Source organism: Streptomyces sp. NPDC057010 (assembly GCF_042673805.1).
Taxonomy (GTDB): domain Bacteria; phylum Actinomycetota; class Actinomycetes; order Streptomycetales; family Streptomycetaceae; genus Streptomyces.
In genome coordinates this window covers 456,325-560,964 of the sequence record NZ_JBHUSC010000001.1, presented here as the reverse complement: position 1 = coordinate 560,964, position 104,640 = coordinate 456,325, and the positions used below count along the sequence as shown (strand labels likewise).

The 104,640-nt window shown below is 73.5% G+C and carries 88 protein-coding genes and 2 pseudogenes (1 of these 90 only partly in view); 53 read left to right on the top strand and 37 right to left on the bottom strand.

Annotation, left to right across the window (positions count from 1 at the left end):
• Positions 1-481: 481 nt before the first annotated feature.
• From ACFTXQ_RS02500 to ACFTXQ_RS02490, 3 genes are read right to left on the bottom strand one after another with little or no spacing between them, the layout of a single operon-like run.
• Complete coding sequence (locus ACFTXQ_RS02500; RefSeq protein ID WP_382635078.1) at positions 482-1,300, bottom strand: class I SAM-dependent methyltransferase; 819 nt, start codon at positions 1,298-1,300, stop codon at positions 482-484.
• A 13-nt stretch (positions 1,301-1,313) separates the two neighbouring features.
• Positions 1,314-1,589, bottom strand: a complete 276-nt coding sequence (locus ACFTXQ_RS02495) for a 2Fe-2S iron-sulfur cluster-binding protein (RefSeq protein ID WP_382635076.1) — start codon at positions 1,587-1,589, stop codon at positions 1,314-1,316.
• The gene (locus ACFTXQ_RS02490) at positions 1,586-3,007 is read right to left on the bottom strand and encodes a hypothetical protein (RefSeq protein WP_382635074.1); all 1,422 of its coding nucleotides are present in this window, start codon (positions 3,005-3,007) and stop codon (positions 1,586-1,588) included. Before ACFTXQ_RS02490 ends, ACFTXQ_RS02495 begins: the two co-directional genes overlap by 4 nt.
• Positions 3,008-3,136: 129 nt before the next feature.
• Here ACFTXQ_RS02490 and ACFTXQ_RS02485 point away from each other — a divergent pair, with 129 nt between their 5' ends.
• The 3 genes from ACFTXQ_RS02485 (at position 3,137) to ACFTXQ_RS02475 (ending at position 4,405) form a co-directional block, all read left to right on the top strand.
• Positions 3,137-3,667, top strand: a complete 531-nt coding sequence (locus ACFTXQ_RS02485; protein ID WP_382635072.1) for a GNAT family N-acetyltransferase — start codon at positions 3,137-3,139, stop codon at positions 3,665-3,667.
• Positions 3,668-3,685: 18 nt separating this feature from the next.
• Positions 3,686-3,874, top strand: coding sequence for a hypothetical protein (locus tag ACFTXQ_RS02480; RefSeq protein WP_382635070.1), 189 nt, complete (start codon positions 3,686-3,688; stop codon positions 3,872-3,874).
• A gap of 189 nt (positions 3,875-4,063) precedes the next feature.
• Positions 4,064-4,405, top strand: a complete 342-nt coding sequence (locus tag ACFTXQ_RS02475; protein ID WP_382635068.1) for a hypothetical protein — start codon at positions 4,064-4,066, stop codon at positions 4,403-4,405.
• A 10-nt stretch (positions 4,406-4,415) separates the two neighbouring features.
• Here ACFTXQ_RS02475 and ACFTXQ_RS02470 read toward each other — a convergent pair whose 3' ends face one another.
• From ACFTXQ_RS02470 to ACFTXQ_RS02450, 5 genes and pseudogenes are all read right to left on the bottom strand, one after another.
• Entirely contained in the window at positions 4,416-5,108 is a 693-nt protein-coding gene (locus ACFTXQ_RS02470; protein ID WP_382635066.1) for a DUF4232 domain-containing protein, read from the bottom strand.
• Positions 5,109-5,399: 291 nt separating this feature from the next.
• Positions 5,400-5,648: pseudogene (locus tag ACFTXQ_RS02465) on the bottom strand (respiratory nitrate reductase subunit gamma); the annotation flags it as partial.
• A complete protein-coding gene (locus ACFTXQ_RS02460) occupies positions 5,648-5,812 on the bottom strand; it encodes a hypothetical protein (RefSeq protein WP_382635064.1) in 165 nt (54 codons plus the stop codon). The pseudogene ACFTXQ_RS02465 and the gene ACFTXQ_RS02460, both read right to left, overlap by 1 nt.
• Complete coding sequence (locus tag ACFTXQ_RS02455) at positions 5,809-7,023, bottom strand: glycosyltransferase (RefSeq protein ID WP_382635063.1); 1,215 nt, start codon at positions 7,021-7,023, stop codon at positions 5,809-5,811. Before ACFTXQ_RS02455 ends, ACFTXQ_RS02460 begins: the two co-directional genes overlap by 4 nt.
• 511 nt (positions 7,024-7,534) lie before the next feature.
• Positions 7,535-9,130, bottom strand: coding sequence for a TROVE domain-containing protein (locus tag ACFTXQ_RS02450; RefSeq protein ID WP_382635062.1), 1,596 nt, complete (start codon positions 9,128-9,130; stop codon positions 7,535-7,537).
• Positions 9,131-9,456: 326 nt separating this feature from the next.
• Here ACFTXQ_RS02450 and ACFTXQ_RS02445 point away from each other — a divergent pair, with 326 nt between their 5' ends.
• Both ACFTXQ_RS02445 and ACFTXQ_RS02440 read left to right on the top strand, forming a co-directional pair.
• Positions 9,457-10,170: a hypothetical protein gene (locus ACFTXQ_RS02445; protein ID WP_382635060.1), complete on the top strand. Its 714-nt coding sequence runs from the start codon at positions 9,457-9,459 to the stop codon at positions 10,168-10,170.
• 145 nt (positions 10,171-10,315) lie between these two features.
• Positions 10,316-10,528 (top strand): hypothetical protein, encoded by a 213-nt coding sequence (locus tag ACFTXQ_RS02440; RefSeq protein WP_382635058.1) that lies wholly within the window; start codon positions 10,316-10,318, stop codon positions 10,526-10,528.
• 17 nt (positions 10,529-10,545) lie between these two features.
• Here the strand turns inward: ACFTXQ_RS02440 and ACFTXQ_RS02435 are convergent, their stop codons facing one another.
• On the bottom strand, positions 10,546-12,093 hold the full coding sequence (locus tag ACFTXQ_RS02435) for a DUF6056 family protein (protein WP_382635056.1): 1,548 nt from the start codon (positions 12,091-12,093) through the stop codon (positions 10,546-10,548).
• Positions 12,094-12,291: 198 nt separating this feature from the next.
• Here ACFTXQ_RS02435 and ACFTXQ_RS02430 point away from each other — a divergent pair, with 198 nt between their 5' ends.
• The gene (locus tag ACFTXQ_RS02430) at positions 12,292-13,806 is read left to right on the top strand and encodes a hypothetical protein (RefSeq protein ID WP_382635054.1); all 1,515 of its coding nucleotides are present in this window, start codon (positions 12,292-12,294) and stop codon (positions 13,804-13,806) included.
• A gap of 35 nt (positions 13,807-13,841) precedes the next feature.
• Here the strand turns inward: ACFTXQ_RS02430 and ACFTXQ_RS02425 are convergent, their stop codons facing one another.
• Positions 13,842-14,339: a hypothetical protein gene (locus ACFTXQ_RS02425; protein ID WP_382635052.1), complete on the bottom strand. Its 498-nt coding sequence runs from the start codon at positions 14,337-14,339 to the stop codon at positions 13,842-13,844.
• 124 nt (positions 14,340-14,463) lie between these two features.
• Positions 14,464-16,575: a PIG-L family deacetylase gene (locus tag ACFTXQ_RS02420; protein WP_382635050.1), complete on the bottom strand. Its 2,112-nt coding sequence runs from the start codon at positions 16,573-16,575 to the stop codon at positions 14,464-14,466.
• Positions 16,576-16,920: 345 nt separating this feature from the next.
• Here ACFTXQ_RS02420 and ACFTXQ_RS02415 point away from each other — a divergent pair, with 345 nt between their 5' ends.
• Complete coding sequence (locus ACFTXQ_RS02415; RefSeq protein WP_382635048.1) at positions 16,921-18,549, top strand: alpha/beta hydrolase; 1,629 nt, start codon at positions 16,921-16,923, stop codon at positions 18,547-18,549.
• Positions 18,550-18,606: 57 nt separating this feature from the next.
• On the opposite strand, the gene ACFTXQ_RS02410 is transcribed toward ACFTXQ_RS02415, so the two are convergent.
• Complete coding sequence (locus tag ACFTXQ_RS02410) at positions 18,607-19,395, bottom strand: DUF4190 domain-containing protein (protein WP_382635046.1); 789 nt, start codon at positions 19,393-19,395, stop codon at positions 18,607-18,609.
• 273 nt (positions 19,396-19,668) lie between these two features.
• On the opposite strand from ACFTXQ_RS02410, the gene ACFTXQ_RS02405 reads away from it, so the two are divergent.
• From ACFTXQ_RS02405 to ACFTXQ_RS02385, 5 genes are all read left to right on the top strand, one after another.
• Positions 19,669-20,862 carry a cytochrome P450 gene (locus ACFTXQ_RS02405; RefSeq protein ID WP_382635044.1) on the top strand — a complete coding sequence of 398 codons (1,194 nt, stop codon included), beginning with the start codon at positions 19,669-19,671 and terminating at the stop codon, positions 20,860-20,862.
• A 98-nt stretch (positions 20,863-20,960) separates the two neighbouring features.
• Positions 20,961-22,349 carry a hypothetical protein gene (locus ACFTXQ_RS02400; RefSeq protein WP_382635042.1) on the top strand — a complete coding sequence of 463 codons (1,389 nt, stop codon included), beginning with the start codon at positions 20,961-20,963 and terminating at the stop codon, positions 22,347-22,349.
• Between the two features lie 51 nt (positions 22,350-22,400).
• Positions 22,401-23,666: an AAA family ATPase gene (locus ACFTXQ_RS02395; RefSeq protein WP_382635040.1), complete on the top strand. Its 1,266-nt coding sequence runs from the start codon at positions 22,401-22,403 to the stop codon at positions 23,664-23,666.
• Positions 23,663-24,904, top strand: a complete 1,242-nt coding sequence (locus ACFTXQ_RS02390; RefSeq protein ID WP_382635038.1) for a VWA-like domain-containing protein — start codon at positions 23,663-23,665, stop codon at positions 24,902-24,904. Before ACFTXQ_RS02395 ends, ACFTXQ_RS02390 begins: the two co-directional genes overlap by 4 nt.
• Positions 24,905-25,034: 130 nt before the next feature.
• The gene (locus ACFTXQ_RS02385; protein ID WP_382635036.1) at positions 25,035-25,949 is read left to right on the top strand and encodes a hypothetical protein; all 915 of its coding nucleotides are present in this window, start codon (positions 25,035-25,037) and stop codon (positions 25,947-25,949) included.
• Here ACFTXQ_RS02385 and ACFTXQ_RS02380 read toward each other — a convergent pair.
• Positions 25,931-26,770 carry a class I SAM-dependent methyltransferase gene (locus tag ACFTXQ_RS02380; protein WP_382635034.1) on the bottom strand — a complete coding sequence of 280 codons (840 nt, stop codon included), beginning with the start codon at positions 26,768-26,770 and terminating at the stop codon, positions 25,931-25,933. The two genes, ACFTXQ_RS02385 and ACFTXQ_RS02380, sit on opposite strands and share 19 nt — an antisense overlap.
• A 62-nt stretch (positions 26,771-26,832) precedes the next feature.
• Complete coding sequence (locus tag ACFTXQ_RS02375) at positions 26,833-27,792, bottom strand: hypothetical protein (RefSeq protein WP_382635032.1); 960 nt, start codon at positions 27,790-27,792, stop codon at positions 26,833-26,835.
• Between the two features lie 108 nt (positions 27,793-27,900).
• Between ACFTXQ_RS02375 and ACFTXQ_RS02370 the strand changes: the two genes are divergently transcribed.
• Together ACFTXQ_RS02370 and ACFTXQ_RS02365 are read left to right on the top strand one after the other, a co-directional pair.
• A complete protein-coding gene (locus ACFTXQ_RS02370) occupies positions 27,901-28,386 on the top strand; it encodes a hypothetical protein (RefSeq protein ID WP_382635030.1) in 486 nt (161 codons plus the stop codon).
• Positions 28,387-28,627: 241 nt separating this feature from the next.
• Positions 28,628-29,359, top strand: a complete 732-nt coding sequence (locus ACFTXQ_RS02365) for a VOC family protein (RefSeq protein ID WP_382635117.1) — start codon at positions 28,628-28,630, stop codon at positions 29,357-29,359.
• 3 nt (positions 29,360-29,362) lie between these two features.
• Here ACFTXQ_RS02365 and ACFTXQ_RS02360 read toward each other — a convergent pair whose 3' ends face one another.
• A complete protein-coding gene (locus ACFTXQ_RS02360; RefSeq protein ID WP_382635028.1) occupies positions 29,363-30,904 on the bottom strand; it encodes an immunity 49 family protein in 1,542 nt (513 codons plus the stop codon).
• A gap of 138 nt (positions 30,905-31,042) precedes the next feature.
• On the opposite strand from ACFTXQ_RS02360, the gene ACFTXQ_RS02355 reads away from it, so the two are divergent.
• From ACFTXQ_RS02355 to ACFTXQ_RS02330, 6 genes are all read left to right on the top strand, one after another.
• Positions 31,043-31,246, top strand: coding sequence for a hypothetical protein (locus tag ACFTXQ_RS02355; protein WP_382635026.1), 204 nt, complete (start codon positions 31,043-31,045; stop codon positions 31,244-31,246).
• Between the two features lie 146 nt (positions 31,247-31,392).
• On the top strand, positions 31,393-32,877 hold the full coding sequence (locus ACFTXQ_RS02350) for an aldehyde dehydrogenase family protein (RefSeq protein ID WP_382635024.1): 1,485 nt from the start codon (positions 31,393-31,395) through the stop codon (positions 32,875-32,877).
• Between the two features lie 15 nt (positions 32,878-32,892).
• Positions 32,893-34,464: a GMC family oxidoreductase gene (locus tag ACFTXQ_RS02345; protein ID WP_382635022.1), complete on the top strand. Its 1,572-nt coding sequence runs from the start codon at positions 32,893-32,895 to the stop codon at positions 34,462-34,464.
• Positions 34,461-35,564: a glycine betaine/L-proline ABC transporter ATP-binding protein gene (locus tag ACFTXQ_RS02340; protein WP_382635020.1), complete on the top strand. Its 1,104-nt coding sequence runs from the start codon at positions 34,461-34,463 to the stop codon at positions 35,562-35,564. The genes ACFTXQ_RS02345 and ACFTXQ_RS02340 overlap by 4 nt, the downstream gene beginning before the upstream one ends.
• 52 nt (positions 35,565-35,616) lie before the next feature.
• A complete protein-coding gene (locus ACFTXQ_RS02335) occupies positions 35,617-37,710 on the top strand; it encodes an ABC transporter permease subunit (RefSeq protein WP_382635018.1) in 2,094 nt (697 codons plus the stop codon).
• A 1-nt stretch (position 37,711) separates the two neighbouring features.
• Positions 37,712-38,689 (top strand): ABC transporter substrate-binding protein, encoded by a 978-nt coding sequence (locus tag ACFTXQ_RS02330; RefSeq protein WP_382635017.1) that lies wholly within the window; start codon positions 37,712-37,714, stop codon positions 38,687-38,689.
• Between the two features lie 76 nt (positions 38,690-38,765).
• Here the strand turns inward: ACFTXQ_RS02330 and ACFTXQ_RS02325 are convergent, their stop codons facing one another.
• Positions 38,766-39,980 carry a S8 family serine peptidase gene (locus ACFTXQ_RS02325; protein WP_382635016.1) on the bottom strand — a complete coding sequence of 405 codons (1,215 nt, stop codon included), beginning with the start codon at positions 39,978-39,980 and terminating at the stop codon, positions 38,766-38,768.
• 404 nt (positions 39,981-40,384) lie between these two features.
• Here ACFTXQ_RS02325 and ACFTXQ_RS02320 point away from each other — a divergent pair, with 404 nt between their 5' ends.
• The 3 genes from ACFTXQ_RS02320 (at position 40,385) to ACFTXQ_RS02310 (ending at position 42,635) form a co-directional block, all read left to right on the top strand.
• Positions 40,385-41,530 (top strand): hypothetical protein, encoded by a 1,146-nt coding sequence (locus tag ACFTXQ_RS02320; protein WP_382635015.1) that lies wholly within the window; start codon positions 40,385-40,387, stop codon positions 41,528-41,530.
• Between the two features lie 108 nt (positions 41,531-41,638).
• A complete protein-coding gene (locus ACFTXQ_RS02315; protein ID WP_382635013.1) occupies positions 41,639-42,145 on the top strand; it encodes a hypothetical protein in 507 nt (168 codons plus the stop codon).
• Between the two features lie 85 nt (positions 42,146-42,230).
• Complete coding sequence (locus ACFTXQ_RS02310) at positions 42,231-42,635, top strand: hypothetical protein (RefSeq protein ID WP_382635011.1); 405 nt, start codon at positions 42,231-42,233, stop codon at positions 42,633-42,635.
• A 9-nt stretch (positions 42,636-42,644) separates the two neighbouring features.
• On the opposite strand, the gene ACFTXQ_RS02305 is transcribed toward ACFTXQ_RS02310, so the two are convergent.
• The 3 genes from ACFTXQ_RS02305 to ACFTXQ_RS02295 are packed head-to-tail and all read right to left on the bottom strand — an operon-like array spanning position 42,645 to position 43,885.
• Positions 42,645-43,004, bottom strand: coding sequence for a zinc ribbon domain-containing protein YjdM (locus ACFTXQ_RS02305; protein WP_382635009.1), 360 nt, complete (start codon positions 43,002-43,004; stop codon positions 42,645-42,647).
• A 33-nt stretch (positions 43,005-43,037) separates the two neighbouring features.
• Entirely contained in the window at positions 43,038-43,454 is a 417-nt protein-coding gene (locus ACFTXQ_RS02300) for a hypothetical protein (RefSeq protein ID WP_382635007.1), read from the bottom strand.
• Positions 43,451-43,885, bottom strand: a complete 435-nt coding sequence (locus tag ACFTXQ_RS02295) for a MarR family winged helix-turn-helix transcriptional regulator (protein ID WP_382635006.1) — start codon at positions 43,883-43,885, stop codon at positions 43,451-43,453. Before ACFTXQ_RS02295 ends, ACFTXQ_RS02300 begins: the two co-directional genes overlap by 4 nt.
• A 139-nt stretch (positions 43,886-44,024) precedes the next feature.
• Between ACFTXQ_RS02295 and ACFTXQ_RS02290 the strand changes: the two genes are divergently transcribed.
• From ACFTXQ_RS02290 to ACFTXQ_RS02265, 6 genes are all read left to right on the top strand, one after another.
• The gene (locus ACFTXQ_RS02290) at positions 44,025-44,435 is read left to right on the top strand and encodes a YciI family protein (protein ID WP_382635005.1); all 411 of its coding nucleotides are present in this window, start codon (positions 44,025-44,027) and stop codon (positions 44,433-44,435) included.
• A 34-nt stretch (positions 44,436-44,469) separates the two neighbouring features.
• Positions 44,470-45,432, top strand: a complete 963-nt coding sequence (locus tag ACFTXQ_RS02285; RefSeq protein WP_382635003.1) for a cyclase family protein — start codon at positions 44,470-44,472, stop codon at positions 45,430-45,432.
• 102 nt (positions 45,433-45,534) lie between these two features.
• Complete coding sequence (locus ACFTXQ_RS02280) at positions 45,535-48,225, top strand: SpoIIE family protein phosphatase (protein ID WP_382635115.1); 2,691 nt, start codon at positions 45,535-45,537, stop codon at positions 48,223-48,225.
• A 117-nt stretch (positions 48,226-48,342) separates the two neighbouring features.
• The gene (locus ACFTXQ_RS02275; RefSeq protein ID WP_382635002.1) at positions 48,343-49,905 is read left to right on the top strand and encodes a sugar ABC transporter ATP-binding protein; all 1,563 of its coding nucleotides are present in this window, start codon (positions 48,343-48,345) and stop codon (positions 49,903-49,905) included.
• Entirely contained in the window at positions 49,902-50,906 is a 1,005-nt protein-coding gene (locus ACFTXQ_RS02270) for an ABC transporter permease (RefSeq protein WP_382635000.1), read from the top strand. The genes ACFTXQ_RS02275 and ACFTXQ_RS02270 overlap by 4 nt, the downstream gene beginning before the upstream one ends.
• A gap of 45 nt (positions 50,907-50,951) precedes the next feature.
• Positions 50,952-52,088: a substrate-binding domain-containing protein gene (locus tag ACFTXQ_RS02265; RefSeq protein WP_382634998.1), complete on the top strand. Its 1,137-nt coding sequence runs from the start codon at positions 50,952-50,954 to the stop codon at positions 52,086-52,088.
• On the opposite strand, the gene ACFTXQ_RS02260 is transcribed toward ACFTXQ_RS02265, so the two are convergent.
• Entirely contained in the window at positions 52,035-53,102 is a 1,068-nt protein-coding gene (locus ACFTXQ_RS02260) for an alpha/beta hydrolase (RefSeq protein WP_382634996.1), read from the bottom strand. The genes ACFTXQ_RS02265 and ACFTXQ_RS02260 overlap by 54 nt on opposite strands.
• 245 nt (positions 53,103-53,347) lie before the next feature.
• Here ACFTXQ_RS02260 and cseB point away from each other — a divergent pair, with 245 nt between their 5' ends.
• The 4 genes from cseB to ACFTXQ_RS02240 all read left to right on the top strand — a co-directional run bounded on the left by cseB (position 53,348) and on the right by ACFTXQ_RS02240 (position 58,811).
• A complete protein-coding gene (gene cseB / locus ACFTXQ_RS02255; protein WP_382635113.1) occupies positions 53,348-54,022 on the top strand; it encodes a two-component system response regulator CseB in 675 nt (224 codons plus the stop codon).
• Between the two features lie 5 nt (positions 54,023-54,027).
• A complete protein-coding gene (locus tag ACFTXQ_RS02250; RefSeq protein ID WP_382634994.1) occupies positions 54,028-55,296 on the top strand; it encodes a sensor histidine kinase in 1,269 nt (422 codons plus the stop codon).
• Between the two features lie 156 nt (positions 55,297-55,452).
• Complete coding sequence (locus ACFTXQ_RS02245) at positions 55,453-56,211, top strand: ABC transporter ATP-binding protein (RefSeq protein WP_382635112.1); 759 nt, start codon at positions 55,453-55,455, stop codon at positions 56,209-56,211.
• 62 nt (positions 56,212-56,273) lie between these two features.
• Positions 56,274-58,811, top strand: a complete 2,538-nt coding sequence (locus ACFTXQ_RS02240; protein WP_382634993.1) for an FtsX-like permease family protein — start codon at positions 56,274-56,276, stop codon at positions 58,809-58,811.
• Positions 58,812-58,836: 25 nt separating this feature from the next.
• On the opposite strand, the gene ACFTXQ_RS02235 is transcribed toward ACFTXQ_RS02240, so the two are convergent.
• Complete coding sequence (locus tag ACFTXQ_RS02235) at positions 58,837-59,910, bottom strand: alkene reductase (protein ID WP_382634992.1); 1,074 nt, start codon at positions 59,908-59,910, stop codon at positions 58,837-58,839.
• A gap of 281 nt (positions 59,911-60,191) precedes the next feature.
• Between ACFTXQ_RS02235 and ACFTXQ_RS02230 the strand changes: the two genes are divergently transcribed.
• Complete coding sequence (locus ACFTXQ_RS02230) at positions 60,192-60,623, top strand: MarR family winged helix-turn-helix transcriptional regulator (RefSeq protein WP_382634990.1); 432 nt, start codon at positions 60,192-60,194, stop codon at positions 60,621-60,623.
• 18 nt (positions 60,624-60,641) lie between these two features.
• Here the strand turns inward: ACFTXQ_RS02230 and ACFTXQ_RS02225 are convergent, their stop codons facing one another.
• A complete protein-coding gene (locus tag ACFTXQ_RS02225) occupies positions 60,642-61,094 on the bottom strand; it encodes a VOC family protein (RefSeq protein ID WP_382634988.1) in 453 nt (150 codons plus the stop codon).
• A gap of 46 nt (positions 61,095-61,140) precedes the next feature.
• Between ACFTXQ_RS02225 and ACFTXQ_RS02220 the strand changes: the two genes are divergently transcribed.
• On the top strand, positions 61,141-61,590 hold the full coding sequence (locus tag ACFTXQ_RS02220) for a GNAT family N-acetyltransferase (RefSeq protein ID WP_382634987.1): 450 nt from the start codon (positions 61,141-61,143) through the stop codon (positions 61,588-61,590).
• 12 nt (positions 61,591-61,602) lie between these two features.
• Here the strand turns inward: ACFTXQ_RS02220 and ACFTXQ_RS02215 are convergent, their stop codons facing one another.
• Complete coding sequence (locus ACFTXQ_RS02215; RefSeq protein WP_382634986.1) at positions 61,603-61,740, bottom strand: hypothetical protein; 138 nt, start codon at positions 61,738-61,740, stop codon at positions 61,603-61,605.
• Positions 61,741-61,898: 158 nt separating this feature from the next.
• Here ACFTXQ_RS02215 and ACFTXQ_RS02210 point away from each other — a divergent pair, with 158 nt between their 5' ends.
• Both ACFTXQ_RS02210 and ACFTXQ_RS02205 read left to right on the top strand, forming a co-directional pair.
• Entirely contained in the window at positions 61,899-62,099 is a 201-nt protein-coding gene (locus ACFTXQ_RS02210) for a hypothetical protein (RefSeq protein WP_382634984.1), read from the top strand.
• A gap of 18 nt (positions 62,100-62,117) precedes the next feature.
• Positions 62,118-62,252, top strand: a complete 135-nt coding sequence (locus ACFTXQ_RS02205) for a hypothetical protein (protein WP_382634982.1) — start codon at positions 62,118-62,120, stop codon at positions 62,250-62,252.
• Positions 62,253-62,329: 77 nt separating this feature from the next.
• Here ACFTXQ_RS02205 and ACFTXQ_RS02200 read toward each other — a convergent pair whose 3' ends face one another.
• Entirely contained in the window at positions 62,330-63,913 is a 1,584-nt protein-coding gene (locus tag ACFTXQ_RS02200) for an FAD-dependent monooxygenase (RefSeq protein ID WP_382634981.1), read from the bottom strand.
• Between the two features lie 157 nt (positions 63,914-64,070).
• Positions 64,071-66,593: a discoidin domain-containing protein gene (locus tag ACFTXQ_RS02195; RefSeq protein ID WP_382634980.1), complete on the bottom strand. Its 2,523-nt coding sequence runs from the start codon at positions 66,591-66,593 to the stop codon at positions 64,071-64,073.
• A gap of 251 nt (positions 66,594-66,844) precedes the next feature.
• Between ACFTXQ_RS02195 and ACFTXQ_RS02190 the strand changes: the two genes are divergently transcribed.
• Together ACFTXQ_RS02190 and ACFTXQ_RS02185 are read left to right on the top strand one after the other, a co-directional pair.
• Positions 66,845-68,530, top strand: a complete 1,686-nt coding sequence (locus ACFTXQ_RS02190) for a hypothetical protein (RefSeq protein ID WP_382634979.1) — start codon at positions 66,845-66,847, stop codon at positions 68,528-68,530.
• Positions 68,531-68,655: 125 nt separating this feature from the next.
• Positions 68,656-70,641, top strand: a pseudogene (locus tag ACFTXQ_RS02185) (MMPL family transporter); the annotation flags it as partial.
• A 39-nt stretch (positions 70,642-70,680) separates the two neighbouring features.
• On the opposite strand, the gene ACFTXQ_RS02180 reads toward ACFTXQ_RS02185, so the two are convergent.
• Positions 70,681-71,244, bottom strand: a complete 564-nt coding sequence (locus tag ACFTXQ_RS02180) for an HPP family protein (protein ID WP_382634977.1) — start codon at positions 71,242-71,244, stop codon at positions 70,681-70,683.
• Positions 71,245-71,431: 187 nt separating this feature from the next.
• On the opposite strand from ACFTXQ_RS02180, the gene ACFTXQ_RS02175 reads away from it, so the two are divergent.
• A complete protein-coding gene (locus ACFTXQ_RS02175) occupies positions 71,432-72,049 on the top strand; it encodes a TOPRIM nucleotidyl transferase/hydrolase domain-containing protein (RefSeq protein WP_382634976.1) in 618 nt (205 codons plus the stop codon).
• 8 nt (positions 72,050-72,057) lie between these two features.
• Here ACFTXQ_RS02175 and ACFTXQ_RS02170 read toward each other — a convergent pair whose 3' ends face one another.
• The gene (locus ACFTXQ_RS02170; protein ID WP_382634975.1) at positions 72,058-72,975 is read right to left on the bottom strand and encodes a hypothetical protein; all 918 of its coding nucleotides are present in this window, start codon (positions 72,973-72,975) and stop codon (positions 72,058-72,060) included.
• Positions 72,976-73,222: 247 nt separating this feature from the next.
• On the opposite strand from ACFTXQ_RS02170, the gene ACFTXQ_RS02165 reads away from it, so the two are divergent.
• Complete coding sequence (locus ACFTXQ_RS02165; RefSeq protein ID WP_382634973.1) at positions 73,223-75,082, top strand: M1 family aminopeptidase; 1,860 nt, start codon at positions 73,223-73,225, stop codon at positions 75,080-75,082.
• Between the two features lie 54 nt (positions 75,083-75,136).
• Here the strand turns inward: ACFTXQ_RS02165 and ACFTXQ_RS02160 are convergent, their stop codons facing one another.
• Genes ACFTXQ_RS02160 through ACFTXQ_RS02145 form a run of 4 tightly spaced genes read right to left on the bottom strand, consistent with a single transcriptional unit; the run spans position 75,137 to position 80,047 of the window.
• On the bottom strand, positions 75,137-76,633 hold the full coding sequence (locus tag ACFTXQ_RS02160; RefSeq protein ID WP_382634971.1) for an ABC transporter ATP-binding protein: 1,497 nt from the start codon (positions 76,631-76,633) through the stop codon (positions 75,137-75,139).
• A complete protein-coding gene (locus ACFTXQ_RS02155) occupies positions 76,630-77,493 on the bottom strand; it encodes an ABC transporter permease (protein ID WP_382634970.1) in 864 nt (287 codons plus the stop codon). The genes ACFTXQ_RS02160 and ACFTXQ_RS02155 overlap by 4 nt, the downstream gene beginning before the upstream one ends.
• Positions 77,490-78,500 carry an ABC transporter permease gene (locus ACFTXQ_RS02150; protein WP_382634968.1) on the bottom strand — a complete coding sequence of 337 codons (1,011 nt, stop codon included), beginning with the start codon at positions 78,498-78,500 and terminating at the stop codon, positions 77,490-77,492. The genes ACFTXQ_RS02155 and ACFTXQ_RS02150 overlap by 4 nt, the downstream gene beginning before the upstream one ends.
• The gene (locus ACFTXQ_RS02145; protein ID WP_382634967.1) at positions 78,488-80,047 is read right to left on the bottom strand and encodes an ABC transporter substrate-binding protein; all 1,560 of its coding nucleotides are present in this window, start codon (positions 80,045-80,047) and stop codon (positions 78,488-78,490) included. The genes ACFTXQ_RS02150 and ACFTXQ_RS02145 overlap by 13 nt, the downstream gene beginning before the upstream one ends.
• A 321-nt stretch (positions 80,048-80,368) precedes the next feature.
• Between ACFTXQ_RS02145 and ACFTXQ_RS02140 the strand changes: the two genes are divergently transcribed.
• The 5 genes from ACFTXQ_RS02140 to ACFTXQ_RS02120 are packed head-to-tail and all read left to right on the top strand — an operon-like array spanning position 80,369 to position 86,213.
• Complete coding sequence (locus ACFTXQ_RS02140) at positions 80,369-81,364, top strand: TauD/TfdA family dioxygenase (protein WP_382634965.1); 996 nt, start codon at positions 80,369-80,371, stop codon at positions 81,362-81,364.
• Between the two features lie 31 nt (positions 81,365-81,395).
• The gene (locus tag ACFTXQ_RS02135; RefSeq protein WP_382634964.1) at positions 81,396-82,370 is read left to right on the top strand and encodes an ornithine cyclodeaminase family protein; all 975 of its coding nucleotides are present in this window, start codon (positions 81,396-81,398) and stop codon (positions 82,368-82,370) included.
• The gene (locus ACFTXQ_RS02130) at positions 82,361-83,731 is read left to right on the top strand and encodes a Y4yA family PLP-dependent enzyme (RefSeq protein ID WP_382634962.1); all 1,371 of its coding nucleotides are present in this window, start codon (positions 82,361-82,363) and stop codon (positions 83,729-83,731) included. The genes ACFTXQ_RS02135 and ACFTXQ_RS02130 overlap by 10 nt, the downstream gene beginning before the upstream one ends.
• Positions 83,732-83,773: 42 nt before the next feature.
• A complete protein-coding gene (locus ACFTXQ_RS02125; protein ID WP_382634961.1) occupies positions 83,774-84,802 on the top strand; it encodes a cysteine synthase family protein in 1,029 nt (342 codons plus the stop codon).
• 4 nt (positions 84,803-84,806) lie between these two features.
• The gene (locus ACFTXQ_RS02120; RefSeq protein ID WP_382634960.1) at positions 84,807-86,213 is read left to right on the top strand and encodes an MATE family efflux transporter; all 1,407 of its coding nucleotides are present in this window, start codon (positions 84,807-84,809) and stop codon (positions 86,211-86,213) included.
• 16 nt (positions 86,214-86,229) lie between these two features.
• Here ACFTXQ_RS02120 and ACFTXQ_RS02115 read toward each other — a convergent pair whose 3' ends face one another.
• On the bottom strand, positions 86,230-90,678 hold the full coding sequence (locus tag ACFTXQ_RS02115) for a CHAT domain-containing protein (RefSeq protein WP_382634959.1): 4,449 nt from the start codon (positions 90,676-90,678) through the stop codon (positions 86,230-86,232).
• 136 nt (positions 90,679-90,814) lie between these two features.
• Between ACFTXQ_RS02115 and ACFTXQ_RS02110 the strand changes: the two genes are divergently transcribed.
• Both ACFTXQ_RS02110 and ACFTXQ_RS02105 read left to right on the top strand, forming a co-directional pair.
• A complete protein-coding gene (locus tag ACFTXQ_RS02110) occupies positions 90,815-91,258 on the top strand; it encodes a hypothetical protein (protein WP_382634957.1) in 444 nt (147 codons plus the stop codon).
• A gap of 1 nt (position 91,259) precedes the next feature.
• On the top strand, positions 91,260-92,294 hold the full coding sequence (locus ACFTXQ_RS02105; RefSeq protein WP_382634955.1) for a hypothetical protein: 1,035 nt from the start codon (positions 91,260-91,262) through the stop codon (positions 92,292-92,294).
• Positions 92,295-92,324: 30 nt separating this feature from the next.
• Here the strand turns inward: ACFTXQ_RS02105 and ACFTXQ_RS02100 are convergent, their stop codons facing one another.
• The 3 genes from ACFTXQ_RS02100 to ACFTXQ_RS02090 all read right to left on the bottom strand — a co-directional run bounded on the left by ACFTXQ_RS02100 (position 92,325) and on the right by ACFTXQ_RS02090 (position 96,631).
• Positions 92,325-94,352, bottom strand: a complete 2,028-nt coding sequence (locus ACFTXQ_RS02100) for a HelD family protein (protein ID WP_382634953.1) — start codon at positions 94,350-94,352, stop codon at positions 92,325-92,327.
• Positions 94,353-94,521: 169 nt separating this feature from the next.
• Positions 94,522-95,856, bottom strand: coding sequence for an LCP family protein (locus tag ACFTXQ_RS02095; protein ID WP_382634951.1), 1,335 nt, complete (start codon positions 95,854-95,856; stop codon positions 94,522-94,524).
• A gap of 151 nt (positions 95,857-96,007) precedes the next feature.
• The gene (locus ACFTXQ_RS02090) at positions 96,008-96,631 is read right to left on the bottom strand and encodes a DinB family protein (protein ID WP_382634949.1); all 624 of its coding nucleotides are present in this window, start codon (positions 96,629-96,631) and stop codon (positions 96,008-96,010) included.
• Positions 96,632-96,880: 249 nt separating this feature from the next.
• Here ACFTXQ_RS02090 and ACFTXQ_RS02085 point away from each other — a divergent pair, with 249 nt between their 5' ends.
• Positions 96,881-98,749 (top strand): protein kinase, encoded by a 1,869-nt coding sequence (locus ACFTXQ_RS02085; RefSeq protein ID WP_382634947.1) that lies wholly within the window; start codon positions 96,881-96,883, stop codon positions 98,747-98,749.
• On the opposite strand, the gene ACFTXQ_RS02080 is transcribed toward ACFTXQ_RS02085, so the two are convergent.
• Positions 98,746-99,339 (bottom strand): TetR/AcrR family transcriptional regulator, encoded by a 594-nt coding sequence (locus ACFTXQ_RS02080; RefSeq protein WP_382634945.1) that lies wholly within the window; start codon positions 99,337-99,339, stop codon positions 98,746-98,748. The genes ACFTXQ_RS02085 and ACFTXQ_RS02080 overlap by 4 nt on opposite strands.
• Before the next feature lie 84 nt (positions 99,340-99,423).
• Between ACFTXQ_RS02080 and ACFTXQ_RS02075 the strand changes: the two genes are divergently transcribed.
• Positions 99,424-99,837: a DUF4345 domain-containing protein gene (locus ACFTXQ_RS02075; RefSeq protein WP_382634943.1), complete on the top strand. Its 414-nt coding sequence runs from the start codon at positions 99,424-99,426 to the stop codon at positions 99,835-99,837.
• A gap of 85 nt (positions 99,838-99,922) precedes the next feature.
• Positions 99,923-100,852, top strand: a complete 930-nt coding sequence (locus tag ACFTXQ_RS02070) for an alpha/beta hydrolase (protein ID WP_382634941.1) — start codon at positions 99,923-99,925, stop codon at positions 100,850-100,852.
• 12 nt (positions 100,853-100,864) lie between these two features.
• On the opposite strand, the gene ACFTXQ_RS02065 is transcribed toward ACFTXQ_RS02070, so the two are convergent.
• Positions 100,865-101,878 (bottom strand): ArsR family transcriptional regulator, encoded by a 1,014-nt coding sequence (locus ACFTXQ_RS02065; protein WP_382634939.1) that lies wholly within the window; start codon positions 101,876-101,878, stop codon positions 100,865-100,867.
• 102 nt (positions 101,879-101,980) lie between these two features.
• Here ACFTXQ_RS02065 and ACFTXQ_RS02060 point away from each other — a divergent pair, with 102 nt between their 5' ends.
• Positions 101,981-103,210 (top strand): MFS transporter, encoded by a 1,230-nt coding sequence (locus ACFTXQ_RS02060; protein ID WP_382634937.1) that lies wholly within the window; start codon positions 101,981-101,983, stop codon positions 103,208-103,210.
• A 117-nt stretch (positions 103,211-103,327) separates the two neighbouring features.
• Positions 103,328-104,640 carry the 5' portion of an MFS transporter gene (locus ACFTXQ_RS02055; protein WP_382634935.1) on the top strand. 88 nt of this gene lie beyond the right edge of the window, so 1,313 of the gene's 1,401 nt are visible here — the first part of the coding sequence; its start codon is at positions 103,328-103,330; its stop codon lies beyond the right edge, outside the window.

Sequence of the window (104,640 nt, the reverse complement as noted above, 5' to 3'; positions counted from 1 at the left end):
GCCCAGGGCGAGGACGGTACCCGCGAGGGTCTTCTTCGAAGCGGCGATGCGGCGGATGACGGCGTTGGACACGGATTGACCTTCCGAAGGGGACAGGGACGGTCGCGGGCATGCCGGAGCATGCGTGAGCCACTCACGCGAGGGAGAGGGATTCGTCGGCGGCGGGTGAAGCACCCGGGCCGCCCTGCGACTCATCCAGTTCTACAGACGCCCCCACCCCCTCGCAACGACCCCGCCTACTAGCCGCCCTCGCAGCCGGGGCGCAACGACCCCCTGGCCGTAGCGGGAGATGTCCTCCCATAAGGGGTCAGTAGGGGCTACTATCGCGGTTCGTATGTGACCTGGGTCCTGTGGGGCGGCTCACCGCCCAGGGCCCCGAATCTCACGCTCCGCGACCGCCCGTACCCCTTCCGGCGGCCGGGTCGGAGGCGATTCCGGCCCCCGAATCGAAGGAGACGAGCGCCCCGGAGGCAGCATTGGATCAGCCGGGCAGGCGGGTCCAGGCGCCGACCAGCTCGGCCAGGTAGACCGCGCACGGGGTGTCCCGCAGTTCCTCGCGGAGCCGGTCGATCAGCGTGCCGGGATCGATGTCACCGGGCGTGACCACGCCGGACTCCTCGGCGAAGGGGAGCGCCGTGAGGAGCGTATGGCCCAGCATGACGACGGCCGATTCCCTGTCCGCCGGCGTGGGCACCGCCACGGCGAGGTCGGGGCCTGCCAGCCCGGCCTCCAGGAACAGGGAGTACAGCCGCTCGCCGGTGTCCAGGGTGCGGCCAGCGGCGCGCAGGCAGTCGTTGACCACCGCGATGCACCTCGTCAGCAGTGGCAGTGCGGGCACGGACCGGATCCTGGTGGTGTTGAAGTCCTGGAAGGTGATCACGCCGCCGGGGCGGACCAGCGTGGACAGGGCCCTGATCGTGCCGGCCGGGTCGGGCAGGTGCATGAGGATCAGGCGCCCGACGACGGCGTCGACCGGCCGGTCGAGGGTGACGTCGGGGAGGGTGGCCTGCCGGAAGGTGACGTTCCCGAGGTCCAGCTCCGCCACCCGCTGCCGGGCCGCGTCGAGCACGCTCGCGTCGGCGTCCACGCCCACCACCGAACCGGTCGGCCCGACGATGGCCGCGAGCTGGATCGAGACGTCGCCCGCCCCGCACCCGACGTCGAGGACGTCCATCCCCGGGGTGATCCCGGCCATCTCCAGGAGCCGGTCGGTGTGCTCCGCGTAGAAGACGGCCTGCGTCGCCAGGCGGCGGCTCTCGTGGTCCGAGTGCCGCAGGACGTAGGCCGGCTGGCTGGTCATGGCTGGGTTCTCCCTAGTCCGCGACTTCGATGGTGACCGTGCCGAGCACAGTGGCCTGGCAGGCGAGGCGGCAGTCGGGCGACAACGCCAGTACGTCCAGCACCGAGCGCTCGTCCGGCCCGGCCGGGCTGAGGTTGTCCGCACCGGACATCACCTTGATCATGCAGGCGCCGCACCGGGCCGCCCGGCAGCCGAACGTGACGGGGGTGTCGTGCTCGTCGCAGATGTGCTGCATGGTCGTGCCCGCGACGGTCTCGATCCTGCGGCCCGCGATGTTGACGGTGATCACGGGCGGACCCCTCGGCTTGCCGCCGCGGGCGGGCTGTCCGGTTCCGTCGGGCGGGACACGTCGCCCGCCGCCGCGGTGTCCTCGACCAGGCCGGCCATCTCTGACATGAACTGCTCGTGGTTCGCCGCGGCGCTGTCGAACACCCGGCCGGTGGTGGTTCCGCCCTTGAGCACCTGTCCGCCGAGGTGGCGGTGCATGGTCCGGAACAGGGTGAAGGTCTGCGTGCAGGCCCGGTACGCCTCTGCGAGCGGGCGGTCTCCGGACTCCTGGACCCATGTCCTGAGCGCGGGCTGCGCGTCGTAGATCATACGGAAGAACGCCTTCCAGTCCTCCGGTACGAACCTCAGATTGTTCGCCCGCGCCGCGATGACGCCGGGGTGGCTGTAGTTCACGTGGAACAGCGAGTCGAGCATCAGCATGAAGGGGAGCTGGTAGCCCGAGGCGACGCCGGTCACCTCGTCGCCGACCCAGCCGCACGTGACCTGGATCCGCCGGAACTCGTCGGCGTCGATCCGGGGGATCAACCGCTTGGTGATCATGTAGACGTTCCGGAGCACCGCCTGCACCATGCGCAGCGCCCGTGCACCCTCGGCGCGGTCGTCGGCGGCGGCGCACTCCAGCGCGTGGCAGCCCCAGCCGTAGAGCGGGGCCCCGAACGCCTCCACCGCGTAGAAGGCCTGGTACAGCTCCAGTTCGCTCCGGTTCCCCTCGTTCAGCCAGAACGCCGGGCGCATGCGGTCCACGGCGGCGACGTCCCGGTGGGACAACTCCGCGCCGCCGCGCACCCCCTCCAGCTCGAACGCCAGCATCGTCATCACGATCTGGTTGAACCGGGGGATCGTTCCGACCGCCTCCGCCGCGGGGCCGAGCAGGCTCCCCAGCGGTTCCGGCATCCGGCTCGGCCCGGTGGCCACGTCGGCGCGGGGATCGCCCTGGCGCCACATGTGGTTCAGGTAGATCAGCGGCCCCATCAGCCGTTCCGCCCCTGACGGGGGCAGCAGCGCAGCCTGCCGTACGAGGTCCCGGTCCAGGCCGGCCGCCCGGTCCGCGAGCCACGCGCGGAACCCGGCCGCATGGCCTTTGGCGTACTGCCCGGCGGCCTCCCGGCAGAGGTCCGCGACCGGGCCCCGGAAGTCGGGGGCGCGTTCCAGCAGGAAGCCGGTCCGGGTGGAGGCGAGCGTGCCGAGGGCGCGCAGCGGCCCCAGGGCCAGGAAGCGGGACGCGTCGTCGTGGCCGGGCGGCGTCCGGGCGAACAGCGTGTCCCGGCGCCCACCGCCCAGCACCACCAGCGGAACCTCGATCGGGCGCACCCCGCACACCGGCTCGCCGACCGGGCGTAGATCGGTGCTCAACTCGGCCATCGGCACCACGAGGGGCGCCGTGAGCGGGTGCTCGACGGCCATGTTTGCACGCGGCATGATCCCCCCGGAGCTACGGCTGCACTACCCGCCGGGAGACGGAGGAACCCACCCGCGCACCCGTCGTCACAGCGATCCTAGCCGCGGCCGGCACTCCGGGAGAGCGGTTCCAGAATCTAGACTTCCGCCATGAACGACACCACACTCGGCATACGTATCAGACCGGGCGGCCTGGACGACGCAAGCTCCGTACTGGACATGCTCGACTCCGCCGTGGCCTGGATGAACGACCGCGGCAACACCGAGCAGTGGGGTACGACACCGTATTCGCAGAAGCCCGGCGGGGTGGCACGGGTGGAGCGGTACATGACCGGGAACGCTCCGCACATCGCTGAGTTGGACGGCGCCCCTGTCGGAGTCCTGGTGCTGGACTCCGGGCCCAGCCCGCAGATGCCGATCGCGCCGGCCGGGGAACCCGAGCGGTACGTCCGGCTGCTGGTCTCCGACCGGCGGCACGCCGGCCTGGGCATCGGGGCGGCGCTGCTGGCCCATGCCGTGGAGGAGACCCGGCGGGCGGGCGTGGAGCTGCTGCGGGTCGACTGCTGGGCGGGCGGCGGGGGCGAACTGGTCGCGTTCTACGAGCGCAACGGTTTTGACCCCACCGAGCGTTTCCTGTCCGGGGCGTGGCCCGGACAGGTGCTGGCCAGGCGGGTCGTCTGACGCAGCGGCGGGGCGCTCTTGGTGATGCTGTTACGCCGCCGTCCGCTGCGCGTTCCCGTCCGCGTCCCGGACGCCGCGCGAGGAGCGGAGGGCGCCCCCGACGGCGGTCGCGGGCGTGCCACCGACCTCGACGCGCTCGCGACCGGCATCGTCGACACCCTCCTCCCCGGCGTGGGCCCGCGCCCGTCCCGGGAGTCGGGGTCGTAACGGACGCCGAGCAGGGCGCACGCCCACCACAACCGATCGGACCGGATCCGCGTCCTACTCGCAGAGTCGTCTCCGGCCGCCCGGGCGGAGCCACGCCAACCCTGGAGGGGCATCATCGGCACGTTCACCCCTGACCGGACCGCACGACCGCGGCGGAGGACCCTCGTCGGCTGGGCACTGCTGGGCGCCGTGGCAGGCGTCCTGCTGACCGCAGTGCTCCTGACCGCCCTGTGGTGGCCGCAGCGGGAGATCACGTACCGCGCCGATGCACCCTCATCGGTGGTCTATGCCGACGGGTCGCCGCATTCCCTGGCGCTGGTCCACGAACACACCCTGTCCGGGCGGCACTCCTACAGGATGGTGATCGGCAGGGATGCGGTGGCGTCCTACGGGCACTGGGTGGGCATCGACACCACCCTGGGCGCGAAGGGGATCGAAGCCACCACCTGGACGGAGTCCGGAGTACGCGTCCGCTTCTCGACCGGCCACGAGGTCTTCGTCCCCGCCCGCTTCTTCCTGTACGGCAGGTGAGCTGCGCTCCCTAGTTGGTGCCCGACCTGAAGAGGAGGTCCTCGATCGCGTGCAGATCGGTGTTCCAGTACGTGACGCGGGGGGCGGGGCCGACGGTGAGGGAGCCCACTTCGTCCGACAGCCTGATGTCGAGCGGTGCCACGTCACGGTTGCTGTTCAGGGCGCGGTCCTGGTAGCCGAGGGAGAACGAGGTGACGGTCCGGGTCTCCTGGCCCGCCCGGAAGACGGACACGCCCGCGTACGCCTTCTGCTTGGGCCCGATCGTGGCGACGGCCCGCGGCTTGGAGTCCAACGGGCTGACCGGATCCCGGGTGTCGGTGCCGAAGCGCACGTACGGGTAGTGGTACAGGGTGCAGGGCTTGTCGGTGATGTTGGTGGCCGTGATGAGGAGGTGCTGCCCCGAGTCCTGTCGCCACCCCGACGTGTCGATCGACAGGTCGTTGTCGTTGCAGGCCGCGATGGCCGGACTGCCGCTCGGGCTCTGCGAGGGGCCGGCCGTGCCACCGCCGCCGGACCGAGTGGGGCCGGGCGTGCTCGGGGTGGCGGAGGGGGTGGGTGCGGCGGTCGCGCCCGGGGTGCCCGAGGCGGTGGGGCTCTTGCCGTTGTCCGGGCCTCCGGACTGACAGGCCGTGGTCGAGAGGAGCGCGGCGACGGCCGCGACCCCAAGGGCGTAGGACTTCCAGCTCGTGCGGGCAGTGCGCATGTTGGCCCCCGTATGCCTTCACATGGCTCGAATGATGTGGTCGACCCTTCGGTTCTGCCCTGTGCGATCGCCGAAATCCCGCCTCCGCGGGACCGTTACCGACTCAGGACGTGAAGGTCACCATTCCGCCCAAGTCAGTACTTGATGCGCTCCCATCCCCGGCGCGGAGGGCGGCCCGCGAGCTGCTCGAGGTCGCGGCTCCGGTAGACGACGTACGGGCGGAAGAGGTACTGATCGCGGCGAGCAGGACGACGTACATGAGCTTGTCGAAACCGGCCGCGCAGCCGCCGAAGAGTGCTCGGTCATGCCGAAGGCGTCGGTCCAGGACTCGGGGACGAAGAGGCCCATGAGGTGGCCCACGAGGACGAACAGGAGGCCGTAGTGGAACATCGGCGAGGCGATGTTCAGCAGCCGGGATTCGTAGACCTCGGAGGAGCGGGTGGTCCAGCCGAACTCGTCGTAACGGTGGCGCCAGACGAGGCCGGTGACGAGCAGCGCGACGACGATGTACGGGAGCGCGCCCCACAGGAAGGTGTTCATCAGCGGTCTCCGGTCAGGAGGGTGTCGCTGCCGGTGGCGGCGGCGAACTCCAGCACGGCGGGCAGGTGGTCGGGAATGACATCCCGCCAGTCGAGGCGCGCAGCCGCCGCCGGTGGAGCCCGCCGGGCGGGGAGCTCACTGCCGGGCGATCCCGCACGGTTCACGCGGGCACGGCGTCGAGCAGCAGTTTCGCGGCCACGGCCGCCCCGTCGGTGCGCATCGTGCCGGCCACGGCGCGCGCTCGTGCGCGGGTCTCGGGGGTCAGGGCCGTGGCGAGCGCGGCGGACAGGGAGTCGACGGTCGGGGTCCGGCCGGCGTGTGCCGCGCCGATGCCCAGCTCGGCCACCCGGGCGGCCCAGTACGGCTGGTCCGCGATCTGCGGTACCACCACCTGTGGCGCGCCGGCCCGGGCCGCGGTCGTCGTCGTGCCCGCGCCGCCGTGGTGCACGACTGCGGCCACCCGGCGGAACAGTGCCTGCTGGTTGACCTCGACGACGGAGAAGCAGTCGTCGGAGTCGTCGATCGGGGCCAGGCCGGCCCAGCCGCGGGCGAGGAGTAGGCGCCGCCCGTGTACGCGGCTCGCCTCGACGGCCACCCGGGCGATGTCCTTCGGGGCGTGCGCGGCCATGCTGCCGAATCCCACGTACACCGGCGGGGCGCCGGCGTCGAGGAACGCCTCCAGACCTGCCGGGAGCGGGCGGTCGTCGGGCAGGATCCACGCTCCCGTCTGCACGATGTCGAGGTCCGTCATGCCCTGCGACGGACACAGCGTCGCGTCCGCCGCCAGCCACGGCCGGTCGGTGAACACGTGGTCGCGGACGTTGTCGACGGGGGGCAGGCCGATCGCCGCCCGATGGCTGCCCAGCGCCTCGCCGTACAGCCCGTTCACCCTCTGGGCGTCCTGCTCCCACAACACCCGGTTGTCGGTCTCGTCCTGCGGGGATCGCGGGCCGGGCCGCGCCCCGGGGCGGTAGTGCCGCGACGGCAGTCCGAAGATGTGGAAGCACGCGTACACGTAGCGGATGCCCAGCTTCTCGGCCACGTCTCGCGCGCCGGCCGGCATCAGGCCGGTGGCCAGCAGCGCGTCGCATCCCTCGGCCGCCGCGGTGAGCGTCGCGAACCGCGCGGCGACCAGCTCGGGAGCGAGCCGCAACGCGTCTTGCGCCGTCGGCGGTTCGGCGCCGGCCACCACCGAGCGCACCGTCGGGCCGAGCGGCACCAGCTCCACACCGACGCGTGCCAGCAGCGCCGCGAATTCCTCGTCGGGCGGCGCGCACACCCGCACCTGCGCGCCGGCTTCGCGCAACCCCACCGCCAGTCCCGCCAGCGGTTCCACGTCTCCGCGCGATCCCCACGTCGTCAACAACACGCGCACTTCGCGACTCCCGTTTCCGTAGTTTCCGGCTTTCGGCCGCCGATTCTGCGGTACGACCGGGCTCTTGCCGCAAGCCCCCCGGTCCGCTATAGGTTGACAGGGGCAGGGAGTGGACGGATGTACCCCCGGGCTGCCGGTCAGAGCGGGTCGAGGAGCATCAGGACCTCGCGGCCACGGAACCCGGGATGGGTCTGCAGGTGGTGGACCGAGCCCCAGTGCGCGACGAGCCGGAAGGGATCGCGTCCGAGGACGACCCATCCGGCAAGGGCGTCGTCGGATCCGGCGAGGATGAGTCGGCTGCTTGACGGGTGGGGGCGTTCGAAGAGCGCGTCCGCGACCGGCGCGACGTCGTCGTCGTGGACGGGTGGGAAAGGGAATCCCGCGGCGCCGCCCGCGTTCGTGACGGTGATCCAGCAATCGACGAGCCGGCGCCGCGGTGATCTGGGTGAGGGCCGGCATGCTCTCCTGATGCATGAGGGGGAGCATCGCAGGCGGCGCCGGTCCCTGGGGATCAGGCCGGGGCGGCGGTCCACGGCCAAGCGGCCTCGCGGCCGGCCTCGATGAGGGCGACCATCCGGAACGCGGCGTCCGTGAGACCGCCGAAGGTGTGCCGGTGGGGGCCCGTGGGACCGTGGGCCGGCCGGTACCCCGCCAGGTTCCACGTGTAGACCGGGACGTCGGGCGGGACCGGGTCGGCCGGGCTGCGGGGGCCGTAGGGGGCCGCCTGCTCGTCGGTGGCGATCAGGACCCGGTCGTGCCCCCGGTAGTGGGTCCGCAGCGCCTGCGTGGTCTGGGTGCCTCCGAGGTCGTGGAACCGTTTCAGCACCTCGAGCACCGGCTCGCCCGGCTCGAACGGCACCTGTCGGCTGTCCGAGCCGAACTCCACCAGATCCGCCTGCTCGGCACGCATGGCCAGCGCGGTGCCGAACACGGCGGCCGCGTCCGCCCGGTTCAGCTTGGACCGCTCCGAGGCGGCGTCCCAGAACATGGAGCCGGACCGGTCCACCAGGATCAGGGTCCGGCCGGGCAGGGTCGGCACGTTGGCCAGGGAGTGGCCCAGTGCCGTTTCCAGCGGAGCCGCCCAGCGCCGGGACGGCGCGTGCTGGTGGGCGGCCAGGTAGCGGAAGGGGAACTGCCGGGACCGGGCGACCTCGGCGGGGTCCGAGAGCCGTGCGGCGACCCGGGCCGCGACGTCGTCCAAGACGCCGGCCGCGTCGAAGTTCCGCAGGTTCCGCAGGAGCGCCATCGGCCCCATCGATGGGATCACCGCCTCCCAGACGGCGGCGTCCATCGGTCCGTGGAGCCAGCCCGCCAGGGCCTCCCACGTCATGCCCGCCGCGGCCAGCCGCTCGGCGCCGCCCGGCCCGGTCACCACCGCCCGCCGCTCGTCCGCAGCCGACTCCATCAACGCCCGATGGGCCGTCAACAGGCGGTCGGAGGCCGGCGGAACCGCCTGCTCGGGGCGGTGGGTGCGGTCCAGGGCGTAGCGGAACAGCGCGCCCTGCCAGGGCTTGTCCGGGTCGGGGGAAGCGTGCACGAGGTTGAGCACGTCGCCGAACCGGAAGGCCTTGGAGGCGGTGTCGTACTTGAGCAGGGACCGGGAGGTGTACAGCCGCCGTACGCCGTCGGCGATGCCTCGCTTCACGGGCTGCGGCAGGTTCCGGCCGTACGCCGAGACCCAGTGGGCGAGGAGTTCGCCGGGCTCGTCGGCGCGCTGGAGCACCGAGTCGATCACGGAGCGGTTGGACGGACCTGCGGACACCCCGGCCTCGAGCCGGGCCCGCACGTACGCGGCGGCTCCCACCAGGGACGCCGTACGCATGTTGCCCTCGCCGCGCAGCCAGCGCAGCAGGCCGGCCGTCCATACGGGTTCCCGGACGGCGAGTTCGCGGACGAGACGGGCGTACCGGCCGTCCCGCTCCTCGCCGCTCTCGTAGAAGGTCCGCTGGGAGACGAAGTTGCCTACGGCGAGGAGGAAGAGCTCCTCGCGGGGCCCCCGGACGTAGGCCGGGCCCCTCTCGTAAGTGCGGAAGTGCGGTCCGGCGGGCCGGTGGTGGAGCCATGGCGGGGAGCCGGCGGCCGCCTGGACGTGCGGGGCCACGAGCATCTCGGACCAGACCTTGGAGACGCGTGGGGTGTGACGAGGCAGCGAATCCCCCCCGGATTCAAAGGATGGGACGGCCCCGGCCGAAAGGTACGACGGGGCGAATACGCCCGCGCCTGCCGAGATCAAAGGTGGCGGTGGCGTCACTTGGTTGTCAGAAGGAAGTAGCCGCAGCCGGGCGCATCGGAGGCGCGGACGCGATGCCAAACCTACAAGGGCCATCCGGCCGCGCACCAACGATTAATGCGGGCAACGCCGATTGTCAGTGGTGGGCGGGAGGATGGGACCGTACCGCTCGACCGGCAACACCCAAGGGAACGTTCATGTCCATGCCCTCATCCTCATCCGCACCCGCACCCGCACCCGCATCCGTTCCCTTCCGCTTCCCCACCGGCTGGTGCGCGACCGACCTGGGGTCCTACCGTCCCTGCGAATTCACCTACGAGGTCTACCCCTTGGAGAGCCTGCCCTCCCTGGACGCCGCCGCCCTCGACGGCACCTTCGGGTGGCTTGACGGGTCGGACGCGGCGGGTTCGGGTCACGAGGAGCACCTCACGGCCGTGGAGGCGGCCCTGGCGCCCCTCGGCCTGCAGCTGCCCGAGGATTTCCGCACCTTCTACGGCAAGGGCAGCCTCTGCGGCGCGTTCGACGAGGTGTCGGTGACGGCCTGCTGGAGCGACCTGTCCGGCCCGCTGCCGAGCCCGGCCGAGGACGGCGCCCGCCTCATACGCTTCCTGCGGGACCAGCAGGACTGTGTCATCTGGTACCTGTACCTGCGCCCCTCGGGGGAGGCGTTCGTGGTGTGCTCGCATCTGGAACTGGAGTCCGCCGGGCAGGAGCTGAGCGGGGCGGAGGCGGCCCGGTTCCGTGCCGCTGCTGCCGACTCCCTGGTGCGGTGCGCCTCGACCTTCGCGGAGTTCGCCTTCCGTTTCGTGGTGGAGAACGAGCTGTGGATGCACCTCAACACCACGAACCCCGAGGCGGCGTTGGCCCCTCATGCCCAGGAGTACCTCGACCACTACGCGGCGACCGCGACGTCCTGACCCGGGCGGCCGTGGCGGGCACCTGCCCGGCATTCGGGTGGCGGCGCGCCGTGTCGGGCCGTCGGCGTCGGCCGGGTTCGCCATCCTGGGCCGGGCGCGGCATCGCAGTGGCCGCCGCCCTCCCCACGGCGAGAAGGAGTACGGCATGCCGACGGACGCGGTCGGGCGTTTCCTCGCGGCTTTGGACCCGCACCACCGGGACGCCCTCACCGGCAGACCACAGGAGGAGCAGGAACGGCTCGCGGCCGCCTGGGAGCGGGAGCTGGAGTCGGACGACGAGCTCGACACGCTCGACGAGCTGTCTCCCTCCGCGGCGGAGGCCGAGGCGGCCCGTCGCATCATGGACCGCGAAGCCTGAGCCGGTCGTGCGCCCGTTCAGAGGCGGTGGATGCGGTCGATGCCGTACCACTTCGAGACGCAGGCGGCGACCCAGTCGCGCGCGTAGTCGGAGGTGAAGAAGGGCTCGGCCAGGTTCCCGACGTACAGGGGCCGGTAGCCCACGTCCTCGGTACCGCGGGCGGCCTCGGCGCGGATGCGGGAGTTCTGGGCGTCCCAGGCCACGGCGTGGGTGACCGTGTCGGTGGTGAGCCGCTGCAGGCCCGGGACGAGGGCGGCCAGCGCGAGCAGGGTCAGCGCGCCCGCCGCCACGACGGCCGTGCCCCTGCTCCGGCGACCGGCCGGGAAGCGGTCGGCCGCCCACTGGCCGAGCAGTGCGCCGTAGCCGCACAGCGCCAGTTCCATCACCACGAGGTAGCTGGTCCACGTACGGGCGTACGTCCAGCCGGTCGGGCCGTAACCGCTGCGCAGGCCCACGACCACCGCGAACGACCCCAGTGCCACCACCAGCACGGGGAGCAGCAGCAGGGCGGCCGCGGTCTTCCGGGGGACGGGCGGCCGCGGCTCCCGGCCGGCGGAGGCGGCGAGGCAGAGGCCCAGCAGGACACCGACGGCGGCGGCGCCCAGGTAGGCCCACTGGCCGGCGACCGAGTGCCACATGCGCAGCCAGTCCCCGGCGGTGGCCCTGAGCTCGCCCGCCGAGAGCAGGGACTCCCCGGCCGGCTGCTGCGCCCGGCGCCACCGGGCGCCCGGTGACGTGTAGAGCACGACCAGACCGCATACGAGACCGGCGCAGTAGCACAGGCACCAGGTGAACGGGTGCCGGTTGCGGGCCAGTCCGAGGCGGGGCAGGGCCAGCAGCCCGGCCACGGCGGCGAGCAGGCCGCTGACGAGCGCGAACGGCTCGCTGAGCGTGCCGAGGACGAAACCGGCGGGGAACGCCGAGGCGAGTCCGGCCCTGCGCACGGCGGCGCGGGGACTGCGGGCGGTCCGGATGCCGAGCAGGAGCGCCCAGAGTCCGATGACGCTGGGAACGGTGTGGGAGATCGTGGCGGGAGCCCACAGCAGCACCTGATAGCTGCGCGGGCCACCGTAGTAGAGCAGGGCCTGGACGACCAGGGCGCAGGCGGCCAGGGCGAGCAGGACCGGCGGCCGGGGGCTGCCGCCGCGGAACCGGATGAACTCGCGGCCCAGCAGGACCAGGCCGGCGGTGAAGGTGACGGCGATGAGCGTGGGCAGGATCTTGGGGCCGGCCAGTCCGTCGCCGTAGACGATTCCGCTCAGGAAGGCGTTGGCGATGCGGCCGTTCTGCGTGGTGTAGAAGTCGGAGGTGATGCCGGTGACGCCCAGGTCACGGGCCTTCCAGGCCATGCACCAGTCGTCGGAGGCGGGGCGCACGTAGAGCCCGAGGAAGCATCCGACGGCGATCAGGGCGCCGGCGGCCAGGGTGAGTATCCCGCCCGCTGCCGGCAGGAGCCCGCGGAGCGTCGCGGAGGCGCCGCGGAGGGTCCGGCGGCCTTCGGCCCCGCCCCCGTTCCCGCCGTCGTTCCCGCCCTCGCGCTCGACTTCCGTCGCAGCAGTTCCCATGCACCCACCCTTCACAGCGAGGCGCGGCCGGATGATCTGACGATACGTCCGCCGATTGTGCCTGCACCCTCCGGCGCCGGCTGCCGGGACACGAGTGCGCCGGTGCGCGCGGCGGGGTCGAATCACCCGGGCGGTGGCCGTGCCCTGGCAGGGTCGGTGCGGCTCTTCCAGGATGGGGACTCGACGGAAGGAGGGGCGGTGCCCCGTGTCCTGCTCGTCCGCTGGGCGGTCGTCGCGGCGTCCCTGGCGGGCGCCGCGTTTCCCGTGTGGGCCGCGAAGCCCCCCGCGCATCCCCCCGCGAGGCCCTCTGCGGGACCCTCCGCCGGCCGGCCCGGCGGGGACGAGCGGCCGGTGCTCTTCGTCCAGCCCCTCGGGCACCAGAGCCGCGGCGCCGCCGAGGGCAGCTACCTCCCCGTGTCACTGCTCGCCGCCCCCGCCGTCGGCCTGCTGTCCAACGCGAGCGCCGCCGAGGGCATCTCGCCGGCCACCGCCAAGGGGGCGCGGTACGTCGAGCGGAGCAACGTACTGCGGCTGCCGTCGGGCCGGTGGAAGTACCTTCCGGCCGGCCGGACGACATCGGTCGTGGTGGGCCCGGACGATCCCGCGGCCCGGCTGCAGATCGTACGGAGCCGCGCCTGGCTGGCGTCCGGCACGGTCCCCGGCAGAACGCCCGAGCAGCGTGCCGCGGCCGAGCGGGCCCTCCTGGCGATGCGCGCCCTGCTCCGGCCGAACGGTGCCATGGCGGCCGGGTGGACCCCGCCCTGGAGGTACGACTGGCCGCGCGACTCCAGCTTCGCCGCGGCCGCGTTCGCGCACACCGGCCACGACGCCGAGGCCTACCGGATCCTCCGCCACAACGCCGCGACGCAGCGGAGGGACGGCACCTGGGAGGCGCGGACGAAGCTCGACGGGTCCGGTCCGCCGGACGGCAGACGGTGGCAGCTGGACGCCAACGGCTGGGTTCCCTGGGCGGCCTGGCAGTGGTACCGGGAGGCGCCCCGGGCCGGCCGCCCCGCCCGGCTGGCCGCGCTCTACCCGATGATCCGCAGGGCGGCCGACCGGGCGGCGGCCTCGCTGGGGGCCGACGGCCTGCCTCCGGGCTCCCCCGACTACTGGGAGCTGGCGACCTCCACGGCGAACATCGGGACGGCGGCTCCCCTGCTCGCCGGACTCAACGCGGCCGCGGACCTGGCCGCCGAGGCGGGCCGCCCCGGCGACGCGGCGCGCTGGGCCCGGGCGGCCGGGCGGCTGTCGTCGGGGATCGCCGCGAAGTTCGCGCCCGGGGGCTATCGGCGCACCGCGGACGGGCTGCACGGGCACGACAGCGCGGTCGCGTTCATGGCGCCGCCCTTCAACGCGGCCCCGGCCGATCTGCCCCGGGCACTCGACGCCACGTACGAGGCCCTGCTGCTGCCGAACGGGGGGCTGACCCCCGGGAACGTTCCGACGGCTCCCTGGGGCCAGGACGCCTGGACGCCGAGCACCGCGTTCTTCGCGCTCGCGTGGGCCGGTACGGGGAGGACGGCGAAGGCGGGCCGGGTCCTGGACTGGGTCCTCGCCCGGCGCAACGCGCTCGGCGAGCTGCCGGAGAAGGTGGACGCGGCGGGCAGGCCGGCGTCGATCGCGCCGCTGGCGTGGACGGGCGCGATCACGGTGCTCGCGCTCGTGGCGCTCGACGGGGCGGCCCTTCCCACGCCGCCGCTGCGGCACTAGGGAAGGGCACCAGGAAAGCCCTGCACCGCGCGGGATCAGACGGGCTGCGTGCCGTCGCCCGGGGGCGGAGCGGTGCGGACGCCTTCCAGCGCGGCCAGGAGGCGCTCGTAGGCGCGCCGCTCCGCCGCCACCGCGCGCCGGAACGGCGGGTGGTGCGGATCGCGCCGTGCCCGTGCCTGCCCGGCGGTGGCGGCGCGCAGGGCCCGGGCCCGGTCCAGGGCATTGACCGCCTCGACGCACCCGGGGTCGAGGAGCCGGTGGTCGATGACCTGGCCGAGGGCGAGGTCGGCGAGGGTGCCGAGCCGGTCGAGCTCGTCGACGCAGGTCACGGGGGCCGCCTCGTCGCAGGGCGCGTCGAGGGCGCGGGAGATGGAGCCCAGAGTGGCCTTGAGGTCCGGGTACCCCCAGGCGGGTGAGGTGTCGTTCCGGCAGGCCGTCGCGAAGGCCGCGAGGGTGGCGGCGGAGGCTATGGACGCCGCCGCGCGGAGGGTGCCCGCGCGTACGCGCGGGTGGGTTGTGCGGAAGGGGGTCACGTGGAGCCCGATCGTCCGTTGGCCAGGACCCGGCCGCCGTCGGCCTGCGACGGGGTCGGGCCGCCATCGTCACCCGCCCCGCCCGGCCCGGCCACCCGGCCACCCGGAGCCTGCCGCGGGGGCGCTACGGCAGGGGCTTGACCGGTGAGGGCGGTACCGCCAGGTGCCACGGGGTGGGGGGACGGGTGGCGGAGGGATCGGAACCGGGGGCGGGAGGGGCCGTGACGACGTGCAGTTCGGCGTCCAGGCCGAGGGCCGCCGCGAGGGACGGACCGCCGGGCGGGCCGGCCACGGCCGACGGGGCGCCCGTGTACAGCATCTGGGACTCCTGCCAGGACGGCGGGCCGTCCGTGCCCGCCACGCCGATCGTGCCCGTGCCCGCCCTGCCCGCGAGCAGCCGGCCCGCGACGCCGACGGCTCCGTAGCCGGCCTGGCCGCCGGCCTCGGCGACCGGGGAGAACGCGGGGGCGCCGCCGTCCGCGCCCGCGGTGGCCAGGGTCGTCGCCACGGTGCCGGTGCCGGGCCGGCGGAAGTACAGGCGGACCCCGTCGCCGTCGGGGCTCGCCGAGAGCACGCCGGTGGTCTGCTGCAGCCCGGTCCGCACCGCGGCGCCGAGCGGGCCGCCCGGGGTCGGCTCGACCCAGGCCAGCACGGAGCCGGTGGTCGCGGCGTACACGTGGCGCCGCCCCGATGCGTCGGTCGCGGTGACCGGATCGCCCTGGAGGCCCGCGCCGCCCAGGGACTGCCACGCGCCGAACGCGCCGTCCGGGGTCTCCTGCGCACGGGCGCGCAGGGTGCGCCGGGAGTCCCGCACGTACACCGTCATCCGGCCGGTCCGGTCCACGGCGACGGAGGGGCCGCCGATCGCCGTGGTGTCGGGGCGGTCGACCGCGTCCGGGCTGCCCAGCGACAGCCACGGGCCGAACGCTCCGTCGGGCGCGGCCTGGACGGCGTACACGAGCTGCCTGCGGTATTCCTGCGGGGTCGTGCCCAGGGTGGTGCGGGTGGCGAACACCGCGAGCCTGCCGTCGGGCAGCCGGACCGCCGTCGCACCCGTGTCGAAGCCGGTGCCGGGGAGGAAGCGGGGGCCCTCCCAGGGGGCCTCGGGGCCGCTGCGCGACCAGTACGCCATCCGGCCGTCCAGTACGGCGAAGGCCCGGAGCCGGCCGGGGGCGCCCTCGGCCATCCAGGAGGTGCCGTCGCCGCGGCTGTAGCGGATGGTCTGGCTCCAGCCGGCGCCGGCGGGCCGGGTCGCGGTCTTGCGGTCGCCGCAGCCGGCGGGGCTGCCACACCAGTCCTGGTGGTCGGTCCAGGCGTAGGTCTTGAGGTAGCCGAGCTTCTCCTCGGCCGTCTGCGGGTCGAGGGTCGGGGGCAGCGAGCTGTTGGGGTAGCTGACGTAGTTCTGGACCGAGAAGTGCGGCCGGTCCGCGGACTTCGCGTAGCGTTCGGCGGCGGCCTGGACGAAGCGGGCGCCGTACATGTGGTCCTGGTGGTCCAGGAAGGCACCGCCGCCCTCCGCCCGGCCGGGGGTCGGGTCCTGCGTGCGTATCGTGGTCGGCGCGTACCGGCGGAACACGTTGGCCACGGCTTCTATCGCCTGGTCCTTCGTGTACGAGAACGCCTGCCTGACCGGCGTCCCGGAGGTCAGCTGGGCGCCGAGGGCGGGTATCCGGCCGTCCCACAGGCCGCGCAGGCTGTCCGGGTTGTCGTCGGAGATGCTGCGGGCCTCGCGCAGCTCCATCCACACCAGGTTGACCTCGGGTCTGGCGACTAGGACGTCGACCTCGGCGCTCCCGCCGCCGGCGGTGGGCACGGCCGTCCGCTTCCAGGCGCTGGTGCGCAGACCGGTGGCCATTTCCGCGTAGGCGGCCCGGATGCCGTTCTGGCGGGCCTCGGCGTAGGCGGCGCGGTCGGCGGGGCCCGCGGCGTCGTCCAGGTGCGGGCTGTGGGCCTCGTTGCGGCCGTCGGATTCGCCGGAGGTCAGGTAGACGGTGGTGACCTTGACGCCCGTCGATATGGAACGGCTCACATCGGGGTTCATGAAGAACAGGTCGTCGTCGGGGTGCGCGACGACCTGGAGGACGGATCCCTCGGTCACGCTCGCCGGGACGACCGCGGCGGGAGCGGCCGGACGCGGCGCCGCCCCGTCGGCGTAGGCCCAGGCGGTCACGCCCGCGACGCCGACGGAGAGCACGGCGAGCGAGGCCGCGAGGCGGGTGCGCCTGGCCAGGGACATCTGAGAACGCCTTGAGGATCGGTCCGGTGCGGAAACCCGCCTGGGAGGTCAGTCGGTGCCCCGATGGCTCCACCGCTTCCGGAGACGACCGGCGGCCGATTATGCCCCACTCGATTTGACCTGACACACCATCAACGGGGATATCCAATGAAGTCAGAACAAATCAGACATCTAGCCAATGTCGGTATATGCGCCACCCTTTGAAAGCGAGGTGACGACCCGGGCGTCGTCGGAGCCTTACACCTCTGGTTGTAGGCGAAATCAACTCCTGGGGGGCCGACACGGGCGGCGGTCGGCGGCTACGTTGTCGAGCGTTCCGCCCCACCCGTGACGGAGGAGCGCCGCATGCAGAACCCTTTCGCCGATGGCCCCCGCAAGCGAGTGGTGTGGGAAATGGCACTCGTCCTGACAGCGGTCACCGCGCTCCTCGGGGCAGCCCCCGGGGCCGCCACGGCGACGACCCCCACCGCTCCACCCGTCCCCGTCCCCGTCCCCGTCCTGTCCTGGACCCCCTGCGACGGCGCCGACGGCCCGGGAGACGGCTTCGAGTGCGCGACCGCCCAGGTGCCGCTGGACTACCGGCGGCCCACCGGACGCACGATCCCCCTCTCCGTCACCCGGCGGCTCGCGGCCGACCGGGCCCACCGCACCGGCGTCCTGGTGCTGCACCCGGGCGGGCCCGGCAACTCCGGCGTGAACTTCGCCCGCGACAGCTACGAGGCGCTGCCCGCCGCCCTCCGCGACACCTTCGACGTCGTCGGGTACGACATGCGCGGCGTGGCGCGCAGCGGTCAGGTGGAGTGCTGGAACGACCAGGAGTACTCCGCCGCCGTCGACGCCGCCCGCGGCGTACCCGGCCCGGGAGCCCTGCAGGGCGCCCTCCGGCAGGGTCTCGACTTCGCCACCGCCTGCCGGCAACGGTCCGCGGACCTCGTGCCGTTCATCGGCACGGCCTCGAACGCCAAGGACATCGACCTGCTGCGCCAGGCCCTCGGCGAGGAGACGCTCTCCTTCTACGGCCGTTCCTTCGGCAGCTACGTCGGTACCGTCTACGCCGCGCAGTTCCCCCGGCGCGTCCGCGCCATGGTCCTGGACGGCGCCTACGATCCGCAGCACTACGCCGACGTTCCGTACGCCTACGACGCCGGGCAGTTCGTCGCCCTGGACGCGGCGGTCGGCCGGTTCCTGGACTGGTGCGCGCAGAACGCCGACGCCTGTGGATTCGGCGAGGGCCGACCGCGGCAGGCCTTCGAAGAGCTCAAGCGGGCGCTGGACGCCGATCCTGTCATCACCAGGAGCGGACGCCCGGCCACCGGCTACACCCTCGCCTACCGCCTGATGTTCAACATCAACGCGGGCAAGGTGATCTGGCCCGAGCTGGGGCAGGCCCTGCGGGCGGCCCAGGCGCACCAGGGTTCCTTCCTGCTGAACCCGCCCTCACCCGCGTCCTTCGACTTCCTCAACGTCAACACGGCCGTCGAGTGTGCCGACCGGGTCTATCCGACGAGCCCCCTGCTCCTGGGCGCCCTGGTCGGCGCCCACGTCGCCTCGGCGCCGCTGCTGGGACCCCCCATCGGCCTCGGACCGCCCACCTACGACCACAACCACGCGCCCACCTGCGCCCAGTGGCCGGCCGAGCGCCCGAGCCGCTACGAGGGCTCGTACCGGGCGGCCGGATCGGCCCCGATCCTGGTCCTCGGCACGACCGGGGACCCGGACACCCCGTACCAGGACGCCGTGACCCTCGCCCGGACGCTGGACAACGGGCGGCTGCTGACCTTCGCCGCCGAGGGACACACCGCGTACAACCGGAGCGCGTGCGTCAGCGCCCTGGTCACGGACTACCTCGCCACCCTGGCGCTGCCCGCGCGGGGCACCGTCTGTGCGGACGAGACGCCGCCGGAACCCTTCGGCCGCCGCACCTCCGGCAGCGAGGTCGACGAGACGCGCGATGTGATCCCCGCCCTCCGCTGAGCAAGGCGCCCACCGCCCCGGCCGGGACGGTGGGCGCCCCCGGCCGGTGACGGCGGTTCAGGAACCGGTGGCCCGGACCGAACCGGTGCTCGCACCGGTGGAGTCGCCGAGGAAGCAGGTGACCTCGCGGTCCCCGATGGCCCAGGTGGCGGCCTGCGGGAAGTAGTAGTACACCTCCAGCTTGTCCGAGAGCTTGGCCTTGGCGCCCACGTAGTCGGTGAGCTTGGCGCCGGCGCACTTCTCCTCCGCCATCGCGGTGACCTTCTCCGTGCCGGGGAACGCGCCGTCCTCCAGGTTGAAGACGGCGTACGCCTCCCCCTCGTGCGGCTGGTCACAGGGCACGATCTTCACCTTGAAGGCGGCCTGGCCGCCGTCCTTGTCCTGGTACTCCGCGAGATCGCCGCCCGTGTTGAAGCAGTCCCCCGTGCGGATGTCGTTCACCTTGCTGGAGCCCGAGTCGGTGACCTGGCCACCGCTGTCGCGCTTCGGGGCGGGACCGTCGTCCAGCGCCCCGGACAGTCCGAGGACGAGGAAGACCCCGTAGAACGCGATGGTCAGGCCGTGGATGACGATCGCCGCGATGGCGAGGCCCTTGCCCTGCTCGCCGCGGTTGCGGATCTGGGAGAGGGCGATGATGCCGAGGATCAGCGGGACGAAGGGCAGTGCACAGACGAGCGACATGACGAACGCGACGATGGCCAGCGCGTTGGTCTTCTGCGACTGCATGGGGGGCGGCGCGTACCAACCCTGCCGGCTGCCGTAGGACCCGGGCTGGCCCGGCTGTCCGTACGGTCCCGACTGCGGGTACGGCTCGGGGGACGACGGTGGCTGCGGTGGTATGGACACGCGGGTGGAGCTCCTTGTTCAGAGGGTGGACGCAACCAGCGGCCGGGCGGTGACACCGCGGCCCGGCGGCGGGGCCCGGGCCCGGTCCGCGCGCGGCGGGCGACGGGTGGCAGGGGTGGCCGCGCATACGCTACCCCCCGGATCCGGGGAGGGTTCCCGTGGGGTCGGGTCCTCTGACGGAGCGTGCGGGCGGCTGTCAACTGCCGGGCTGCCGTGCGGCTGAAGGGCGCGGTCCCGGGGCCCCTCGTCCGGCGAGGTGTCTAGGGTGGGCTCATGGATCTGCAGCAAGAGCTCATGGACCGCCCGTACGACGTCTACCGGCGCCTGCGCGAGACCGCGCCGGTACAGCGGATCGCGGGGACGGACGGCAACCCGGCCTGGCTCGTCACACGCTACGACGACGTACGCGCGGCCCTGGCGGATCCGCGGCTCTCCCTGGACAAGAGGCATGCGGCGGAGGGGAGTTACCGCGGTCTCTCGCTTCCGCCGGCCCTCGACGCCAACCTGCTCAACATGGACCCTCCCGACCACACCCGCATTCGCGGGTTCGTGGCCCGTGCCTTCACCGCGCGGCGCGTCGAGCAGCTCCGCTCTCCGATACGCGAGACGGCCGACCGGCTCCTCGACCCGCTGGGCGCGGAGGGCACCACGGACCTCATCGCCTCCTACGCAGCGCCCCTGCCGATCATCGTGATCTGTGACCTCCTGGGCGTCCCGGAGGAGCAGCGCCGGGACTTCCGTGCCTGGACCGACGCGCTCATCGCCCCCGACCCGGCCCGCCCGCAGGCCGCCAAGCAGGCCGTGGCGGCCATGCTGGGCTTCTTCCTCGAGCTCGTCGCCCACAAGCGCCGGCACCCCGGTGCCGACCTGCTCTCCGACCTGATCGCCGTCCGCGACGCCGACGGCGACCACCTCACCGAGGACGAGCTCCTCTCCCTCGCCTTCCTCATCCTCTTCGCCGGCTACGAGAACACCGTGCAGCTCATCGGCAACGCGGTCCTGGCCCTGCTGCAGCACCCCTACCAGCTCGCCGTGCTGCGCAAGGACCCGTCCCGGCTCCGGGCCGCCGTCGAGGAGGCCGCCCGGTACGAAGGTCCCGCCCTCCTCGCCATCCGGCGCTTCCCCACCGAGGACGTGACCATCGGGGGCGTCACGGTCCCCGCCGGCGAGACGGTCCTGCTGTCCCTGTCCGCCGCCAACCGCGACCCGGACCGGTTCTCCGGCCCGGACCTCTTCGACCTCTACCGCGACACGACCGGCCACCTGGCGCTCGGCCACGGCATCCACTACTGCCTCGGCGCGCCGTTGGCCCGGGCGGAGACGGAGATCGCCCTGGCCGCACTCCTCGACCGCTTCGAGACGCTCGCCCTCACCGGCGACGACATCCGCCGGCGTCCGTCCCTGAGGGCCCGCGGCCTCGTCGAACTGCGGGTGCGGTACGGCGGAGCGGACGCCGCCCGCCGATAATGCCTGGCCGACCGGGAGGGAGTGGGGTTACGCTCCCTCCCGATGAACACTCATTCCGCTCTCGGATTGGGGGTCCCCACCGCGCAAGGTGAGTGCTGATGCACACTCCGACCGCTGATGGGGATTCCCGCCCTTCCTTCTGGCCGCGCGTGCGCGAGTTCGCCGTGCCGCCCTCCATGATCGAGACTGCGACCGCCCGCCGGCACGCCGGCGACTGGGCCGGGGCGTGCGCCGCCGCAGGCATCGACATCGATCTCAACCTGCGTTCCACTGCACGCACCCACGGGCACGACCTCGCCTCCCGCATCCGGGCCGACCTGCGTCATCTGGCGCCGGACCTGCTGCGCTGGCACATGCCGAGGATCGCTCCCGACGGGCTGCTGCGGCCGGGCCTGACGATCCCTCTGGCCCGGTACGACACCGCCGGACACGACGACGGCACCCGCCCGGTGCACCTCGTGGCCCGCACCGCGCCCCCCTGGGCGGACGGCGGCCAGCGGATCAGCCTCGCCCTGTGGGACGGGTCCCGCGACGGAGCCGGCGCCTGCCGTCATCCCCGTCCGCGTCCCGACCGGCGGTTCCGCCTCGACCTGCACCGCCACCTGTGGGACGCGCGCAGGACCGGCGAACTGCGCCTGCGTCACGGGGCGGTGGGGCCGCCGCGCTCCGACGGCCGCGCAGAAGACCACCGCGCGGACGACGGCCGTGCCACCGACCGGTGGGCCGCCGAGGCGCAGATCCTGCTCGCGGCCGAGGGGCGGTCCACCGGGGCCGTCACCGTGCGGCTCGGGGCCCGCGACCGGCTGGTCCTGGAGCTGGTCGCGGCCGGCGACGGCGCCGGCCCGCCCACCCTCCGGGCCGCGCCGGGCCGCGCGGACGGCAGCGCCTCCGCGCTGCCGGTGCTGCCGGACGCCGCCACCTGGGTGCTGCCCGACCTGGACCTGCTCCGCACCGGTTCGATCACGGCCGACCGGCTGCACCCGCTGGTGGCCTCCGCACTCGTACCGGACGGCTCGCAGGCCGCTGCCTCCCGGGCCCCGGACCGGGCCGGGGCGCCCCACCTCGTGGAGTGCCGGGGAGCCCTGCACCGGATCGGCCTGGTCGACGGAGTGCTGGCCCCGCTGGACCACCACCCGGACGAGATCCGCCGGGAGGAACTCCTCGCCGCGCTGAGCGGTACCCCGATGCCCTGCCTGCAGGCCATCGACACCGCTCACCGCCAACCGGACTGCCTCACCGGCGTCCGCGAACGCCTGGCCCACGGGGACACCGCCGGTGCGCTGGCCGTCGTGGAAGGCCTGCTCGGCCCCGACGCAGTGCTGCGCGACGGGGCTCTGCGCGACGCCCTGGAGGCGGCGGCGCTGCGGCGGGTCACCTACGGCCTGTTCCGTGCGGGCCTGGCCGGACCCGGCCCCGGCCGCATCCACCCGGGGGCCGTCCGCCCCCGCCACCACCGCCCCCACCCTCGCCAGGCGCACTCCGCCTGACCCCGGTCCCCGGCACCCCTTTCCCTCTTCACGACCCACAGGTGATCACACATGTCCTCATTCGTCCCGTCCGCCGAAATTCCCGCCCCGTCACGCCGTTCCCAGCTCGACGTCGCCGGCCAGCTGACGGCCCTGCTCCGCGACACCACCACCGAACCGCGCCCCGACACTCAGCTGGAGGCGCTGACCCTGGCCGTGGCCGCCGACCTGCCCGTGCTCCTGTGGGGTGAACCGGGCATCGGCAAGACCGCGGCCCTCACCCAGCTCGCCGAGTCCCTCGACCTTCCGCTGACCACGGTCATCGCCAGCGTCCACGAGCCGTCCGACTTCTCCGGCCTGCCCGTCGTCGGGGACGACCCCGCGGAGCAGGGCGTCCCCATGGCCCCGCCGGACTGGGCCGTACGGCTCGTCCGGGCCGGCCGGGGGCTGCTGTTCCTGGACGAGCTGTCCACCGCTCCCCCGGCCGTGCAGGCCGCCCTGCTCCGCCTCGTCCTCGAACGCAGGGTCGGCGCGCTGCAACTGCCGCCCGGCGTGAGGATCGTGGCCGCCGCCAACCCGCGCGCCTCGGCCGCCGACGGCTGGGAGCTGAGCCCGCCCCTCGCCAACCGGTTCGTGCACCTCCAGTGGACCCACGACCACGAGGTCGTCGTACGGGGCCTCGGCGGGACCTGGCCGCGGGCGACCCTGCCGCGCCTCGACCCGGAACGGCTCCCGCAGGCCGTGGCCTACGCCCGCCGTGCGGTGTGCGCGTTCCTCACCGCACGCCCCAAGCTCGTGCACCAGCTGCCCACCAACGAGACCCGCCGCGGCGGCGCCTGGCCCTCGCCGCGCAGCTGGGACATGACGCTGTCCCTGATCGCCTTCGCGACCGCCGCCGGCTCCGCGAAGGAGGTGCTCTCCCTGCTGGTCCGGGGCACCGTGGGGGACGGCCCGGGGCTGGAACTGCTGGCCAGTCTGGACCGGTTGGACCTCCCGGACCCCGAGGAGCTCCTCGCCGACCCGGCCGGCGCCGTCCTGCCCGAGCGCGGCGACCTGCGCCAGGCCGTGCTGGACGGGGTGGTGGCAGCGGTCCGCAAGCGCCCGGAGAAGTCCCGCTGGGACGCCGCGTGGGCGCTCCTGGTCCGGGCGGTGGAGACCGGGGCCCCGGACCTGGTGGTCGTCCCGGCCATGACGCTCGCCTCGCTGCGCCGCGCGGACTGGGAGGTTCCGGCGTCCATCGAGCGGCTCGCCGGAGTGGTGAGCCTGTCCCGGCGGGCGGACGACGCGGCGAACCACACGGCGGCCCGCGCCGGGGTCCCCGCGGGGGCCGGCCGGTGAATGCGACCGCACCGGGGCAGCCGGTCCTGGACCTCGACAAGCTGTTCGCCGCGCGGCTGCACGCCGCCCGGGTGCGCCCCTACCTGGCGGCGGCGCTGTTCGCCCTGCACACCGTGGCATCCCGGCGGGTACCGACGATGGCCGTCGACCGGCACTGGCGGTGTTACGTATCGCCGGGGTTCGTGGACCGCACGCCGGTGGAGGAACTCGCCGGGGTGTGGGTGCACGAGGTGTCGCACCTGCTGCGCGACCACCACGGGCGCGGCGACCGGGTCGCGCGGGAGCGCGATCTGACCGGGCCGGGAGAACGGCTGCGGATGAACATCGCCGCCGACTGCGAGATCAACGACGACGCCTTCGGCGACGGGCTGATGTGCCCCGAAGGCGCCGTGACGCCAGGGTACTTGGGGCTGCCATCGGGCCAGCTCATGGAGGACTACCTGCGGCGGTTCACCCTCGGCGCGAGCACCCGGGAGCTGGTCTGGCTGGACTGCGGCAGCGGCGCCGACGGACTGGACCGGGAGTGGGACCTGGGCGCGGACGGCGCGGACGGGCTGAGCCCGCAGGAACGGGACGCGGTCCGGTTCCGTGTCGCGCAGGGCATCAACGGCCGTCCGGGCAGTGCGTCGGAGGGCTGGCAGCGGTGGGCGGAGGAGGTCTTCCATCCGCCGCAGCCGTGGCGGGAGTTGCTGGGAGCGGCCGTCCGCTCGGCCACCTCCGGTTCGGGCGCGGGCCAGGACTACAGCTACGGCCGGCCCGCGCGGCGCTCGGCGGGGCTGCCCGGCGTCGTCCTGCCCAGCCTGCGGCGCAGGCCGCCCCGGGTCACCGTGATCATCGACACCTCGGGGTCCGTCAGCGATGCCGAACTGGGCAGCGCGGTCCTGGAGGTCGCCGCGATCACGCGCGCCGTGGGCGGCCGCCGGGATCTGATCACCGTGGTGCCGTGCGACGCGGCGGCCCGCATCGCGTACCCGCTGTGCCGCGGAGAGGGCATTCCGCTGCTGGGCGGCGGCGGCACGGATCTGCGCGCGGGCTTCACCAGGGCGCTACGGTCGGGCCCCCGGCCGGACGTGATCGTGGTCCTGACGGACGGGCAGACGGGCTGGCCGCAGACGCGGCCGCCGTGCCGGACGGTGGTCGGCCTGTTCTCCCGGGTGGCGGCATCGTGGGACGAGGACGACCCCGACTACGTACCGGACGCGCCGCCCGCCTGGGCGCAGGTGGTGACCATCGGCTAGGACCCCGCCGGGGGTCCTTCGAACGGGCGGTTCGCCGTGCGCGGGGGCGGCGTGGCGAGTGTCGGTGCGCCCGGCGGCCGTGGGTGGTGGGGTTGAGTGGCCGGGCCGTCCCTACTCCCGAGGAGCTGCCATGGCCGTCCAGGAACGTCCTCCCGCAGGCACGATCCTGCTCTGCGACTCCCAGGCCTTCGGCTGCGCCGGTGCGGTGTTCCGCGTCGACCCGGTCACCGGCGAGGCGCGGCTGCTCGCCATGGGCGGCGAGCTCCAGGGGTCGACCGGGCTCGCCCTCGCGGCCGACGGCAGCGTCCTGATCAGCAAGGACCGGTTCTTCCCCGGGACCGGCGCGGTGCTGCGGCTGCCCGCCGGGGGCGGGACGCAGAGCGAGGTGTCGTCCGGCGGGAAGTTCGCCGCCCCGGTCGATGTCGCCGTCGAGGCCGACGGGCACATCCTGGTCGCCGACAGCTTCGCGGGCGGGTTCGGCGCCGTGATCCGGGTCCATCCCGCCACGGGTGAGCAGACCGTGGTGTGCGAGGGCACGGGGGGAGGCGATACTCCGCCGAGGCCCGTGAAGCTGTGCACCGCTGCGGACGGCGGCATCCTCGTCGTCGAGCAGGCCATGGCGGGCGGCGGGGCCCTGTCGGCCCGCGTGGTCCGCGTCGACCCGGCCACCGGATCCCGTACGACGGTCACCTCTGGCGGCGAGCTGCGCAGCCCCATCGGGGTGGCGGTCGGCGGTGACGGCGGCATCCTGGTTGCCGACGCCAATGCCTTCGCCGGCTTCGGTGGCGGCGTGATCAGGGTGGATCCGGTCAGCGGGGCGCAGACCACCGTGGCCTCCGGTGGTGGGTTCGCCGCCCCTCAGGCGCTGGCGATCGAGGCCGACGGCAGCCTCCTGATCACCGACAACGAGGCCCTGAACGGCGTGGGCACCCTGTTCCGGGTGAACCCCGCGACCGGGGCGCAGCAGGTGCTCGCCTCGGGCGGGGACTTCAAGCGCCTGACCGGAGTGGCGGTCGTACCCGCCGCTCAGGCGGCGGGTCCCTGACCCCGGCGGCCCCAGGTCGTGAGCATGCCCGGTGACAGTCCGGTGCACCGGGGGGAATCCAGGTAGCGCAGGGCCTCGTCGATCTGCGCGTCGTCGACGAGGCCCGTTCCCGCCATGGCCTCCCGGGCGCGGTCCCAGGTGTCGGCCCAGAACCGGCTGATCGCACTGCCGGGTTCGAGGGGCGGTACGTGGATCTCGGCCGCTACGGATTCCAGCCCGGCCGCGCGCAGCAGCTCGGGGTGGCGGGGGACGCGCGAGACGTCGGTCCCGATGGTGGCGCGCAGTCCCTGCCACATGGCCCGCATGGCGCGGGTGTAGGGCGTGTCGGGGGCGGAGTCCGTCGTCAGGTCGACGGCGTCGCTGATGACCAGTACTCCGCCGGGGGCGAGCAGCCGGCTCAGCCTGGCGACCATGCGCTGCGGGAAGGGCAGGTGCATGAGGACGAACCGGGCGTGCACGAGGTGGAAGAGCCCGGGAGTGAAGTCGTCGGCGGTGATGTCCGCCTGCCGCACCGTCAGTCCGGGCAGGGGGTGCGCCGCGAGGAACCGTACGTCGCGGTCCACCGCGAGGACCTCGGCGACGCCCGCCTCCTCCAGGAGCCTTCGCGCGACGCTTCCGGTGCCCGCGCCCACGTCCAGGCACCGCCAGCCGGGTCCGGCTCCGAGCAGCCGCAGTCGGGTCATGGTCGTTTCGTCGTAGGTGAGGGCCCCGAGGTCGATCCGGTCGCCCTCGCCTCCCTCGTCGGGACGGAAGACCCGCTCTCCGTAGCGCCCCTCGCCCGGGGGCGCCGCACCGTCCGACGGCAGACCTGCGCCAGCCATGGCCCCATTGTCACCCGACCGTGGCCGCCGGGCGCGCCCGGCGGGCCCGGCGGCCGGTGCGGCTACGGCTGGGGTGTGCCGGACCAGCGGATCGGGTGGCGGGTGGGGCCTGCGGTGAGCCAGGAACCGTCGCCGAGGGGCTGGAGCTCGTACGCGCTGTCCGCCTCGACGGTGAGCTCGCCGCCGACCGCACCCGTGCGCACGTCGACCAGGTGGTAGCGGAACCACTCCTGCGCGTCGTCGTCCTCGTTCTCGCCGCCCAGGGCGACGACGGCGGTGTCCGGGGTCAGGTAGCCGCCGGCCCATTCCACGAAGACCCGGTCCGGGTCGTGGCCGAAGGCCTCCACGGGGAGGGTGAAGATCACGTCGCCTGAGGGGTGCCGGTGGAAGGCGACGTCCGACTGGTCGTGGTTGACGGACATGAACTGCTCGCCGCCCGGCGACAGGCCGATCAGGCAGCGGTCGTCCCACGGGTAGGTGACGAACTCCGGCTCGCCGTCGTCCGGCACCGCGCCCCGGATGATGACGGAGCCGTCCTGGCCCTCGCCGACGTCGAGGTAGACGCTGCCGTCGGTGGGGTGCACGAGCTGGATGCCTCCGTGCCCGACCGTCTCCAGCTCGGTGCGGGCCACGACCGCTCCGCTGCCGACGTCGTACGCGACCCACTGGTCCGCTCCCCCGCGGCCCGCCATGGCGTCCGGCCGGTAGACCCACGCCGTACGGCCGTCCCGGGACAGCGCACAGCCGGGCCGGTGGCCGTAGGGCTGGTCGGAGTGCGGTTCGAACGCCGATGTCCACACCACGTCGCCGGCGCGCGTGAGGCAGACGGCGGAGTTCAGCGTGGTGTACACGACCCGCTGCAGGTCGGCCGGCACGGCCGAAGCCACGACCTCGTCACCGTCGAGCGGCCGGAACACCGCGACGGGCTCCAGCCGGCCGAAACCGCCGGAGGCCACGTCGTAGGCACGGATCTGCCCGTCGACGTGCCGGGTGACGACCTGCGGCACGGGAATCCCAGTCATCCGCCGAGGCTAACCCCGGGGCCGTCCCGGCCGGCGGCCGGGGTTCGGTACCGGCCCCGGCGGAAATGGACTGGCGACGCATCGATGCGGTGCCCGAGGATCGGGATCGTGGAAACAGTGGTGCAGTGGGTTCGTACGTCGTGGACCAAACAGTCACGCGGAGGGCCGGGAGCCGCGCTCCGCAACGCGGCCCCGGTCGCCTTCCCGCTGCCGCGCACCGCAGCGCCGTTCGTGCAGGAGGTCCTGATGCACGAAGCCGACGCGTTCGAGCCGCGGTTCGTCACCCACTCGGTCCCGCCCGAGCCCGACGCGGAGCCCTCCGTGCTCCTGCGGGAAGAGGACGGTCTGCTGCGGGTCCAGCCGGCCGTGACGCCGTTCGGGATGCCGCGCAGATGGCGGCGGCCGCCTGCGGTCCGGCTCGCCCGTGGCGAATGGCTGCGCTGGCAGGTGAACCACCGCTTCGCGGGCTCGCACGGCGACGCGTGGACGTACCGCCTCGACACCCTCAACCTCGCCTACGGCCCGCACACGCCGGCTGACCTCTTCATGGGCACGCCCACCCGGCAGGTCAGCGAACTCGCCGCGTTGCGCTGACGCCATCCGGGGATGCGCTGCGCCGCCCGGGTGCCCGTCCGCCGTGTTGTCGTGGGGTTGGCCCGGGCTCGGTACGAAGATGTGGCCGATCCGACTGATGGTATTCACGCAGCTACGCACCGCTTCCGGCCGCTCCCACGAGTACCGTGGAAGGGTCTCCCGGGGGCACCGGCGGACGGGGTTGAGAGTCGTGTCGACATCGAGTCACGAAACATTCGGCGCGCCCTGCTGGGTCAGTCTGATGGCCCGCGACCTCGGCGCGGCCCAGGAGTTCTACGGGGCGGTCCTCGGCTGGGAATTCGGGCCCGCCCACCTGGGAGAGGGGTTCTCGGTCGGCTTCGCCGACGGGGTCCCGGTGGCCGGGCTCGGCGCCCTGCCGCCGGCGATCACGGTTCCCGTTGCCTGGACCCCGTACTTCGCCGTAGACGACGCCGACATCACGGCGGCCCGCATCCTCGAGCGCAGCGGTACCGTCGCCGTCGGCCCCCTGCACTTCGGCACCGGAAGGGCCGCGATCGGCGCCGACCCCGACGGGGCGGTCTTCGGGATCTGGCAGGGGGACGCCATCCCCGACTGGGGTATGGGCGGCGAAGCCGCTCCGGCCTGGCTGGAGCTGCGGACGCGGAACGCCTTCGACGCCGCGATCTTCTACGGCGAGGTCCTGGAGTGGGCCTGTGATCACGCCGGCTGCTGCGAGGTCTCCTACATGGAGGAAAGCGACCGGATCCTGCTGCGCCACGCGGGCCGGACGGTGGCCCGCCTGCACGGCGGGGGGCTCGCGGAGGCTCCCGATCCGCACCTTAGGCCGCGCTGGCACAGCCTCTTCCGGGTGCCCGACCCCGAAACCGCCGTGAAGGCGGCCACCGCACTGGGCGGCAGCACCCTCACGGTGACGGATTCCGGCCCCCTCCCCCGCGAGATCACCCTGCGGGACCCGGACGGTGCCCTGTTCGGCATCGTCGGTCCCGCGTAGCGGTCAGGCGATCGTCTCGATCCGCTGGCCGTTGACGAGGTAGGCGGGCAGGCAGGGCTGTGTCCGGTCGACCGGGAAGCCCTGGTCGTGGGCCAGGCAGGCCATGGCCAGCGGGCCCAGCGCCACCCGGGCGCGCGGCGCCGCCGAACCGTCCCAGTAGCCGCCGTGTTCCGCGAGGGCCTCGGCGAGCGCCTCGCCGAAGGCCTCGGCGTCCCGCGCGACGATTCGGTGGAAGAGGGCGGCCGGCTGGAAGTCCACCCGGTTCACGAAGTCGCCCGGTGCGTGCGTCAGGGCCTCCGGCATGGACGTCTGCATGGTGGCGACCAGCTTGTCGACGACCGCGTCCATGGAGCCGTCGGCGGAGAAGTAGGTCTGCAGGGTGTCGATCCAGTGCAGGACGTAGGCGTCGACGGAGTCGTCCTGCCGCAGCGTCTCCAGCGGCACCCGGCACAGCCGGGCGATCCGGTCGTGCTGGCGGCACACGACGGCGAGGTAGAGCGCGTCGAGCCAGGCCCGTGCGTCCGCGGGCGGCGCGGCGGGCAGGGCGGGCAGCTGCGCGACGTGGTCCTCCCCCAGGTGGCACTGGGTGGCCTCGGCTCCGGTGAACAGCGCGGAGCCGAGCTGCACGGCGGCGGCCCAGGCGTCCCAGCTGGTGACGTCCGCCACGTCCGGATCGGTGGCGCAGTGGGCGTGGGCGAGCGACAGGGCGGAGGCGAAGGCACCGGCCGTTGCGGACTGGTCCTGTGCGAGGCGGGATATCGACTCGGCCGTGTCCCGGGTGAGCGCGGCGACGTCGGGCGCCCGGTCCGCGGCGCGGGTGGCGAGGCGGCCGGCGCCGTCGAGGCGGACGAGTCCCTTCATCAGGGCGAGGAGCTCCGGCGGCGGCTGCAGCGAGAAGGTGCGGGTGTCCTGGTCGATGGCCGTGAGCGAGGTGAGGCCGCCGCGGTGCCACCAGTAGACCCGCGGCGACAGGGGCCCGGGGCCGTCCTCGTACGCGCCGAGCGCGTAGGAGGCGAGGTCGTTGAGGGCGTCCACCACCGAGCCGTCGGCGATCGGGTGGTAGGCGAGCAGGTGCCGGGTGGGGACCACGACGAGGGCGCCGGCCGGCGGGAGCGGCTCGCCGATGACCTGCCGGGCCAGTTCCGACAGGTAGAGCGCCTTGGCGGCGACGAAGTGGGAGTCGCCGTACACGGAGTGCAGCGTCGCCCGCCCCTCGATGGGGACGTCCTCGTGCGTGACCGGTACGCGCATCAGGTTCGCGTACGCCGCCTGCCCCAGCTCCTGGATGCCGACGCGCGCGACGTCGTCATCGGTCAGGATGCGCACGCCGGTGGGTGCGTCGAGGGCGTAGGCGAAGACGAGCCCGTCGGCAACGAGGCGCGCGTACCGCAGGTTTCCGGCCATTTCCTGCGTGAGCGACTCGACGGGCAGCAGACGGGCGCTCGTCCCGCGGAGCAACTCCTCGGCGCTCTCGCCGCCGAGGCTCGTCCACGGCAGACGGGGGTCCGGGATGCCGTTGGTTTCAGGGTAGTTGTCTTGATCCACCCCTTCGACTCTACGAGACGGGAGCGGGTCGGCGTGCGGCCGGGTGGCCCGACAGCCCAGGACCCACCGCCGGTGAGGGTTCATGACGGAACGGTTACGTGCCGCCACATGGACCGGCCGGGGTCGTTGGAACCGGGTATGGACCAGAAAACCGTTTCGTCTCCGGAGTGGGCCGGATTCGCCCGGCTGGCCGAGGAGTTCTGGCAGGCATCCGACGCGCCGATCTACGACGCCCTGGAGCGTCAGTGGCTCGCGCAGGGCCGCGAGGTGCCACGGCGCCCGGGCCTGGCGTGGGACGGCCCGCGTCCGGCGCGCTCCGACGACCTGTTCCGCCGCGCCTGAGGGTCCGGCTCCGCGGACCCACGGCGTGACTCCAGTCACTTCCGGTTACGGATGGGACATGAGTTCCGGGGCAGGGGGCATGCGCGGTGATTGCCAGGTCACCGCGGGTCCGCCGCGTTGACGGAACCCGGAGGTACAGAGTCGTCGTGTCGGAGCAGAAGACCATCTACACAGCCGGAACGTGGCGGTCCGCGATATCGGGAGCCTCCAGGGAGATCCTGGACCCGGCGGACGCCTCCGTCCTCGCCGTGGTCGCCGAGGGCGACACCGCCGACACGGACGCGGCCGTGAGCGCCGCACGGGACGCCTTCGACGGCGGCGAGTGGCCGCGGACCCCGGCCGCCGAGCGGGCGGCGCTGCTGCGGCGCACGGCCGGCCTGCTCCAGCGCGACCGCGAGCGCATCGGCCTGCTGGAGAGCCTGGACGCGGGCAAGACCCTCGAAGAGGGCCGGGTGGACGTGGACTGCGTCGTCGACGCCTTCCGCTACTTCGCCGACCTCGTCGCAGGCGAGGGCACGGGCCGGGTCGTCGACGCCGGATCCCCCGACATCCACAGCGTCGTCGTCCACGAGCCGGTCGGCGTGTGCGCCCTGATCACCCCGTGGAACTACCCGCTGCTCCAGGCCAGCTGGAAGATCGCCCCGGCCCTGGCCGCGGGCAACACCTTCGTGATCAAGCCCAGTGAGATCACCCCGCTGACGACCGTCGCCCTCATCGAACTGCTGGCCGAGGCGGGCCTGCCCGCCGGAGTCGCCAACCTCGTCACCGGAGCCGGTGATCCGGTCGGCGCCCGCCTCGCCTCCCATCCCGATGTCGACCTGGTGTCCTTCACCGGCGGACTCGCCAGCGGCACGAAGGTCATGCGCGCGGCCTCCGACACGGTCAAGAAGGTCGCCCTGGAACTCGGCGGCAAGAACCCCAATGTCGTCTTCGCCGACGCCTGCGCCACCGAGGACGGCTTCGACACCGCCGTCGACCAGGCCCTGAACGCGGCCTTCATGCACAGCGGCCAGGTGTGCTCGGCCGGCTCCCGCCTGATCATCGAGGAACCGCTGCGCGAACGCTTCGTCGCCGAACTCGCCCGCCGCGCCGAGAAGATCCGCATCGGCCGCGGCACCGAGCCCGGCATCGAGTGCGGCCCGCTGGTCTCGGCGGCCCAGCTGGAGCGGACCGAGTCGTACGTCGCCTCCGCGCTCGCCGAGGGCGCCGTACTGCGCGCCGGGGGCGAACGACCCCCGGGCGGCGGCTACTTCTACCGGCCGACCGTCCTCGACCGCTGCCACCGCCGCATGCGCGTGGTGCGCGAGGAGGTCTTCGGACCGGTCCTGACGGTCGAGACCTTCCGCACCGAGGCCGAGGCCGTCGCGCTCGCCAACGACACCGAGTACGGGCTGGCCGGCGGCGTCTGGACCGCGGACCTCGACCGGGCGGCCCGGGTGGCGGGCCGGCTGCGCCACGGCACCGTCTGGATCAACGACTTCCACCCCTACCTGCCGCAAGCCGAATGGGGCGGCTTCGGCAAGTCCGGCATCGGACGCGAGCTCGGCCCGTCCGGACTGGCCGAGTACCGCGAGACCAAGCACGTGTACCAGAACCTCGCTCCGCGCCCCGTGCGCTGGTTCGCGGGCTGAGGAGGCAGGAGAGACATGACCAAGGACACGAACCAGTACGTGCGGTACGCGCACGAGGACGAGCGCGAGTACGACTACGACTACGTCGTCGTCGGCGGCGGCACCGCCGGCTCGGTGATCGCCTCCCGGCTGACCGAGGACCCGGACGTCACCGTCGCCGTCATCGAGGGCGGCCCGAGCGACGTCGACCGCCCCGACGTGCTGACCCTGCGCCGGTGGATGGGCCTGCTCGGCGGCGAACTCGACTACGACTACCCCACCACCGAGCAGCCGCGCGGCAACTCGCACATCCGGCACAGCCGGGCCCGCGTGCTGGGCGGCTGCTCCTCCCACAACACCCTCATCGCCTTCAAGCCGCTCCCGTCCGACTGGGACGAGTGGTCGGACGCGGGCGCCGAGGGGTGGCACGCGGCGGCCATGGACCCGTACTTCGACCGGCTCCTCAACAACATCGTGCCGGTCGGCGACGCGGACCGGAACGCCATCGCCCGTGACTTCGTGGAGGCCGCCCGGGGCGCGCTGGGCGTGCCCGTCGTCGAGGGCTTCAACCGCAAGCCGTTCCACGAGGGCGCCGGATTCTTCGACCTCGCCTATCACCCGGAGACCAACAAGCGCTCGTCGGCCTCGGTGGCGTACCTGCACCCGATCATGGACGAGCGCCCCAACCTGCGGATCCTGCTGGAGACCTGGGCGTACCGCCTGGAGCTGGACGGCACGCGGGCGCGCGGCGTCCACGTCCGCGCCGCGGACGGCACGAAGTCGCTGATCACCGCACGCCGCGAGGTGGTGGTGTGCGCGGGCGCCGTGGACACCCCGCGCCTGCTGCTGCACTCCGGCATAGGCCCCCGCGAGGACCTGGAGGCGCTCGGGATTCCCCCGGTCCACGATCTGCCCGGTGTCGGCGAGAACCTCCTCGACCATCCGGAATCCGTGATCGTCTGGGAGACGAACGGCCCGATCCCCGAGAACTCGGCGATGGACAGCGACGCGGGGCTCTTCGTCCGGCGCGACCCGGACTCCCCCGGTCCCGACCTGATGTTCCACTTCTACCAGGTCCCGTTCACCGACAATCCGGAGCGGATCGGCTACGAACGCCCCGCGCACGGGGTGTCGTTGACCCCCAACATCCCCAAGCCGCGCAGCCGCGGCCGCCTCTACCTCACCAGCGCCGACCCCGAGGTCAAACCGGCCCTCGACTTCCGCTACTTCACGGACGAGGACGACTACGACGGCCGGACGCTGGTGGACGGCATCAAGCTGGCCCGCGAGATCGCCGCGACCGAGCCGCTGGCGGGCTGGCTCACACGCGAGGTGTGCCCGGGCCCGGAGGTCACCGGCGACGAGGCGCTGAGCGCGTACGCCCGCTCGGTGGCGCACACCGTCTACCACCCGGCCGGCACCTGCAAGATGGGCGCCGCCGACGACGAAGGGGCAGTGGTGGGACCGGACTTGAAGGTGCGGGGCCTGGAGGGCATACGCATCGCGGACGCCTCCGTCTTCCCGACGATGCCCGCCGTCAACCCGATGATCGGAGTACTCATGGTCGGCGAGAAGGCCGCCGAGCTGCTGGGCGGTGAGGTCCGGTGACCGCCGCGCATACCGGCCGGGGCGCGGCCGCCGCGGTCGACACCGCCGCCGCGCCCGTGTTCTCCGTGCAGGGCCTGTGGAAGGTCTTCGGCCCCTCGCGCAAGGCCGCACTGGTGCCGGGCTCGGAGGACGCCGCACTGCCCGCCGCCGAACTGCGCGAGCGCACGGGCTGCACCGCCGCCGTCCGCGACGTCACCTTCGACGTGCGCAGGGGCGAGGTCTTCGTCGTCATGGGCCTGTCCGGTTCCGGCAAGTCCACCCTGGTGCGCTGCCTGACCCGGCTGATCGAGCCCACGGCCGGCTCACTCGCCATCGACGGCGAGGACGTCCTCGCCATGGATCCGGCCCGGCTGCGGGAACTGCGCCGCCACCGCGCCGCCATGGTCTTCCAGCACTTCGGCCTGCTGCCGCACCGCACCGTCCTGGACAACGTCGCCTACGGCCTGGAGATCCAGGGCGTGAGCCGCGCCGACCGGCGCGCCAAGGCGGCCGAGATGGTCGGCAAGGTCGGCCTCGAAGGCCTGGAGGACCGCCGGCCCGGGCAGCTGTCGGGCGGCCAGCAGCAGCGGGTGGGCCTCGCACGCGCCCTCGCCGCCGATCCGGAAGTGCTGTTGTTCGACGAGCCGTTCAGCGCGCTCGACCCGCTGATCCGGCGGGAGATGCAGGGCGAGGTGGCCCGGCTCCACCATGAGGAGGGCCGCACGATGGTCTTCATCACCCACGACCTGTCCGAGGCGCTGCGCCTCGGCGACCGGATCGCGCTGATGCGCGAGGGCCGGATCGTGCAGCTCGGCACGCCGGAGGAGATCGTGGGCTCTCCCGCCGACGACTACGTACGGGACTTCGTGCGCGACGTGCCGCGCGAGCAGGTGCTCACGGTACGCAGCGCGATGCGCCCGGCGACGGACGGCGAGGCCGGCCAGGGCCCTGCCCTGACCCCGGCGACCACGGTGGTGGAGGCCATCGAGGCCGTGGCCCGCAGCGGTGGCCCGGCGCGGGTCGTCGACGACGGCCGCTGCCTGGGCGTCGTCGACGACGCGGGCCTGCTCGCGGTGGTGGCCGGTCTGCCGGCCGCGGCCGGGCGGGGGGTGGCGGCATGACGCGCCGCAGCGGCTGCGCCGCCCCGGCCGCCGGCGCGGGGAGGTGGCGCGGATGAGCGCGACCACCACCAGACCCGTACGGGAGCCCGAGCCGGGAGGCCGGTCCGGGCGGCCGCAGCGGTCGCCCGGCGGCGGACGGGCCGAACGGGCGGGGCGGGCCGGAGAGACCGGTCCCCGGCGGTCCGCCGCCGGCCGGAATCCGGCCCGGCGCCTGCGGGCCCTGCTGCTCGACCACCGCGCCGGCCGCCGGGTCCTGCCCCTCGCCGTCGCCGCAGTGGTCCTGCTGCCGCTCGCGATGGCCTTCCCGGGCGGCGGGAGCTGGCCGGCCGCCCTCTCGGTGGACCTCTCCGGGCCGCTCGGCCGGGCCGGGGACTGGATCATCGACAACCGTGACGGGCACCCGCTGTTCCTCTACTTCTTCGGGCACGTCAGCAACGCCGTGGTGGTGTCCGTCCGCGCGGTGTACGTCATCCTGCTCGCCGCGGGCTGGACCGGCGTCACCGCACTGGCCGGACTCATCGCCCTGCGCCTGGCGGGCCTGAGGCTCGCCCTCACCTGTACGGCCGCCTTCGCGGCGTGCGGGCTGCTCGGCATGTGGGTCCCGACGATGCAGACCCTCGCCCTGATGGTCGTCGCCGTCGCCGCCTCCGTCGTGGTCGGCGCCCTGCTCGGCCTGGCCGCCGGGCTGTCGCCGCGAGCCGGGCGCGCGCTGCGCCCCGTACTCGACACCATGCAGGTGCTGCCCGCGTTCGCGTACCTGCTGCCCATGGTGCTGGTCTTCGGCATCGGCGTACCCGCCGCGGTGCTCGCCACCGTCGTGTACGCGGCTCCGCCGATGGCCCGGCTCACGGCACTCGGCCTGCGCGAGGCCGACGCCGGGGTGCTGGAGGCCGCGGCCTCGCTCGGTGCGACGGGGCGCCAGCGACTGCTGACCGCGCGGCTGCCGCTGGCCCGCCGGCAGATCCTGCTCGGCGTCAACCAGGCCATCATGATGGCGCTGTCGATGGCCGTCATCGCCTCCGTGATCGGTGCGGGCGGCCTCGGCGACCGCGTCTACCAGGCCCTCGCCTCGGTCGACGTCGGCGCGGCGCTCGCCGCCGGCATCCCCATCGTGCTGCTCGCGGTGGTCCTCGACCGCACCGCCGACGCGGCGGGGGAGCGACTGGGCGCCAGGCCGGTGCCCTCGTACGAACAGCCCCTGCTGCGACGGGTGTTCGCGGGCTGGTACGGGCGTCTGCTCACGGTCCTCACGGCCGTCGCCGCCGCCGTCGCGGGCCGTATGGCGGGCACGTCCCTGTGGCCCGGCTCCTGGACCGTGCCGATCGCGGAGCCCGTCAACCGGGCGGTCGGCTGGATGACCGATCACCTCTACTCGGGAGTGCCGGTGGTCGGAGGCACCGCCGACTGGGCGGCCCGCTTCACCGGCTGGATCCTCGATCCCCTGCGCTCCGGACTTCAGGGCACTCCCTGGTGGCTGCTCCTGCTCGTGGTCGGCGCGCTCGGGCTCCTCGCCGGCACCTGGCGCACCGCGCTGACGGCCGTCCTCGCGCTGGCCGCCATCGGTGTACTGGGCGTGTGGGAGCCCTCCCTCGACACCCTCTCGCAGGTGCTCGCCGCCGTGGCCGTCACCCTCGTGCTCGGTTTCACGATCGGTGTCGCGGCCGCCCGCAGCGCCCGCACGCAGCGCGTGCTGCGTCCGGTGCTCGACGTGTGCCAGACCATGCCGCAGTTCGTCTACCTCATCCCGGTGGTCGCGCTGTTCGGCGTCGGCCGGGCGCCGGCCGCGGCCGCCGCCGTCGTGTACGCGCTGCCCGCCGTCGTACGGATCACCGCCGAGGGCCTGCGCGAGGTCAGCCCGGCGGCCCTGGAGTCGGCCCGTTCCCTCGGCGCCACCGGGTCACAGCAACTGCGTCAGGTCCAACTCCCGCTGGCGCGGCGCGCGTTGCTACTGGCCTTGAACCAGGCGGTGGTGCTCGTACTCGCCGTCGTCATCATCGGCGGGCTCGTCGGAGGCGGCGCGCTCGGCTACGACGTCGTACTCGGCCTCGCCCAGGGCGACTTGGCCACCGGTCTGGTGGCCGGCGCCGCGATCGTCTGTCTCGGTCTGATGCTCGACCGGGTCACCCAGCCCGCGAAGGAGGCCTGACATGAAGGCGCACCATCAGGGGCGCGGCCGTCGCCTCCTCGGCGCGTTCGCCGCCGTGACCGCCCTCGCCGTGCTCACGGGATGCGGCGCGGCGGACATGACCCGCCAGACCTCTCCGTACGCCGCCGCGGAGGGCGCGAAGACCGTGACCCTCTCCGTGCAGTCCTGGGTCGGCGCCCAGGCGAACACCGCCGTCGCCGCCTACCTGCTCGAACACGAGCTGGGCTACCGGGTCGACACCGTGCAGGTGGACGAGGTCCCGGCCTGGGACGCGCTCAGCCAGGGCCGGGTCGACGCGATCCTGGAGGACTGGGGACACCCGGAGCAGGAGAAGAGGTACGTCCGGGACAAGAAGACCATCACGGCGGGCGGCGAGCTGGGCGTGACCGGTCACATCGGCTGGTTCGTCCCTACGTACTTCGCCGAGGCCCATCCGGACGTCACCGACTGGAAGAACCTCGACAAGTACGCCGACCAGCTGGGCACCGCCGAGAGCCGCGGCAAGGGCCAGCTGCTGGACGGCTCCCCCTCGTACGTCACGAACGACAAGGCGCTGGTGAAGAACCTGGGCCTGGACTTCGAGGTGGTGTTCGCCGGCTCCGAGGCCGCGCAGATCACCCAGATCAGGCAGTTCGCGAAGGAGCACAAGCCGTTCCTCACCTACTGGTACAAGCCGCAGTGGCTGTTCGAGCGGGTACCGATGACGGAGGTGAAGCTGCCCGAGTACAAGGAGGGCTGCGACGCCGAACCGGAGGCGGTCGCCTGCGCCTATCCCCACACGCCGCTGCAGAAGTACCTGAACACGCGGTTCGCGGAGACGGGCGGGAAGGCGGCGGAGTTCCTGAAGAGGTTCCGGTGGAGCGTCGAGGAGCAGAACGAGGTGGCCCTGATGATCGCCGAGGAGAAGCTTTCGCCGCAGGAGGCGGCGAAGAAGTGGGTGGAGCGCAACGAGCAGGTGTGGAAGCCCTGGGTGCGCTGATCCGCCACCGGTGACGCCGGGGCCGCCGCAACCCCCTCAGGTGCGGCGGCCCCGGCATGCCCGCGGGCGCGTCCGCCTACTTCTCGGACACCTTCAGCAGCTTGTTCGGGGTTCCGCTGCTCGGGTTGGTGATCTTCCCGGGGGTCGCCCCCGCGGTCAGGGCCTGAGCGACCTGCGCGGGCGTCGCGTCCTTGTGCCCGGCCAGGTAGAGGGCCGCCGCACCGACCACGTGCGGGGTCGCCATCGACGTGCCCGAGATGGTCTTCGTACCGCTGTCGCTGTCGTTCCAGTCGGAGGTGATCTCCGAGCCCGGCGCGTAGAGGTCCACGACCGCGCCGAAGTTGGAGAAGGAGGACTGGGAGTCGTCGGCCGCGCTGGAGGCCACCGTGATGGCCTCGGGGACCCGCGAGGGGGAGCCCTGGCCGGCGTCGGTGGACTCGTTGCCCGCCGCGACGGCGAAAGTGACACCGGCGGCTATGGAGCGGCGCACCGCCTCGTCGAGCGCCTCGTCGGCGCCGCCGCCCAGGCTCATGTTGGCCACCGAGGGCCCGGTGTGATGCTTCGTCACCCAGTCGATGCCCGCGACGACCTGCTCGGTGGTGCCCGAGCCGTTGTCGTCGAGCACGCGGACGGCGACGACCTTGGCCTTCTTGGCCACCCCGTGGGAGGTGCCCGCGATGGTCCCGGCGACGTGCGTGCCGTGCCCGTTGCCGTCGTCGGCGCTCTGGTCGTTGTCGACGGCGTCGAAGCCGTGCGAGGCCCGGCCGCCGAAGTCCTTGTGGCTGATCCGTACGCCGGTGTCGATGACGTAGGCCGTGACGCCCTCGCCGCCCGCGTCCGGGTAGGTGTACTTCTTGTCGCCCGCGGTCGCCGTCTGGTCGATGCGGTCGAGGCCCCACGACGGGGGGTTGTCCTGGGTGCTGTTGATCGTGAACTTCTTGTTCTGGACCACCTTGCCCACGGCCGGATCGGCGGCGAGGCGCTTGGCGGCGGTCTCCGAAAGCCCGGATGCGGAGAAGCCGTTGACCGCGGAGGTGTAGGTGCGCTTCAGCTCGCCGCCGTACTTCTTGGCGAGTGCCTGCTGGTCCGCGTCCTTCTCGAGTATGACGATGTAGCTGCCGCTGAGCGCGCCGGGGGCACCGAGGCCGTACACCGTCCCCTCGGCGGGGGTGTTCGCGCCGGCGAGGGGGGACAAGAGCATGCAGACACCGGTTGCAGTGGCGACTCCCGTGGCCACTGCAAGGATCCGGAAGCCGCGCGAACGGGTGCGTGCGTGCTGGGGAGTTGACATGAAGAGAGTGCTCCTCGTGTTGACGTGTGGGGCGTCAAAGCGTGCTGCGCAACCCCTGTGGATCCGGAAGATCTCCGGGGGGTCAGCTCGAAACCCTGACCGATTACGGGAGTTGGTTCAAGGCCGCCCCTGGCGTCGGGGTTATTCAACAACCTTTCTCAAAGAGACCTCCGCACCGGCCCCTCCGAATGGCCACACTCTTCGAACCACCCACACATCCACGCCACTTCTCGATGCATTCGCGAACGCGGCCCGGCGCGGGCAGTCGAAGTGCGGGATATGCGTGCGCCTCGGGGGGTTTGCGTGAGGAGGTCCGGTAGATCTCAACATCCCGTTGACCGGGCGCGGTTGAACGTTGAAGCATGCACGGGTCCATCCGTTCGACTGACGAAGGACTCACCCGCATGGGTAAAGGACCGTTACGCAGGACACGCGCGGCCTTCGCGGCCATCGGCACGGCCGTGCTGATTTCGCTGGCAGTCGCCACGCCCGCAGGCGCCGCGCCCGAACCGAACGACTCCGGATCCGGTCAGCTCGCGATCACCCTGGGCACGCCGGAGAAGGCGACCACCCTCACCGACGCCGATACCGGCGCCGGGGGTGAGGTGAGCGCCCAGGCGCTCGACTGCGCCGAAGGGTTCATCCGGCTCACCCGTACCGAGTCGTGCTCGAACCTGAAGATTCCCGTGGTCTACACGGTCAACGGAACACCCGCCGGCAGGGCGACCCTGCACTCCAAGGTCACGTCCACCCTCAACCCCCGGAACCGGTACGAGTCGAAGTACAAGGTGGAGCTGCGGCTGACGGACCCGTCCTCGTGGGCGGGTTGGGTGACCAACGGCAGGGTCGGCTTCGAGTGCAACCACTGCGACGTGAACGAGTCCGGTGAGCAGCTCCTGTTCCCGAACCAGACGCGTACGTACGAGTTCACCGTGTCGTCCCCCGGCCGGGCCCTGGTCAACGACAGCGTCCGCCCGTACGCCACCCTGGACGCGCCCCGGCACGACGAGGGCAGCGCGCTCATCGGGGAAACGTTCCGGCCGCGCTGCGACAGCACGCCCCGCATCACGCCCGTCGGGACCGGCGGCTGCGTGTACCCCGACGTCGCCGCCGTGTGGGTGCTCGACACGGCCAACCCGAGGGTCGACGCGGTGGCCTGGCACGTCGACTGGGCGCAGCGCAACCTCGACCAGCCGTGGGGGAAGCCGGGTACCCGGTACGCCCTGCACCGCACGTTCGACGACACGATCATCGATGCGAACCGTGACGTGGCCTGCGGCCGCGGCGTGCCGCGGCCGCCGCCGGGCAGTGGGCTGGCCTGTGACGAGTACCCCTTCGCCCAGTCGCTGGAGGGCGCGAGCCGGAACCCGGACTACTCCTGTCACTTCCTCGACGGGAACGACAACTCCCGTGAGGGCAGCCTGCGCAAGGCGTCGCTGAACGGCCAGCGGGTCCTGGAGGGCGACGCGTTCTACGTCCGCGTCCTCAAGGCCGCTGGTGCGGTGGCGCCGCCACAGGCGATGGGGCCGGTGGGCTGCGGCAGCGACTGAGGCGGCCGTACGCCGCCGGTTCCGCGGAACCGGCACCGTGAGAGCAGGGGCCGCACCCACCATGGGTGCGGCCCCGTTTCCGATCCGAGACCGAGGGGAAGACCCCGCATGCCCGCCCCACAGCACACCGCCGCCGGCACCGTCCGCATCGACGCCGGTACGATCGACCTCACCGGGGAGGATCTCGTAGCCGAGTTCGAACCCGAGTGGACGCTGAACGGCCTGGTCGAGGCCGACCCGGACGACGGCAGCGCCCGCATCCTGTGCGGGCAGGAGATCGGCCGCGTCGCCGTGACCGCCGAGCTCTGGGAAGCAGCCCCGCCGCTGGAGGCGGACGGCTGGCAGGACGTCGCCGAGGTCTCCGTGTCGTGGGATTCCCCGTTCATCGACTTCGCCACGACCGGCACCGAAGTGGACCCGGCCGCCCGGCTCGCCCTCCCCGGCCCCGGCGCGTACCGGATCCGCGTCCACGGCAGGAACCGCGACGACGGCGACCCCCGCGTCCCGGGCGACCCCGTCGAGGAGTACCTGATCCAGGTCTGGCCCGCCCCCACGGAAGCCCCCGGGCTACGGAAGTCGACCAGCCGCACCGCGGCACTGTGGCGTACCCCCTGACCGGTGCGCCGCGCCTCCCGGACGCCACGGACAATGGCAGCACCGCGGGCCGCCCCCGCGCGTGGGACCAGGGAGAAGAAGAAGCATGGCGCTGAAGGAAGGCCAGCGGGTGAAGCTGGCGGCGGACATCAGGCTCACCGACACGGTCGCGATGGAGGAGGGCTCCTCGGCGGGGGCGAGCCCCGCCGCCGGGTACCCGTCCCTGTCCCTGGCCCTGGCGGCGGGCACGGAGGGCATCGTCGAGGGGGTGGTCGAGTACCGGCAGCCGAGCCACGAGGTCCGCGAGTACGAGCGGCTCACGTCGCTGCGCGACTCCTTCGGCCATGAGATGCCGCCGGAGAGCAGGCGGCGGCTGGAGGAGGAGATCGGCTCCCTGGAGCCCGACTGGGTCGCCTACCAGGAGCACGGGCTCCGCGCGACGGTGCGCGTGCGCCTCGACAACGGGTTCATCCTCGACGGGGCGCCCGAAGACGCCTTCACCCCCGCCTGAGCAGGCCGGTCAGGCCTTCTTGACCACGCTCGACTTGAGCTGCATGGCGCCGAACCCGTCGATCCTGCAGTCGATGTCGTGTCCGTCGACGCCGTCGACCAGGCGGATGTTGCGGACCTTGGTGCCCGCCTTGATCCCCGAGGGGCTGCCCTTCACCTTCAGGGCCTTGACGACGGTCACGGTGTCGCCGTCGTTCAGCACGTTCCCGACGGCGTCCTTGACCACGCGCTCTCCTGGGGCGCTCGCGTCACCCGCCCCGGCCGCGGCGGGAACCCACTCGTGGGCGCACTCGGGGCACACCATCAGAGCGTTCATCTCGTAGGTGTACTCGCTGGAGCACTTCGGGCACGGGGGCAGGTTCGCCGTCATCTGTTCTTCTGTCCTGGTTCGGTCGTGGGCCGTTCAGGATATCGGGCCGGACCACGGGAACGGGGCGAGGTCGGGCTCCACCCAGCCGGTCCTCGCCCGCGCGCCGGCCAGGGTCGACGGACGGTAGAAGCGGGTCAGGAGGCGCTTGTCGAACAGGGCGGGGTGGTGGCCGGCGAACGAGGCGAAGTCGTCCTCGTCCCGCTCGCCGGCGTGGTGGCCGACCAGTTCCACCCAGGCCCGGCTCACGGTCGCGTGGTACTTCTGGGGCGCGCCGGCGTAGCGGGCGGTGCGCTGGATCCCGTCGCTGACGAGGCCGATCGCCGCCGGCACGCCGAACCGGCGCACGGCCAGCCATGTCAGGTGGACGTGCTCCCGGTGGCCGAACCGGTCGGCGGCCGCCGTCACCTCGGCCATCAGCGCTTCGAAGTCGGCGGCGCCCTGCGGAGTCATGCCGATACCTCCGTCAGGGCTTGCAGGGCGGTGCGCAGGCTGTCGATGGCCTCGGCCGGGAGGCCGTCGAGCGCACGGCGCTCCAGGCCGGCGATGGCCTGCCGGATCGTGGTGGCGGTCAGCTGCCCGGAGGCGGTGAGTTCGATGAGCACCGCCCGGCGGTCTCCCGGGCGAGCGCCGCGGGTGATGTGGCCGCGCCGCTCCAGCCTGTCGAGGACGCTGGTCAGCGTGGTGGGGCGGGTGCCGACGGCCGCGCCCAGTTCGGACACGGTCCGGCCGCGGCCGTCGGCCAGGTTGGCCAGGGCGTTGATCTCGGAGGCGGTCAAGTCGAGGTCGACGAGCTCTGCCGCGAGAACCTGCAGGGTAGCGTGGGTGGCCCGCTGGAGCGCGAGCAGGGCCGACCACTCGGATGACACGGATTCGGACTTCACGATTCCGGACTATACGATTTCGTATTACCTGCTGCAAGCGCGAGGGCCCGGCCGGGTGCCCCCGCCGCCCGGGGGAAAACGCCGGCCCGGTCCGGTTCGAGACCGGCGGCGCCGGGCTCCGAGGTGGTTGGCTGTGCCGATGAAGTACTTCGTGACGGTCCAGGCGAGCCAGGCGGACTACGACGCGATGGAGGGGAAGGACGCGCCCCCCTCCCCCCGGTGGAGCCCTGACGAGATCACGGCCATGGTCGCCTTCATGAGCGGACTCAACGCGGAACTCGCCGCCTCCGGGGAACTGCTGGACGCACAGGGGTTCACCGCACCGGCCGAGGCCCGCTTCGTCACCGGCTCTCCCGGCCGCGAACCGGTGGTCACCGACCGCCCGTACGCCGGGACCGAGGTGGTCACCGCCGGCTACTGGCTGCTGGAGTGCTCCGGCCCCGACCGCGTCACCGAGATCGCGGCCCGCATCACCCAGTGCCCGGTGCCGGACGGATCCCCCGCCTACCCGGTGGTCATCCGGCCGGTCGGCGAGGCCCCGCCGGCCTGAGCGGCGGCAACGAGCCCCGGAGCGCCGAGCACACATGAGCAGCGAACCCGCCGAGGGCGAGACCCCCGCCCCGCCACCGGAGGAGCCCGTCGTCTCCCGCGCCGAGTTCGACGCGCTCTTCGAGTCGGTCCGCACGTGGGGCCGGTGGGCGAACGCCGAGCGCGGCGCCTGGAACCGGGTGACGGCGGGCCACGTACAGCGGGCGGCCGCCCTGATCCGGTCGGGCACGGTCGTCCCGCTGGGGCTGCCCTGGGACACCCGGCCCGGCCCGGACAACGCGAAGCCCGCGCTGCACTACATGTCCGACCTCGGTGACGTGGAGGCCCCGGAACCGGCCGTCTACAAGGACTTCCTCGCCGCGGACTACCACGGCAAGGGCGTGAGCCACCTCGACGCACTGTCGCACGTCGCCTACCGGGGGCGACTCTACGACGGCCGCTCGGCGCGCGCGGTGATCGATGCCGGGGGTGCCCGCTTCGGCGCCGTGTCGGAGCTCGGCCCCCTGGTCACCAGAGGCGTGCTCCTGGACCTGCCCGCCGCCCTCGGGGTCGCCTGGCTGGAGCCGGGGCGCGCGGTGCACGCGCGGGACCTCCTCGCCGCGGAGGCGGCCCTCGACGTGAGGGTCGGGGACGGGGACGCGGTGCTGCTGCGCTCGGGCCGCTTCCGCCGCCGCCGGGAAACCGGCCCCTGGAACCCCGACGAGGCCAGCGCGGGCTGGCACGTGGACGCCGTGCCGCTGCTGGCCGAGCGGGCCGTCGCCCTGCTCGGCGGGGACGGGGACAGCGACCTTCGGCCGTCGCCCGTCGAGGGCCTGCACTCCCCCGTGCACGTGCTCGCCGTCGCCGCGATGGGGGTACCGCTGCTGGACAACCTCGACCTGGAGGCGCTGTCCGCGGCGTGCGCCGAGGCTGGTCGGTACGAGTTCATGCTCGTCGTGGCGCCGCTGAACGTCCCCGGCGGGACGGGCTCGCCCGTCAACCCGGTCGCGATCCTGTGATCACCGGCCTGCCGATCACCCGCTCCAATGTCCACCGCAAAACCTGAGGAATATACTCAAATCGGCTTATCGGGGCGGTTCCGGTGAGGGGAAGTGGTGCAGATGGGGGTGGTGGCGGAGCGCATCGGCCCCGTACGTTCCCGTGACCGGTTCCTGCACGGCGAGTCGGCCGAATCGGTCGAGGGGAGCGTGAGAAGTCCGATCCTGAGCTCGTGGCAGCGCAGCCGGCTGCTGGGGCTCTCGCCCGACCAGTCCGAGCTCCCCTTCAACCAGGACTTCGACCCCGACGGCCGGATCGTCCGCGCCGCCGAGCCCGTACTCGACCGGCTGGAGGCCATCTTCGCGGGCAGCCAGATGAACATCTGCCTCGCCGACGGACAGGGCACGGTGCTGGAACGCCGGTTCGGCGAGAAGGCCATGGCCAGGCAGCTCGCCCCGATCCAGAGCGTTCCGGGTTTCGTGTTCGCCGAGCAGTTCGCGGGGACCAACGGCATCGGTCTCACGCTCGCCGAGCGGCGGCTCTGCCAGGTGTACGGCGCCGAGCACTTCGCCGAGCGCTCCCAGTCAAGCGCCTGTACCGCCATCCCCGTTCGCGACCAGCTCAGCGGGCACATCGAGGGCGTCCTGTGCCTCGGCTACCCCTACACGGACGCGGATCCGGCGCTGGTCCCCCTCGTACGCAGGGCGGCCGAAGCCATCGAACGGCGGCTGATGGAGCAGAGTTCGGCGCGCGAGCGCGGCCTGCTGCAGGCGTACCTCGACGCCGGGAACCACGTCCACACCAGCGGCGGCGCGCGCAACGGCTACACCCTCGACATGGACGATCTGCTCCAGAGCGACCTGGACCAGAACGATCAGATGCTCCTCAAGCAGAAGGCCACGGAGCTGATGACCGCCGCCCAGCGGGCCGCCACCGAAGTCCCCCTGTCCCACGACCGGCGGGTCACCCTGGTGAGCCGTCCGGTGACGAGCCCCTCCGGAGTGGAGGGCGTCGTCGTCGAGGCGCTCCTGCCCGACGACTCGGAACGCCACGCCCCGGCCCCCTCCCACGCCTCGGCACCCCCCGCCCCGGCCCGGGGGCTGGTGCTGGTCGGCGAGCCGGAAGTGGGCAGGTACGCCGTCGCCGCACGGCGGCGCCTGGAGCTGCTCGCCGAGGCCAGCAGCCGCATCGGAACCACCCTGGACGTGAGCCGCACCGCCTGGGAACTCGCCGAGACGGCGGTGCCACACCTGGCCGACTTCGTCACCATCGACCTGCCCGAGGCCGTGCTGCGCGGCGAGGAGTCCGCCCATCCCACCACCGAAATGCACCGTACGGTCGTCCACGGCATCCGCGAGGACCACCCCTTCCACCCGGTCGGCGAGCAGGTCCCCCTGCGCCCGGGCACACCCCACGCGCGCTGCCTGGCCACCGGGCAGCCCGTGCTGGAACCCGACCTGAAGGCCGCCGTGGGCTGGATCGCCCAGGAACCCGAACACGCCGAACGGCTCTTCGCCCACGACATCCACTCCCTGATCGCCGTCCCCCTGCTCGCCCGCGGCGTCCTCCTCGGCATCGCCGCCTTCTACCGCGCGCAGGACCCCGCCCCCTACGGCGACGACGACACCGCGCTGGCCCAGGAACTGGCCACCCGCGCCGCCCTCTGCATCGACAACGCCCGCTGCTACACCCGCGAACACACCCTCGCCCTGGCCCTGCAGCGCAGCCTTCTGCCGCGCGGGCTTCCCGAACAGGGCGCCGTCGAAGTCGCCCACCGCTACCTGCCCGCCGAGTGCGGGGTGGGCGGGGACTGGTTCGACGTCATCCCCCTCTCCGGCACCCGCGTCGCCCTCCTCGTCGGCGACGTCGTCGGCCACGGACTGCACGCCGCCGCCACCATGGGCCGGCTGCGCACCGCCGCCCGCACCTTCGCCGAACTCGAACTCGCCCCCGACGAGGTCCTCACCCACCTGGACAACCTCCTGGTGCGCCTCGACCGCGAGGAGGACGGGGACAACCCCGCCTTCGGCAGCACCGGCATCGTCGGCGCCACCTGCCTGTACGCCATCTACGACCCCACCACGCAGCGGTGCACCATTGCCCGGGCCGGCCACCCGCCGCCCGCGCTGGTCCGGGCCGACGGCACCGTCACCTTCCCCGACCTGCCCATCGGCCCCCCGCTCGGCCTGGGCGGGCTGCCGTTCGAGGCGGCCGAGGTCCGCATCCCCGAGCACAGCCAGCTCGTCCTGTACACCGACGGACTCATCGAAGACCGCCACGGCGACATCGACGTGGCCCTCGCCGACCTGCGCCGCGCGCTGGCCCACCCGGACCGCACCCCCGAGGACACCTGCCGGGCGGTCCTCGACGCCATGGCACCCGAGCACCCCGGCGACGACATCGCGCTCCTGGTCGCCCGCACCAACGCCCTGGCCCCCGACCGGATCGCCACCTGGGACGTGCCCGCCGACCCGGCCCTCGTCTCCGAGGTCCGCGCCGCCGCGGTGGGCCGGCTGGGCCGGTGGGGGCTGGAGGAGTCCGCCTTCGCCGTGGAACTGCTGCTCAGCGAGCTGGTCACGAACGCCGTGCGCTACGGCACCGGGCCCCTGCGGGTACGTCTCATCCGCGACCGCTCCCTGATCTGCGAGGTGTACGACGGCAGCAGCACCGCCCCGCGCATGCGCCACGCGGCCACCACCGACGAGGGCGGCCGCGGCCTGTTCCTCGTCGCTCAGCTCGCCGAGGCCTGGGGCACCCGCTACACCGCCGACGGCAAGGTCATCTGGGCCGAGTGCGCGCTGCAAGCGGCGTGACCCGGACCTGATCACCGGCGCGTACGGGCGGGGTAATGCCGGATGAATGCGGGCAGATCGGCATAGAATTCCCCATGCAGTCGGGCAGAACTCGGAGGCCGACCCCCGGAGAAGTCTGTGCATGACGCTCCCGACACCCGCACGGGCCCGCCCCCGCGCTCCGGTGGGGACCCCCTCGTCCGCGTGCGCGGCCTCGGCAAGCGGTTCGGCGGCACCCTCGCGCTGTCCGCGGTCGACCTCGACATCCACCGGGGCAGCGTCCTCGCCCTGCTCGGTCCCAACGGTGCGGGGAAGTCCACCCTCATCAAGGTGCTGGCCGGCGTGCACCACGCCGACGAGGGCGAGGTGACGGTCGCCGGGCAGCCGCTCGGCTCCCACGCCGCCACGCGGATCATGTCCTTCATCCACCAGGACCTCGGTCTCGTCGAGTGGATGACGGTGGCCGAGAACATCGCCCTGGGCACCGGCTACCCGCGCCGGTACGGACTGGTCTCCTGGCGGCGGACGCGGGAGCGCTGCGCGGACGCCCTGCGGATCGTCGCCGGGCACCTGGACGCCGACGCCCGCATCGCCGACCTCGCCCCGGCCGAGCGCTCGCTGGTCGCCATCGCCCGCGCCCTGGCCACACGGGCCGAGCTCATCGTCCTCGACGAACCGACCGCCACCCTGCCCGCCGCCGACTGCGCCCGGCTGTTCGACGTCCTGCACACCCTGCGGGACCGCGGGCACGGCATCCTCTACGTCAGCCACCGGCTCGACGAGGTGTACGAGGTCGCCGACCGGTTCGCCGTCCTGCGCGACGGGCGCGTGGTCGACCGGGGGGTGCTCGCCGGCCACAGCCCCGCCCGCCTGGTGCGCGCCATCGTGGGCCGCGAACCGGCCGGCCACGCGTCCGCCGGCCGCCCCGCCGGCCGCCCCTCCGGCGGCCCGGTCGTCCTGAGCCTCGACGCCGTGCGGACCTCCTCCACCGCAGGGGTCAGCCTGGATCTGCGGGCCGGCGAAATCCTCGGCATGGTGGGCCTGACGGGCGCCGGCCACATGGAGCTGGGCCGCGCGCTCGCCGGCGCCCGGCCGATCCACGGCGGGCGGGCGCTGCTCGCCGGCCGCCCGTACCGCCCGCGTACGGTCGCCGACGCGCTCGACGCGGGCGTCGGCTTCGTGGCGGGGAACCGTCAGGAGGAGGGCTGCGCGGCCGAACTGACCGTACGGGAGAACTTCCTGGCGAACCCGCGGGCCGCCGGCGTGCCGGCGCTGCACTGGATCAGCCCACGGCGCGAGCGCGCCGAGGCCACCGCCCTGATCGACAGGTTCTCGGTGCGCCCCCGCGACAGCGAGGTGCCCATCGCCACCCTGTCCGGCGGCAACCAGCAGAAGGTCATGGTCGGCCGGTGGCTCCGCGGGAACCTGCGTCTGCTCGTCCTCGAAGAGCCGACCGCAGGCGTCGACGTCGGTGCCAAGACGGCCATCCACCGGCTGCTCGACGAGGCGCTGGCCTCCGGGCTGGCCGCCCTGCTCGTCTCCACCGATTTCGAAGAGGTCGCCGCGGTGTGCCACCGCGCCCTGGTGTTCGTCCGCGGGGCGGTGGGCGCCGAGCTGACCGGCGAAGCCCTGACGGTCACCGAACTCACGCGCACCGCCTCGGCCATGCCCCCCATCACCGGACCCGCGACGAGCCCATGACCACTCCTCCCCCGCGACGCACCCCGCCGGGCCGCCTCCAGGGGCACCACCTCATCGGCACCTACGGGCTCCTGGTGCTGGCCGCCCTGCTCTTCCTGGTCTTCTCCCTCACCCTGCCCGGCACCTTCCCCACCCGGGACAACGTCTCCTCGATCCTCTCCAACCAGGCGATCCCCGCCATGCTGGCGCTGGGCGCGACGATCCCCATCGCCACCGGCAAGTTCGACCTGTCCATCGGCTACGGGCTGGGCCTGGCCCACGTCATGGTCATGCAGCTCATCGTCGTCGAGGGCTGGCCCTGGCCCCTCGCCTGCCTCGCGGTGGTCTGCGGTGGGACGCTGGTCGGCGTACTCAACGGCGTCATCGTCGAGTTCGGGCAGATCGACTCCTTCATCGCGACGCTCGGCACCGGCAGCATGATGTACGCCTGCACCGGCTGGATCACCGAGGGCACCCGGATCGTCCCGGGACCGCACGGCCTGCCGGCCTCCTTCACCGGCCTCTACGACTCCCGGTTCCTCGGCCTGCCGGTCCCCGCCTTCTACGTCCTCGCCGTCGCGGCCGTCCTGTGGGTGGTGCTGGAGCGGCTGCCGATCGGCCGGTACCTGTACGTCATCGGCTCCAACCCGCGCGCCGCCGGCATCATCGGCATCCCCACCCGCACCTACTGCGTCTACGCCTTCGCCGGATCGGGCCTGGTCGTCGGCTTCGCCGGTGTCCTGCTCGCCGCCCAGCAGCAGGTCGGCAACCCCAGCGTCGGGCTGGACTACCTGCTGCCCGCGTTCGTCGGCGCCCTGCTCGGCTCGACCACGATCAGGCCCGGCCGTGCCAACGCGCTCGGCACCCTCGTCGCCGTCGCCGTCCTCGCCGTCGGGCTCGCCGGCATCGGGCAGCTCGGCGCCCAGTTCTGGGCCACGCCGCTGTTCAACGGCGGCACCCTGCTCATCGCCGTCGGCCTGGCCGGCTACTCGGCCCGCCGCCGACTGCGCGGCCCCCGCTAGGACACCTCCGGAACACCTCGTACGCGCACCCGCGCCAGGAGCACCGTGTACTCGAACCGCAAGAGCACCCTCACCGCCGCAGCCCTGCTCACGGCGGCCGCCGCCCTGGCCACCGGCTGCGGGAGCGGCCCGTCGACCGGCACCGGCCCGTCGAGCGCCGGCTGCCCCGCCGCCCTCGCCGGGGCCGAGACGGCCGTCCGGCAGGCCGAGAACACCGCCGCGTCGTGGACCGGCCCCACCAGCGGCCCCGCGGCGGTCCCCGGCAAGACCGTCGTCTACGTCGCGCAGACCATGACCAACCCCGGGGTCGCGGGCGTGGCCCAGAGCGTCGAGGAAGCCGCCGAGGCCATCGGCTGGGACGTCCGGGTGATCGACGGGGAGGGCACCCCCGCCGGCATCCAGGCCGCGTTCAGCCAGGCGGTCACCCTCAAGCCCGCGGGCATCGTCATCGGCGGCTTCGACCCGCGTCTGACCTCGCAGCAGGTGGCGCGGGCCCGGGAGGCGCGGATCCCGCTCATCGGGTGGCACGCGGTGGACTCCCCCGGCCCGAGCGAGGACCCGGAGCTGTTCACCAACGTCACCACGAGGGTGGAGGACGTGGCGAGGATCAGCGCGGACTGGATCATCGCCCGGTCCCACGGCGACGCCGGGGTCGTCCTGTTCACCGACGATTCGATCCCCTTCGCCAGGAACAAGGCCGACCTGATCAAGAAGGAGCTCGCCACGTGTTCCGGCGTGCGGCTCCTGACCTACGAGAACATCCCCATCCCGGACGCGAGCAGCCGCACCCCCCAGGCGGTCTCCTCCCTCCTGTCGCGCTTCCGGAACGAGTGGACGTACTCCGTCGCCATCAACGACCTCTACTTCGCCGACGCCGCCCCGGCCCTGCGCGCGGCGGGCAAGCCGGGCTCCGGGCCGCCCTTCAACATCGGCGCGGGCGACGGCGACCCCTCCGCCTTCCAGCGCATCGACAGCGGGCAGTTCCAGGCCGCCACCGTCCCCGAGCCGCTGTCGGAGCAGGGCTGGCAGGTCATCGACGAGTTCAACCGCGCGTTCGCCGGCCGGCCGGCCAGCGGCTACGTCGCCCCGGTCCACATCGCCACGGCGGAGAACAGCCGCGGCGCCGCGTCATGGGATCCGTCGGGTTACCGGGAGGCGTACCGGAGGATCTGGGGCAGGTGACGGCCCGGTGCCGGACTGGGCCAGGAGGCGCCGGAGCCAGCGGGTGCGGGTGTCGCGGGCGTCCCGGGTGAGCGCCGCCTCCGGGGCGATGCCGTCGAAGCCGTGGCAGGCGCCGGGCCACACGTGCAGTTCGGCCTGGCCCCCGGCCTGCCAGACGGCGTTGGCGTACGCCACTCCCTCGTCCCGGAACATCTCGGCCGACCCGACCTCGATGTAGGCCGGGGGGAGTCCGGAGAGGTCCGTGGCGCGGGAGGGGGCCGCGTAGGGGGGCAGGTCCGCGGCGCCGTGGCGGTCGCCCAGCAGTGCCTGCCACGCGGTCGCGTGGGAGGTGAGGTCCCCCGTGCCGAGGCCCGTCATCTGCCGGCTGGAGAAGGTGCTGCCGCGGTCGTCGAGCATCGGGGACAGCAGCAGCTGGCCCAGCGCCGCGGGACCGCCGCGGTCACGGGCCAGCAGGGCGAGCGCCGCGGCGAGCCCGCCTCCGGCGCTCTTCCCGCCGATGACGATGCGGTCGGCGTCGAGGCCGAGTCCGGCCGCGTGCCCGGCCGCCCAGACGAGTCCCGCGTAGCAGTCCTCCAGCGGCCCGGGGTACCGCGTGCGCGGCGCGAGGCGGTACTCGACCGAGATGACGGCCAGTTCCAGCGGGAGGACCCACTCGCGCAGGATCCGCGGGAGCACGGACCACGCATTGCCCATGATCATGGCGCCGCCGTGCATGTAGTACAGCAGGGGCAGCGGGCCGGCGAGCCCCGCCGGCCGCGCGCTCACGAGCGTGACCTCCGGGCCGTCCGGCGGTCCCGGCACACGGAACTCCTCCACCTCGAAACGGCCGTCGGCACGCAGGTCCTCGGCGGTCGGCCTGGGCCGGGCCGTGGCGTCGCGCTCCTGCCGGGCCTCGAGATTGTCCGGAGTGATCGGTTCCGTCGCCTCCGCGCCCAAGGCCGACAGCGCGGCGCCCACTTCGGGATCGAAGGGGGGCGCGGCCGCGCGCCCGGGGAACTCACGCCGAAAGCCCATACGGCGTAGCCAATCACACCGGCGGGCTCCTTCGCCCGGTGTGTATCAGTCGCGTATCGGGCAGCGCTTGGTTGGCCATCGGCTCGCCCCGCCGGGCCACGGCGCGCAGGCAACGCCCGACCTCTGCCATAGGGTGGCGATGCCTCGAGCCCCCGAACAGGAGTCGTCCGCCCGTGTCCCCGTCCGCCCCGGCCCCGGCCTCTTCGCATCCCGTGCGCGTGCTGCTGGTGGAGGACGACGAGCTGATGCGCCGGTCGTTCACCGTCGCCCTGGAGCGCTACGGCTACCGGATGCGGGCCGCGGCCGACGGACTGACGGGGCTGGAGCTCTTCCGCGAGGAGAGCTTCGACCTGCTGATCCTGGACGTGATGCTGCCCGGTCTGGACGGGATCGGCCTGTGCCGCAGGGTCCGGGAGAGCAGCCTGGTGCCGATCCTGATGATGTCCGCGCGCGGCGACGGACTCGACGTCGTCGCCGGTCTGGAGGCCGGGGCCGACGACTACGTCGTCAAACCCGTCGACACGTACGTGCTCGTGGCGCGCATCCGTTCCCTGCTGCGGCGCGCCACCTACGCGCCCGCGCCGGAGCCCGGGCAGGTGCCGGGCGATACGCCGCCACCGTCGCCGTCCTCGGGTGAGCTGCTGGTCTTCGGTGACCTGACCATCGACACCGGCGGGCTGGAGGTGTCCGTCTCCGGCCGCCCGGTGGCGCTGACCCCGACCGAGCTGAAGCTGCTGCTGGAGTTCGCCGCCCACCCGGGCATCGTCCTGGAGCGGCACACCCTGCTGCGGGAGGTGTGGGACTACGGCTGGGACGGCGACAGCCGGGTCGTGGACCTGTGCGTGCAGCGGCTGCGCGGCAAGCTGGGCCGCGACCGGATCGAGACGGTCCGCGGCTTCGGCTACAAGCTCAGGCGCTGAGGGCGGTGCGCCCGTTCCGCCGGCCGCCACCGGCCCGCGTACCCCTGCGCTGGAAGATCGCCGCGCTGGCCGCCTCCACGGCGTGCCTGGTCGCGGCGGCGGTGGGCGTGCTGGTGCACGTGTGGACCGCCGACGACATCCGCAGCCGGGCCGAAGCGCGGGCCTTCAACGATCTGTACTCGGCCATGGACGTCTACCGGCGCACCGGAACCCTCGCCGACGGCGCCGAACTCGATCCGGCCGAGCTGCCCGCCGCACTGCGCCGCCCGGCCGACGGCGTCCGGCACACGGCCTACGACGAGCGCGTCGAGGGGAACGAGGGCCCGAGCGTGTGGGCCGCCCAGCGGGTCGACGGCCCGGGCAGCGCGGTGCTGGCCTTCCGGGTCAACATGAGCTCCGAGCTGTACGGACTGCACCGGCTCGACGTGGTCATGGCGGTGGCCTCGCTGATCGCACTCGCGGCGGCCACTCCCCTGGCGGTCTACGGAGCCGGGCTGCTCGGCCGCCGGCTGCGGCGGGTCTCCGAGACCGCGGGGCGGATCTGCGCCGGGGACCTGGACGCCCGGACCGGGCCGACCAAGGGCCGCGACGAGGTGGCCGACATCGCCGCCACCGTCGACCTCATGGCGGACAGCCTGAGCCGACGGCTGCGCACCGAGCGACAGTTCACCGCGGACGTGGCCCACGAGCTGCGCACCCCCGTCGGCGGGCTGCTGGCCGCCGTTGACCTGCTGCCGGCCGGTGAGACGGAGGACCTGCTCCGCGGCCGGGTGCGTGATCTGCGCGGGCTGGTCGAGGACCTGCTGGAGATCTCCCGGCTGGACGCCGGCGCCGAACAGCCTGTCCGCGCCAGGGTTCCGCTCGCCGCGGTCGTCGCCGAGGCGGTGGCGCGCACCGGCCTCGACACCGAGGTCACCGACGCCGGCACCGGTACCCCACCCGAAGGGGCCACCGGGACCGTGGAGACCGATCCGCGCCGCCTCGAACGGATCGTCGGCAACCTCGTCGTCAACGCCCACCGGCACGGATCCGGCCCCGTACGGGTCACCGTCGAGGGGCGTACGGTCCGCGTGCGCGACCACGGCCCCGGCTTCCCCCCGGACCTGCTGCGCGAGGGCCCGCGCCGCTTCCACACGGGCGCCTCGGAGCGCGGCTCGGGCCACGGGCTGGGGCTGACCATCGCCCTGGGCCAGGCCCGGGTCCTCGGTGCCGAACTGCGGCTGGACAACGCCCCGGACGGCGGGGCCGTCGCCACGCTGCACCTCCCGGCCTGACCGGCCCCTACGGAACCGATACACAGCGGAGCGGACGCCGATACACGGTGGCCCGGGCTCCGATACGTGCCCCCGGCATTCTTCGACGTGCCCCCCGGCACACGAAGAGGAGTCCCCGTGACCGCCGCCCCCCGTCACCAGCCCCCCGGCCCGCTCATGCCGTACCCGGCCACCGGGACCGCGGCCGCCGCCGTCACCGACCTGTCGAAGGTCTACGGCAGCGGCGACACCCGCGTCGTCGCCCTGGACCGTGTCAGCATCTCCTTCCGCGAGGGCGAGTTCACCGCGATCATGGGCCCGTCCGGCTGCGGAAAGTCCACGCTGATGCACTGCGCCGCCGGGCTGGACTCGTTCAGCTCCGGCTCCGCGCGCATCGGCACCACCGAACTGGGCGCGCTCGACGACCGGCAGCTCACCCGGTTGCGCCGCGACAGGATCGGCTTCGTCTTCCAGGCTTTCAACCTGCTGCCGACGCTGACGGCGCTGGAGAACATCACGCTGCCGCTGACCATCGCGGGCCGCCGGCCCGACCGGGCATGGCTGGACCGCGTGGTCTCCATGGTCGGCCTCTCCCAGCGGCTCGGCCACCGGCCCGGACAGCTGTCCGGCGGGCAGCAGCAGCGCGTCGCGGTGGCCCGCGCCCTGGTCTCCCGTCCCGCGATCGTCTTCGGCGACGAACCGACCGGCAACCTCGACTCCCGGGCGGGCGCCGAAGTCCTCGGCTTCCTGCGCGACTCGGTGCGCGAGCTGGGCCAGACCGTGGTCATGGTCACCCATGACCCGGTGGCCGCCGGCTACGCCGACCGCGTGGTCTTCCTCGCCGACGGGCGCCTCGTCGACGAGATGACGCACCCCACCCCGGACCGGGTCCTGGACCGGATGAAGGACTTCGACGCCCGCGCTCGCACCAGCTGACCCGCCACCGAACCGGCCACCCGCTCGCAGCCGCCGAGCCCTCCTCCCAGGATCCGCACCCCATGTTCCGTACCGCCCTGCGCAACGTGTTCGCGCACAAGGCCCGCCTGCTGATGACCGCCTTCGCGGTCATGCTCGGCGTCACCTTCATCACCGGCAGCCTCGTCTTCGGCGACAGTCTGAACCGTGCCGCCACCGACCGGGCGACCGACGGCTACGAGCGCATAGCCGTCAACGTCGCGCCCGACGGCCCTCCCGGCGGCGCCGGCGGGCCGGCCGGCATCGACGCCGGCACCGTCGCAACCCTGGCCAAGCTCCCCGGTGTCGCCGTGGCCGCGGGCCGGGTCGACGGTTTCGCCGCCGTCGCCGACCGCGACGGCCGGCCGATCGGCAACGGCTCGTCCCACCAGGGCGGCAACTTCGCCCCGGGTGCGGACGGCACGGACCCCGCCTACCGCTTCACCCACGGCTCCGGCCCGACCGGCGACGACACGATCGCCCTCGACGAGAGCACCGCCGCGCAGGGCGGCCACCGGGTCGGTGACACCGTGCGCGTCGGCACGAACCAGGGCGCGGCCGCCTACACCCTCAGCGGCGTCTTCCGCACCGACGGGATGCGGATCCCCTCCGGGGGCAGCCTGGTGCTGTTCGCCAACGCCACCGCCCAGCGGCTCTTCCTCCAGCCCGGCCACTACCGGCACGTCGAGCTCACGGCCGCCCCCGGAACCGCCCCGCAGGAGCTCCTCGCCCGCGTCGAAGCGGTGCTGCCCGAGGGCGCGGGCGCGGTCACCGGCGCCCGCCTCGCCCAGATCAAGACGAACCTCGCCACCAGCGACGGCGACACCATGAGCCAGATCCTGCTGGGTTTCGCCGCGGTCGCCGTGTTCGTCGCCACCTTCCTCATCTCCAACACCTTCACCATGCTGGTCGCCCGACGCACCCGGGAACTGGCCCTGATGCGGGCCGTCGGCGCCTCGCGCCGGCAGGTGCGCCGCATCCTGCTGACGGAGTCCCTCCTCGTCGGCGCGATCGCCTCCGCGGCCGGCCTGGCCGCCGGCGTCGGGGCCGCCGCCCTGCTCCGGACGCTCTTCGCCCCCGACGACGCCACGGCCGCCCCGCTGGTCCTCACCCCGGGCACCGTGATCACGTCCATGCTGGTCGGCACCGCCCTGCCCATGGTCGCCGCATGGCTTCCGATCCGCCGGGCCATGGCCATCCCGCCCGTCGCCGCACTGGGCGCGGCCGAGCCCGCGGCGCCGGCGCGCACCGGCTCCCTGCGCACCGGCGTCAGCGCCGCACTGCTGCTCACCGGCACCGTCGCCGTCGTGTACGGGGCCCTCACGACGGGGAAGGACGCCCGGACGGTCATCGGCCTCGGAGCGGCCCTCGCCCTGACCGGGACCATCGGCTTCATCCCGCTGCTGTCCCGGCCGTTCGTCGCGCTGCTCCGGCCGCTGCTGACCCGCCTCCACCCGGTGCACGGCGACCTCGCCGCCCGCAACACCGTGCGCGACCCGCGCCGGACGGGCGCCACCGCCGCCGCCCTCGCCATCGCGCTCACCCTGGCCTCGGGGCTGTCCGTTCTCGGGGCCTCCGCCGCCCGGTACCTCGACCGGGCGACCACCCACGACTTCACCGCCGACTACCTGGTGAAGCCCGCCGGGGGCGGCACGGGCATGACCCCCGCCACCGCGGAGCCCCTCCGCAGGCTGCCCGGCGCCTCGTTCAGCCCGCTCAACCAGTCGACCGAGTACCGCCTGGGCGGCTCCCCTTCCGTGCTGACCGGAGTCGACCCCGCCACGATCGGCCGACTCCTGCGCTACGACGTGATCGAGGGCTCCCTCGACTGCCTCGCCAAGGGCCAGATCGCCGTGGCCGACTTCAAGGCCGCGCAGGCCGGCTGGCACGTCGGTCAGACCCTGCCCCTGCAACGCCAGGACGGCCGGCCCGGCACGGTCACCATCGGAGCCGTCTACGAGGCGGACGAGCAGAGCAACCTGCTGCCCAGCATCACCGCCCCCGACTCCCTCGTCGCCCGCTACGACTCCGCCCCGCACACCGACGCGATCCTCGTCGCCACGGACGGCGGCCCCGGCCCGGCCGCGCTCGCCGACGTCACGCGTGCCCTCGGCGACAACCCCGCTCTGGCCGTCCTCGATCAGGAGGGCATCCGGGCCCGGGACAGCGGAGACATCGGCGACCAGCTCAACGTCTTCTACGCGCTGCTCGGCATGGCGCTGGCCATCGCCGCACTGGGCATCGCCAACACCCTCGCCATGTCCGTACTGGAACGCCGCAAGGAGATCGGCACGCTGCGCGCCCTCGGCCTGGACCGCCCCGGCGTGGCCCGGATGATCCGCCTGGAGGCCCTGCTCCTCGGCGGTCTCGGCGCGACCCTCGGCACGGTCATGGGGGTCTTCCTGGGCTGGGCACTCGGGCGCACCCTCCAGGAGCGCGTCGTGGGCTACACGTTGGTGCTGCCCTGGGAACGCCTCGCCCTCGGGGTGCTCATCGCCCTGGCGGGCGCGCTGCTCGCCTCCCTCTGGCCGGCCCGCAGGGCCGCCCGCGTCGACATCCCCGCCGCGACGGCGGGACCGTAGCCGGGGCGGGCGGCGCGCCGAGGGGTCAGGCCAGGGTCGGGTAGTCGGTGTAGCCGCGGTGGTCGCCGCCGAAGGCGCCGGCGTGGTCGGGCGTGTTGAAGTCGCCGCCGGCGGCGAGGCGGGCCGGCAGGTCGGGGTTGGCCATGAAGAGCGCCCCGTAGGCGATCAGGTCGGCGGTGCCGTCCTCGATGAGGGCCAGGGCTTCGGGGCCGGTGGGGTCCGTGCCGGTGAACGGGTTGAGGATGAACGTGCCCGGCCACGCCTTGCGCAGCCGCAGGAGCAGGTCGTGGACGTCGGGGACCTCCAGCTGGTGCAGGTAGGCCAGGCCGAGCGGGGCGAGCGCGTCCACGAGGGCGGTGTAGGTGGCCTCCAGATCCGGCCGGTCACTCTCGTCGATGTCGTTGTAGGGGTTTCCGGGCGAGATGCGGAAGCCGAGCCTGTCCGCGCCGATGGCCTCGGCCACGGCCTTCGCCGTCTCGACGGCGAAGCGGATCCGCCGCTCGGGGCTGCCGCCCCACGCGTCGGTGCGCCGGTTGGAGTTCGGGGCGAGGAACTGGTGGATGAGGTAGCCGTTCGCGCCGTGCAGCTCCACACCGTCGAAGCCGGCGTCGATGGCGTTGCGTGCGGCCGTGGCGAAGTCGGCGATCGTCTCCGTGACCTCCGCGTCGGTCAGCTCGTGGGGCGTGACGAAGTCCTGCGGTCCTTCGTGGGTGTACACCTGCCCCTTGGCCGTGACCGCGGAGGGGCCGACCGGCGTGAGGCCCATGAGGCTCGGGTGACCGACCCGGCCGGTGTGCATCAGCTGCATGAAGATCCTGCCGCCCTCGGCGTGCACGGCATCGGTCACCTTGCGCCAGGCCGCGACCTGCTCGCCGGAGTGGATGCCGGGGGTGTCCGGGTACCCCTGGCCGACGACGGACGGCTGCGTGCCCTCGGTGACGATGAGGCCGGCACTCGCGCGCTGTGCGTAGTACGTCGCCATCAGGTCGGTCGGGGTCTGTCCGGGTCCGTAGGCACGGCTGCGGGTCATGGGGGCCATCACGATGCGGTTGGAGATGCGGATGCCGCCGAGGTCGTAAGGGGCGAAGGCTGTGGTCATGATCGGTTCCTGTTCAGGATCGGGATGCCGTTACCTGTCCGAACAAGTAAATCCGCCGAGCGATTCCCGCTTCGATGTGACCCGCATCACATTAATGGGATTTGTGGCTGGTGCTACCGCTCGCCCGGCCACGGAGAGGAGTCGGTAGAATCTCCCTGGCCGGGCAGGAATCAGCGAAGGGCTGGACACACATGTCGAAGGATCCGGACGCCGCATTGCCTGCGGGCACCCCCGCGGACATGGTCCGCCCTCCCATGCCGCCTTCGATCCGGGCAGGGGCGATGACCCACGCGATCTTCCGCGTGGCCCGGCTCCACCGCATGCTGGCCGGACAGCTCCTGCGCCGCGTGGGGCTGCACACCGGGCAGGAGCTCGTCATGATGCAGCTGTGGGACCTCGGCCCGCAGCGTCAGACGGACCTCGTACGCCTGCTCGGCTCGGACGCCGCCACCATGACCCGTACGGTCAAGCGGCTCGAGAACGCGGGCTTCGTCCGTCGGCGGCCCAGCGAGAGCGACAAGCGCGCCACCATCATCGAGCCCACCGCGGCCAGCCTGGCGCTGCGCAAGGACGTCGAACAGGTCTGGGCAGAGCTGGAGGACAGTGTCGTCGCCGGCTTGGGCGAGGACGAACAGGGCGCCATGCTCCGCGCCTTGGCCCGTATCGAGGACAGGCTCGTCCTCGCGGTCGAGCGCCAGGCGCCCCCCGCCTGAGGGTGCGGGCGGGCCGGCCTACGCCGCGCAGAATTCGTTGCCCTCGGGGTCCTGCATGATCCACCAGTGCCCGGCAGGTCCCTTGTCGAACTCGCGGACGCGGGTCGCGCCGAGGCCCTCCAGGCGGGCCACCAGCTCGTCGAGGCCGCCGGGCTCGCCGTGGACGTCGATGTGCAGCCGGTTCTTGGCCGCCTTGGGCTCGGGTACGTCCTGGAAGAGAAGCCGTCGGCCGCGGCCGACGCCGCTGGTCGGGTCGTACGGGTCCTCGGGGTGGCGGATCGCGGCGTAGCCGCGGAAGGTCTTGCGGCCGCGGTGCTCGACCACCGCTTCCTCGCCGATGTGACCGGCGGCCAGCAGCTGCTCGATGAGCGCGCCGGGATCCTCCACCTCGTACTCCAGGGCCGCGGCCCAGAAGTCCGCGAGGGCGGGTGCGTTCGTGCTGTCGATGACCAACTTCCAGTTCAGTGCCATACGGCCAGTTATACGGCGCCGCCCGCCGCGTTGAGATACTCCGGCCATGGATACGAAGTGGGCGCTGCGTTCCGCGGGGCCGGATGACATCGAGGCGATAGCGGAGCTGCGGGCGGCGGTGATGCGTCCGGACCTGGAGCGGTTGGGCCGGTTCGACGAGCATCGGGTCCGGCAGCGGCTGCGGGATTCCTTCTCCCCGCACCACACGTCGGTCATCGAGGCCGACGGCGCCTTCGCGGGCTGCGTCACGGTGCGCCCGGCCGAGGAGGGGTTGTGGCTGGAGCACTTCTACCTCGCTCCGGAGGTCCAGGGCCGGGGGCTCGGATCGGCCGTGCTGCGTGCGCTGTTGACGCGGATCGATGCCGACGGCGTGGCCGTCCGCCTGAACGTCCTGCAGGGCAGCGCGGCGCGGCGGTTGTACGAGCGGCACGGCTTCGCCCTGGAGGCGCAGGACCCGATCGACGTCCACATGGTGCGCCGGCCGGCCGCGGGCTGATGCCCACGGTCGTCAGGGGCAGGTGTGGAAGGTGCAGAAGCGGACGTCGACGACTCCCGGCAGTCCCGCGATCTGCGCCCTGAGTGCCTCCCTCTGCCCGGCCGGGAAGGCCTTGGGCATCCCCACGTCGAGTTTTCCCTGCCCGGCCATCTCGAACACCTCGGTGCCAGTGGCGCCGAACTCGCGCAGCTGTTCCCTGCGCTTTCTGAATTCCGGGTCGCGGTAACGGTTCTCGGAGTCCAGCGTCGCGTTGAAATGGGGGGGCTGGTTCGTTGTTCTCGTCGTGTTCGTTCGGCAGGTGGGCGAGCGTGACGAGCGCCGCGGCCGCGATGGGTGCGGCCAGCGAGCACCTGACGCCGGGGCGGTCGCCGGGGCCCACGAAGGCCGCGACGATCAGCAGCACGGCCGTCGGCAGGAACATGAACATGCCGATGACGGCACCGATCTGGCCCCAGGCCAGCAGGCCCGTGCCCACGGCGAGGCACATGCGGGCGAACGCCCGGGCATGACCCCGCAGGAGGAGCGGCGTGGCGGCCGCGGCCCCGGTGACCACGAAGAACCCCGCCAGGTACGTGGACATCATCACTCCCAGGACCGTCACACATCCTGCGAGCACCACCCCCGTCACGGCGCACGCCCACTGCCGGGACGGCACCCTCTGACTTTCCGCCACCACGGTCCCCCATCCTTGAACGTGTTCAGTTGAACGCGTTCAAGGTAGCTCAGGACCGGCTCCCGATCAACGCCCCGCCCGCCCCGAGGACCGGCCCGTGATGGTGGCGAGGGCGTCGCGGAGGGTGGAGTCGTGCGGGGGCCGGTCGTGCCAGCGGGCGGCGACGTGGCCGTCGGGCCGCACGAGCAGCGCTCCGTACGGGGGCAGGCCGCAGCGGTCGAGGTGCTCGTCGGAGAGGGTCTCGATGCGCAACGGCCAGGGGGCGGCGGCCTGTTGCTCCCACGGGGTGGGGTCCGAGGTGAGCAGGGTGAACCACGCGCCGAAGGCGTCGAGCGTGGAGCGCCCGGGTGCGAGCCACAGGTGCGGCATGCGGTGCCCCGGCTCCGCGGTGGGGACGTAGTCGGTGCCCACCTCTGACGGGTCGGGCGGGGCGCTGCCGTCGGTGAGCACGGCTGCCGAGCGGTAGGCGACGCCGAGCACGAGACCGAGCTGGGCGAAGTACCGTTCCGACCAGGGCAGTTCCATCTGCGTGGGCGCGGCCGCCGCGCCCGCCTGGAGCTGTTCGCGGCGGCGGGTCAGCACGTGGATCGCGAGGTGGGCGTTGGCGACCGCCTGGCGGAGCGTCAGCCGGGCGACGGGGAGGCGTTCCTCCTCGTACGTGTCCAGCACGCGCGGCCCGGCCCACCCGTGGAGGACGCCCGCGAGCTTCCAGCAGAGGTTGTGCACGTCGGCGACTCCGGCGTTCATGCCCAGGCCGCCGAAAACGGGGATCGCGTGCGCGGCATCACCGGCCAGCAGGATCCGGCCGTGGCGGAACCGTTCGGCGACGAAGCCGTTCATCACCCAGTGCTGGACCCGCAGCACCTCGGCACGTACGTCGGCCTTGGGGCCGAGGGCGCGCGAGACGAGGCCGGGCCAGTCGGCGCCCGCCGTGTCCTCGGGTGTGGGACCGAACCAGGCCCAGCCCCCTTCGGGGTAGAGGGGTGCGAAGGAGCCGTGTGCGGTGAAGTAGACGCCGGCGGGCTGCTCGGCGCACCAGCGGCTCAGGTCGGCGTCGAAGACGACGGTGGTGAAGCCGGCCATCGCCCCGGGGCCGGTGGTCTCGATTCCCAGCCGCTCCCGGACGGTGGAGTTCGCGCCGTCGGCGGCCAGTACGTAGCGGGCGCGGACGCGGGTCTCCGCGCCGCGGCGGCCGTCGGCCAGCACGGCCACGACGCTCTCGTCCTCCTCGGCCAGTCCGATGAGCTCGGACCCGAACCGCAGCTGCGCGTCCGCCCCGGCGAGCAGGGTGGGTTCGAGGCGGTCCTGCGAGGTGAGCACGCCGGTCACAGGGCTTTCGGGAATGGGGGCGTTGACCCCCACCATCCCCGCGGTGGCGAAGTCGTCGTCGTACAGGGTGTCGCGGAAGCGGACCCGGCCGAACTCCGGCGCGAACGCGCGTGCCGCGATCTTCGCGGCGAGGCCGAGCTGGCGGTAGATCTCCATCGAACGCGCGTTGACCAGCCGGGACCGCGGGAACGGTGACAGCTCTCGGTGCTTCTCGACCGACAGCGTCCGCACGCCCCAGCGTTCCAGCAGCGCGCGGGCGGTGAGCCCGACCGGGCCGCCACCGACGATCAGTACGTCCACTTCGGCATCTGCGACGGGCATCTCGGCCTCCTCCTGCTCACCGCGGCCATCCCACCCCGCCGCCGCCCCGATCCCCACGCATTCACCCGATGGTCGGCGCGCCCGTGGAACCGGCGCCAGTGGGCCGGCGCCCGCCCGGCCGGCAGGAGGGCCGGCCGGACGGGCGCCGCTCGTGGGTTCAGGAGATGGTGAGGAAACGGGCTGTGCTCGGTACCCCCTGGGCGTCGAGGGCGAAGAGCATGTAGTTCCCCGGCAGGACCACTCCGGTGTCGGCGGGTATGGACACCTTGTAGGTGCCGGTGCCCGTGGCCGTGGACACCAGGGGGACCCGCCGCTGGTCGTTGTCGGTGGAGTGGGTGGCGGCCGCGGCCCGCATCAGGACGAAGGAGGCCACCGGGGCCTGGGTGGTCACGGTGAGCGCCGTGCCCGGAGCCGTCCTGGAGGGCACGCCTCCGGTGATGGCCGGGCGCGGCTTCGGCGATCCGTCCGCGTTGAGCAGGTACGGCGGTGTGAAGACGGCCCCGTCGGCGTGGTTGGTGGCGCAGTCCCCGCACAGTCCGCCGCCGCCGGAGAAGATCCGCCCGTCCGGCAACAGGTTGGCCACGCTGTGGTAGTTGCGCGGGATGGCCATCGAGGCGAGCGGGGTGAACTTGCCGGTCGCCGGGTCCCACAGCTCCGGGGTCAGGACCGAGGTCGCGTCACTGAAGGGCACCGGACGGGCCTGTCCGCCGAACACGGCCACCTTGCCGTCGGGCAGCACGACGCTGTTGCTGAACCCGCGGGCGTGCTCCATGTCGCCCGTACGGGCGGCCTGGACCTGGCTGCCCGAGACGCCCACGGTGTACGCGCGCTGGGTGGCCGGGACGTTCTCGTAGGCGGGCGAGCCGCCCAGGGTGAGCAGCTTGCCGATGTCGTAGGCGACGGCGTTTCCGGTCATGGCGTCCTGGCTGTCCGCCCGGGTGCCGGCCGCGGTGATGCTGCCCGTGCCCGTGGTCGAGATCCAGTTCATCTGCTTGCTCGGACCCAGTTGGAGGACCTTGCCGCCCGAAGTGGCGTGCAGCCACATGTGGTTGTCGGCCCGGTAGGCGCCGGCCGGGTCGGCCGTCATGGCGGGGACGGCGGAGACGCCGGGGAGCCCCCGCCAGGTGCGGGTGTCCGGCGACCAGACCTCACCGGACTTGTCCCCGGCTGTGCCGCTCCACGATCCGCCGAGGACGAAGGCCTCACCGGTGGAGAGCAGGGTCATGGCCTGGTAGCCGCGGGCTATGTTCATGCTGGTGGTGGCGGACCACTGGTCGGTGGCCGGGTCGTAGATGCTCGCCTTCTCCGCGTTGCTGCCGCCGGTGACCAGCACGCGGCCGTCGGCCAGCATGGCTATGCCGGGGCAGAACATGTCGTGGCCGGTGTTGTCGATGCGGCGCTGGGTGACCTTGCCGGTCTTCAGGTCCAGGATCGCGGTCTGGGTGTAGCCGTTGCTGCCGCCGAAGCGGTCGACCGCGTACGCGGACCAGGCGAGCAGTTTGTCGCCGGGCAGGGCGGCGGTGGCCACGGGCACCAGGGGGAAGCCGGTGACCCGGTCCCAGGATCCGTGGACGGCCGGGCTGGACGGTCCGCTCAGGCGTATCTCGGCCGCCGAGGTCCACGGGCCGCGGGCGCCGGCTTCGGTGGTCACGGTCAGCCGTACGTAGCGGGCGTTCTCGGTACGGGTGAAGGTGGCGGTCTTGACCGTGTCGTCGTCCCGCCAGGTGCCCGTGGCGACCGGCGTGCCGAAGGCGGTGCCGTCGGTGCTGGTGGAGATGGTGTACGCGCCCGCCCGGCCGTTGGGCCCGTCCACGCGGGGGTGGTAGACCAGCGCGGCCACGGCCGCCGTGCGGTGCATGTCGATGGTGATGCTGTGCGGCAAGGGGGTGAGGGTGCCGGCGTACTTGCTGTGCCAGATGGTGTTGTCGTTGCCGTCGAGCACGTTGGCCGCGCGGCCGTTCTCGGCGCCGGTCTCCTCATCGCTCGCCGTCGCCGTCCAGCCGGTCCGCGAAAGGTCGACGGTGGCTGCCGGGGTGCCGGGGTCGCCGAGCAGGTTGATCTCGGCGGCGGAACTCCAGGGCCCGCGGCCGCCGGCCTCGGAGAGCGCCGTGAGCCGTACGAACCGGGCTCCCTGCGGGGCGAATCCGAGGGTCTTGGTGCTGGCGTCGTCGGCGAGCGTGCCGGTGGCGACCGGGCTTCCCCAGTTCTGTCCGTCCGTACTGACGCTGATGCTGTACTCGCCGATGCGCCCGTTGGCCCACGTGTCGCCGCGGGGGCGGTAGATGAGCGCGGAGACGACCGCGGTGCGGTGCATGTCGAGGGTGATGCTGTGCGGGAGCGGGGCCGGGGGCGCGCTCCAACGGCTGTGCCAGATGGTGGTGGCGTTGCCGTCGAGCACGTTGGCCGCGCGGCCGTTCTCGCCGGTGGTCTCCTCGTCGCTCGCCGTCGCCGTCCAGCCGGTCCGGTCGAGAACCGGAGCTGCCGGTTCCATGGCGTTCGCCGGGGCGATGCCGTGGTGCGGTGACTGCTGCGCCGGCTGCTGCTCGAAGGGCACGGCCGAAGCCCGGGGGTCCGGGGCGCGGTTGGCCGCCGCCGGTCCCGCGACACCGAGCCACGGCATCAGCCCGATCAGCAGCGAGCCGAGGCCGAAGGCTATGAGCAGGTGGGAAGGGCGTATCACGCGGGAAAAGGCGAAAGAGCGTCGCCTGTACTGCAATCTGACCTCCTGGGGCGAACTGGCGTACGCCATAGAAGATAGGCGAGCAGGTCGGTAACTCACCCAAAACAAGAGAGCCTTGGCACTAAGCCGTGACCTGGGCCATTCGCCGACGGATCCGGCATTCGAGCGTGATCGCCGCCGACCCCGTACGCGGACCCCCGTCGATCGTTTGACCGGGCAGCCCGTAGCACAGCCGAACGGAGTCCGCCCCTGTGACCGCAGCCGAACTCGAACTCCCGCCGTCCCCCCGCCCGGTCCCGCCGCCCGGCGCGGGTGCGGCTGCGCCCGCCGGTGGGCCGTGGCACCGCGGTCACCGCGTGCCGCTGATCGCGACCGCGCTCGTGCTCCCGCTGTACGCCCTGTGGGCGGGGGTCCTCGCGACGGGCGGCGGCGACCTCGCCGCGCAGGAGGCGTGGGCCGGGTTCGCGGCGCGCCACCCCGGCTCGGTCTACAACCTGTCCTGGTACGGCGGGCTGCACACGGGCGGCTACAGCCTCATCTCCCCCTACCTGATGGCGGCCTTCGGGGTGGTCCCCGTCACGGCGGCGAGCGGACTCGCGGCCACCTGGCTGACGGGGCTGCTCTGGGCTCGCTCGCCGGTGCCGCTGCCCCAGTGGCCCGCGCTGCTGGCGGCGCTGATGCTCTGGTGCCAGGTGGCCTCGGGGCGCTCGACGTTCATGCTGGGCGTCGCCTTCGCGCTCGCCGCCGTGCTGGCGTTCACGAGCGGACGCCCCACCGCGCTCACGGCCGCCTGCGGGCTGCTCACCGCGATGGCGAGCCCCGTCGCCGGGCTGTTCCTCGCGGTGGCCGGCGCGGCGTGCGCGCTGCGGTCCCGGTGGGCGGGGGCGGCCGCGATGGCCCTGCCCCCTGCGGCCGTTCTCGGTGCGACGGCCTGGCTGTTCCCGTTCCAGGGCGCACAGCCCATGCCCCTGCTGCGGGTGTGGCCCCCGCTGCTCATGGCCGTGGCCGTCGCCTTGGCCGCCCCGCCCTCCTGGCGGCTGGTCAGGTCGGCCGCCGGGGTGTACGCGGTCGGCGTCGTGCTCGCCGGTCTGGTCCCCTCGCCGGTCGGGACCAACGCCGAACGGCTGGCCAATCTGGTGGCGCCGCCGCTGCTGCTCGCCGCCGTGATGACGGCGCGCGGCGCCGGCGCGCTCCGGCTGCGGGTGTGGCGGCAGTGCTCCGCGGTGCTCGTCCTCGCCTTCGCCCTGACCTGGGTGGGCGGGCACACGGTGGCCCACGTCACCGACACGGCGGCCGTGCCCCGTTGGGCGGCGGACACCGGGGGTGTCGTACGCGCCCTCGCCCGGCTCGGCGCGGGCCGCGGCCGGGTGGAGGCGGTCATGGCCCGCAGCCATCGCGAGGCGGCGGTGCTGGCCCCGTACGTCAACTTGGCGCGCGGCTGGAACCGGCAGGCCGACGTCGACCGCGGGCCGCTGTTCTACGACGGGTACGGCGGGGCCGGCGTCCGGGCCGGAACGTTTACCCCGGCCGCCTACCGGGCCTGGCTCGACCGCTGGGCCGTCGGGTTCGTCGTCCTGCACGACGGCCCGCTGGACGCGGCATCGGAGCGCGAATACGCCCTGGTGACGAGCGGGCCCCCGTACCTGGAGGCGGTGTGGCGGGACGCGAACTGGCGGATCTACCGGGTCAGGCAACCGGTGCCCCTGGTGGATCCGCCCGCGTCCGTGGTGCGTTCGGACGGCGCCGAGGTCGTCGTACGGATGCCCGTGCCCGGAGCCGTGACGCTGAGGATCGCCTACTCGCCGTGGCTCCGGGCGCAGGGCGGCTGCCTGGCTCCGGCGGGCGGCAGCGGGCTCACCCGGCTGACGGTGCGCCGGCCGGGAGACGTCATGGTCGGCTCCTCCTACGGGATCGGGGGCCGCCGGTGCGCCGGTTGAGGACCAGTCCGGCCGGCAGGCCGGTGTCGGCCCGGCTCGCCCTGGCGTGCGTCCGCCACCACCGGCTCGTCCTGCTGGGGTGGCTGGTGCTCCTGGGCGCCGGCCTGTGCGCGGTCGGTCCCGTGATGGACCGGCTGGACCGGCAGCCGTGGAGCGTGGCCGCGCACGAATCGGTCCGGGGCAACCGGCTCGCGGACGCCGGCCGCTCCTTCGGAGGGCAGATCGACGCGGTCGTGTCGGGGGCGCCGGTGGCCGATCCGGGGTTCCAACGGGAGCTGGCCGCCGTACGGCGTGACGTGGCCGCGATCGCCGGGGTCGTGGCGGTGACCGCCCCGACCGGCCCCGCCGGCCCCGGCGGCGCGGCCGACCGGGCGGGCCCGAGCCCCTACGCGCCGGGCGTCTCCGCCGACGGCGAAGCCGCCCTGGTCTCCGTCCGGCTGGAGCGGACCCTGCCCGACGGGGCCCGCAAGAGCGCGGAACGCGCCGTCGAATCCCGGTTGCGCCGGATCCCCGGAGCCGTCCCCGGCCTGGAGGTGACCCTCGGCGGCAGCGACCGGGCGCGCCGCGCGGTAGCGGACAGGTCGCTGGCCGACACCCGGCGCAGCGAGCTGATCACGCTGCCCCTGACCCTCGCCGTGGTCTACGTGCTCTTCGGTGGCCTGGTGGCCGCCTCGGTGCCGGTGGTGGCGGCCGTGTGCACGGTCGGCACGGGGATGCTCTGGCTGCTCGTGCTCTCGCACTGGTACGGCCTCACCTCCCCCGCGCTCTCCACGACCACCATGGTGGGGCTGGGCCTGGCCATCGACTACGCGCTGCTCACGGTGGGCCGGTTCCGGGAGGAGCGGGCCGCGGGACACGACGTCCCGGAGTCGGTCGTGCGCACCATGGGTACCGCGGGGCGGGCGATCCTGTTCGCGGCGCTCATCGTCGCCGCCGCCCTCTGCGGGCTGGCGGCCTTCCCCAGCGAGTTCTTCGCCGCGATCGGCCTGGCCGCGGCGGGGACCGTCGCCCTCTCCCTGGCCGCCGCGCTGACGCTGACCCCGGCGCTCCTCGCGGCGTTTCCGGGGCGGATCGGGGCGTGCGCCGCGCCCGATGCGGACTTCGGCGCGTTCGCCCGGCTGGCCCGCTGGACCAGGCGGCACGCGCCGGCCGTCGCCGTCGGCGTCGGGGTGCTGCTGCTCGCCTGCGCCACGCCCTTCCTCCGGGTCCACCTGGTCAGCCCCGTCGGGGAACGCCAGCTTCCGCCCGCCGCCGAGGCCCGCCGCTACGCCGACGCCGTGGCCGAGCGGTTCCCGCAGCACCGCGCCGACGCGGTGGTGGTCGTGGCCCGCGCCGCACCGGGCCGTCTCGCGGCGTGGGCGGCCCGGTTCGAGGGCCGGCCGGACGTGGAGTCGGTGGGCGCCGCCACCGCCTCGGGGCCCGGGGTCGCGGTCGTCCGTATCGTGCCGAGGGGCGGGGCCGCAGCCGCGACCACGGCCGGCGACCGGCTGGTCCGTGAGGTCCGGGCCGACCGGCCGGCCGGCTTCCCGGTCTGGGTGACGGGGCGCAATGCCCTGGACATCGACTTCCGGGCCGAGGTGACCGACCACGCACCGCAGGCCGCGGCGCTGATCGCCCTGACCACCTTCGTCCTGCTGCTGCTGATGACCGGCTCGGTGCTGCTGCCGCTGAAGGCGATCGTCATGAACACCCTGTCGCTGGGTGCGTCGTTCGGCGCCCTGGTCCTCGTCTTCCAGGACGGCTGGGGCTCCGGGGTGCTGGGAGTGCACACCCTGGGCGGACTGGGGTACTGGCTGCCCGTGGTGGTGTTCGCCCTGGCGTTCGGCCTGTCGATGGACTACGAGGTGTTCCTGCTCTCCCGCATCCAGGAGTTCCACGACTCCGGCCTGGACAACGACCGCGCGGTCGAGGTCGGCGTGCAGCGCTCCGCCCGGATCATCAGCTCGTCCGCCGCGCTGATGTGCCTGGTCTTCGCCGGTTTCGCCACGGGCGAGCTGATGGTGATGAAGCAGCTGGCGACGGCCCTGGCCATCGCCGTGGCGGTGGACGCCACCCTGGTCCGCTGCCTGCTGGTCCCCGCCACGATGACGCTGCTGCGCAACGCCAACTGGTGGGCGCCGCCGGCCCTCCGGCGGGCCTGGGGCTTCGGGTCACCACCAGTAGGCGGGGTACCTCGGCGCCTTGCGGCGGATGCGGGAGGCGGCGTAGCCGGTCAGGACGAGCAGGACGGTGGAACCGAACAGGAGGGGTACGAACCGGCCGGCCGCGGGACTCTGTAGGACGACGATCACGGCGGTGGCGACGCCCGGCGAGTGCGGGGTGCGGGCCGCCATGTTCACGGCGAGGGTGAGTCCGGCCGCGGCGGCCGCCGCCCAGGCGCTGCTGCCGGCGACGGCCAGGACCGCGTAGCCCAGGGCGCAGCCCACCAGGTGGCCGACGATGACGCTGCGCGGCTGGGCCAGCGGCAGGGCGGGGGCGCTGTGTACGAGGGCCGCGCTCGCCGCCAGCGGCGGTATCAGCACGGGCTCGTGCAGCATGGCGCCGATCGCGACGAGCCCCAGCAGGACCGCGGTCGCCGCGCTGACGCTGTGGAAGGCGGCCGCGGGGGTGGGCCGGGCGGGTGCGCGGCCGGTGACCCTGCGTCGCCCCTCCCTCTCGGGCGTGGGCCCTGTGACGGGAGACGGCGGGGTGTGCGGGGATGCTTCGGTGATCATGGGTGCGGGGGTGTTTCCGGGGCAGGCGGCAGGCGGTCCGCCCCCGTGCGGGGGGTGGCGGTCCGCTATGACCCTATCCTCCGGGTCTTCGGCGACCGCCTCCGGGGGTGAGCGCGGTGGCCGGCGGCCCGCGTCGGCCCGGAATATTCGGTGTCGCGCCGGTCGGGGGCCGATGCAGACTCGCCGCATGGTGGACATACACGCGTTCCGGCAGGCGGTCGGCCACTGGGCGGCCGGCGGCCCCGGCGAGGCGGCGGGCGATCTGTCGCTGGAGCTGGGGCTGCGGACGGCGGTGCTGCTGGAGGGACCGAGCGACCTCGAGGCCGTCGAGGCGCTGGCGGCACGGCACGGGCGGGACCTGGCCGCCGAAGGGGTGTGCGTGGTGCCGATGGGCGGGGCGATGAACGTCGGCCGCTACGCCCGCCTCCTCGGGCCGCCCGGTCTCGGCCTGCGGCTGAGGGGACTGTGCGACGAGGGCGAGCAGCGCTTCTACGACCGCGGCCTGAGACTGGCCCGGGCGCCGCAGCGGGGATTCTTCGTGTGCGTGGCGGATCTGGAGGACGAGCTCATCCGCGCGCTGGGCACGGAGCGGGTCGAGGAGATCATCATGGACGAGGGCGACCTGCGGCCGTGGGAGACGTTCCTGCGCCAGCCCGCACAGCACGGCCGGTCCCGGCACCAGCAGGTGCGGCGCTTCCTCGGCACGAAGAAGGGCCGCAAGATCCGCTACGGCCGTCTCCTGGTGGAGGCCCTCGCCCCGGGGCAGGTACCGGCCCCGCTCGACGGCCTCCTCTCCGGCCTGTGAAGGGTCCGCTAGGCGGGCCGGGTGTGGCGGTTGCCCAGGGCCATGCGGTTCCAGGTGTGGCGGCGGCCGCGGATGGCCACCGAGTAGGCGTACATCACCTCGGGGTCGCACATGCCGGGGACGTAGGAGTCGCCGAAGTGGTGGGCGTCGAAGCCGGCCTCCTTGGCGTTGAGCGCGAGTTGCGGGACCACGTTCGCGTGGGAGCCCTCCTGGCTGGTGCCGATGGCGCCCAGCACGATCGCGCCCGCGTCCTGGACGGCCGCCACCGCCTCCGCGGCCAGTTCCCGGGTCACGCCGGGCAGGGTCCCCGGCAGGGGCATGACGACCCCGTCGGCGCCGGCGTCGACCAGGGCGGTCAGCCGCGCCGTGGTCAGCCGCTCCGGACGGCCGGCGTGGTGCATCTTCCCCGACCACAGTGCGGCCCCGTCCCCCAGACCACGCCGTAGCTCCTCGGTCACCCGCGCCATCGCCCCGTACGAACCGCCCGTGCCCGGGTTCGCCGTGATGCACAGCATCGCCGCGCCCATGTCGATCAGGCGCCTGGCGTACTCGGGCTTCGCCCGCCTGATCTCGGGCACGTCACCGGGCTCCAGGTTCACCGCCACGGGCCGCCCGATCACCCGGGCCAGCTCGGTGAAGGAGGTGAACTCGCCGAGCCCCGGCAGCCGAAGCCGCTCGCCGTCCCACGCCCGCTCGATCAGGTTGAGCACCACGATGTCCGCGCCGAAGGCGGCCACCAGCTCGGCGTTGTGCACCCCGCGCCCGTCGGGGTGCGGTGACAGCGCGGCCCGCTCGGCGAAGACCTCGGCGACCACGGTCCGACCCTCGGCGGCGGCCACGGCGCGCGTCAGGGCACGGCCCCGGAGCGCGCAGAGCCGGTCACGGTCGAGATCGAGGATGCGGGGCGCGGCGGCGTCGGTGCTCATACCGCCAACCTAGACAGCCGCCGCGCCGCCTCCCTCCGGCTTTGGTCCGCGAAGGCAGGGACTTACGGCCTTGATCCGCGCCCGGCACCGCCGGTCTTTTTACCGAACCCTGATGGCATGCTCCGGTCAACCCTGCCAGGCTGCCGCTGCGCAACGACACACCGCAGCCCTCCCTCCGGCGCACCCTGGCCGGCCGGGCGGGCACCGAGCAGGCCGGAATCCCGGCCCCGCCGCAAAGGAGTTCCGCGTGAGATCCACCCCCCACAGGGTCCTCGCCCCGACCGCATGCGCCGTCGCCGCATTGGCCGCCGCGTCCTTGCCCCTTACCCCGGCGGCGGCCTCGCCGGCCGTCACCCAGCGCGCCGCCGCCTGCACTCCGGCCCAGGTCGTCGCCAACGGCGGTTTCGAGAGCGGCACTTCGCCCTGGAGCCAGTCGCCGGCCGGCGTGATCTCCGACCGTGCCGGCCAGGCCGCCCACGGCGGCACCCGCTTCGCCTGGCTGAACGGCTCCGGCCGCACCCGCACCGACACGCTCTCCCAGCGCGTCACGATCCCGTCCGGGTGCGGCAGCGCCACCCTCACCTTCTGGCTGCACGTCGACACCGCCGAGACGACCTCGTCCACCAAGTACGACAAGCTGACGGCGAAGATCGGCAGCACGACGCTGGCGACGTACTCGAACCTCGACAAGAACACCGGCTACGCGCAGAAGTCCTTCGACGTCTCGGCGTTCGCCGGCCAGAGCGTCGACATCGCCTTCACCGGCACGGAGGACTCCAGTCTCCAGACCAGCTTCGTCATCGACGACGTCGCCCTCGACACCTCCGGTGGCACGACCCCGCCCGGGGACCCCGTCCGTACCCCGGCCGCGCCCTCGTACGACGTCAGTCTCAGCAGCAACGCGAGCGGCACCGTCTGGACCGGCCACGAGAGCGCGACCTTCACCAATGCCGCCGCCACCCCGCTCGGCGAGGTGTACCTGAGGCTCTGGGACAACTACCACGGCACGTGTTCCGCCCAGCCGATCACGGTCACCAACGTCACCGGCGGCACCGCGGGCGCGCCCTCGGTCGCCTGCACGGCCCTCAGGATCGACCTGCCGGCGCCACTGGCCCAGGGGCAGAGCGCGACGATCGGCTTCGACCTGGGCATCACCGTGCCCAGCGGCGCCGACCGCTTCGGCCACGACGGGGCGTTCAGCTTCATCGGCAACGCCCTGCCCGTGCTCGCGGTGCGGGACGCGGCGGGCTGGCACCTGGACCCGTACACCAACAACGGCGAGTCCTTCTACTCCCTGGCCGCCGACTTCAAGGTGACCCTCGACCACCCGAGCTCCCTGCTGGTCCCGGCGACGGGCACCTCGGTCGACACCCCCGGGTCCAGCGGCCGTACGATCACCACCGCGACCGCGTCCAAGGTCCGCGACTTCGCCTGGGCGGCCGGCCCGTTCGGCAAGATCTCCGGTACCTCCGCGGCCGGCACACCGGTCAACGTCTACTCCGTGTCGGGCATCAGCTCCGCCGACGCGCAGTCGATGCTCACCACCGCGAAGACCGCGGTGGACGCCCACTCCGCCCGCTTCGGCGCCTACCCGTACGGCGAGCTGGACGCCGTCATCGACAACAGCTTCTGGTTCGGGGGGATGGAGTACCCCGGGTTCGTCCTCGACCTGGTGAGCACCACGGCGCTGACCCACGAGATCGGACACCAGTGGTGGTACGGCATCGTCGGTGACGACCAGTACAACAGCCCCTGGCTCGACGAGGCGTTCACCGATTACGCCACCGACCTCGCGCTGAACAAGACCGGCGCCAACTGCTGGAACAGCGTCTCGTGGGCCTCGGCAGAGGAGAAGATCACCAACCCGATGGCCTACTGGGACACCCACTCCTCCCGGTACTCCACCGTCATCTACGGCTACGGCAAGTGCGCCCTGCACGACCTGCGGCGCGTCCTCGGCGACAGCGCCATGGCCAAGCTGCTGAAGGACTACGCCGGTTCGCACTGGTACGGCGTCTCGACCACGGCCGAGTTCAAGGCGGCCGCCCAGGCGGCCACGGCCACGGACCTGACCTCGTTCTGGACCCAGCACCGCATCGAGGGCTGACGGTCCGCCGAGCGGCGCGGGACGCCCCGGGGGCGCCCGCGCCGCTCGTGTCGGTCAGCCGCTGGGGACGAGGTCGGCGGTGGGGCCGCTCGCGGTGAGTCTGCCGGAGTCCAGCAGGTGCACGGTGTCGGTGTGGGCCGTGATCAGGTGGAGCTCGTGGGAGACCATGACGACGGTCAGGGCGCGTTCCGCTCGCAGTCCGGCCAGGAGGACCATGACGGATTCCGCGGTCCGCGGGTCCAGTGCCGAGGTGATCTCGTCGCAGAGGAGGAAGTCCGGGTCGGTCGCGAGGGCGCGGGCGATGGAGACGCGCTGGCGCTGCCCGCCGGAGAGTTCGCCCGGGTAGCGGCCGGCGTAGTCGGGCGGGAGTTCCACCTGGCGCAGGAGCTCGGCGACCTTCGCGGCGACGGCCGGCCTCGGCAGGCGGCCGTGCAGGCGCAGCGGTCGGGACAGTGCGGCGCCGACGGTGCGGGAGGGGTTCAGGGCGTCCAGTGGGTTCTGCGGTACGAGCTGGATGCGCCGGTGGTGGGCACGCGGGCGCTTGCGTGCCGTGGGGGCGAGCGGTTCGCCGTCCAGGCTGAGCGTGCCGGAGTCGGCCGGGTGGAGGCCTGCCAGGACGCGGAGCAGGGTGGTCTTGCCCGAGCCGGAGGGACCGACGATCGCGGTGGCGGATCCGGGGGCGGCGCTGAAGTCCACGGCGTCGAGGGCCTGGTGGCGGGTGGCCCGGTGGGCGAAGGCGACGCTGACGCGGTGCGCCGCCAGCCCGTTCTCCTTCGGGGCGGCCGGCGTGGAGCGGGGTGTGGGTACGGCGGCCCGCCGGCGGGGTGGGTGCGGGGTTTCCCGGGGTGCTTCGGGCGGGGTGAGGCGGACGACGTCGTCGGCGCAGGCCTTGACGAGTGCTGGGTCGTGGCAGGCCATGACGAGGGCCAGGCCGCGGGTGGCCGCAAGGTCGCGGAGCAGCTCGGCGATCTCGTCGCGGAGGGCGGAGTCGAGTCCGGCGGTGGGCTCGTCGAGGAGCAGGATCCCGGGGGTCCTGGCCAGGGCCCGGGCGAGGGCGACCCGGCGCTGCTGGCCGCCGGAGAGCGCGGTGGGGCGCCGGTCGGGAAGCCCGTCGTCGACGGGGAGCCGGCATTCGCGGAGCAGGCCGAGTACGGCGGCCTCGCTCGGGTCGGTGGCGGTCTCGGCGACGATGCGCCGGATCCTCATACGGGGGTTGAGGGCGGAGCCGGGGTCCTGGCCGACGTAGGCGATGCGGGTGCGGCGCAGCCGGCGCAGCGCGTCGGGCGTGAGGTCGAGGGGCCGGTGGCCCAGGACCTCCAGGGTCCCGGCGGTGGCGGCCGCGCCGGCGGGGAGGTGGCCGAGGAACGCGCGGAGCAGGGTGGTCTTGCCGGAGCCCGAGGGCCCGGTCAGGGCGGTGATCCGGCCGGGCCGGACGGTCAGGGAGGCCGGGCGCAGCAGGACCGGTCCGCCGGGGATGCGGATCTCCAGACCGGCGGCCGCGGCCAGGGGCGTGCCCCGGTCCGGAACCGAGGTGGGCTCGGTGTGGCTCACGAGGGGGTCACCGCCTTGGGTGCGGAACGGGAGGCGAGGGAGGCGGAGGCCAGGTTGAAGCTGATGGCGAGTACGGCGATGGCCAGGCTCGGGGCGAGGACGGCCCAGGGGTTGAGGAGGATGCCCGGCGCGTTCTCCCGGATCATCAGGGCCCAGTCGGCGGCCGGGGGCTGCGGGCCGATCTGGAGGAAGCCGGCCATGGAGATGACGTAGACGGCCTCGACGAAGCGCAGTCCGAAGAGGGCCAGCACGGTGGCGCGTACGTTGGGCAGGAGCTCCCTCAGGGCGATGGAGGAGGGGCGCTCGCCGCGGGCGGTGGCGGCTTCGACGTATCCGGCGGTGGCCAGGGGCGCGGCGGCGGAGGCGACGATCCGGACGGCGTACGGGGTTCCCAGAACGATGGCGGCCGCGATGACGGCCCGGCGTCCGCCGCCGGGCCAGGCGAGGGCGATGAGCATGATCCCGAGGACCGGCGGCAGCAGGATGAGGACGTCGGCGGCGCGTTCGACGGCGCTGCCCAGGCGGGGCCGCAGGACGGCGAGGCAGCCCAGCAGCGTGGCGAGGGCGGTGACGGCCACGGCGATCAGGAGGGCGCCCGCGATGAGGGCGGCGCCGCCGTGCAGCAGTCGGCTCAGCACGTCGCGCCCGAGTTGGTCGCCGCCCAGCACCGCTCCGTCGCCGGCGGCCGCGTAGGGCGCGGTGACGGGGGTGTCGAGGGGGTGGGCGGCGAGCCACGGGCCGGTCAGGGCCAGGGCGACGAGGAGCAGGCCGGGTGCGACGCGCCGCAGGGCCCGGCTCCTCGTACGGGCAAGGGCGGATCGGGCGTCGCCGGCGGGGGCGGTGGTCTCGGCAGTGCTCATGGCCGTCCTCCCAGGATGCTCGCGCGCAGCAGGTCGGCGGCCAGCAGGACGAGGCTGATGGCGGCTCCGGCGCAGGCGACGACCCCGGCGATCAGGGGGGTGTCGCGGCTGCTGACCGCGGAGGCCAGGAGGGAGCCGATGCCGGGGTGGTTGAAGAGGGTTTCGACGACGACGGCGCCGCCGAGCAGCATGCCGGTGGAGGTCGCGACGCCGGTGGCGATGGCGGGGAGCGCACCGGGCAGGGCGTGGCGCAGTACGACGCGGTGGACGGGCAGCCCGTCGAGGTGGGCCGCTTCGACGTGCGGGGTGCGGGCCTGGTCGGCGAGGGCGCCGCGGACGATCCGGGTGTTCCAGCCGGTCTGCGGGATCACCAGGGCCAGGACCGGCATGATCAGCATGGTCCCGGTGGCGGGGGATCCGTCGGCGCCGGTGAGGGTGACGGCGGGGAGCCAGCCCGTCCACAGGGAGAGCACGAGCAGCAGCCCGACCGAGACGACGAACTCCGGTACGGCGAACGCGGCCGTGGCGGTGTGGCCGATGACGCGGTCGGCGGGGCGGCCGGGGCGGCAGGCGGCCCAGCAGCCCAGGGCGAGGGAGGCGATGAGGGTGAGGACGAAGGCGGCGCCACCGAGGAGGAGGGTGTTGGGGAGCGGGTCGGCGAGCAGTTCGGTGACCTTCCGTCCGCGGGAGCTGGTGCCGAGGTCGCCCGTGGGCAGCGCGCTCATCCAGCGGGCGAAGCGCTCCCAGACGGGGCGGTCCAGGCCGAGCAGGTGGCGGCGGGCCTCGACGTCTGCGGCGCTGTCGCCGCGTTCCGAGCCGGCGGTCGCCGCGTCGCCCGGGAGCAGTTCGACGGCGGCGAACACCACGGCGAGCAGCACGGCCAGCATGAGGCCGCGGCGGGCGACGGCGGCCGCGAGGAGCAGCGGCAGCCGGGAGCGGCGCGCCGCCCCCGCCGCGGCGGGGGCGGCCACGGCGGGCTCCCGGGCGGTGCGGCTCAAGCCAGCCACACGTTCTCGAGCTGGACCCGGCCGTAACCGGGGAGCGTGGGAAGGCCCTTGACCTTGGCGGCGGCCAGGTCGATGCCGTCGCCCATGCCCCACAGGAGGTAGCCGGAGCGCTCGTACTCGATCTGCTGGAGTTCCTTGAGGGCGGCGGCGCGTTCCTTCTCGTCGGCGGTGGCGATGGCCTTGCGGTAGGCGGCGTCGAAGCCGGGGTCGGCCCAGCCGGCCTCGTTCTGGCCTGCCTCGGCGGCCATGGTCTTGGAGGCGAAGAAGACCACCGAGTCGTTGGTGCCCCAGTAGGTGGTGTAGAAGGCGCCGGTCTTCCAGGTGCTGTCGTAGAAGGCGCCGGTTTCCTGCTTGACGACCTGGACCTTGACGCCGGCCTCGCGGGCCTGGTTGGCGAAGAGGGTCGCGGACTCGGCGAGGCCGGGGACGTCCTCGGTGGTCACCAGGTCATAGGTCTTCGACAGGTCGAAGCCCGCTTCGGCGAGCAGTTTCCTCGCCTTGTCCAGGTCGCGCCCGCGCTGGGGGATGTCCTTGGCGTAGGCCGGGTCGCCGGTGCCGAGGATGTCGTTGGCGACGGTGCCGTATCCGGAGAGGACCTGCTTGACCATGGCGTCGCGGTCGACGACCAGGCGCATGGCCTCGCGGACGCGGGGGTCGGCGAAGGGGCTGCCCGCCGCGGCCCGCATGACCAGCGGCATCGCCATGTCGTTGGGCCGGCGCAGGACGCGGACGTCCTTGCGGGCTCCGGCGGTGCGGGCGGCGACGGCGCCGGCGTTGGAGGCGACGTCGATCTGTCCGGCGAGCACGGCGTTGGCCATGGCCTGCGGGGTCTCGAACATGGTGACCTCGATGGCGTCGAGGTGCACGGTGCCGCCGTACCAGGTGTCGTTCCGGACGAGGCGGGCGTTGCCGTTGCGGTACCAGTCGAGCTTGAACGGGCCGGTGCCGGGGGCCTTGTCGAGCGCGTTGTCGGGGGTGTCCTTCTTCATGACGAAGGTGGTGAGCCTGGCCATGAGGGGGAGGTCGGCGTTGGCGTAGTCGGAGACGACCACAACGGTGTCGGCGCCTTCGGCCGTGATGCTGTCCGCGCCCTTGACCCCGGGGAGGCGAGCGGCTCCGGAGGGGGTGCCCCGCAGGCGGCGCAGCGACCAGACGACGTCCTCGGCGGTGACCGGCGTGCCGTCGTGGAAGGTCGCGCCCGGGGCCAGTGTGAAGCGCCAGGTCTTCAGGTCGGCCGAGGGGGTCCAGGAGGCGGCCAGGCGGGGGACGGTGTTGGTTTCGGCGCCGGGCACGGCGAGGGTGTCGAAGGTGAGGGCGATGACGAGGTAGTCGCTCTCGTTGGCCTGGTTTCCGTGCGGGTCGCGGGTGAGGGCTCCGGCGCGGCCGAGGGCTCCGATGCGGAGCGTTCCGCCGCTCTTCGGCTTGCCGTCGCCGGCGGCCGCCTTCTCGGTGCCGGTGTCGCCGCTTCCCGAGGAGCAGGACGTGAGCAGCGCTGCCGCCCCGATCGCTCCGCCGGTCCACAGCAATTGGCGCCTGTTGAAGTCCACTTGCGTCCTCGATCCACTGAAGCAACGGGAGTGATGCTTAGGTTTGCCTACCCTAAGGATCACGGTCGCCGCAAGCCGTCACCTCCGACGGGACGCATGTCCGAATGCGATCCCCAGGTGACCGGTCAGTTAGGTTTGCCTAACCTCACTTCGGTGCTACGGTTCGACTCGTCCGCCGGTTCCACAGATCTGCGATGCGCGCCACAACTGCCCTTCGAAGCAGGCCAGTTGTGCACTGTCTGCCGCCCCGCCGCCCGGCCGCGGGCGGTCGCCCCCGGAACCGGGATCCCCCTGCCATCCGACGAAACGGATCTCTTCGCCATGAGCACGGCAGCCGCACCCGTCCGCCAGCTCGATGCCCCCACCGCGGGCGAACTCCGCCAGGCCGCGGAAAGACTCCTCGCCGAGTTCGGCACGTCCGCCACAACTCCCCGGCTCCTGGCCAAAGTCGCCGAAGCCGCCGCCGGGTTCGGCGAAGCCCTGCGCCTGCACTGCCGTCCCGTGGACACCGCGGACGGCCTCTTCGTCCTGCGCGGCCTCGACGTCGACGACGGAGCCATCGGTGCCACGCCCTCCAGCTGGACCACCGCCGGCGACAGCGGCGCGGTCCACGACATCGCCCTGCTCCTCCTCGCCACCGTGATGGGCAACCCGATCGCCTGGGAAGGCCAGCAGAACGGGCGCTTCGTACACAACATCGTCCCCGCCGCCGGTCACGAGACCCAACAGACCGGCGCCAGCAGCTCGGTACTGCTCAGCCCGCACACCGAGGACGCCTTCCACCCCGGCCGCGCGCACCTCCTGATGCTCGGCTGCATGCGCAACCGCGACGACGTCGCCACCACCGCCGCCAGCATCCGCAAGGCCCGGCTCTCCGCGGCCGACGTCGCGCTGCTCGTCCGGCCGGTGCTGCCGATCCTCCCCGACGACGCCTACGAGGAGGCCCGGCGCTACACCGAAGGGGCTCCGCCCGCGGTACCGGCCCTGTTCGCCGCCGAAGACGGCATGACGCTGCGCTTCGATCCCGCCTACACCCCGCTGGACGGGGCCGACGGGGCCTACCGGGCCGCGTACGGGCGCCTCTGCGACGAACTGGCCCGCGTCTCGGTCGCGGTGAGCCTGCGCCCGGGCGAGGTCCTGGTCGTCGACAACGACCTCGTCGTCCACGGCCGGGTGCCCTTCCGGGCCCGCTACGACGGCACCGACCGCTGGCTCAAGCGCGCCTCCGTCCGCGTACCCGGCCGTCGCACCCGCCCCGCGGCCGAGGCGGAAGAGCACGGCTACGGCCAGAGCGCCCTCGAAGCGCACGCGAGCTGACCACCCGCCCCGCACCCGGAGGAAGACCACCATGACCCTGCGCGTCCTGTCCACCACCGACCTCGCCGGGATCGACATATCCCTGGCCGACGTGGTGGCCACCGTGGAAGGCGCCTACCGCACCCTCCAGGCCGGCCAGTCCGACAATCCCCGCAAACTGACCGTCAAACCGCGGGACGGCCACTCGGTCGCCTACGCGATGCTCGGCCGCGACGGCTCCCGCGACGTCGTGGCCGTCAAGACCTCCTACAAGCACGGCCTCGACAAGGGCCGCGAGGAGCAGCACTACTACACGGCGCTGACGATCTACGACGACGTCACCGGCCTGCCCGTCGCGATGATGGACTGCTCCCGCATCGGCTCCCTGCGCACCCCGGCCGCCTCCGCCCTGCTGGCCCGCGAGCTGGCCGCCCCCGGCGCCCGCAGCGCCCTGGTCATCGGTACGGGTACCCAGGGCCGGCTCGCCCTGCCCTTCCTGCTCACCACGCTGCCGGACCTGGACCGGCTGATGCTGTCCGGTTCGCATCCCGACGGCATCGCCGCCGTCCGCGAGCGGCTGCGGGCCCACTTCCCCGAGCGGAGCGTGGAGGTCGTCACCGACCTGCGGGACGCGGCCGCGGACGCCGACGTCATCGTCGCCACCGCCGGAGGGCACACCCGGGCCTCCGTGGAAGCCTCCTGGCTGCGGCCCGGCGCGCTGTCGATCCTCGTCGGCCACGGTCTGGCGCCCTCCACCCTGCACGACGCCGACCGGGTCATCGCGACCAGCGAGGCGCAGATGAACGTCACGGGTACGGACATGGCCGATGCCGAGGGCGAACTCCCGGCCGTCGACGCCGAGTTCCCGCCCGTCCTGACCGGGCGGAGCGCCGGGCGCACCCGTGCGACCGAGCGCGTCTTCGCGTACAACAGCGGCCTCGTCGTCACGGACATCGCCCTCGGGCACCGCTTCGCCCAGCTCGCCCTGGCGCAGGGCCTGGGCAGCGAGGTCGCGCTGTGGCAGTGAACGGCCGCCCCCTGCCGAGCCTTCCGGCGCTGCCCGACGCCGCCACCGAGCGGGTGCTGGCCTGCGGGCTGCTGCCCGAGCTCGCCCACGCCTTCGGCGGCCCGTTCCACTTCCTGCTGCCCGACGCCTTCGACGCCAACCTGCGGGCGATGCAGGACGCCCTCGCCGCCGCCGGAGTCGACGGCTTCGTGTACTTCGCGAAGAAGGCCAACAAGGCCGCCGCCTTCGTCGAACGGGCCGCGGCGGGCGGGGCCGGCGTGGACGTCGCCTCCGCCGCCGAGCTGCGCGAGGCCCTCGGCCACGGCGTACGGGGCGAGCACCTCGTCCTCACCGGCCCCGCCAAGGACCCGGTGCTGCTGCGTCTGGCCGTCCAGCACGGGGCGCTGATCGCCGTGGACGCCCTCGACGAACTCGACGTCCTCGTCACCACCGCCCTGACCGGCCGCGTCCGGCCCGCCCGGATCCTGCTGCGCGTCCTGCCGGCCGCCCAGCCGCACAGCCGGTTCGGGTTCGCGGAGGGGGAGCTGGCCACCGCGACGGCCCGGTGCGTCCGGGCCGGTGACGCGGTCCGGATGGAGGGGTTCAGCTTCCACCTGTCGGGCTACGCCCTGCAGCCCCGGGCCGATCTCGCCGCCCGGCTCGTCGAGTTGTGCCTCAAGGCCCGCGTCCAGGGGCTGGAGGCCTCGCGGATCAGCATCGGGGGCGGCCTGCCCGTCAGCTACACCGACGCCGACAGCTGGCACGGCTTCCTCGCCGAGCAGAACAGCGGCCACTACCACGCGGGCAGGACGTTCCACGCCGGGGACTTCTACCCCTACCACTCCCCCGCCGCGGGCGCCGAAGCGCTGGCCGCGCTCCTCGCCGCCCGGCCCGAAGGCCACGGAGCACCCCTGTCCGCGGTCCTCGGGGAGGCCGGCGTCACCCTGCTGCTGGAACCGGGCCGGGCCCTGCTCCACCAGGCCGGTGCCACGGTGTTCCGGATCCGCGGGGTCAAGGAGCGCGAGGGGTACCGGATCCTGACCGTGGACGGTACGAGCCTGAGCCTGTCCGAGCAGTGGTTCAACAGCGAGTACCTGCCCGACCCGGTCCTGGTCCCCCGGGATGCCGAAGGCGAGGAGGGCGTGTTCCCGGCGTGCGTCGGGGCGGCCACCTGCCTGGAATCGGACCTGCTCACCTGGCGCAAGATCCCCTTCCGCCGCCTCCCCCGCACCGGTGACCTGCTCGTCTACCCGAACACGGCCGGTTACCAGATGGACTCCAACGAGTCCCCCTTCCACGACCTGGCCCTGCCGCCGAAGGTCGTCATCGACCACGTGGACCGGCCGCGCCCCCGCTGGCGCCTCGACCGCCACTTCACCTGACGCCCGCCGCCCGCCGCCCGCCGCACCCGTCTGGAGTTACCGATGTCCGGAGCCCTTCAGCGCCCCGCCGTGGTCTCCCGCGTATCCGATCTCATCGGCTACACCCCCCTCCTGGAACTCGCCGCCACCGAGACCGGAAGCCGCCTGCTGCTGAAGCTGGAGATGTTCAACCCCACCGGCACCGCGAAGATCCGTATGGCCCGGGCCATGATCGATGCCGCCGAGGAGGCCGGCGAGCTGCGCCCCGGCGGCCGGATCGTCGAATCGACCTCCGGCAACACCGGCCTCGGTCTCGCCGTCATCGCCGCCGAACGCGGCTACACCTTCACCGCCGTCGTCGACCACCACGCCTGTGCGGACAAGCTCCGCGGCATGAAGGCGCTCGGCACCGAGCTGGTCTACGTCGCCGACGCGGGCACCGAGGAGCTCGCCACCGCCGCCCGCGAGGAACTCGCCGAGGAGATGGCCCGCGGCCGGGACAACACCGTCTTCACCGAGCAGCACAACAACCCCGCCAACGGCGTCGGTTACTTCACCGTCGCGCACGAACTCCACGAGGCCCTGGGCGGGAGGATCGACGTGCTCATCGGCGCCGTCGGCACCGGTGGCGCCCTGTGCGGCACCGGCAGGGAGCTGGGCCGGCTCATGTCCGGCTTCACCGTCATAGGCGTGGAACCCAAGGGCTCCATCGCCTTCGGCGGCCCGGCCCACGACTACCACCAGTCCGGCACCGGCACCCCCGAGGGCGCCGGGATCGGCGCGCTCGTCGACTTCGACCTCATCGACGAGGGCGTCAAGGTCGGTGACGTCGAGGCCTTCGCCACCTGCCGGGCGGTCGCCCGTACCGGGCTCCTCATCGGGGGCTCCGCCGGCGGAGTCGTCTACGAGGCCCTGACCCGGCTGCCCGCCCTGCCGCCGGGCACGACCGTGGTCGCCCTCGTCAACGACGGCGGCGAGAAGTACATGGACACCGTCTTCGACGACGCGTGGATGCGGGACCGCGATCTGCTCGACGCCGAGGCCGAGCGGGACATCGAAGAGCTACTCACCAAGCTCCGCGGGAACCGATGAGCCCATGCTGAAAATCCTCCTCCTCGACAGCCGCGCCCTCGGCGTGCTCGCGGTGCCGCTGATCCTCACCCAGCTCGCCCAGGTGGCACTGACCACCACCGACACGGTCATGGCGGGGCTCCTCGGCACCACTGAACTGGCCGCCGGCGGCCTGGCCATCGTCATCTTCAACCAGCTCCGCACCATGGGGGTCGGCCTGGTCACCTCCGTCGGCAACCGCATAGCCGCCGCGACCGCCCGCGCCGAGCGGGCGGCCGCGGACGGCGACGGCGACGGCCGCGGAGGCGAGGCGGCCCCCGACGAGATCCGCGGCATCGTCCGCGCCGCCCTGGCCGTCGCCACCCTCACCGGGCTCGCGGGGGCCCTGCTGATGATCCTCATCGGCCAGGCCCTCGCCCGGCTCGGCCAGGACGCCCAGGTCGTCGGCCTCACCCGGAACATGCTCCTCGCACTCGCCCCGGGGCTGCTGCCCTGCCTCTGGTTCCAGGCCGTCCGCCAGTTCACCGTCGGCATGCGCCGCCCCCAGGCCCTCGTCCAGATCACCCTCGCCTCCGTGGCCGTCAACGCGGGCCTCGACTGGATCCTCATCCACGGCACCTTCGGCCTGCCCCGCCTCGGCCTCACCGGCATCGGCATCGCGACCTCCACGGTGTACCTGCTGTCCTTCCTCGCCCTCTACGCCTCCGCCAAGCGGGACGAGCGGCTGGCCCCACTCCTCACCCTCGACATCACCAAGGCCGACGCGGCCACCGTCAAGACGCTCGTCCGCCTCGGCATCCCCATCGCCGCCACCTACGGCTCGGAAGCCGGCTTCTTCTCCCTGACCGCCCTGATGGCAGGCTCCTTCGGCCCCGACGCCCTCGCCGCGCACACCGCCGTCAACCAGCTCGTCTCCATCGTCTTCCAGGTCGCCGTCGGCCTCTCCCACGCGGCCTCCATCAACGTCAGCCGCGAACTCGCCCTCGGCCGCCACGCCGACGCCCGCCGCCTCAGGAACACCGCGCTGGCCTGCGCCGCCGCCGTCATGGCCGTCGTCGGACTGCTCTACCTGACGGTTCCCCGGCTGGTCCTCGCGCCGTTCCTCGACTCCGGCTCGGACCGGGTCCTCACCCTCGCCACCCACCTCCTGGTCGTCACGGCCTTCCTCCAGTTCTTCGACTGCGCCCAGAACATCGGGGTCGGGCTGCTGCGCGGCCTCGACGACACCAGGGGCGGCTTCCGCATCACCCTGATCGGCTACTGGGCCGTCGGACTCCCCGCCTCCTGGCTCCTCGCCCACGCCCTGGACCTCGACACCCTCGGCATCTGGCTCGGCCTCCTCACCGGCCTCGCCACCACCGCCGCCCTCCTCCTGCGCCGCTACTCCCGCTCGCTGACCCGGCACGAGCAGGCCCTCACCGCCGCCGCCTGACGGGCCGCCGCCCGCCTCAGCACCCGAAGTGCAGGTACGCGCCCCAGAGCGACGGGGCGAGGGGAAACCTGTCGCGCAGGTCACGCGTCACCCGGTGGAGGGCCCGGGCGGCGCCGCCCTCGGGCAGGCGGGCTCCCGTCGGGCCGAGCGCCCGGTAGAAGGACTCGGCGATCCGCGACGCCGAGCGGTCCCCGATCTTCCACTGGGTGGCCACCACGTTCCGGAACCCCGCGATCTGGAAGCCGGCGGCGAGGTGGATGGACTCGTCGATCAGCGCGACGTCGCCGTTGAACGCCGTCGCGCAGGCCGAGAGGTAGGCCAGGTCCGGTTCGCCGACGCGCATCCCGGTCAGCTCGGTCACGGTGAACGGCCTGGTCCGGTGGTCGACGAGCAGCAGCCGGCTCTGCGCCGGGTCCTCCATGACGGCGGCTCCGTGGCAGGCGAAGTGGGCGATGGTGGCGCGGCTCAGCCCGCTCCGGACCTGCTCCAGTGACGGCTCGCGGTGCGCCGGACCGGCGGACCCTCCCTGGGGCGGGCGGTGCAGGAGCAGTTCGGGGCGGGGCAGCAGCCCGTGCACGCGCAGCGCCTCGTCCTCGGCGTAGGGCAGCGGGCTCGCGTCGGGGGTGTGCGGCATGGACACGATGAGCGAGGCGGGTGCCTGCCCGACGGGCACCGGTCGTCGGGCGTGGACGAGTGCCCGGAGCGTCGGCGAGTAGGAGGACACCACGCGGTCCATGACGGTCGGGGGCACGGCCCCGGCCCCGGGCTTCCCGCGGGGGTGGTGGCCCGCGGCGTGCAGCGGCAGCAGTCCGAGGAGGCCGCCCGGCACCCACCAGAGCCGCGGCAGCTCCCCGGAGGATCCGGCGGCCGGCGGCAGGGCGCCCAGCACCGGCCCGGCCACCGCGTCCCACAGCCACTCCAGGATCCCGCGGATCGTCGCCTGGGCCCGGATACGGTCGTCGGGGGTCACGTGGGACGAGTCCGCGACGGCCAGGGCCGCGTGGAAGGCGTTGACCTGCCGCCCGACTGCCGACAGGTCGGCGTCGGGCAGCGCGATGCGCGTGACGCCGCCGTCGTGGACGGCCAGCGCGTCGCTGCCGAACCGGCTGACGTTGCACACCACGACGGGACCGTGCTCCCCCGCCCGGAGCAGGGCCTCCACCGCGGGTGGCTTCAGGAAGCCGGCGAAGCCTTCCCTGCCGCGGATCTCGGCGAGGAGTTCGGCGAACCCGGCGGCCACCGACTGGCGCCCGTCGGGAGTTCCGGCCGCGCCCGCGTCGAGCAGATCGCGCGCCCGGACGAAGCGCAGGGCCAGGTCCGGGAGGCGCGCCTCCAGGTCGCCGAGGTCTCCACGGGTGTCGAGGAACTGGCCGAGCATCACCGCGCGCCCCGTCTCCAGCACTTGGAGCGCGGCTTCGAGTACTCCCGGCTCTCCGCAGCCCGCGTTCAGGCGCAGCCCGGCCGCATCGCTCGCCAGGTTCCCGTAGTCCCGCAGGACGCGCTGCCGGTCGGCGATGGTGAGGCGCCGGGACGCGGCCAGGGGCAGGAGCGTGACCGCCCGGCCCAGTACGTCGGCCGCTCCGTGCGGGTCGTCCCCGGCCAGGAGTTCGACGGCGCGGCGGGCGGCGACGATGCGCGTGGCGACGGGGGCGGCTTCGGTCGCGGCGGACTCCGTGTAGGCGGCCACCGCCTCCGCCCTGGCCTGCGGATACTCCCTCTGCGCGGTCTCGGCGCACTCCCCCTGGACCAGCAGGGCGTGGGCCCGGTCCGGGCTGCCGGGCGAAGCGACCGCCACCGCCATGTCGGCCGCGAGGCGGGCTCTCACCAGGTCGTCCGGGTCGGACTCTTCGTCATCCCGGAAGCGGGCGAGCACCAGCGATGCCACATTGGCCAGGGGGGCCGCACCGTTGGGGGCTCCCCAGCGCAGTCCCGCGGTGGAGCGTTCGGCCGCGTCGATCGCCCGGTCGAGGTCCGCGCGGTCGGCCGTGAGGAGGTGGCGGCGGCGGAGCGCGTTCGAGAGGCTGAGCTGCTGGGGGCCGCGCATCGCCGTGTCGGGATGGACCGGCTGCCACAGCGCCTCGATGGCTTCGTCGAGCTCCGCCCGGTTCCCGTGGAGCCGGTAGCGGTCGAAGAGTGCGGTGCCGAGGCCGACCCGGGCGGTGATCCTCCCGAGGGAGTCCTCCGGGGAGGACTCGACCGCGGTCCTCGCCGCCGTGACGGCCGCGTCGAGGTCTGCCGGGTCGTAGTGCCGGGCGTAGCGGGTGTGGTGGGCGTTGCTGAGGTTGGCCCACAGCGCGGGTTCGTCCGGGGCCTCGGTCACCGCCCGCCGCGACAGGGCGACGGCCTCGTCCAGATCGGCCTCCCCGCCGGACCGGTCGAAGGAGGAGCGGAGTGTCGTGGCCAGCCTGGACATGGCCCATGCCCGGGCAGGTCCCGGTGCCGGGGATCGCTCCATCGCCGTGCGCAGGGCCGCGATCGCGGCTTCCCAGTCGCCCGGCCGGCTGCCCCTGCCGTCCTCGGCACGCCGGCGCAGTGCGAGCCCGAGGCGCTCGGGGTGCTGCGCCGCCCGGTACAGCTCGATGGCCTCGTCCAGGTCGTCGGCCGCCCGCGTGTGTTCGTACCGCCAGGTCAGGGCGTCGGCGAGCGCGATGCGCGCTTGGGTCACCCTGTGCGGTCCGCTGCCGGACGCCGCGGTCAGGGCCAGGCGCAGGGGCTCCACCTCTCCCTCGGGCTCTTCGGGCAGGTACGAGTTGTGGGCGAACGGCGTGGACGCCTGGGCGTCCGCCGGCCCGGATCCCGGTTGGCCCGTCAGATGGCGGAGCAACTCCCCGTGCTCCCGGCCCGCCACGGCGATGTCGTCGAACCCGTCCGCGTCGAAGGCGCGCCGCTGCACTTGGAGCACCGTCACCGTGAACAGCCGCGAGAGGCGTTCCTCCCGCTTGTCCTCGTCCTCCCGCGGCGTGGCGTCGTAGGCCGACTGGGCGGCCTGAACGGCGGCGTCGATGTCGTCGGGACGGGCGGAGCGTTCGAAGCGGCGCCACAGTGCGGTGGAGAGATTGGCCAGCATCAGCGCGCCTTCGGGGTGCTCCGGTCCTGCCTCGGCCACGCAGGTGCGGTAGGTCTCGATGGCGTCGTCGAGGTCCGTCCGCGCACCCGAGCGTTCGAAGCGCTGCCGCAGCCACGAGGCGAGTTCCCTGCGTACGGAGGCCCGTGCGGGTCCCTCCAGCGGGATTTCCGCAACGACCAGTCGCCTCGTACGGATCTGGAAGTCCAGGGCCGCGTCGCTGCCGAACGCGGTGAGGGCGGCCCCGCCCACGAGGTCCGCCTCCAGCAGGTAGGGCAGGCGGTCGTGGTGGCCGCCGGCCGTGAGGTCGAGACACCGGCCGGCGGCGACCACCGCGTCCCGGAGATCCCGGGCAGCGCCGGGGCCGGACCTCTCGTACCCGAGGCGCAGGGCGATGGCCAGGTTGTGGAGGCGCGCCGGCAACCAGGGCTCCCCGTCCGGGGCGCGGTCCACGGCCTCCCGCCCCGCGCGGACCGCCCGGTCCAGGTCGGAGGGCGTCCGGGTGCGCTGGTAGCGCAGGCGCAGGCACCAGGACAGGGACGCCAGGGCGGGGAGGCGATCCGGATCGAGTGTCTCCACTTCGTCGAGGACGCCTTGCAGCAGGTCCACCGACTCGTCGAGGTCCTCGGCCCTGCCGCCGCCGAACTCCGCGCGCGTGCCGAGCGCGGCCGTGAGGTCGAGGGTCCGGCTGCTGCGGCCGGTGGTCCAGGGCGCCGTTGACGCCTGCCGGGCCACCTCGACCGCGCGGTCGAGGTCCGGCATGTGCCGGCGGGCCGCGAAACGGTCGCGCAGGCAGGAGCCGAGGAACGCCCAGGCCGTGAGCACGTCGGGGTCGCCGGGCGGCAGTTCGGCCGCCGCCGCCTCGAAGGCGGCGACGGCGGTGTCCAGATCGGCGGGTCGCCCGTCCAGCGCGTACGCCCGCTGTGCGGCCCGCCCCAGGTTCATCCGGCACACGGGGCGTTCGATGTTCCCGCCCGGCAGCGCACGCAGGACGTTCGCCCAGGTCAGGCAGAGGAACCTGTACGCGTCGGGGTCGGTCGCCGGTTCCGTGGCGAGTCGGCTCTGGTGGGCGATGAGGACGTCGATCGCGGTATCGGCGGCCAGCAGGGCCAGGGGCTTCTCCGGGATGTCACGACCGCCCAGGAGGGCGGGGAGTACGTACGCGACGGCGGTTTCCAGTTCGCGCCGGGCCTTGTCGGTCGGCGGCATGCCGAGCTCCACCTGGTGGCGCCGGCTCGCGCGCGTGAGCGCGAGGCTCCGGTACCAGTGGATCCGGCCGAGCAGTTCACGGAACTCGATGGAGTCCGCCTCGTCGGTGAGGGTCCGGGCCAGGGCCCGTAGCCCGGTGGCGCGCAGCTTCAGCGACAGACCGACGTCACCCCCGGAGGCGATCAACTCCACTTGCGTACGAAGCCGTTGGAACCGGTGTCGTGGTTCCTCCCGTGGGGAATCCATGCAACGTGATGCTAGTGACCGGGCCGGCGATACGGGTAGTCACGCGCGGCGGCGGGCCGGACCGGGCCCGGGGAGGACGAGGATGACGGACGAGCCCGTGGCTGCCGGAGCAGGAGCCCAAGTCGAAGTCGAAGTCGAAGTCGTGCAGGACGCCTTGTCATACGTCTGCACCCACCTTGATGCGCTGCGGACGACGTTGCGGGGCTCGCCCGGCGACCCGGTCGGGCGCCTGCTGGAGGCGGTCCGCACGGGGCCCGGTGTGGGCGAAGCCCTCGACCTGGTGGACAACGCGCTGCTGGAGGCGGGCGACGCACTGGGCGTCTTCGGCCGGCGTGATCTCCCCGTAGCGGCCGGGGGGCCCGCGACGCGCCCGGAGGTCCCGGGCCTCGGCGCGGGGTACCGGGTGGAGATCGCCTTCCTGTGTCCCTCGGCGCGCTGTTCCCGCGCCTGGGTGCCGGACGCGACGGCGACGGCGGCGCCGAGGTGCGCGATGGACGATCTGCCGTTGCAGCCCGTGGAGCTCTGACATGGAGGCGCTGCTCGGCGCGTTCGGCGGCAAGCTCGCCGAACGCTGGCTGTCGCTGCTCGTCCTTCCCGGGATCCTGTTCGTCGGCGTCGTCCTCGCGGCAAACACCCTCGGGTACGACCACGCCCTCGACGTCCGCTTCCTGGGGGAGCGCGTCCACGGATGGCCGGCGCCGGGGGCCCGGCTGCGGGCCGGCTCCCTCGCGCTGCTCCTGGGTGCCGTCCTCCTGGGCGCGGCGGCCGGCGGGCTGGCGGCCAGGGCCGTGGGCGCGGGGGTGGCCCGCGTGGTCCTGGCCGCCGACTGGCGCGAGTGGCCCCCTCCGGCCCGCCAGATCGCCGCGGCGCTGACCGAACGGCGTCGGCAGCGGTGGAACGGCGCCGACGCACGGTACCTGCGGGAACGCGATCTCGCCGTCGCGGCCGCCGTACGCCGCCGGGCGACGGCCGCCGGACCGTCCCCCGAACTGCCGCCGGACCCGGCCCGGTCGGCGCTGAGCGCGGCCCGGCAGCGCCGCGAGCGCATCTGCGCCGCGCGCCCCGACCGCCCGTCGTGGACGGGCGACCGCTTCCACGCCCTGGCGGCGCGGCTGCGCGAGCAGTACGCGCTGGATCTGGCCGCCGTCTGGCCCGTCCTGTGGCTCTCGCTCCCGGACGGCGCCCGAGCGGAGGTCCGCTCGGCGCACGACGCCCTGGACCGCGGCTTCGTGCTGGCGGGCTGGGGCGTGCTCTACGCCGCGACGGCGGTGGTGTGGTGGCCCGGCCTGCCGCTCGGCCTCGCCGTGCTCCTCGCGGCCCGGCACCGCACGAGAGCGGCCGCGACGGCCTACGTCCTCCTCCTGGAGGCCACCGTCGTCCTGCACGGGCCGGAACTCGCCCGCACCCTGGGCGTCCAGCCGGCCGCCGGCCCGCTCGACCACGACACCGGGTGGCGGCTCACCTGCATCGCCCAGGCCGACCCTCCCGTCCTGCGCGCCGCGGCGCCGTCCCTCCACGAGCCCGCCCCCGGGCAGCCGGGGCCCGGACCGGCGGCGGTGTGACCGCGCGGCGCCGGAGCGGGCGCCGAGTCGTCAGGCGGGCCGGACGGTGATGGTGCAGAGGCGCTTGGTGGCCCGGGTCAGGGCTACGTACAAGTCCCTTTCCCCACCGGGGCGGGCCGTGGTGATTTCCCCGGGGTTCATGACGACGACCCCGTCGAATTCCAGGCCGCGCGCTTCGGAGGCCGGCACGATGCGTGCGTGATCGGCGATGCCCCGGGCCGTCAGCTCGCTCACCTCGTGGTCCGCGCAGATCACTCCCAGCAGCTCGCCCGGGTGCGCGGCGCTCTGGGCGCGGAGCTCGCGAAGGACGGCGGTGACCAACCCGTCCGCAGGTGCGGTCACGGTGCGGGGGCTCTCACCGCTTCGCAGTGACCGCGTGGGCTTCTGGTCGGGAGCGATCCGCGTGAGCAGGTCCCGTACGCTCTCCAGGATCTCCTGCGTGGTGCGGTAGCTGACGGTCAGGTGGTGCAGTTTGAACCGCGGTCCGAGGTGGGGGCCCAGTGCTTCCTTCCAGTCGCGTGCTGTCGCGACCGGGCCCGCCTGGGCGAAGTCACCCACGAGCGTCATCGCCCGTGCCGGGCAGCGGCGTACGATCATCCGCCACTGCATGGCGGTCAGTTCCTGCGCCTCGTCGACGACGACGTGCCCGTACGTCCGCTCGGGGGGCCCGTCGACCAGGCTCGCCGCCTCGTCCAGCAACGGCACGTCGGCATCGGTCCACGGGTCGTCCGGACCGCGCAGCAGAAGGGACCGCTCCTGCGCGGTCAGGCGGGGCAGGTGCTCGGCGAGAGCGCCGGCGTTCGTCAGGAGCGCCTTCACGAGGTCACCGGGCATCAGCCGCGGCCACAACTCCTCGACCGCTCGGTCGACTCCGGCGTCCTCGAGGAGGTCGGCCCGGATGGCGTCCAGGTCCAGCTCGTGGGCAGGACCCGCGTCGGCCGCGCCTTCGGCACGGCGCTGGGCGGCTCCCGTGAAACGGTCGAGGTCGATGCCCGTCATCCTTTCGGAATCGGCGTCGATCTGCTCCAGGAGGTCGCCCATGTCCCGTTGCATCGCGTCGGTGACGGCGTCGACGAGGAGCTCTTTGAACACCTGGCGCGCGGGGTTGTGTCCCGGGGCGGCCGCCACGGCGGCGTCGCGTGCCGTGGCGACCTCCCCGCCGGAGAGGTGAACCGGTTCCCGTCCGACGCGCACGGTGAAGTCACCCGCGGGGGCCTGGTGGACGCGCAGCAGGCCGGCCAGGGCGTCGGCGAGGCCGGAGCCGCCCTTGAGACGTGCCGTATCGAACGGGTCCACCCCGTCCGTGGCGACTCCGGCCAGTTCCGGGCAGGTCGCCAGGACGACGTCGTTCTCTCCGAGCGAGGGAAGGACCTGGGATATGTAGTCCAGGAACCGGGCGTTCGGCCCCACCACCAGGACGCCCTCCTCCGCGGCGCGCGGGAACGCGTACAGGACGTAGGCCGCCCGGTGCAGGGCGACCACCGTCTTGCCGGTGCCGGGCCCGCCCTGCACCACGGTCACCCCGCGGTGGGCGGAGCGGACGATCTCGTCCTGCTCGGCCTGCAGCGTCGCGACGGCCGCGTGCATCCTGCCCGTACGCCGCGCCGACAGGGCCTCGGTCAACGGGCCGTCCCCCACGACGTCCTCGTCGGTCGGGGCGGTCCCGTCCAGCAGTTCGTCGCTCACCGAGACGACCGTGCGTTCCTCGAGGCGCAGGTGCCGGCGCCTGCGCAGGCCCATGGGGTGGACCGGTGTCGCCTCGTAGAAGGGCCGCGCCGCGTTCGCGCGCCAGTCCACGAGCAGGGGCAGGTCGTCCTCTTCCGTGTGCAGCCCTATCCGCCCGATGCGCAGGGCCGTGCCGTCCGTCCGGTCGATGCGACCGAAGGCCAGCCCTTTTTCGGCGCCCTCCAGCCGGCCGATTTCCTTGGTCAGGCGCTCGGCGGTGTTTTCTCTCTCATATGCCTCGCCGACGCTGTCCGCCGGGGCCTTCAGCACACTTTCCCGGAGTACTCGCACCTCGGAAATCCGCTGGGTGAGCAGCTCATACAGGCAGGACACATAATCCCGCTCCGATGCAACCGCACGCACAGCGGGATCATTCGTTTTCGACAACAGGGGGCTCCTTGGATTCGAGCCACACCATACGATCAAGGTCCCTTAAAGGTAAGTCTTGACTTACCTGGTGAAATTTGGCCTTGCGAATTCCGCCGTTCCGTACATCGCCAATTCAGGATGCCGGCGGTCTGTTCATCAGGACGTCGCAGGTGAGTCCGTCCCCGGTGACCGGGGCGCCCTCGACCGAGCTGCGGTCGTGCGTGACCGTGACGACCTGCCGGGCCCGGTCGCCCACCCGGACGTCGTACATGCTGCCGTGGCCCTCGACGGAGCGCAGGACGGCTCCGGGGAGCGCCGCGGCCAGGGAGAGCACCTGGCGCTCGTAGAGGGGATCGTGGGTGATAACGGTCGGTCCGGCGGGAGGCGGTGTTCCCGGTGGGGCGGGAACCTCCTGGACGATGAAGCCGTTGCGGCGCAGGGCCGCAGCGACCTCGGCGTCGTCGACCCTGACCAGCATCGAGGAGGGGGCCTGCGCGACGGGAACCCCGCCGGGCGGCCGGATGCGGGGGTCGCCGGTGAACGGACGGTCGGCGCGCAGGGCGTCCCACAGGGCCTGCGAGCGGTCCTTGTCCCAGACGAGGGTGGATCCGACGTCGGGGACCCGGTGGTCGAAGTCGGAGATGGGCACGGTCGTGAACTCGGTCTGGCGGGCCTGGAGCCGGCCGAGGACCAGGCCGATGCGGACGAGGTCGCCCAGGCCCGTGTTCTTGTCGGTGGTGACGGACTTCAGGAGGGTGCGGGCGGTGCGCAGCGCCGCGCTCGGGTTGGCCAGCGCCTTCTGCGCGGTGAGGCGCGTCAGCATCTCCACGACCAGCCGCTGCTGGCGCCGGACCCGCCCCAGGTCGCCGGAGTACGGGGTGATGTGGCGGGCGCGTGCGTAGCGCAGGGCCAGGCGGCCGTCGAGGTGGTGGGTGCCGGGTGCGAGGTCGAGGCCCGAGTTGAAGTCGTACATGGGCTTGTCGGTGCAGACCGTCGCTCCGCCGAGGTTGTCGACGGTGCTTTCGAAGCCCCTGAAGTCGGTCTGGAGGTAGTGGTCGATGTGCAGGCCGGTGGCCTGTTCGACGGTGCGTACGGTCAGCGGTCCGCCGCCGTGCGCGAAAGCCCCGTTGATCTTGCCGAGGTGGCGGGGGTGCTCGTGTGCGGCGTACTCGGTGTACGAGTCCCTCGGGATGGACACGACGCTCGCCCGCCGCGCGTCGGCGGACAGGTGCACCAGCATCATGACGTCCGTGCAGTTGCAGCCCTTGCCGCCGACGTGGAGGCGGTCGATCTCGGCCCTGGACAGGCCGGCGCGGCTGTCGATGCCCACGACGAGGATGTTGGTGCCGCGGGAGGGGGACGGGGCTCCCGCGAGCGCCGCCCTCCCGACGGCTCCCGGGTGGGCCCACAATTGCGATCCGGTGGTGAGCCCGGCGAGCAGGGCGGTGGCGACCAGGAGGCGACGCATGAAGGCTCCCGACACGGGTGAGGCGGCGCGGAGTGCAGACGCTAATACGGTGGCCTGCGGCGGACGGCCCGGACACGCGGTCGGGCGGGCCGTTCAGCGCAACGCCCTCACACCGTGCGCGCATCCGCCGCCCGCCGGCCGGTGAGGGAGGTCAGCGCCGTGCGCGGTACAGGTCGCGCAGGAGGGCGATCTCGGCTCCGTGGTGCAGGACTTCCTGGTTGACCCACCACACGATGTCGATGAACGGCTCTTCCGGGTCGCTGCCGTGGGGGTAGGTGCAGTAGCCGACGGTGTCGAGCGCGGCGTCGTCGACGCCCAGCAGCGCCTTGCGCCAGGCGCCGGCGGCGGTGTCGAAGGCGGCGACCGCGCCGGCCGCGTCCCCGTTGACCGGAAAGTCGTCCCGGGTGAGGGTGCGGCCGCCGGCCGTGTGGTCGGCGCGCAGCGACAGCATCTCGGTCAGGTGGTTCAGCCGCCAGGCGATGGTGGTGACCGGCGGCGGCCAGGGGTGGGGGTAGGAGGCGGCGTCCCGTCCCCAGTCGCCCGCGGCGGCGCCGGCCAGGAGGGTCGCGCGGGGGCCCGGCCCGTCCGCACGCCGGCGGACCGACCAGCAGTCGGCCACGGGCTCCCAGAAGTACTCCTCGTCGGTCATCACGCCGCCGACGGCGATGTCCGTGCCGTCGCCGCTGTTCATCACCGGGCCTGCCATACGGGCGGTCAGGCGCTCACACGCGAATTCGAACTGCTGCAGCAGCGGGGTCAGACGAGGCGCTGTCACTGACGCTCCCATGACGAAGGGTCGGGTACCGGGAGGGGGAACCCCCTGCGGACGGCCCGCCAGCCTGGCACAACCGGCTGCGGCCCGCCTCTCCTTTTCGGGCGGGCTCCACGCCTCGGGGGGCGGCGGCCGGGCCGGGTTGGTCAAGACCCGCCTCCCGTAGGGGAGTTACTGCGGGGGCACCCCCTGGGTGACCTCCCCTCGATCGGGTAGATTCCAAAAAATGATTCCAATTCAAACGGGGCTGACGTGGTGGAGCTGACGGGGAGCGGAGCCGAGCCGCTGGAGGCGGAGGATCCGCGCCGGATCGGGTCGATTGCACTGGTGGGCCGGCTCGGGGCCGGCGGTATGGGGCGGGTGTACCTCGGGGTCGAGGAGGGCCGGTACGTCGCCGTCAAGCAACTGCTGTCCTCCGTCGTCGGCGAGGACGCGGACTTCGTGCGCCGTTTCGGGCACGAGCTGGACAACCTCTCCCGACTGCCCGCGGAGGCCACCGCTCCGCTGCTCGCCAGTGACCGCACCGCGCGCCCCCCGTGGTTCGCCACCGCGTACGTTCCCGGGCTCACGCTGCGCGAGGCCGTCGAGCTGAACGGCGGACCCCTGCCCGCGCCGGCCCTGTGGCTGCTGCTGCGGAAGGCGGCGGCGGGCCTGGCGTCGGTGCACGCGCTGGACATGGTGCACCGGGACCTGAAGCCGTCCAACGTCATGCTGACGCTCGACGGGCTGACGCTGATCGACTTCGGTGTGGCGCGGGCCGCGGAGCAGAGCCAGCTGACCCGGACCGGCATGGTCGTGGGCACGCCCGCGTACATGGCGCCCGAACAGGCTTCGGGCAGGCGGAGGTTGAGCGGCGCCACCGACGTGTTCGCGCTGGGCTCCGTCCTCGCGTACGCGGCGTGCGGCGAGCCGCCCTTCGGTGACGAGTCGGGGCACGGCGTGCTCTACCGCATCGTCCACGAAGAGCCCGATCTGGAACCGCTGCGGGAGCTGGACCCGGACCTCGCCGAGGTGGTGGCCGCCTGCCTCGACAAGGATCCCGAGGGGCGTCCCACCGCCGCCGAACTCCTCGAACGCGCCTCGCAGCACGGCCCGGTCACCGCCCCGCCGTGGCCGGGGGCCATCGCCGAGCGGCTGGCGGAACGGGCCGCTTTCGCCGCGGACGTACAGGAGATCGACGACGTCACGTTCCCGCTGGCCGGCGGGAAGGCGGAGCCGGCGCCGGAGCCGGAGCCGGAGAAGGCCCTCGCGCCCGAGGGGCAGGCCACGCCCGAGCGGCCGGAGCGGCGCCGCCGTACCCGAATCCTCCTCGCCGTCGTCCCCGTCGTGTTGGTCGCGGGCGGCACGACGCTCGCCATCCAGCACCTGCCGTACGCGTCCTCCCCCCAGGCCAGGGAACAGGCCGCCCCGTCCGGTTCGGCGGCCGCGCCGGGCGGACCTGCGCCGTCGACGGCGGGCGGCAGCAGCCCCTCGGGCGCGGCGTCGGCGGCGCAGTCGCCGGTCCAGGGCAAACCGGAGGAGAACGCCGCGAACCAGGGTCAGGGCGGCCCGGGCGGGCCTCCGGCCGCCGGGGCCGGTGGGACCGGCCCGGGCACGGGCGCGGGCACCGGACCGAATACGAGCACCGGCACCGGTACGGGTACGGGTACGGGCGCCAACACGGGCACCGGAGCCGGCACCCCGGGCGGCGCCGGCGGCGCGGGCCCCACCGGCGGCAGCGGTACGTCCACGGCCCCCAAACCCCCCACCACTCCCCCCGCTTCGGGCACCTACCGCTACAGCAACGGCAACAACGGCAAGTGCATCACCCAGGTCTACGGCGCCTCGGACTTCCGGGACTGCTCGGACCCGACCGCCCGGTGGACCGTACAGAACAGGTCGGACGGCAGCTTCAAGCTCGTCAACCAGCAGAGCGGCCAGTGCCTGTACTCCAACGGTCTCGGCCAGGCCGTCTTCGTCGGCGACTGCGCCCAGGACATCGGCCGGCTGTGGCGTACGGGTTCGGGCGGCAGCCTCCGCAGCGACTACGGCGGCGGCTGCCTCGACCTGGGCATGGCCAGCGGCCTGATCACGAGGACGTGCGGCGGGGAGGCCTCGCAGCGCTGGACGAGGCAGGCCTAAGGGGTGTCCGCCCGGAGGAACGGGCGGAGGGCGCCGAGCAGGGCGCCGGTGCAGGTGTCGCGCAGTTCCGCGCGCGTGCAGGTCTCGGCGGTGAGCCAGTCCAGGGAGAGCACCCGGACGAACACCAGCCAGCTCTTCAGGACCGCCGCCACGGCGGGGCGGACGGAGTCGTCCGCGAGCGGCAGGACGTCGAGGAGCCGGGCCCGCAGGACGTCCAGCTCACTGTCGATGATCGTCTGGACCACCGGGTCGCCGGCCAGGACGCGGTTCGCGGCGAGGACGGTGTTGCGGTGGGCGACGAAGTAGTCGAAGTGCACGTCGAGCCCGTCGGCGAGCTGTCCGAGGACGTCGCCGGGCCGGTCCAGCGGGACCTGTTCCAGCAGCCGGTCGGACGCCTGCCGGTACACGGCCGCGAAGAGCTCCTGCTTGCCGGCGAAGTGCCGGTACAGCAGGGCGCGGGAGACTCCCGCCCGCTCGGCGACGTCTTCCATGAGCACGTCCTCGTAGGGGTGCTGGGCGAACAGTCGCGCCCCGACGTCGAGGAGCTGGGCGCGGCGGTCGTCGGGGCTGAGTCGTCGGCGGGGAGGCACGCGACCGATCTTACTTGACACTCGTCTACTAGCGGGGCCTACTAGTAGACACACGTCTACTAACCAGGGGTGGGAGGTCGGAGCATGGCCAGGACTCTCAAGTGGCTCGTACTGACGATGGGCGTCGCGTGCGTGCTGATCGGGCTCGGGCACGTGGTGCTCGGCAACGCGGCGATCCCCGGCGAGGCTGCGGCCGGGGCGACGGTCGACAGCCTCGGCCGGTTCCTGGGCGCGACGTTCGCGGGCTACGGGCTCGCCTGGATCTGGGCGGCCCGCCAGTCGCCGATCCCGGCGAGCGCGGTCCGGTGGCTGGCCGGCGTGTTCCTGCTGGGGGCGGCGGGACGACTGCTGTCGCTCGCCGTGCACGGGTGGCCGCACGGCTGCCAGGTGGCGCTGACCGTCGTCGAACTGGTCATGCCGCCGCTGTACTTCTGGCTCGCGGACGCCGACGAGAAGGCCCACCGGCCGGCCCCGGCCGAGATCGCGGGCGCGACCTGAGGAGACACGCTGCCAACCCGGTGAATCCGGCGGCTGCCCGGGGTGGGGCCCGCGGGCCGGTCGGTCCGGGCGGCATGCTGGGGACATGCCGACCATGGATCCGGAGATCGCGGCGCTGCTGGCGGAGTTCGGGGTGGCCGGGCCGGAGCCCGCCGAGCCCCCGTCGGTGGCGGAGATGCGGGCGGGGAACCGCGCCCTGTCGCTGGCCGTCGCACCCAGTCCGCCCCTCGCCGTCGGTTCGGTCGCCGACCAGCGGCTGGTGGGGGTGCCGGTGCGGGTGTACCGGCCCGAAGCGGAAGGGACGGCGCCCACCGTGGTCTTCTTCCACGGCGGCGGGTTCGTCGTCGGGGACCTGGACACGCACGACGGGGTGTGCCGGCGGCTGTGCCGGGATCTGGGGGCCGTCGTCGTGAGCGTCGGCTACCGGCTGGCGCCCGAGTTCCCCTTCCCGGCCGCGTTCGACGACTGCGCGTCCGTGGCCACCCACGTCGAGGACCACCTCGGCGACTTCGGCGGCGGGGTCCTGGGCGTGGCGGGCGACAGCGCGGGCGGCAACCTGGCCGCCGGGGTGGCGCTGGCCTTCCGAGACGAGGGCCGGCCGCTGGCCGCCCAGTTGCTGGCCTACCCGGCCACCGACCTCAGCCCCGGCCGCGCGTACGCCTCGCTCGCGGAGAACGCCACCGGGAACCTGCTGACCACGGCCGAGGTCGAACGCGACATCGTCATGTACCTCGGCGAGGACTCCGGCGCGGCCGGACGCGCCCCCGCCTCCCCGCTGCTCGCCACCGGCCACGCGGGCCTCGCGCCGGCGGTCATCGGCTGCGGCGACTGCGACCCGCTGCGCGATGAGGGCATGGCCTACGCGCAGGCCCTGGCCGCCGCCGGCGTCCGGGTGCACCAGCACCTCTACCCCGGCCTGATCCACGGCTTCCTCAGCTTCGACAGCAGGTCGAAGGCGGCCGACGCAGCGGTGACGGAGATGACCGCCGAATTCGGCGCCCTGCTCCGCGGCTAGGACCCGCAGGCCCTACGGGCGCCCGGTGGTCAGGTGGTCGCCGAGGGGGCTGCGGCGGTAGAGGACCTGGCGGCCCTGGCGGGCGCGGGTGACCAGGCCGGCCGCGTACAGGACGCGCAGGTGCTGGGACACGGCGCTGGGGGTGACCCGTAGCCGGCGGGCGAGTTCGATCGTGGCCAGGGGTTCCGCCAGCAGGCCGAGCAGCCGGGCCCTGGGGGCGCCGAGGAGCGGGACGAGGGCCGGCGCGCCCTCCGGGTCGGAGGCGTCCGGGGCGGGTTCGGGTCCCCAGAGCGTCGCCACGCCGCGGCTCGGGTAGAGCACGTGGGGCGGTTCCTCCGGGCCGACCGGGGGTGCGGGCTTGTGGGCGAACACGGAGGGCACGAGCAGCAGCCCCCGGCCGGACGCCTTCGCGTGGAACGTGCCGATGGTCCGGTGGATGCGGAGCACACCCCGCGAGCCGTCGTCCTCCCAGGTCACCCGGGGGTGGATGTCGGCGAAGAGGAGCCGGGCGCCGCCCCGGGCCAGCTGCCGTGCCCGGTAGGTCATGTCGGCCTCGGCGACCAGCCGGACCTGCGGCCAGACCGGCCGGACGGCGATCTCCCAGTACCGGTGCAGGAGTTCGCAGAGGCTGTCGCGGAGCGCGGTGACGGGTCCGTCCCCGGCGGCGGTCGCCGCGCGCAGGGGCTCGGGCAGCGGGTCCGGCGCGTGCGCGGCCAGCAGATCGCGGCGGACGAGGCCGGGCGGGGAGCGGCGGACGACGGCCAGCTCCTCCTCGAAGGCCGGCTCGAAGCCCGGGGGCCTGGGGGTCAGGAAGTCCGGGAGCGTGAGCCGGTCGGCGACCAGGGACATCAGCAGGCCGGTGTCGAGGCCGCCGATCCGGGCGAGTACGGACCTGCGCCACGGCAGGTGCAGCGCGGACAGGCCCGGATCGCGCAGCACGCGCAGGCTGAGCACGGTCTCGCCCAGGGGCGAGAGGGCGAAGCGCGTATGGGCGAGGTCCTCGACGCCGAGCTCGAAGCTGATCATTAAGCCGTAGGCTACATCAATTGGCAGGGCCCGGCCGGTGCCGTGGACTTCCGCCATGACTTCCCCAACTCTCGTGCGGGGCCATCACCTTGAGGTGGTCCGGTGAGCCGCCGGCTGGTGTTGGTCCTGGCGGTGACCTGCGCGGTCGCCGTGGGCAACCTCTACTTCCCGCAGGCCATCGGCCCGCTGATCGCCACCGGGCTGGACGTCCCGGCCGACACGGCCGCGCTCGTGGTGACCGCCACCCAGATCGGCTACACCGCCGGCATGGTCCTGCTGGTGCCGCTCGGCGACCGGATCCGGCACCGCCCGCTCCTGGTCGTACTGCTCTGCCTGACCGCGCTGGCCCTGCTGGGCGCGGGCTGCGCCCCCTCCCTGCCGCCGCTGGCCGCCGCGAGCGCCCTCGTCGGGCTGACCACGGTGGCCGCGCAGGTCATCGGCCCGCTGGTGGCCGGCCTGGTGGCGCCCGACCGGCGGGGGGAGGCGATCGGCACGCTGCTGAGCGGGTCGACCGGGGGCATGCTGCTGGCCCGTACGTTCAGCGGGACGCTCGGCGAATGGCTGGGCTGGCGGGCCCCCTACCTGGTGGCCTCGGTCGTGGCCCTGGTCCTGGCCGTCGTCATGGCGTACGCGGTGCCGGCCACCGCGCCGGCCACCACCCCGGCCGCCGCCCGCGAGCCGTACGCCCGGTTCCTGACCGAACCGCTGCGCCTGCTGCGTGCCGAGCCGGAGCTGCGCCGCTCCTGCCTCTACCAGGCCGCCGCCTTCGGGGGGTTCTCCGCCGCCTGGACCAGCCTGGCCCTGCTGCTGACCGGGCCGGTCTACCGGCTGGGGGCCGAGGCCGTGGGACTGCTGGCCCTCGTCGGCGGGGCCACCATGCTGTGCACCCCGTTCGCCGGGCGCCTGGTGGACCGCCACGGGCCGGGCCCGGTCAATCTGGTCTCGCTGCTCGGGATCCTGGCCTCGGCCGGCGTCCTCGCGGTGGGCGGCGCGGGCGGCGCGGTGGGCCTGGCGGCGCTGACCGCCGGGACCCTGCTGCTGGACGTCGCCATGCAGTCCGGCATGGTCGCCAACCAGGCCCGGGTATACGCCCTGCGCCCGAACGCCCGCAGCCGCCTCAACACCGCCTACATGACCTGCGCGTACCTGGGCGGCACCGCCGGATCCTGGCTCGGCGTCCGCGCCCACACCGCGTTCGGCTGGCCGGCGGTGTGCGCGCTGATCGCCCTGCTCGCGGCGGCCGCTCTGGTACGCCACCTCTTCCCGGTCCGGCACCGCACGACCGTCCCGGAAGGTCCCGGGCGGTCCCGGGCTTCCTTAGCGGAACGTTAGATCTGGCTGCCGGACCTTGTCCGGGTGTGGCGGCCGACGCATGCTCTGGGGACTTCCCCAGCGCGGGGGGCTGGGGAAGTACTCCTCTCGCATCAGGGACTTCCGTCTGGAGCCGCCATGTCCGCGTCCGCCGCCACGCCCGCAGCACCACCCGGGGACGAGCGCAAGAAGCGCCGTCTCGCCCTGGTCGGCGGTTCGCTCGGCAATCTCGTCGAATGGTACGACTGGTTCGTCTACGCCAGCTTCGCGATCTACTTCGCCGACTCCTTCTTCCCCGGCGACAACCCGACGACGCAGCTGATGAACACGGCCGGCATCTTCGCCGTCGGTTTCCTGATGCGGCCCGTCGGCGGGTGGATCCTCGGCCGCGCCGCCGACCGGCACGGCCGCAAGAGCGCGCTCACCCTCACCGTCACCATGATGTCGGTCGCCGCCCTGCTGATCGCCGTCGCCCCGACCTACGGGCAGGCCGGCTACTTCGGCGCCCTCGTTCTGCTGCTCGCCCGGCTGCTCCAGGGGCTGAGCATCGGCGGCGAGTACGCGGCCAGCGCCACCTACCTCACCGAGGCGTCGGCCCGCGACCGGCGCGGCCTGGGCTCCTCGTTCCAGTACGTGTCGATGACCTGCGGCCAGCTGCTCGGCCTCGGCATCCTGATCACCCTCCAGCACACGCTCAGCGCCGCCCAGTTGAGCAGCTGGGGCTGGCGCATCCCGTTCGTCTTCGGCGCGCTGTTCGCGGTCGTCGTCTTCTGGCTGAGGCGGAGGCTCCAGGAGACCGACGCGTTCAAGGAGCAGTCGGCGGGCGAGGACGCGCACGACGACGGTACGCGCGGAACGCTGAAGGCCCTGTGGGAGCACCGGCGGCAGGCCGGCCTGGTCATGGCCCTCACCCTCGGCGGCACCGTGGCGTACTACACCTACACCACCTACCTCACCAAGTACCTGGTCGGCAGCGCGGGCATGGCGAAGACGACCGCGACGCTGGTCAGCTTCACCGCCCTGGGCCTGTTCGCCGTGCTCCAGCCTTTCGCCGGGATGCTGTCCGACCGGATCGGGCGTCGCCCCCTGCTGATCACCTTCGCCGTCGGCTGCACCGTGGGCACGTACCCGATCATGACCGCGCTGGGCTCGGCCTCCTCGTACTGGTCCGCGCTGGGGCTGTCGCTGCTGGCCCTGGTGATCGTCACCGGCTACACCTCGATCAACGCGGCGGTGAAGGCCGAGCTGTTCCCGACCCGCGTACGGGCCCTGGGCGTGGCGCTGCCGTACGCGATCGCCAACGCGCTCTTCGGGGGCACGGCGGAGTACGTGGCCCTGTGGTTCAAGAATGGCGGCCACGAGAAGATGTTCTTCTGGTACGTCTCCGGGTGCGCGCTGGTCTCCCTCGTGACCTACGTCCTGATGCCCGACACCCGCAACGCCGCGCTCAG

Coding starts and splice junctions, on each gene's coding strand:
- ACFTXQ_RS02500 (WP_382635078.1), bottom strand. CDS start 1,300: ATGACCAGCCAGCCGGCCTACGTCCTGCGGCACTCGGACCACGAGAGC.
- ACFTXQ_RS02490 (WP_382635074.1), bottom strand. CDS start 3,007: ATGCCGCGTGCAAACATGGCCGTCGAGCACCCGCTCACGGCGCCCCTC.
- ACFTXQ_RS02485 (WP_382635072.1), top strand. CDS start 3,137: ATGAACGACACCACACTCGGCATACGTATCAGACCGGGCGGCCTGGAC.
- ACFTXQ_RS02470 (WP_382635066.1), bottom strand. CDS start 5,108: ATGCGCACTGCCCGCACGAGCTGGAAGTCCTACGCCCTTGGGGTCGCG.
- ACFTXQ_RS02450 (WP_382635062.1), bottom strand. CDS start 9,130: ATGCTCGTGGCCCCGCACGTCCAGGCGGCCGCCGGCTCCCCGCCATGG.
- ACFTXQ_RS02445 (WP_382635060.1), top strand. CDS start 9,457: ATGCCCTCATCCTCATCCGCACCCGCACCCGCACCCGCATCCGTTCCC.
- ACFTXQ_RS02440 (WP_382635058.1), top strand. CDS start 10,316: ATGCCGACGGACGCGGTCGGGCGTTTCCTCGCGGCTTTGGACCCGCAC.
- ACFTXQ_RS02435 (WP_382635056.1), bottom strand. CDS start 12,093: ATGGGAACTGCTGCGACGGAAGTCGAGCGCGAGGGCGGGAACGACGGC.
- ACFTXQ_RS02420 (WP_382635050.1), bottom strand. CDS start 16,575: ATGTCCCTGGCCAGGCGCACCCGCCTCGCGGCCTCGCTCGCCGTGCTC.
- ACFTXQ_RS02415 (WP_382635048.1), top strand. CDS start 16,921: ATGCAGAACCCTTTCGCCGATGGCCCCCGCAAGCGAGTGGTGTGGGAA.
- ACFTXQ_RS02405 (WP_382635044.1), top strand. CDS start 19,669: ATGGATCTGCAGCAAGAGCTCATGGACCGCCCGTACGACGTCTACCGG.
- ACFTXQ_RS02400 (WP_382635042.1), top strand. CDS start 20,961: ATGCACACTCCGACCGCTGATGGGGATTCCCGCCCTTCCTTCTGGCCG.
- ACFTXQ_RS02395 (WP_382635040.1), top strand. CDS start 22,401: ATGTCCTCATTCGTCCCGTCCGCCGAAATTCCCGCCCCGTCACGCCGT.
- ACFTXQ_RS02385 (WP_382635036.1), top strand. CDS start 25,035: ATGGCCGTCCAGGAACGTCCTCCCGCAGGCACGATCCTGCTCTGCGAC.
- ACFTXQ_RS02380 (WP_382635034.1), bottom strand. CDS start 26,770: ATGGCTGGCGCAGGTCTGCCGTCGGACGGTGCGGCGCCCCCGGGCGAG.
- ACFTXQ_RS02375 (WP_382635032.1), bottom strand. CDS start 27,792: ATGACTGGGATTCCCGTGCCGCAGGTCGTCACCCGGCACGTCGACGGG.
- ACFTXQ_RS02365 (WP_382635117.1), top strand. CDS start 28,628: ATGGCCCGCGACCTCGGCGCGGCCCAGGAGTTCTACGGGGCGGTCCTC.
- ACFTXQ_RS02355 (WP_382635026.1), top strand. CDS start 31,043: ATGGACCAGAAAACCGTTTCGTCTCCGGAGTGGGCCGGATTCGCCCGG.
- ACFTXQ_RS02345 (WP_382635022.1), top strand. CDS start 32,893: ATGACCAAGGACACGAACCAGTACGTGCGGTACGCGCACGAGGACGAG.
- ACFTXQ_RS02335 (WP_382635018.1), top strand. CDS start 35,617: ATGAGCGCGACCACCACCAGACCCGTACGGGAGCCCGAGCCGGGAGGC.
- ACFTXQ_RS02330 (WP_382635017.1), top strand. CDS start 37,712: ATGAAGGCGCACCATCAGGGGCGCGGCCGTCGCCTCCTCGGCGCGTTC.
- ACFTXQ_RS02325 (WP_382635016.1), bottom strand. CDS start 39,980: ATGTCAACTCCCCAGCACGCACGCACCCGTTCGCGCGGCTTCCGGATC.
- ACFTXQ_RS02320 (WP_382635015.1), top strand. CDS start 40,385: ATGGGTAAAGGACCGTTACGCAGGACACGCGCGGCCTTCGCGGCCATC.
- ACFTXQ_RS02315 (WP_382635013.1), top strand. CDS start 41,639: ATGCCCGCCCCACAGCACACCGCCGCCGGCACCGTCCGCATCGACGCC.
- ACFTXQ_RS02310 (WP_382635011.1), top strand. CDS start 42,231: ATGGCGCTGAAGGAAGGCCAGCGGGTGAAGCTGGCGGCGGACATCAGG.
- ACFTXQ_RS02305 (WP_382635009.1), bottom strand. CDS start 43,004: ATGACGGCGAACCTGCCCCCGTGCCCGAAGTGCTCCAGCGAGTACACC.
- ACFTXQ_RS02300 (WP_382635007.1), bottom strand. CDS start 43,454: ATGACTCCGCAGGGCGCCGCCGACTTCGAAGCGCTGATGGCCGAGGTG.
- ACFTXQ_RS02290 (WP_382635005.1), top strand. CDS start 44,025: ATGAAGTACTTCGTGACGGTCCAGGCGAGCCAGGCGGACTACGACGCG.
- ACFTXQ_RS02285 (WP_382635003.1), top strand. CDS start 44,470: ATGAGCAGCGAACCCGCCGAGGGCGAGACCCCCGCCCCGCCACCGGAG.
- ACFTXQ_RS02280 (WP_382635115.1), top strand. CDS start 45,535: ATGGGGGTGGTGGCGGAGCGCATCGGCCCCGTACGTTCCCGTGACCGG.
- ACFTXQ_RS02270 (WP_382635000.1), top strand. CDS start 49,902: ATGACCACTCCTCCCCCGCGACGCACCCCGCCGGGCCGCCTCCAGGGG.
- ACFTXQ_RS02260 (WP_382634996.1), bottom strand. CDS start 53,102: ATGGGCTTTCGGCGTGAGTTCCCCGGGCGCGCGGCCGCGCCCCCCTTC.
- cseB (WP_382635113.1), top strand. CDS start 53,348: ATGCGCCGGTCGTTCACCGTCGCCCTGGAGCGCTACGGCTACCGGATG.
- ACFTXQ_RS02245 (WP_382635112.1), top strand. CDS start 55,453: ATGCCGTACCCGGCCACCGGGACCGCGGCCGCCGCCGTCACCGACCTG.
- ACFTXQ_RS02240 (WP_382634993.1), top strand. CDS start 56,274: ATGTTCCGTACCGCCCTGCGCAACGTGTTCGCGCACAAGGCCCGCCTG.
- ACFTXQ_RS02235 (WP_382634992.1), bottom strand. CDS start 59,910: ATGACCACAGCCTTCGCCCCTTACGACCTCGGCGGCATCCGCATCTCC.
- ACFTXQ_RS02230 (WP_382634990.1), top strand. CDS start 60,192: ATGACCCACGCGATCTTCCGCGTGGCCCGGCTCCACCGCATGCTGGCC.
- ACFTXQ_RS02225 (WP_382634988.1), bottom strand. CDS start 61,094: ATGGCACTGAACTGGAAGTTGGTCATCGACAGCACGAACGCACCCGCC.
- ACFTXQ_RS02220 (WP_382634987.1), top strand. CDS start 61,141: ATGGATACGAAGTGGGCGCTGCGTTCCGCGGGGCCGGATGACATCGAG.
- ACFTXQ_RS02215 (WP_382634986.1), bottom strand. CDS start 61,740: ATGGCCGGGCAGGGAAAACTCGACGTGGGGATGCCCAAGGCCTTCCCG.
- ACFTXQ_RS02200 (WP_382634981.1), bottom strand. CDS start 63,913: ATGCCCGTCGCAGATGCCGAAGTGGACGTACTGATCGTCGGTGGCGGC.
- ACFTXQ_RS02180 (WP_382634977.1), bottom strand. CDS start 71,244: ATGATCACCGAAGCATCCCCGCACACCCCGCCGTCTCCCGTCACAGGG.
- ACFTXQ_RS02175 (WP_382634976.1), top strand. CDS start 71,432: ATGGTGGACATACACGCGTTCCGGCAGGCGGTCGGCCACTGGGCGGCC.
- ACFTXQ_RS02170 (WP_382634975.1), bottom strand. CDS start 72,975: ATGAGCACCGACGCCGCCGCGCCCCGCATCCTCGATCTCGACCGTGAC.
- ACFTXQ_RS02155 (WP_382634970.1), bottom strand. CDS start 77,493: ATGAGCACTGCCGAGACCACCGCCCCCGCCGGCGACGCCCGATCCGCC.
- ACFTXQ_RS02140 (WP_382634965.1), top strand. CDS start 80,369: ATGAGCACGGCAGCCGCACCCGTCCGCCAGCTCGATGCCCCCACCGCG.
- ACFTXQ_RS02135 (WP_382634964.1), top strand. CDS start 81,396: ATGACCCTGCGCGTCCTGTCCACCACCGACCTCGCCGGGATCGACATA.
- ACFTXQ_RS02125 (WP_382634961.1), top strand. CDS start 83,774: ATGTCCGGAGCCCTTCAGCGCCCCGCCGTGGTCTCCCGCGTATCCGAT.
- ACFTXQ_RS02120 (WP_382634960.1), top strand. CDS start 84,807: ATGCTGAAAATCCTCCTCCTCGACAGCCGCGCCCTCGGCGTGCTCGCG.
- ACFTXQ_RS02110 (WP_382634957.1), top strand. CDS start 90,815: ATGACGGACGAGCCCGTGGCTGCCGGAGCAGGAGCCCAAGTCGAAGTC.
- ACFTXQ_RS02105 (WP_382634955.1), top strand. CDS start 91,260: ATGGAGGCGCTGCTCGGCGCGTTCGGCGGCAAGCTCGCCGAACGCTGG.
- ACFTXQ_RS02095 (WP_382634951.1), bottom strand. CDS start 95,856: ATGCGTCGCCTCCTGGTCGCCACCGCCCTGCTCGCCGGGCTCACCACC.
- ACFTXQ_RS02075 (WP_382634943.1), top strand. CDS start 99,424: ATGGCCAGGACTCTCAAGTGGCTCGTACTGACGATGGGCGTCGCGTGC.
- ACFTXQ_RS02070 (WP_382634941.1), top strand. CDS start 99,923: ATGCCGACCATGGATCCGGAGATCGCGGCGCTGCTGGCGGAGTTCGGG.
- ACFTXQ_RS02065 (WP_382634939.1), bottom strand. CDS start 101,878: ATGATCAGCTTCGAGCTCGGCGTCGAGGACCTCGCCCATACGCGCTTC.